Genomic DNA, 115,343 nt, shown 5'->3' on the forward strand with positions numbered 1-115,343 from the left:
TTCTAACAATCTATCAAACAAATGATAAATTGTTAGGAGTCATCTAACAGACAACTTAATTATCATATCGAAGTTACAAGACCAAGTCAAGAACTTTTTTAAAATAATTAATGACGTTTGGAAAAGCTGTTAAGCTTGAATCCGTTGACGCCGTTGTCATCTGTCGCAACAACAAGATATATATTACCAATTAGATTAAGTGTGCGCAACCCTTTTTTACAAAAAAGTTGAATTTTTTTCAAAAGATTAATCATATCTGCTGTTAAACACTATCTTACTACCTATTAACGGACTCTGTCCATACAAAAAATGGCTCCAGCAATCCAAAATCGGATTACTGGAGCCATTTTTCCTAATGCTCGAAAGCTGACCATGTTCTGTCACACTCTCGCTTCTATTTACTTGTCAGAGCTCAATTCAGGTGCATCTGTTTGATAGAGATCAACCATCGACTTATTGTCATTCTGAGCCAATAGACTAGTCCCCTTCTCTTTCTGCGCCTTCTTGAGTTCTTTCAAGGCAGTACTCTTCTTATATGAGTAGTCTTTCTTATTAACAGTTGTAAATCCAGGTAGCTTATGGAATCTCAAGAGATCCCCGTTGATAACACGATCTGACAACGATAATTCTGTTGTTACACGGTTAGATAGTTTCTCTTTCTCTTCTTTAGAAATCTTCTTATCCACTTTACCTGTCTTGGTATTATAGTAAGTTCCCCCGACCTTCGATACCGTTGGCGAGACGAAGTTACCATTTCTAAATGCCACAACTTGCGAGTGCTCACTGGATAAGAGATCACTACCAAATTGAATCATATTCTTATTATCGATACCTAATAGGTTCAATAGTGTAGGAAGAACATCAATTTCACCACCATAAGTATGGTTGATTCCACCTTTTAGTCCATCCATATGAATCATAAATGGAACACGTTGATATTGAGCATCATTGAATTCATTGAATCCTTTAATACCTGTCAACTTAGCCATGGCTTTCTTATGGTTATTAGAAATACCGTAGTGATCACCATATAGTACAACCATACTGTTCTTATCTAGGCCAGTCTCTTTCAACCATGCCATAAATTCACCGATAGATTGATCCAAGTAATGTGCTGTTTGGACATAGCCATCAACAGTCTTATCACCGGTATCGGTCTTATCGATTGATTGATTCTTCTTATCCAGAGTATATGGATAGTGGTTAGTAACGGTAATTAGTTTTGCATAGAATGGTTGTGGCAATTGTTCGATATATTGCGTAGAATCACGCATGAAAATCTTATCCTTCATACCATAACCAACGTTATAATTCTTCTTCTCTTTATAATAGTTAGAACTGAAGAAATAATTATATCCCCATGACTTATAAGCATTATCACGGTTCCAGAAACTTGGAACATCCCCATGGAATGAAGCAGACGTATAGCCGGCTTCTTGATCCAAAATAGCTGGAGCAGCTTGGAAGGTATTTGTCGTACCATCGGTAACCATGGCTGAACCTTCTGGCAATCCAAAGAGTGAGTTTTCAAGCATCAATTCCGCATCGGCAGTTTTACCTTGTCCAACTTGGTTAAAGAAGTTGTCAAAACTCAAGGTATCGTCTTCATGATAAATCTTGTTCAAGTTAGGAGTTACCTCTTCACCATCCCACTTATAGTCAATCATGAATTGTTGCAAACTTTCCAAATGAATAATAAAGACATTCTTACCCTTAGCAACTCCTGTGTATTCCACATTAGGCTGAACGTGATTGTCTTTCATATACTTTTCAATCGAATTAATATCTGAACTCTTAGCTTGTGACTTAACAGCATTTGTCTTCGTTGTTTTCACCATATCGTACACATTAAAGACATTTAGTCCCAAATACTTAACGATATAGTTATTATCAAAGGTTCTTGTCAAAAGTTGTGAACGGTCACTTTCAGCTAAAGTTAGATTAGCACCAAATAACAAGACGGCTAATGAACTGATCAGAACTGGAATACGCCAGTTGAGACGTTTAATATCCATCTTGATGACATGAAAAGCCAGTAATAATATCAGAATAATCACATCAGCAAAGACTAAGAAGTCAGTTGGCTTCAAGATACCTAAGATACTCTTACCTAGGTTATTTGTAACCGAGCCGGAACCCTTAATCAAAACCATCGTCAAGAAATCTGAGAATTCACGATAATACAAGATGTTTGAGAATAACCAGACGGTATCCAAGAAATCAATTATCAATAGGAAAATGTAGGACTTTCTTCCCTTCATATACAATGAGATACCAAACAGCAATAACATGACTGGAATCGGATTGATAATCATCAAGAAAGTTTGAATCGAACCCTTAACGCCTAAGTTAAACTTAGTTTCATAAGCATAGATAGTTTTAAGAGTGTATAGAAATACAGCTAGGATTACAAAACCCAGCCTAGTATTCAAGAAATTAGAAATACCTTTAGTAATACGCTTCATTATTTTCGCTCCATAGATTTATTAGCAACTTGTTGTTCAATTTTCGGTTTCTTCGAAACAGCAATAATCCCTAAGAACATCCCCAAATAATACGTAATAAATCTCCATAAAAACATACCCAAGATCAATCCTGAAGGAGAAGGTATAAATCCAGCAAACAATGTCTTGAAACTGAATTCTGCCCCACCTGATCCACCAGGGATTGGGAAAATTGAGACAATCATAACGATCATAATATGCATCACTAAAACATCAACGATGTTGACATGATCGCAATTTAATGCCAGTAAAACAAAGTAGACTACGAAGTAATATAGAAATAGCTGCACGATAGTTAGTAGTGAAGCTTTGATAACTTTCTTCTTCTCACGCTTCAAAACTAAGCTCTCTTTATAGAAGCTATCGATATAATTCGTAGCTGACTGTAAAATTCTATCACGTTTTTCCGATTTAAGAAAAAATAAAACCGGTTTCAAAACAATTTGTACCATTTTTTTTGTGAAATCATAGTAATACATGATCATCAGCAAGAAAGATATGGTGACAACGTGAATGACCATCCCAAAAACAATCAAGGTCGCTAAACCAGAAAAATGCTTAGCGACACTGTTGAAACTAACTAACATTGCGACAATGAAGTTAACTAAAACCATTGCTTGGTAGATAACGAATTTCATCAATAACACGGAACTAGCCCGCCCACCATCGATTTTTGATTGCATTAAACCGAGTAATTGTGCAGGTTGTCCACCAGATGAAAATGGCGTTATCGCGTTAAACAAAGCTTGGAGTAAAGGAATCCGGTACATTTCCCACCAGCCAAACTTGCGGTCTTCTTTCTTTTTTAAGAGCGTATGCAAAACTAAGGCTTCAACGCCATACGATAGCATAATTGATAAGAATGCCACCGCTAGCCAGAAGTAGTTCAAACTCTTAAAAGTTGAAACTAAAGAACTGAAGTTGATTTTTCTAGCTTCCCACCAGAAAATACCAACACCCAATCCAATCATTACAAAAAGTGCAGCAATTTGTTTTCTACTCATTATTTGTCCTGTTGTGCAATATTATATTGACTCGTATAGAAATCATACCAAATTTTACTCAAATTTTCTTCTGAGTATTGTGTACTTGCTTCTTTAGACTTCTTCTTGAAATCATCCAAAATTGAACGATCATGATTAGCCTTGTTGATGAATGCATTCATATCTGCAAAGCCATCAGCTTTTTGATAATAGCCATCGATAATAACACGGTACAAATCCAAATCTCTCAGGAGAACGGGTGCACCACAACTAAAGGCTTCCAAAACTGACATTGGGAACAATTCATCATATGAAGGCAATAAGAATAAATTACAGATATTATAGTAGTTTACTAAATCATTTCTATCAACTATCCCTGTAAACTTCATATTGCTTGGAGCATTTTCAATCATATCCTTGTATCGGTCGTAACCATCAGTGATCTTACCAAATGAAAAGCCACCAGCCCAGATAAATTGAATATCTGGATTAGTCTGTGCCAACTTGTAGAAATCATCGACACCTTTACGCTCTTGAACTTGTCCATCACCAAAAACTACGAATTTATCGGCTGGAATTCCCAACTTTTTACGAAAATCAGCTTTTTCTTCAGCAGTCTTCTCATAGAAATTCTCAGTAGAAACAAAGTTAGGAATATATTTGATTTTGTCACGATCCAAACCATGGGCAACTAACTTGTCGATAAATGTTGGATTAACAACGACAATCTGATCCATGCGTTTGTAAAAACTGATGACATATTTATAAAAAACACTCTTAGCTGGTTCAGGCAATTTAATGCTACCTTCCAGTGTTTCGGGTAAGAAGTGGACATAACCAATCTTACGACCACGTTTTTTAGAAAAAGTCGACAAGTAAAATTGTGGGTCAATTGTGTGATAGTGGCTCAGATCACTGGCATGATAATCATTTATCTTCACGTCGAATTCATCACTAAAGTGATCTTTCAACAAGCCAATCAATTCTTTATAAGCACTACCAACCCCTTGGCCGGCTACTTTATCTGCAGATGAAAACATATTAATCTTAATCATTCGAATACTCCTCTGGATCAATTGATGAATCTGAAAGTTTCTCTCTTATAAAGTAATCTTCAGCTCGACGGTAGAAGTCAAGAATCGCATTACCAAATCCATCAGATGAAATACCATAAAGCACCTTTTGACGAGCTTCACGGTCATCAAACGAATTAGGGTGATCGAGATACGTCTTGATTTTAGGTACTAGCTGGTCATCTTCGTTGAATGTTACACCAACTGAAGGATCAGTCAACAAGGCATCAGTATATGGTGCGCTTCTAACAATAATCTTTGTTCCAGATGCAATCGCTTCAATATAAGTCAAACCTTGTGATTCAGTATCACTGGAAGATACGAAAATATTTGCCATGTGATAATAAGGTGAAATCTGATCATGTTCTACTTCACCGGTAAAGATAACATTGTCGCTGATACCAAGGTCCTTACTCATTTGGACTAGTTCATCCATATCAGGACCATCACCAACAATCACTAACATAATCTTAGGATTGTATTTCAAAAGTGCCGGCATCGACTTCAACATATGGTCAATTTTCTTTTCCAAAGCAATCCGACTCAACATCAAAATAACCGGCGTATCGTCAGCAAGTCCTAATTTCTCACGTAAATTAGATACATTAACTGGCTTAGTATACTCGGACAAATCAACACCAGTTGGAATAATCGAAATTGGTGTCTTGATGTCATAACGATCCATTGTTTCCTTAACTTGCACACTTGGAGCAACTACTCCCGAAGCGTTCTTTAAAAATAAACGAGTTACTTGCTTAACATGATATGGCTTCAATAAATGACCATTCAAAACATAATGCAAATAATCTTCATACATTGTGTGATATGTGTGAACAAATGGAATCTTCAACTGTTTGGCAACAAACTTCCCAATCATTCCCAAAGAAAACTCAGTTTGTGTATGGATAATATCCAATTTTAATTCTTTTGCTAAATCAACCGCATGAAACATCCCGCGGATAGCAATTCTTCTATCGGTGAATGAGATAAAAGGCACACTAGCTAAACGAAAGATGTTTGGTTCAACTGTGTTCTTCGGCACATTAGGATCAGTCGTAGTAAAAATATAAACTGAGTGACCTTTGCGCTCCAAGTCATTTTTCAATGTCTGGATTGATGTTGCTACCCCACTCACTTGGGGGAAGTATGTATCGGTAAAAATTCCGATATTCATATAAACACATCTCCTCACAATACTCTATAGAGTTGATTATAACAAAAAAATGGAGGAATCACTTCCCCCATCCTTCGTCTTATCTTATTAATTTGCTGAAATTTTTGTTTTCCATTAAGAAATAGAACACAACGGCTCCGATAGCAACAACGACAAGTTCACCAAAGCCAACAGTTACTAGATTCAACCAGAATGGCAACTTCAAAACGAAGTGCAACTCTGCGCCGACAATAATACCGTTAACCACGGCACAAACGACCGGTACAGTCCACAGTAAGCTATTACGTGCGGGAATTCTAGTAATGATGAAACAGGCAACCGCTGTTGCTAAAGTTCCTAAGACGATATCGTACATCCCTAATTGGGCACTGAAAAGATTTGAAATGAAACATCCGGCAATCAAAGACCAACTATACTTATGATTGAAAAATGGCAATAACATTAAAATCTCCGAAACACGGAATTGAATTTGGCCATATGAAAAGGCGGAAATCCCTGGTGCAATCGTGATTGCAACGTAAAGTGCTGCAATCAACGCCAATTGGGTGATATCTCTTGTTTTTAAATTACTCAAAGTAAAACCTCCACTGTTTTAATTAATAGCAGGTTACCAGTGCAAACTGCCTCTAATAGGTTATCTTATTTTTCCTTTGGTCGCAAGTGAAGGCCGTCTACATGGATGAGAATATTAACCTGCTGTGCGGACCGGCCCGAGCCACAGTGCGGTCTCGAACCTCGGTTTGCAGCCTTACCAAAGACCGGTAAGTCTCCAAACTCGCCCGGTGGTGTAATTGCTAAAGCAATAACGGCACACCCACAGCTGGTTAATATTCTCATCCATTCCGACTAATTTATTTGATATTTATTTGAACTCCATAAAACTAAATATTTAAAATAAATTATTATTGGCAACACATTACTCAAATATAAAATATCAGCGAAACGAAAAAAGCCACCACAGGAAAATTAACTTCCTGTAGTGACTTATTATTTAAAATTCTTAATTATTAATCTAATGTTCCACGTTGACGTAATTGTTCGTCAATCATATCGAGAACTTTTTGACGATCTTCTGGATTTTCAACGAAATCGTATTTGTCGCCGTCAAGTTTCATCTTTGGACTGTAATCATAGTCATCATACCAGCCGTCATAACGGTCAAGTAATTGGTGATAGTATTCTGGAAGTGTTGGATCTTGTTCTGGTTGTTCGTATGAACGGCCACGTTTTTCAATACGGTGGATCATTGTGTCGTATGAAATATCTAAGTGTACCAACAAGTCTGGAGCTTTTTTAGCTGCGGCATATGGTAATTCTTGCATCATGTTGTCGAGCAATTCATCATAAACTTTAACTTCTTGTGGAGTAGCTCTTCCCATATCAGCATTCATATGGAAAAATAGTGAATCTTCATAGATAGAACGGTCCAAAACATTGTTATCTTGTACCATAGCTTTCTTGATTGATTCAAAACGTTTGTTCAAGAAGTAAATTTGTAGCAAGAATGCATACTTCTTTGGGTCCTTATAAAATAGTGGCAAAACTGGATTGTTATCAACCTGTTCATAGAAAGCCTCTGTTCCTAAATGTTCTGATAACAATTTTGCCAATGAACTCTTACCGGCTCCGATTGCGCCGCTCAATACGATCATCATTATTCTCCTCCATACCTCAATTTATTCTCTATTTGTAAAAAAACAACATTCATAATAATATCACTTCTATGCTAGATATTGTACCAATTTTCATAATTTCACAATATATGGTAGCAGTTTCAAACTAGAAACTTCCTATTAATAGGCTTTGCAAAAGAAAATTAATTTATTAATAATTTGTTTCGACTTACCCTTTTTTCTATAACTCATTCATTCTATAATTAAAATTGTATTTAAATAGAAAGGGGAAAATATTCATGGGGAAAAAATTACGCAATTTTCTTGTTGGTTTTGTAGCTGCCCTAGGATTAGTTATTTTGGCTTTTAGTAGCCAGACTACTACTCAAGCTGCAACTAACTATACTACTGATGATTTACTCACTGGTATGTCAATTGAACAAAAGAATTACGGTACTGGTGGCGACATTAACTTAACTCTAGATTAGAGTTCAAAGGGGCTAGAAAATGACCTTGTTAATGGTGATACTTGGAAAATCGACTTACCTGATACCATAAAGGTCAGAGAAGATGGAGAACAATTCCCAATTTATGATGACAATGGAGATGCTCTTGGTACAGCAACTTTGAAAGTTGACGAAAATGGTAAGAGCTATATCCTAGTAACCTTCGACAATGTCGATGGTAAAACTGATTATGAAGGCTCATTAAATATTAAAAAGGGAATTGGTCCTGGACCAGGTGCTTCACTTGGTAATAATGATGTCAATATTGGTAATAATCACTCAGACAATATGACAGTAACAAAACCAGATGCTGACTTCTCAAAGAAAGGTACTTTGGGAACTGATGCAGACGGTAATCATATCATCACTTGGTCAATACTTGTAAACAGAAATAGTGAAACGTTTAATAAATTAACAATACATGAGTCCATACAAGCTGGACAAGAATACGTTCCTGGATCCTTAGCTGTCTACACGGCTGCTTGGAAACCTGATAATCCTGGTTATTATACTAAGAGTAAAAATCCAATATCAGGTTACACAGTAACACCTAATGAATCTGAAATAACTACTGACTTTGTTATTTCTCAACTTCCAGATCCTAATCAATTCTATGTCGTTACTTTCCAGACAAAGATAAGTGAAAAAGATGCAACTTCTGGTGATAAAATCAGAAACGATGCTCACTTTACTTGGAGTGATGGTTCAGGAGATAATGGCGGACTTAACACAGGTGACGCCTCGGCTAGTGTTTCTGGTGGTTCAAACTCCGGTAATGGTAATGGAGTTGACATCAAAGGTGGCGTTGTTCTAACAAAGCTAAACGCTAATGACGATGATGAAAATTCTCCTATTGCGGGTGCAGTCTATACTCTTTATAAGGAAGACGGCACTATCGTTAAGGAAGGTTTAACAACTGATGACAAAGGACAAATTTCAGTTGATAACCTTGAAAAAGGAAATTATTATTTCTTGGAGACAACTCCTCCAGCTGGTTTTGAACCAAATGGTAATCAAGTTCCATTTACTATTTCAGGTAAATCTTCTGAAGCTGTTTCTGTAACCACAAAAGATGAACCTGAAACTGATATCGACGCTGACAAAGAAGGTTCAATTGTCCTTATGAAGAAGGATGATACAACTGACTATCGTTTAGCCGGAGCTGAGTATACAGTAAAAGATTCTGATGGAAATGTTGTTGGAACCATTACAACAGATTCTATGGGTATCGGACATTTGTACAATCTCAAACAAGGTACTTATACAATTCAAGAAACTAAAGCACCTGCAGGTTATCTAGAATCAAATGAAATACAAACAGTTACAATAGGACCTGATGACTTAACGCCAGCGCTTATTACTTTTGAAAATGAAAAAGATGAAGACCTTATTTTCGATGATTCTTATGAAGTAAATCTTCAAAAATTCGATCGTCATGACATGAAAACTGGTGTGCCAGGTGCTACATATGCATTGTATAGTACCGATGATAACAAAAATCCAATAGGTACATACGTTACAGATAAAGACGGTTTGATTAAAGTTGATGGTTTAAAACCTGGTGACTATTACTTTATTGAAACTATTCCCCCTACTGGGTACGAAATAAATAATGATCCGATTAACTTTACAATTGAATCAGGACAACAAAACACCTTAACACATGAAACATCTGACCCTCGTACTGAAGGTAACGGTGGTGACGGTGGCACTGACCCCGACATTGACGACAAAGATGATGAAGACGAGGACGACAATGGTGGTAACACCACAGACCCCGACATTGACGACAAAGATGACGAAGACGAGGACGACAATGGTGGTAACACCACAGATCCTGATGTTGACGAAAACGGCAATGAAAATAACGGTGGTAACGAAGACGGCAATAATGGTGGTGGCATCGTTGTTGATCCAGAAAACCCTGGTTCAAACAACAATGGCAACAACAATAATGGCGGAGTAATTACTAACCCTGGCAACAACTCAAACAGTAATAGCAATTCTAACGGTACACTTCCTCAAACAGGTGCTAAATCTGGAATTGCAGTAAGCTTGCTTGGTTTAGTTGTTCTACTAGGCACTGTTTACTTCAAACGTCGTCACGCTTAATTTGACGCAAAATAGACTGAGAAAAATTCTCAGTCTATTTTTTTACACTTTTTTAGAAAGCCCCACCACCGGAGCCGCCACCAAAACCACCTGATGACCCTCCAGAGAATCCACCTGAACCTCCAGAAATGCTTGATGAACTACCATTGCCACCAGTAATAGCATTACCGAACGAAGCTTGGAATCCTGACGAACTGGAGTTGATGAAACTGTGTGCTCCAATATAGTATGGAATTACCATAGAATTGTCTAATTGCTCCGCACTGAAGTTAATCTTCAAAGCCTTAATAACTTTATCCGATACGCCAAAAACGACTGCATAAGGCAAGAATTGCTCCCAGAGAATCAAATCTCCAACTTCTGCCATCTTGATATCGTCGATATCTTTTAGCATCCGTTTAAAGGCACGAATCTGATTAACCTCTATCTCACCCAAATCAGTATATGGCGTAACCTTTTTCCTAGCTATCGCATAAATAATCCATGCAACGGCTATTGCCATCATCATTAATATCGTTGAAATAATAACGTTGCGGTCAAAAATAATAGTAATTATCCACATCATAAAAATAATAATAGTTGTTGAAGTAGCAGCTAATTGAAAATCTTTAACAATATTCAAATTTTCAATATCGAGATACTTGTCTCGACCCTTAGCTGCAGCTTTGGACCACTTTTCAAAGTTCTTACTTAACTTACGACTGCTACGACGATTACCCTTAGTTGATCGTTTGATCTGCTTCAAACTAACTTTCGTACCATCGCCAATCTCTTCAATTAAATATTTGAAAAATGGATTAGTTGTCGGAACTAAGGCAGTGATTTCATAACTACGTTTCACCTTGTCAATCTTCATCCGCCGTTGCCCCACTTCAACAAGCAAGTCAGCCGTTAATGAAAGACTGTCAGCTTTATCCGTTCGATTCAAAATCACTTTGGTAAAACTAGGCAAAAAGTCCGGTTCATCGAAGAAATGATGTAATGGTGTTGGAATAACATGTTTATTGCCTGGATGCTTGCGAAACCCATAGAAACGAACAATGTAAATCAACAGGACAACTAATGTACCAAAACCAATTAATGCCCGATAAATTAACTTCTTACGGCGACGACTGGCGTTAGCATTCAATACCAATTGCTTTTCTTGCGCCAGAACCTTAGCCTTATGTTTCTTATTAACAATATTCTGATTAGTTGCTGTCACACTAGTTGGGAAAATCATATGAGTTTCTACCATTTCATGTGGAGGTAACTTAGCCAATTTCATAACAACTTGACCCTTTTCATGACTGACATTAGTGTAGCCATCGGAAGGTCCATGCGTCCAAGCCTGTAATTTGGCAACATTGGACTGCGGCAAATTAACGGTCAATACAACGTTATGCAAGGCTTTATCCCAACCGCCACCAATCATTTTCCAATTCAGCTCAGCCGTATCGCTATAGTTGGTAACAGCCCCAAGCAAGCGATACTTGTAAATAAATGTTAAATTACGATTCTTAACCGAATGATAAACTTTCATTCGCATGTAATCTTTAGTCTTAGTGACCTTAAAAGTATTCTCTTGGCCTGCATCGCCTTGTGTCAAAGGAGTGATTTGTTGACCATCTTGAACTGAAATCTGTGGTGCTGTGGCATCCTTGATTCCCTCGATATTCTGGTCATAATAAACGCCATGAAAATCACCTTCGAATTTATAATCAATTCTTTGGGTCAGTTCAATATCACCGTTCTTTTGAATATCAGCCTGTGCGTGATATTTTTCAATTTGATAGTCACCATCGGCTTTAACTGTTGTAGTGATGTTAAAAGCACAGACGATTCCTAGCAAAGTGAAAAGCAATCCCCATATTTTTCTCATTTGTACCCCTCAGTCTTTAGTAGACATATTTTATCATGATTTTAGTGTAAAGAAAAAGGCATCAACAATCTTGGATGTGATTGTTGACGCCTTTGGTTTATCTGAGTTTATATAGGCAGTGGCTCTAAAACGAGCTACACAAGGGCAACTCCCTCCGCTTTTCATACCTAAAACGCACCACCAGATCCTCCACCGAATCCTCCAGAAGCACCACCGGAAAAACCGCCTGATCCACCAGTAATGCTGGCAGAACCACTGGCTCCAATTGCACCGGCAAAGGAATTTTGAAATCCAGTTCCGCTGGCTGCTCCGAATGCTGTACTGAAGCCTATGTAATTAACTAGAACAGCTGATTGTCCCAATTGTTCAGGGGTAAAGTTAACTCTCAATGCCTTGATTACTTTCTCAGAAATACCGAAAGCAATGGCATATGGAATGAACTGTTCCCACAAAATAATATCACCTACTTCAGCCATCTTGATATCGTCGATATCCTCAAGCATCCGTTTAAAGGCACGGATCTGGTTAACGGCTATTTCACCTTTGTCAGTATAAGGAGTGATTTTTCTACTCATCAAATAATAAATTCCCCAAACTGATAAAGCTAGAATGGCTAGAATAATTCCCGGCCACAACATTGGTCTGTTAAAGAGCAATGTAATGACAAACATAATGGCCGCAATTATATCAGTCGAAATAGCTGCCAACCTGAATCCACTGACAATATCTATATTATGCAAATCCAAATATTGTTCTCGATTCTTAGCTGCATTTGAAGCCCAATCATCGAAATTCTTGGTAACTCGTTGCTTACCATCGAAGTCCTGAGCTTCATGTCTAATTTCTCGCAATGTAACTTTCTTTCCATCGCCAATGTCATTGATCATATACTTGAAAAAGTCATTAGTCGGCGGTACCAAAGCAGTAATTTCAAATGTCGTACCAACTTTTTCTATTTTCATTCGACGGTGACCAACCTCATTCATCATATCAGCCGTCAATGATGCCGTATCACCATCATGTAATCGTTCCAAAATCACCTTACTAAAACTAGGTAAAAATTCTGGAGCATCAAAACTGTGATACAACGGCGTTGGAATTTGATGTTTAGTACCAGGTCGCTTACGCATTGTAACGTATTTATAGAGGTAAATTCCCAAAATAACTAAAATTCCAAAAACCATCAATGACCAATAAATTCCAGTTTGCTTTTGACGCGTCTGATTAGCTTGAATAGCCAACTGCTTTTCTTCGGCACGAACTTTTTGTTTCATATTCTTATTAACAACATACTTATTATCGGCAGTAACCGATACTGGGAAAAGCATGCGTGTCTCAATCATTTCATCACTAGGTAATTCAGGCACAGTAATAACAACACGTCCCTTTTTACGATCCACTTGATTATGACCAGTTAAAGGACCATGTGACCACGCTTGTAACTGAGGAATATTCTGTTGTGGCAAGTTAACCGTAACTTTGACATTACTCAAAATGTTGTCCCAACCATAAAGAATCCGCCAATTCAAAACAGCCGTATCATTGTAATTTCTGACTAAACCTTTGAGAGTATATTTATAAATAAAAGAGGCATCCCCAGTTGACATCTCATGGTAAACCTTTAATCCCAACTTTTTATCGGTTTTCGTAATCTTAAAAGTATTATTAGCCCCACTATTCGACTCACGAATTGGTAAAGTTTGAAAGCCAGTATCAACGTAAACCTTCGGCTGAGTGACATCTTTAACACCGTTCAAACTTTGATTATAGAAAACTCCGTGAAAGTCACCTTCAAAATGATAATTCAAACGTTGCGTCAATTCGACATCACCGTTTTTCTCCACGTTAGCTTCAATATTATATTTTTTAATCTGATATTTACTCGAAGCTGAAACATTGGTCGAAGTCACTTGAAAAGCTAAAATAATCCCTAAAAAAGCTAGGACAAAAGTCCATATTTTTTTCATTATTTCCCCCGCTAGAACTGATTATATTAATTTTATCATAATCAGGATTTTTTAAACTTAAGTTAAACAGTTTTATAAGAACTTTCTTGGTTCACTATCTCCAATTTTTAGATATAGAGTTTATGCTGAATTCAACAATATATATAACACCGAAGTAATTAAATGAAAAAACATTGAACTTACATTTATTAAGAATATCTTCGCCTGATTAAATTATTATCTCAGCTCTGGAAACGGCATCCTTCAATAAACCCTCAAAAAAAGTGCAAAAAAAAGCGATCATCGCTTTTAATTAATACGCATTTTTCATAACACGTCTAATTTCTCGCTCTTGATCACGTTTTTTAATTGTTTCACGTTTATCGTATTGTCTCTTACCTTCAGCCACGCCAATCAATACCTTAGCAAACCCGTGCTTCAAGTAAACTTTCAAAGGCACTACAGTGATACCTTTTTCTTGAACACTTCCAGAAATCTTACGAATCTCCTTTTTATGCAAAAGTAACTTTCGGTTACGCAATGGATCATGGTTGAATTGGTTGCCTTGATTGTAAATGCCGATATTAACATTCTCTAACCAAAGTTCACCATTTCTCGCTTGGACAAATCCATCCTTGATATTAATCTTGCTGGCACGAACTGATTTAATCTCAGTCCCTGTCAAAGAAATCCCGGCTTCATATGTTTCTAAAATATTATAATCATGACGAGCTTTACGATTATTAGCTACTTCATTAGCAGCTTTTGTATGATGTTTCTTCAAAAGAATCACCGACTTTCGTATTTACCACGTCTCTTATGGCTATTCTTATCACCATGGTTTTTATTATTATCATTGTGGCGACCATGACCACCACGTCCGCGTCCATGTTGCATTGAACGTTTCTTCTTAAATTCTGCTTCACGCTTATCTGCTTGTTCTTGTTCTTCTGGAGTCAAGACACGCTCAAAGTCAATTTGACGATGTTCAACGTCGGCTCTGATAAGCTTAACCTTAATCGGTTCACCAACTCTAAAGGTCTTACCAGTTCCACGGCCATGCATTGACATACTCTTTTCATCATATTCATAGAAGTCATCCTTCATGTTTGAAATATGAATCAAACCTTCAACGGTATTATCCAATTGAATGAACATCCCAAAACTAGTTACAGAACTAACAACAGCATCGAAAGTATTTCCAACTTGGTCAGCCATGTATTCAGTCTTCTTCAAATCGTCAACAGCACGTTCAGCGTTAATAGAAATTCTTTCACGACCAGATGTGTGTTCAGCGATATCTTTAAGCTTGTTGCCCCACTTAGTTTGTTCCTCGTCAGTAAAGCCGTTTTCAGCATAACTGTGAATCATACGGTGAACTGTCAAATCAGGGTAACGTCTGATTGGAGATGTAAAGTGAGTATAGTACTTAGCAGCTAAACCAAAGTGACCTAGGGGTTCGTCAGAATATCTAGCTTGTTGTAAACTTCTCAACAACATAATTGTAACAACCTGTTCTTCAGGAGTACCAACAACACTTGCCAAAACGTTTTGGAACATCTTAGGAGTAATTTCTTTCAAATTACCCTTAACTTGCACACCCATAGCAGCAGCAAATTCAAAGAAGTTCTTAACCTTTTCTTCATCAGGCTTTTCGTGGACACGATATAAGAAAGGAACATGTTTAACATTGTAGTGTTCAGCAACTGTTTCATTAGCAGCCAACATGAATGATTCGATCATCTTTTCAGATGTTCCACGTTCTCTTAACTTAATATCGATAGGCTTACCATTTTCATCAACGATAATTTGTGCTTCAGTTTCTTCAAAATCAATGGCACCACGTTCATGACGCTTGTTGAACAAAATTTCATGTAGTTCAGCCATTTCCTTTAGCATTGGTACAACTGGAGCGTATTCTTCAGTCAACTCTTCGTCGCCCTTAAGAATTTCGTTAACGTTGTTGTAAGTCATACGATACTTAGATCTGATAACACTAGGATAAATATCATGTTTAACAACATTACCCTCGTGGTCGATTTCCATTTCACATGTCAAAGCTAAACGGTCTTCACCAGGGTTCAATGAACAAATACCGTTTGACAATCTAAATGGCAACATAGGAATTACTCGGTCAACCAAGTAAGTACTTGTCCCACGACTATAAGCTTCTTCATCAAGTGGAGAACCTTCTTTAACATAGTGAGTAACATCGGCGATGTCGACTTCCAAATGATAGTTTCCGTTTGGCAACATATCTAGTCCAACGGCATCATCGAAATCCTTTGAGTCGTCCCCATCAATTGTGATAACCATGTTTTCAGTTAAATCTTTACGACCAACACGATCTGAATCTAAGACGTGATCAGGAACCTTTTCAGCTTCTTTCAACACTTCATTAGGGAATTCAGGGTTGATATCATTATCAACAACGATTGACATAATATCGACACCAGGGTCGTTCTTATTACCGATAACTTCTAGTGCTGTACCTTCCATACTTTGAGGGTGCTTAACATTAGGATATTCATCGATAGAAACTTGAACCATATCACCAATTTGTGGGTGTAGTCCCTTGTCAGAGATGAAAATCATATAAGAAGCAATCTTCTTTTCATGACTTTGAACATAACCGTAATGGCCAGTCTTTTCAACTTGAGCATCACTATAAGCGTGGAATTCACCAACAGCCTTAGTTAATGAACGTTCTTCAATCTCAATAATTTCTCCCTCTGGTCCCTTGTCGATCCAAGGATTTGAAGGTTTAGTAATCTTAACTTTAACGGTATCGCCATTAACAGCAAACATCGTATTAGTTCTGGCAATGAAAGCATCTGGGTCAACTTCGTCATATCTAACGAAACCGAATCCTTTATCATTACCCTTAAATGTTCCTTCAACGACAGTCTCTGGTGCGGCCATCTTGAATTCGTCTTTGTTGGTCAAAGTAATTTTACTTTCACCCTCTAAGACAGCTATAGCTTGAACAACGCGTTTGAAAGCTGATGCTCCATGCATTCTTAGCACGTCTTCAATCTGTTCAGACTTATAGCGGCGATCAGGATTGCTTCTGAAAACCTCTAATATATCTGCAATTAATTTATTATCTTTATCTGGCATTTCTATCCTCAATTATTTTCTAAAAATTTTAACACGTCACTCTCGAGTTGAGAATGTGCGTGGTTGATAGTTAAAACATGCCCTGCATTATATAAATGTAGCTGTGATGTTTTAACGTCCTTAGCTACTTCTGTTGCAACGGCCGGATTAACTAATTTATCGTTCGTACCTTGACCAATAAAATATGGTCGCTTTATTTCAGCTAATTGGTTTGTTACACCGACGGAAGTTTTTCTAATCTCAGTCAACTTAGCATCAATTTTGGAACTTACAATTCTCATTTTAGAATCAATTTCAATTTCTGTTAAGTCCTGTTGAACAGAATACACCTTTTTCGCATAAGTCAAAAAGGCTTCCTTGATTCCACGATATCCTGTACTACCTAATGGCGATCCGAAGACTCCGCCTCCAGAAACTTCAGGAATTTTCTCCAAAGCTTTCGTAGCGAAGATGGCACCGAGCGACAGTCCAAAGACATAGATTTGAGTCTTCTGTTGTTCCTGTAAAAATTGAATTGCTTCTTGAGTCTGTTGCCACCATTTTTCAGGCGAACCGAGTTCTAAAATATCCAACGGTTCAGCTGTTCCGTGTCCGGCAAACATTGGTGCATACGCCGAATAATTACTTCTTTCAAGAAAACGACCAAGTAGTCGCATATCATTGGAAGTACCTGAAAACGAGTGTAACAACAAGACTGCTGTCGATCCACTATCAAAATAGAATGGTTTGGGTCGTAATATTTTCATACTATTTTGCTCCTTATAACAAAAAACCTCCTGAGTAACTTTCAGGAGGATAAATTGCTTAGTGAGATGATAAGTATACTAGTATGAGTGAGAACACAAAGAACAATACTAGTAAAACGTAGGTAACCTTAACCATGAAGGCTTCAAAACCACGTTTCTTCTGGTTGCTGAATAGGTCCCCACCACCACCAGACAATGCATTCAAAGCATCTTGTTGCTTTGTTGGTTGCATTAACACGGCAATTACTATCAAAATGGATACGATTATCAACAATGTTTCGATAATGTTATACACCTGTAAAACCTCCGTTCATGGTGTTAAAAAAAGCTGAAATCACTCCTAAAACAATAACATAAATGGAGTCAAATTTCTAGTCCATTCCTTTAAACAAATTGTTTAGCTTTTCAGACACTTTAGCTCGTTGACCAGCATTGACCATGCAAATTAAACGGTCGCCAGCTTTGATTAAAGTATCGCCACGAGGTATCAATTGCCGTTCACCACGGTAAATTGAAACAACTAAAATATTTTTTGGAAAAGGAATATCTCGAATATATTTACCATCGATCGAACTACCTTCATAAATTGGAATCTCAAGTCGATCATTGAACTTGCTGACACGATTGAGATACGACGAATTGATATTAAGGCGTTCTTTCAAGGCTTCATAAATTGGAGCTCCGTTTAAGAGATCGACGACAATATACGCTACTAATGATATCACAGCTAGTGGCATTAAGTGTTTCAGTGAACCGACCATTTCTGTAACCAAGATAATAGCTGTAAATGGGGCCTTACTGATACATGCAAAGTAACCAGCCATCGCAAAGATAATCAAATTACTTTCAAAATACAGTGGCAACAAGCCCATTTGATGCATTGCAATCGCATAAAGTGCACCGATAATAGCACCTAAATTTAGAATTGGTAAGAAGATACCACCAGGCACTCCGGAACCGTAAGAAATCATTGAGTAGACAAAACGTATAACTAGCAATCCAGCCATTAATCCCAAACTAGGACCATAATTTTGCAAACTGACGATAATTTCATTACCACCACCGATAAATTGTGGCACCCACATTCCCAACGGAACAATCAAAATCAATGGAATAATACATTGAATGTAACGTGGCAAGCGAGTCCAATTGAATACTGCAGGCATTGCTAAGGTACAAACTTGATACAAACGTCCCATTAATCCAAGGATAATTCCTAAAATAACTAAATGCCAGTAATACTTAATTGGCAAACTAAATCGATATGGCACTTGTAAAACTGGTTGTAAACCAAACACATACAAGGCAATCACATTGGCACTGACAGCACTGGCCAAAGATGTGATCCATACTAATGGAGAAAAGTTATGATAAACTTCCTCCAAAACAAACATCGCTCCAGCAATTGGCGCACTAAAAGCTGCTGACAATCCAGCGGCTGCCCCACTAGCAATCAAAACTCGCTGATTAACTCCGACATTATCATGCGTTAAATCACCAACACCTTGACCAATAGCGGCACCTAACTGAATTGATGGACCTTCACGACCAAGAAATAATCCTGGTCCAATACTCAAAATCCCACCAACAAATTTGCGCCACAAAACTGACCACCAATGCATCTGCATTTCGCCGCCCAGTTGCGCTTCAACTTGGGGAATACCTGATCCTGAAATATCAGGTTCTTTTTTCAGTAAATAGCCAACAAACAGGGCAATGGCAATCATCAACACTACTAGACCAACGACTAATCCCACATTAGTTCTGGCCGCAATATATAGTCCTTGAAACACCCTCAAAGAATGTGCAATTGACCAACGGAACATACTGACTACTAAGCCGGAAAGAATCCCCACCAATATTCCTTCAGCCGTCAGTTTTAATTTTTCATTATCAGTGAACGCTAACTTCATTTTTCTCCCCTATAACTATAAATCTAATTTTGGAACATCATAAACAGATGGTGCCGGTTGATAGAAACCAGCCTCAAGTAACTCCATATCAGTCAAAATTTCTTCATCAGTTACTAAACGTGCTTTGTGATTAACCAAAGTATCGTAAACCGAATCGTAGTACAAACCATAATCCCCTAGTGGCGTCTTAATCTGTTTCTTGATCCAATCGCCATTAGAATTACGATATTTGGCAATACCATAATAAATTGGACTGTCTTCACCAAAACCAGGAGTACCAGGCATAATACCAGCTTTCAAATCATTTTCCTGTTGATCGGCACCATATTTAATGAAAGAACCATTCATTCCATGCACGATAAAACGTGGATAATCTTCGGCAACATCGGTGCTGACCTTAACTTTAACTTTCATCTGTGTACCATAATGCAAATCAACATCAAAGTAATTATCGACCGCATCAGGCACTTCAGTGTTACGTATATCATAAACCACTTTGTCAGGACGACCAAACAAAGCAACCATCCGGTCCATCAAATGAATCCCTAAGCCGTAAAATTCACCTTGTTCTTTAGTACCCTTGGCGTTAACGGTATTAGGACGGTAATAATCAATATGTGATTCAACCTCAACAATATCACCCAAAAATCCTTGGTCGATAACTTGCTTAGCAGCCAAATAATCACCATCGAAACGGCGGTTTTGATAAGGCATAACTAAAACATCGTTGTCCTTACCCAATTGAATCAATTCCTTGGCATGATCCAAAGTATCAACAAAAGGCTTTTCAACAATAACGGACTTCTTGGCCTCAATAACTTGTTTAGCTAAATCATAGTGTGTTTGTGCAGGGGTACAAATGGTTACCAAATCAATTTCTGGATCATTTAAAATATCGGCTAAATCATTGGTAAAGTTAACGCCCTTGTCGCGATAAGGCTTAGCAAGTTCTTCATTGACTGCCTTACGAGTGTAGACAGTTTTAACTTGGAAATTATCCCGGATATTAAGATAAGGCAAGTGGTAACGATTGGCTGATTTACCAAAACCAATAAATGCAATTTTTAAGGTCATATTCGTTTCCTCCAAATGTTTTGTTTCTATATTATTATTGTACATTAGTTGATTGAATGATGCCGCTTCCGGTTGACAGAGAATTTTTGCCTGCTGTGGGACCGGCTCGAGCCACAGTTCGGTCTCGACCCTCGATTTTGAGCCTTGCACAGCCCCGCAAGTCTCAAAATCGTCCTGTGGTGTAATGGCTAAAGCCATAACGCCACTTCCACTGCACGTGAAATTCTCTTTCAACTTCCAGCTAGGGTTACTGTTCCTTGGTTTGGAATTAATGGAACAAATGGATAATTAAATATCCCATCCGTACATATACTTTAGTTCCAAAAATTAAACCCACAATAAGGTTGCTACTTCAATATTAAACATTTAAATACAATTAGGATATTTTAGTTCGTATTTATACTCACTAATACAAATTTGGTTTAAAACTCTAGTTAATTAAAAATACCAGAGCCGAAGCTTGGCAGTAATGTAGCCTGCAGTGCAAGTGGTGTTAGGACTTTAATCCTTACTCCACTGACGTATTTTGAGATTCGCGTACCCTGCGAAGCTCAAAATTGAGACTCGAGTCGGTCACATCGCAGGCTAGCATTACTGCCAAGCTCCGGCGGCCATTTTTAAATAGCCAAGATTCTTAAACTTACTATTTTATTGTACAAAAAAAACAGCCCTAAGGCTGTTTAATTCATTACTTATTTGTAATTATTTCTTCAAGTTGTAGAAACTCTTTACACCTTTGTATTCAGCTTGGTCGCCAAGTTGATCTTCAATTCTCATCAATTGGTTGTACTTAGCAATACGGTCTGTACGGCTCATTGAACCAGTCTTGATTTGACCTGCGTTTGTAGCAACAACAAGGTCAGCAATTGTAGTATCTTCTGTTTCACCTGAACGGTGAGAAACAACGGCTGTAAATCCAGCTTCTTTAGCCATTTCGATAGCTTCGAATGTTTCTGTAAGTGTACCGATTTGGTTAAGCTTGATAAGGATTGAGTTTGAAACTCCCATTTCAATACCCTTCTTCAAGTAGTCTGTGTTTGTAACGAACAAGTCATCACCAACAAGTTGTACTTTCTTACCAAGTTTAGCAGTAACTTTTTGCCAGTCTTCCCATTCATTTTCATCGATAGGATCTTCGATTGTGATAACTGGGTACTTGTCAACGATACCAGCAAGCAAGTCGATAAATTCGTCTGTTGAAAGAACAGCACCGTTTTCGCCTTCACCCTTTAGTTCGTACTTGTGTGTTTCAGCATTGTAGAATTCTGATGAAGCACAGTCAAAACCAATAGCAACGTCTTCGCCAGGTTTGTAACCAGCCTTTTCAATAGCTTCAACCAAAATCTTGAAAGGAGCTTCGTTGTTTTCAAGGTCAGGAGCAAATCCACCTTCATCACCAACGGCTGTGTTCAAGCCACGGCTCTCAAGAACAGCTTTAAGTGAGTGGAATGTTTCTGAACCCATACGAACAGCTTCACGCATTGATTTTGCACCAACGGGAACGATCATGAATTCTTGGAAGTCAACGTTGTTGTCAGCATGCTTACCACCATTGATAACGTTCATCATAGGTGTTGGCATTACGTGAGCATTAGGACCACCAAGGTATTCGTACAATGGAAGACCTAATTCGTCAGCAGCAGCACGAGCAGCAGCTAGTGAAACACCAAGAATAGCGTTAGCACCAAGTTCACCCTTGTTAGGTGTACCATCTAAGTCGATCATTGCTTGGTCAATTGCACGTTGGTCAGTAGCATCCATGCCGATAACCTTTTTAGCAATCTTGTCGTTTACGTTAGCAACGGCTTTAAGAACACCCTTGCCACCAAAACGTGATTTGTCGCCATCACGTAATTCAACAGCTTCGTGTTCACCAGTTGAAGCACCTGATGGAACAAGTGCGCGGCCAAAGCCACCTAATTCAGTATATAGTTCAACTTCAACAGTTGGGTTACCACGTGAATCAAGAACTTCACGGCCTAAAACATCAGTAATTACAGACATATTTTAAAAATCTCCTTTATGATTTTATTACAAACTAATTTTAACCTTTTTAACGCTTAAAATAAATATCTAACAGCAAAGTTATTATTTATTGAAAGTTGCTAAAGCGATAAATGATTCTGGATCCATTGATGCACCACCAACAAGTCCACCATCAATATCTTCTTTAGCCATTAATTCTTTAACATTGGCTGGTTTAACAGAACCACCGTAAAGGATACGTACTTTGTCAGCAGTATCTGCATCGTAAAGACTAGCAACCTTTTCACGGATTACATGAACCATTTCTTGTGCTTGATCAGCAGAAGCAGTCTTACCAGTACCGATAGCCCAGATTGGTTCGTAAGCGATAACTGATTTAGCTAAATCATCAGCAGAAATGCCTTTAACAGCATTTTCGATTTGACCAGTAACCCAGTCTTCAGCCTTGCCAGCTTCACGTTGTTCTAGAGTTTCACCACAGCAGATGATAGGCAACATGTTGTTCTTCAAGATAGCGTGAGCTTTCTTGTTGATGTCTTCATCAGTTTCACCGAAGTATTGACGTCTTTCTGAGTGACCAATAATTACATAGTCGATACCCATTTCGTCAAGAGCCTTAGGTGAAGTTTCACCAGTAAATGCACCAGATTCTTCAAAGTATGAGTTTTCAGCAGCAGTCTTTAATGGTGTACCTTCGGCACCTGCAACAAGTGTTGTAAGGTCAATGGCTGGAGCACCAATAATAGTTTCTACGCCAGATTCTGGCAATTTACCTTTGATACCGTCTAAAAATTCTTGGGTTTCTTTAGGATTTTTGTTCATCTTCCAGTTACCCGCAATAATAGGTGTACGCATAAATATTTCTCCTTAATGACTATTTGTTTGTAATTGAATCGATACCAGGTAATGTCTTACCTTCTAGATATTCAAGTGAAGCACCACCACCAGTTGAGATGTGTGTTAGCTTATCAGCAATACCAAGACTCTTAGCAGCAGCAGTTGAATCACCACCACCAACGATAGTAATAGCATCTGACAAGTTACCCATAGCACGTCCAACTTCTAGAGTACCTTCAGCAAACTTGCTCATTTCGAATGCACCCATTGGTCCATTCCATACAACAGTCTTAGCACCCTTTAGAGTGTCTTGGAACAATTTAACTGTCTTAGGTCCGATATCAAGAGCCATTTCGTCATCAGGAATATCAACACCATCAGTAGTTGTTGCGTCAGCATCGTTTGAGAATTCTTTAGCAACAATGTGGTCTACAGGAAGTACGATCTTGTCGCCAGCTTTTTGAAGGAGGTCCTTAGCTAGGTCAACTTTATCTGCTTCGAATAGTGACTTACCAATCTTGTGGCCTTGTGCAGCTAAGAATGTATAAGCCATACCACCACCGATGATAATGTGGTCTGATTTTGGAATTAAGTTTTCAATAACACCGATCTTATCTGAAACCTTAGCACCACCAAGAATTGTTACGAATGGGTGTACAGGGTTAGCAACGGCGTTACCTAAGAACTTGATTTCCTTTTCCATCAAGAAACCAGCAGCAACGGGCTTGCCAGCAGCTTTCATAGCTGTTGAAATACCAACGTTTGAAGCATGGCTTCTGTGGGCTGTACCGAAAGCATCGTTGATAAATACGTCACCAAGTGATGCCCAGTATTCGCCAAGTTTAGGATCGTTCTTGCTTTCGCGTTTGCCGAAATCGTTGTCGATATCTTGGAAACGTGTGTTTTCCATAAGTAGAATTTCGCCGTCTTTTAATTCGTTAACAGCATCTTCAAGTTCTTTACCCTCGTTAACAGGTACGAACTTAACAGGCATTCCACTTAATTCTTGAAGTTTTGCAGCAACTGGCTTCAATGACAAAGCTTTCTTGTCTTCATCACTCTTAATACGACCCAAGTGAGATAGCAAGATAACCTTTCCACCATTTTCTGAAACATATTTGATTGTTGGGATAGCACCAACGATACGGTTTGTATCGCCGACAACACCATCTTTAATAGGAACGTTGAAATCTACACGCATCAAGACTTTTTTGCCTTTTACGTCAACGTCAGAAACAATAAGTTTAGCCATTGTAAATAAATCCTCCAATATTTTCCTTAAAAAAAGGCGGAAGGAGTTATCCTCCCTCCGCCAATTTAAATCACACTAAATTAGGTTTTATCTTAAATTAGTTACTAGTTAAACTAATTGATTAGTCTAATGTAGCAAATTTTTCAAGTGTACGAACCATTTGTGCAGTAAATCCTGATTCGTTGTCATACCAAGCAACAGTCTTTACAACTTGTGAGTCACCTGAACCAACAATTTGTGTTTGTGTTGGGTCAAAGATTGAACCGAATGATGTACCGATAACGTCTGAAGATACGATTTCATCATCGTTGTAACCGAATGAAGGGTTGTTTTCTGTATACTTCTTAACAGCAGCGTTTACTTCGTCAACTGTAACTTCTTTACCAAGAGTTGCAACTAATTCTGTAACTGAACCAGTAATAACTGGAACACGTTGTGCATGTCCATCAAGCTTACCCTTCAATGCAGGAACAACCATACCTAAGGCTTTGGCAGCACCAGTTGAGTGAGGGATGATGTTAGCAGCAGCAGCACGTGCAGCACGAACATTACCTTTACGTTCTGGACCATCTTGAAGTTTTTGAGTAGCTGTGTAAGCATGGATAGTTGTCATTGTACCAGCTTTAATACCGAATTCTTCGTTTACGGCATTTGCTAGAGGTGCAAGACAGTTTGTTGTACATGAACCAGCTGAAGCAATCTTAACGTCGTTTGTAAGAACGTCATCGTTAACACCGTAAACAACTGTAGGCATGTTACCTGATGGAGCTGAGATCAATACACGTTTTGCACCAGCATCAAGGTGAGCTTGTGCTTTTTCTGATGATGTGTAGAAACCAGTACATTCAAGAACGATGTCAACACCGTCGTTAGCAACCCATTTAAGGTCTGCAGCGTTCATTTCAGCATATACAGGGATCTTCTTACCATCAACAACGATAGCTGAATCTTCAGCAGTGATCTTGTCAATTTCGAAGTTACCATGAGCAGTATCGTACTTCAATAGGTGAGCAAGCATAGCAGGTGAAGTTAAATCGTTAATTGCAACAACTTCCAAATCTGTCTTGCCAGCTGCTTGAAGTGCAGCGATACGGCGGAATGCCAAACGACCGATACGGCCAAATCCATTAATACCAACTTTTGTAGTCATACAAAAATTCCTCCTTCAGGAAATCAAAAAAATATTATTTTAAAGGGTTATCCCTTAAAATCAGCTTTGAGGCACCTTCATCAGTAATTAATACTGTATGATGAGGTGCGTTTTTCATATATGATTGAATTGCTTCAGCCTTACTTTGACCACCGGCAATTGCAATCACATGTTCTATTTTATCAAGGTCCTGGACGTGAAGTCCAATCCTAGGTACCTTATATACAAGTTTACCACTTCGATCAAAGAAATCACCAAAAGCTTCAGAAACAGCGTTACCACTGTCAACAATACTTTGTTCCTTTTCGGAAAGATTTCTCCGGTCGGCCATAATACTTGCCGTGCCAATGCTGTGAATCACAACATTACTTCTATATATTAGTTCAAGAACCGACTTAATTGAAGTCTCTTTTTGCAAAGATTCAAAACTTTTTTCGCTAATGTCCTCAGGAAGGTACATAGCTCGGTACTGACCTTGAGTTTTCAAGGCCATCTCTGCACAGACACTGTTTGCTTGAATCGTTACCGACTCACCTACTCCACCACGAGCTGGCACAAATACCAACTGACGATTTTTCGATAAATCAGGTGAAAGATTTCGAGCTACACGTGCCAAGGTACTTCCACCAGTGACAGAAATCATTGACTGTCCAGATGGTAAAAGTGATCCTAATAGTTGATTAAGTCTTCTTCCGAATGAATCAACCACCCGATATTGCTTATCAGCGTTACCAGGTAAAACGATACAACGACTAATTCCAAGCTTCTGGCTCAACTGCTTCTCTAAAAGAGCTGTTCCTTGGTAATTAGCTAATACATCGGTCAATCGAGCTACTACGTCGCTACCTGTTCTTGTCAAAGACATCCCAGATTTTGAAGAAATAAGTAAACCTTGTTTCTTTAGTAGATCGGTTTCAGTTCTTAAACCACGTTCAGTGATGTTAAGATCATCGGCTAACACTCTGCGTCCGACCGGCTCCATTAATGAGATACTCTGAAGTATTTTAAATCGCTTTTCCAGAGTCTTAATGAAGTCTGGGGCAACTAAATCCAGCAATTCTAAATCTTCATTATTAGTCATTTGATATACTCCATGGGGCAATTACTGTCCCTGTATGTCCATTTACGACCCATGTACTCAAAAAATAAAAGCCCAGATGAATTAAATCCATCTCTTAAGCACAGTTATAAGTATAAACTCTCTTGTGAAAATATCAAGTCATATGGTCGCAAAAAGTTAAATTTATATTATTTTTTTCATGATTTACTTTTTACACGGGTGTGCGATAGAATAAGATAGTGGCATGAGAGTAAGGCGCTGTTAGTGTAATGGATCGCACGCAGGATTCCGGTTCCTGAAATGCGGGTTCGACTCCCGCATGGCGCATTTGTTTCACAAAGTTTCACTTGTAAGTGTTGATAAATCAGCATTTCTAATTTAATTAGAGCTTAAGCAGAATATTATCCATAGAAAATAAGAGAATACTTCGGGTTTTACATCCGAAATATCCTCTTATTTTTTAGTTTTTAAGTTTTATATGATGTAACTATGAATAATGAAAGAAAGTTGTATTAAATGAACCAGCCAAATCATCTCCGAACTACTGATATAGGTGATTATATGGAAGTTCTCGCCTATCCTACAAGAATTATTGATATCTTCGATTAGACAATACAAAATGACGCAACAACTGATTGAACTGGTCAGGAACTTCGGCCATAATATCATGACCAGAATTATCTACCACAGCAGATGTGACATTATTACATGAATCAGACATCACCTTCGCAAAATCAGAATTATAATATGGACTATCTTGGGCGGCAACCAGCATAACTGGATGACTGCTTTTCTCCAACGCCTCTCGCCAATCTTTTGTTACATGATCGTATAGTAAAGGTAGATTTGAACTTCTATCAAAAGGATTCTTATTCTTAGCATCATTTAAATCTGATATGATACGTGGATCTATTCCCCTCAAAGTCTCATGAACATTGGCAGCTGTGGCAGTTGCAAAACGATAATTATCTTTATTAATATTCATAAATCCGTAACTCCAATTGGCATCATTTAACATTTTGACTGTTTGGTCGATGCCCATAACTGCTGCCACATTTTCATATCTCGCTAAAAAGCCATAACAAATACTTGCCCCCATGGAGTGACCAATCAACAAAGGTTTATCAAACTGCAAAAATTCTATCAACTCATGTAAATCAGTAATTAAACGCGTGATATTTAATCCCTGATTAGTTCGTTGCGATGCACCATGATTTCGATGATCATATGTTATCACTTGATAACCCATATTTACCAAATATTCAATCTGTAATTTCCATATCTGCTGATAGCCCCCAAAGCCAGCAATCAAGACAACTGGCTTGCCGGTTCCGTAAACGTTATAATCCAATTTAATTTTGTCATCTGTTAAAAATTTCATTGTCTACCAAAAAAATCTTGGAAAATTATCCAAGATTTTTAATCCTTCTCTATTTCTGTCCACGGATTTTTCGAAAGTTTTGGTCCATTAGCGGTCTTAATTAATATCGTTTTACTAGTATTATTTACAAACTCTTCTAATGAAAAGCCTTTTTGACCATGAACAACTTGTAAATCCGCGTGAACTCCAAATTGATTAAGCTGTTTTAGAAGCGCACTTGCCTCTTCACGTGATAGATGATTTTCTTCATATAAAATCAAATCCAGGTCACTACTATTTTTAGCAGTTGCTTGTTGACTGGCCAATTCAAAGCCAACGCTACCGCCAATGCCCCACTTATACTCGTTCATAATAGGAACAATTTTTGGTAAAGCATTGATTGCTGGTAACTCTCGACGGCTTTTTGAAAGTACATCCCACGTATCGTGTATTAGTGAATCCGGAGTGATTATATTTTCTGATACCACGGCTTTAACAGGAATATATCCAGCAAATCTCTGTTCACGTTTAACACCTCTGACACCTACAGGTACTTTGGCGTCAACGATATTTCCACGACGAATGATTACCAACGGTACTTTGGTCAAACTATCGACCACCCATTCAGGCTCTTTCTCATCACTGAAAAATTCCTCTGGATCAATTTTAACCAAATTATGCGGTGAAAATTCTATGCGTTCCATTGTTCAAAGACTGCCTTACGAACTGCATTTGTAGCCTTACGACCACTTTCAACAGCGATAGGTGTTTCGTAACGGAAGTGTAAATCTGCTGGTTTGCCAACAGTACTTTGGATTGCTTCGTCAATAATTGAATTGATCTTAGCCAGATTTTCATCAGTAGCTTCATATGAACCGATACCCTTAACTAGTTTGTAAAGAGCACCAAGTTTTTCATAATTGTCGATATCGTAAGCCATAGCTGGAACATGCTTGGTAGCTTCTTCAAGTTCAGCGATTGTACGTTGTGTAATACGTGCAGCACTAGCCTTTGACATAGCTTGGATAGTGATTGATGTATCGTCTAAGGCAATTAATCTATTTGATTGTAGACCATGTGCTAAGAAACCACCTGAGACAGCATCCCCTGGAATAAAGGCGATAACTGGGTGTCCAGCTTGACGAGCTTTAGCATAGGCAGCAGCACTTGAACCGAGGGCAACGTGGATACCAATTAACTCTTCTTGATAACCATAGGCTTGACTAGGTACATCAACAACCATAATGATAGGACGTTTTACATCCTTATCGGCATCATCAGCAACAACTTTGTTGACGATACTTGCAACAGCAAATCCTTCTTCAAGACCTACTTCACCATCGCGAACACGTGGGAACTTGTTGTCAGCATCTGGGACAATGGCAACGTATTCCTTACCATCTTTTTCAGCGTGCAAAACTGTAGATACAGAACTCTTGGCGTTCTTGACGCCTGTTAGTTTTTCAAACCATAGACGACCACGGCTCTTTGTACCTGGTTCGTTTCCTTCAACCGCATCAGCAATAACATGTTTTTCAGCCTTAATTTCTGGGTAAAGCTTACGATATCCTTCGATATCAAGTTTCTTGCTAGGATCAAGTTGATCTAACAATGATAGGTAGAAATCGACATGTTCAGTTCTGTGAGCATCTTTTTTAGCGTCGATAGCATCTGAAACTGACTTTTTAATGTCATCAACTGTATCATCGACAACTTCATCAACAAGTCCAGTTGCTAATCTTTGCTTAGTACCCAAAGTATTCCAAATCAAATCTTTATCGCTGGAATCGAACTCACGAACACCAGCTTCTTGTTCGATAACTTCTGGTCCGTTTAGAGCGATTCTAGCTTTCTTAGTAGCAATTAAATATGAAAGGATTGAAGCAGTAATTGACATACCACCGAATGAACCAACACGTCCAGGAACTAGACCGATAACTGGAACATACTTCTTCAATGCAATAACTGCATTTTGAATTTCTGAAATTGAAAGCAAACCATAGTTAGCCTCTTGTAGGCGAACACCACCAGTATCAAGAACGATAACTGGATAGATTGTCTTGCCAGCCTTGTTATCCTCTAAGGCCTTCTCCAATGCAGCAACAATCTTGGCACCACTAACCTCACCAATACCACCGCCTTGGAATTTACCTTCGATAGAAATAACTAGAGCGTTCTTATCATTGATAGTGCCACGCATTAAAACTACACCATCATCACTTTCAGGAACGATACCTTGTGGCTCCAAGTGTGGTGAAATCATATTATCAAGTGGTCCAACTAATTCACGGGCATTATCGTCAAGCAATGCCTCAGCACGTTCACGTGCATGCAATTCAACAAAACTATTTTTCATCGTGTAATGCCTCCATTGCTTGAGTTAAACGAAGATTTACAACACCAGGTGTTGAACCGAAGTCGTTGATCTCGATATTTGCTTGAATTGGATATCTTGCAAAGAAACGATCCAAAACATTTTTCCAAACTTCTTTAAAACCATCACTACCAGTAACAATACTTACAACAGTTTCATCAGAATCTGTTGGGCGAAAGATTACTTCAAGGTCACCAGAAGCAACTACACCAATGTGAACTGGTTTTTGAATGGGATTCTTAGTTTCAAATTTATAATGTAATTTTTCCATTTAATTTTCTCCTACATTTTTTAAATTAATTCATAGTGCTTATTGATAATTTATTATAAATATTCGCATCAATTACATTCCAGTATCCAAAATGAACTGAATATAAAAGATATTTGAATATTTTTACATTTAACAATTAATTAGTCGGAAGAGCTGGGAAATATTTATGTGCCGTGGTTCGAGACCGTCTTTTGGATTGGACCGTTCCGCACAGCTAGAGAATATTTCCCAGCTCTGTAGACGGAATACTTAATTTACCCTATCCGCTAAACTATCTAAAAAATAACTTGCTGCAAATAAATCTGCACAACCACCCGGTGAAATATTGTACTCACTGACGAATTTCTCCAACTCGACGAATTTGGGATTTTCAATAACCGGCGTGTTGCTCTCAAGTATTTCTCTTGAAATTCTTTGCAATGTTTGTAGAACTTTTAAATTACTGCGATAAACAATATTCGTATCGTTAACGTTGCTGTATAACAACATCAAGCGACGCATCCACAAATCATCTGCATCATTCGTGTAACTCAAAACTTTTCTAATATTAGGAAAGCCACTCTGAGCTTCACCACGTGCTCCTGATAAGGCGTACTTTTTCTTTGTTGCCATACCATGAGTTTTCTTAGCAGCCTGTGGAACATATTTATCTGGTAAATTAGCTAATGACTGTGCCGATAGTAATATTTGTTCGATATCATTTGTCTGCAATGCACTTGCAGCACTTATCAACAGACTCATTGTCCAGATAGCGCCTTTGTGAGTATTAACTCCATCAGTTGCTTGGAACATGTCTGCCTCTGTCTGTCTACCGATTGCACCGATATCTTCACGTAAACTAATATCGATGTCTCGATCAAAACTGACTTCAGCTGTCTGTTGGAATCCCGATAGTAAACTATCAGCTGACTTTAAGAACAAATTTAAATCCATATCATCATGTGACCCATTGGATAATGCATCTACTAATCCGGGCTTAGGAGTAAAGTTTACTTCCCACTTCAGAGCATCAACTGCTAATTGTGCAACAGATGTTTTAATTTGCATTTTATGACCAACTTCTGAACTTAGCTGGTGGATTGTATAGTCCATCTGACCAGCTTACTAAGTCGTCCATTGTTTGTGCAGCAAGTAGTGAACGTTTGGCTTCATTACGATGTACATCAAGATCTTCTGGCAATGCGACGATACCACGTGCACGTAAGTCAGCAAGTTTTTTAGGATCACTTCTCAATCCAACTGGTGTAACCCCCGCAATAGCTTCAATAGCAGCTTGTCTTTCAGCCATACTATCTGTCTTGTACAAGTATGCGATACCCTCTTCAGTAACGATATGAGTCGTATCTTCTGAATAAATCATAATAGGAACATTAGCTAATTTAGCTTCTTTTCTAACTTCTTCAGCATCCAAGTGGTCAACGAAAACTGGTTTCTTATTTGAACCGAATGTTTCAACCATTTGTACAACTAGTTTTTGTCCTTTACCTAGTGGATCATTGTCCGGACGTAGACTTTGCCATGCTGGTGTTGAGTGACGACGGCCTGTTGGGTTACTACCCATGTTAGGAGCACCACCGAATCCAGATAGACGACCATTTGTAACAGTTGAAGAGTTACCATATTTATCAATTTGTAGAGTTGAACCAACGAACATATCAAGTGCATATTGACCAGCCATTTGACCAAAAGCACGGTTTGATCTCATTGTTCCATCTTTACCAACGAAGAAAATGTCAGGACGGTGAGCGATGTAATTTTCCATACCAACTTCACCACCGAAACTGTGAATAGTCTTGACCCAGCCACTTTCAATCGCAGGAATCAATGTCGGTGTAGGGTTAACTTCCCAGTTAGGAACAATCTTGCCTTTCAAGCCTAGTTGTTCACCATATGTAGGTAGCAATAGTTCGATAGCGGCAGTATTAAAACCAACACCATGGTTAACTGTTTGTACATTATGTTTTTCATAGATACCACGGATTGCCATCATACCCATCAGAATTTGTAATTCAGTAATATTTTGTGGATCACGTGTGAATAGTGGTTCTAGTTGATATGGTTGGTCGGCTTGAATAACAACATCGACCCAGTCACCAGGAATATCAACACGTGGAACTTTATCAACTATTTCATTAGCTTGAACAATAACGATTCCGTCTTTGAAAGCAGCTGATTCAACGATTACAGGTGTCTCTTCTGTGTTAGCACCAGTGTACAAGTTACCGTCATGATCAACTTTATCGGCAGCAACTAGGACGACATTAGGAATCAAGTCAACGTATAGACGTGCATACAATTCAAGATATGTATGAATATCACCAACGGTCATTGTTCCATCAGCAATCATTTGTGAGATACGAGTACTTTGTGGTCCGGCAAATGAAAAGTCCAACTTGCTAGCAATACCTGTTTCGAAAATATCCAAATGTTCTGGTCTTGAAACAGATGACATAATCATGTGTAGGTCATGAACTTTTTCTGGATCAACCGAAGCTAATACTTTTGACAAGAAACTAGCTTGCTTTTGGTTATCTCCCTCCAAGACAACTTTGTCGCCGGGGTTAATTAAGTCCTCCAACAATTCCTTTGCGTTTTCAGTTTGTACAAACTTACCATCCATCATTGGTGCAACTTTTTCTAACTTAGCGTTTTTGGCATCACGATGTGTAGTCCAACTTCTTTTAGTCATTTATTTTCCTCCATTTTTTTAATAGAAATTCAGTATCATCAATTCCCATTTCACTCATGGTAATATTTCTCAGATCAGGCAATTTAGAATGAACCAACTTGGTGAATGCATGCCCGGGCATCACTTCAACCGTTGTATCAATACCCAATTCACTAGCAACACTCATCATCGTGTCCCAATAAACCGGATAAATCAGATTGTTGATCATGTCCTTTTTGACCTCATCTACTGTGTGAACGGCATGACCGTTGTAATTAGTTAGATAAGTACAATTGGGACGTTTCAATTCGACTGTCTTGAATGCTTCTTGCAAAGCATCAGCAGCTGATTGCATCAACGGTGAATGTGATGGATTCGGTACCTTCAAGATAAGTGCCTTTTGAGCACCATTGCCTTTTGCTAAAGCCAAAACTTTCTTGATACCATCTAACGAGCCAGACAATGCTGTCTGTAACTCTGAATTTTGATTTGAAACATAAACATCAGTTGCATCAACCTTTTCAACTAATGCAGTAACTTCTTTACGAGTCAATCCAACGATTGCTCCCATGCCATATCCAACCGGATAAGCTTCCTTCATCTTGGTTGAACGAAGAAAGACAATCTTAATTGCATCTTCTTCAGTCAAAACTCCAGCAGCAACTGCGGCACCAAACACTCCTAAAGAATGTCCAGCAACAACATCAGGCTTTTCATCAATACTGTGTAACTGTCTAATGTTAAATAATTGTAAAATCAAAATTCCTAATTGAATCTGTATGGAATCTTTGTAGGCCTCTTCATCATCGGTCAACTCAACCCCAGTCAAATCTTTAACTTTAGTTTTTAAATCCTGTGGTACGTTATCCAACATCCCCGAACGTTGTCCACCTTGTCCTGGGAATATCCATAAAGTACGCATACATTCACCTCCAAATCATCCTTATTTGCTGATCTCACATTTCCTAGTATAAAAGCGTAATCATAACGTGTATAATACATAAATTGAATGATACATAACTAAATGGTTATGAATGGAGGATATTGGGATGAATTTAACGCAATTAAAATGCTTTGCAGTCGTTGCGAATCAAGAAAGTATTACCAAAGCTGCTGAAATACTCTATATTTCACAACCAGCTGTCAGTAAAACTATCAAACAATTGGAAGACGAACTACAGGTTCAATTGTTCGATCGAACTGGTAGAACTCTAAAACTAAATCGTGCTGGTAGATTATTCTTTAGCTATGTTAATGATAGTTTGAAAGAATTGGATCGTGGTGTTAATGCTGTTCAAGGCGGGGTTGATAATTCCGATCAACCTATTTCAATCTTGTTGGAAGTGGCATCTCCTTTTATTCCCAGTATTGTTACCAATATCAAAGATAGGTTTCCAAATGTTAGGCTAAGTCTGGCACAGCATACGATCAGAGAAGCTGACTTTAAACAATTCGACTTTATCGTTACCAGTCATCCACTCAAGGATCTGACAAATGTTCCTGTATTAAAAGAAGAAATCTTCGTTGGTTGGAATTCAAAATTTGGTTATTCCAAGAAATTTATTAATCCAAAGGAAATTAAAAACGAAAAATTTGTCGGTCTGACTAAAAATAATCCTTTACGAAATACCATTGACCGTTATTTCAACGAACGAGGAATCTCTTTAAATTACATGTATGAAACTGACGATCCAGCAACTATTCGTGGTCTTATTGAAGCTGGTATTGGATTAAGTTTCATCCCTTCAGTAACCTGGCAAACTATTGATGAGCAAGTTCAACTAGCTAGATTGACTCCCGAACCGTTGCAGAGAACGATTTTTCTGTGCTCACCTGCTAGCAATTTGACCAACATTCAACGCGAAATCAGTAATGAATTAATCAAATTATTTTTGAGTTTCCAACGTTCGGAATTAAAAATTTGAGTTGCAATTTATTTTGGAAGCGATTATATTAACTTCTAAGAAGTCCTTTTGTTGATCTCACAATCAAACAAAAGGGGAAATGACTAATGAATTCAAGATTAGACAATACAAGACCCGCTGATATCGGGGACTACATGAAAGTCTTCGCTTGTACTGCCGTTATGATGCAGACTGTTCTTGGTGTCGTTCTAGGCACTAATCCACCAGACAACGCCCAAACATTTATTGGGATTGTTTATAATCTAGTTAAATTCACAGCTCCAGCCTTTATTTTTGGTATTTTATACACAACTACCAGAACTACCGGCAACAACAGCTGGAATAACTACGGTGGATATATGAAGAAACAATGGTCTGCTCTTTTTGTACCTACAATTTGGTGGACACTGGCGTATTTACTAATATTTCCAGACGTTCAACAAGTAAACCAATTTAATAGTGTCGGCAGTTTCTTATGGAACTTTATAAATGGTAATGCTGCACCGCACCTGTGGTATAACACTATGATGCTTCAATTTATCATTTTAATGCCATTCTTCTGGGCACTCGGACATTGGGTCAAGAAAAGTACTACTAATGCTATCTGGGCAATTGCTTTGACAGTTGTCGGCTATGCGGCATGGCTATACTTCTACGATGCCAACGTATTCCACGGACCCCAAGCTACTAACTGGTACCTATTAGATAGACTATTTGTTAGTTTCGTTATTTATGGAATATTTGGTGTTATCGCTTGGGTATATCGTGAAAAATTTGAAACAATTATTAGAAAGACTTGGATTTTCCTAGCTGTAGCAATCATTGCCGTTTATTATTGGACAAACAGTGAACTATCAGCTTATGGATTCCCTGTTCAATTGACTAATGCTCCTTACTACAAGCCATCAATGACTTTGTATGCATTATTAGTCATTAGTTTAGTTGCCGCATTATCAATGTATCATTTGCGCAACAACTCCAAGGCTCTACCTGTATTTCACTTCTTAGCTGTCTATGCTTACCGTGCATACCTATCAAACGTTTTCTGGTTCCAGATCATCTGGAGAATCTTCGGCCACAATTTGGCTTTGGCTCATCCAATCGTTGCCATTGTCGTTTGTTACTTGATTACATGGTGTCTAGCATTCACATCTGCTTACACATTCCACATTATCTGGTCACGTGTAAAATCAGGCTTTAATTCCAAAGAAGTCTCAGAGCAAGTCAAACAATGATTAAAAAAATGGGATTTGTGCGATAATGAAAAAGTTATCGTACAAATCCTAATTTTTTTTATATTTTGAGGTTTGTTTGTTGACCCACAAATCATATTATGCTAAATTAGCACTGTGCTATTAAGAGTGCTAATTAAAAACAGGAGGCATTTTAAATGTTAGTTCCTACAGTTATTGAACAAAGCTCACGTGGCGAACGTGCCTATGATATTTACTCAAGATTATTAAAAGATAGAATCATCATGCTATCTGGTGAGGTTAACAGCCAAATGGCTAATACAGTCATTGCTGAACTTCTATTCCTAGATGCTCAAGATTCTGACAAGGATATTTCAATGTACATCAACTCACCCGGTGGTTCAGTTACCGACGGTTTAGCCATTGTTGATACAATGAACTTTGTTAAATCTGATGTTCAAACTATCGCTACAGGATTAGCTGCATCAATGGGATCAGTTATCTTGTCATCAGGTACAAAGGGCAAACGTTTTGCACTTCCAAACTCAACTGTTCTTATTCACCAACCATTAGGTGGCGCACAAGGTCAACAGACTGAAATTGAAATTGCTGCTCAAGAAATTTTGAAGACAAGAAAGAGATTGAACCACATGTTGGCTGATAATTCTGGCCAAACATTCGAAAAACTTCAAAAGGATACTGATCGTGATAACTACATGACAGCCCAAGAAGCTAAAGACTATGGTTTGATTGATGATATTATGACAAACAAAGCTGACAAGTAGAAATAAGAGAGTGGAGAGCGACCGCTTAGATTTCGAGCATTTGCCTAGACTCACGAATTATTTGCGCCTTATGCAAATAGTTTGGGAGTCGTAGCAAAGCACAGAAATCTGTCGCTTGTAACTCGTTTCCAGAATTACTTTTAGTTAAAAAACATGATTTCGATAAAATTATCGAGATCATGTTTTTTTGTTTACCCTGAAGAAACAAAAAAGCTATCATATACAGATTTCATTATAATCTGCATATGATAGCTTTTTAATTATTACGGTTATATGCCCAAACTGTTAATGGAGCGAATACAACTACAATCATAATTCCGAAAAATAATACTAAGAATGCTTCATTTGTCCATCGACCCGTTGCCAAAATTTGTCTGATAGCAATGATCACATAAGTAATTGGATTCATATATGCGATGACTTGCATAGTTTTTGACAATGTGTGAATTGGAATAAATGCATTTGATAAAAATGATAAAGTCAACATAATCATAAGAGAAAAACTTTCAACTGTTGTAGCACTCTTAGCTAACATCCCTAGTAGTGCAAAGATCCAAGACAGTGCCCAACCGATAAAGATAGCAAGTAATCCACTGACAACAATTCCGCCGAGACCTGCTGCTGGACGCCATCCCATGATGTATCCGGTTGTTAATGAAGTTATTGTAGCAATCGTCAAGCGCAAAATATCAGCGAAAAGCTGACCTGCTAACGGTGCAATATGTGCCATTGGCAATGATTTAAAACGATCATATACTCCTGAATCCAAATCTTCTCTAATTTGTGAACCAGAACCTGATGAAGCTGATAGCATTGTTTGAATCAAAATTCCGGGAACAATTGTTGGTAAATAATTTTTAACGTTACCAGCGATGGCACCCCCAAATAAGTAACCGAACATCAACATAAACATGACTGGTTGAATAATAACATCCATCATTCTATCTGGGTTGTGAATTGTCTTTAATAAATTACGGTAAGCCATTGTTGCAGTATTCATAATTAAATTTCCACGGTGTGTTTGTACGTCCATAATAAAAGCCTCTATCCTTTTTAATTTTTACCAACGGTTAAACTCATAAATACGTCATCCAAAGATGGCTCTTGAACTGTTAGGTCGGTGATTGAAATTTTATCCTGTTGTAAAGTTGCCAATAATTTTGATAATTGTTCAACTCCAGCTAAATTGGTACTCAAGCGTTGCCCTGCCAGATGAACGGTTGCGCCTAATTTATCGGTAACTAATTTAACGGTTGAATCAACTTGCTGATCATCACTCACAGTAAAACTTAAATTAGTTCCACCAATCTGCTGCTTGAGTTCTGAAGGTGTCCCAATCTTAACCAGTTTTCCATGATCAATAACTGCTATTCTATCTGCTAATTGATCCGCCTCATCAAGATATTGGGTTGTTAATACAATTGTTGAACCCTGTGCCACCAATTTCCTGATTGTGTCCCACATCTGTGTTCTAGTTCGTGGATCCAATCCAGTAGTTGGTTCATCTAGGAAAATCAGAGCTGGACGAGTAATTAAGCTGACTGCCAAATCCAATCTGCGACGCATCCCACCAGAAAAATCTTTTAATGATTTGTCAGCTGAATTGACCAGTGAAAATTCTTCTAGCAACTCTTCAGTCCGTTTTTTGGAATCAGCTCGTGATAATCCATTTAATCTTGAAAAAATCATCAGGTTCTCACGGGCGGAAATATCTTCGTCAACCGATGCATATTGCCCTGTCAGTCCAAACATCGATCTGGCTAACTTTCCCTCACTAGCAGTATCGTGACCAAAAATTTTTACGGTTCCACTGGTGGATTTTAACAATGTAGTTATCATTCGCAACGTAGTGGTCTTCCCAGCACCATTAGGTCCTAAGAGTCCAAACACCTCACCTTGCTTGACGTTGAAAGAAATATCATCGACTGCTGTTTTATCGTTAAATTTTTTTGTTAAGTGGCTAACTTCGATTGCATTATTTAATGTCATTTTTTATTGCCTCGTTGTTTTATTAATTCATCAGGTTACCTGATTAAAATTAATCATAAGGGTACCTGACTAAAAATGCAAGTATTTTAATCAGGTTACCTGAATATTTTTTTATTAAGCTGTATAATAGCCTTTGGAGGTAATACTTATGCCCGATTTACTTAAACAAAAAAATGCCGCTGGAAAATTAATTGAGTTCGGTATGGTACGTCACGTTGCTGACAAAGTTGCTCACCGAAATACCGATGAAGATGAAAGAAAATTCATGTTTCAAGGTCAGGGAAAAATTCTGCTCGCCCTGTCACAATCTGATGGTCTTTCACAAAAAGAACTAGCTACACGACTTGACTTAAGCGCTCAGTCAACTGCTGAGTTCGTCAATAAACTAGTTAAAAAACAACTAGTCACCAAGGAAAAGTCCACAACCGATCGCCGTATGACAATTATTCGGATAACAGATTTAGGACGCCAAACAGCTACTATGGAATCATCAGTACCCGAATTTTTAAATGCCTTGACCGATGAAGAACTTGATCAGTTTGCCAATATTCTGAGTAAAATAAATACTCACCTATATGAAGAAATAGAAAATACTGACCATCAAAACTTATTTAATAGATCTAAGCAAATGATAAAAGATGGTATCCGCGATTGGTTCCTTTAAAAATCAAATATTTCCCAGCTCTTCCGACTAATTAACCGTTATTAATTAAGTATTGGAACATTCAAATGTTTTATGTTGAATTCACTTTTGAAACCAAAATATAATTGAAACAAACATCTGTAACAAATGAGTTGGAAGAGCTGAGAGCATTCATCACCACCGGGCGTGTTGGAGACTTGCTGGTTTTGCAAGGCTTCAACCGAGGTTCGAGACCGCTCTTCGGCTCGAGCCGTTCCGCGTAGCAGATGAATGCTCTCAGCTCTGGAGACGGGAACCTTAAATACATAATGGACATTAAAAATACTGTCAAAATTGTTATAAATTAATCAATCAATTGGACAGCATTTTTATTTTAGGCTATCCTTAAATTGTTATTAGACTAAACAAAAGAAAGGGGTATTTTTATGAATAAAGGTGAAATCCAAAATAGCCTGGCCCGTAAGTTATTCATCATCACTTTGTTATCCGGAACTTTTACAATGTCAATCAGTCAGTCGTCACTATCAACTGCCTATCCAACCTTGATGAAATTCTTCGGTGTTACGGCTCCCACAATCCAATGGTTAACTACTGGTTTCATGCTGATTATGTGTATCATGATGCCAATCAGTCCATGGTTGTTAAATAACTTTTCATTCAAAAAAATCTTTTTAAGTGTTGTCGCAATTTTTGCACTCGGAACTTTCGTCATCATCATTGCACCAAACTTTCCCATCGCCATGTTGGGTCGGGCTTTAGAAGCTATCGGTGTTGGAGTTTTATTCCCGTCATTTCAATCTGTTCTAATGTCCATTACACCCGAATCAAATCGTGGTGCAACTATGGGTTACGCCGGTCTAGTCATGGGCTCAGCTTTAGCTAGTGGTCCAATTATTTCCGGGATTGTTCTAAACTTTGTTCAATGGCAAGGACTATTCGTCATCTTTTTGTTAATTATGATCGTAATTTTTATCAGTGGTCTTATTTATATCAAAGATGTCATGCCTCGTCACAAAGCTAGTTTAGATTTAATTTCAACCGTCTACCTACTTGGTGTCATTGGCCTGCTCTATGTGGTCAATCAAGCTGGAGCAACTAAGAGTTTTGGCACTAACTTGGTGATTCTACTCGTCATCAGTCTTTTATTAACGTTCTTATTTATTCACCGTCAGTTAACCAAAAAGGAACCCCTACTCGATTTGAAAGTTATGAAAAACTTCAATTTCGACTTAGCAGTTTTGCTAACAGGATTCTCGTATATTTCACTGATTGTCGTGACTATTATTTACCCACTCTATTACCAAAATATCTTGCATACTTCAGTTCTAATGTCAGGTTTGGCTTTAGTTCCACCAGCCATCGTCCTCAGTATCTTGAATCCATTGACTGGTAAACTTGCCGATCGAATCGGATTCAAATCGACTTTATTAATCGGTATGTCAATGATTGTTGTCGGTTGGTTCTTACTATTTGCCATCCACACGAAATTAAGTATTTGGCCAATGATTTTGATTGCTGCATTAATTGAAGGAGGAAATGCCTTTGTTATGATGCCTGCCACAACTTTGGGTGGAAATTCTTTGTCAGAAGAATTATTGCCTCATGGTACTGCAATCATCACGACCGTTCGTCAATTGCTCGGCTCATTAGGCGTCAGCTTAGCAACATTGATTTTGGTTACAACTAATCAAAATCATCATTTACCTGCCAATACCGGTTTAATCGGTTTTCAAAAAGTCTTCGCATTCTTCTTTGGCATGGCAATTATTGGTTTGATTTTTGCTTTATTGATTAAAAATAATAAGAAGACAGCTTAAAATTCTCAAATTAAAAAAGTCAGATAAATTCCGAACGGAAAATATCTGACTTTTTTGTTTGCTAAAAATCCATCAGAAACATTTTATAACATTACCTGTTGCGTGACTCTGATGGATTTTAACCATAAGCTATTTCTTCAACCAACCCAAGTGAAGTATAATTAATCTTTGGATTACACATGGTGCTATTTGATAGCCGACTATAAATATCCAACATGAATATAAAGACATTTGAACACTTTTACATTCAATTAATAACCATGAACTAGTCGGAAGAGCTGGGAAATATTTGTGTGCCGTGGTAGTGGTATAAGCACGGGAAGAATTTCCCGTACTTATACCAACGGGCGTATTTGGAGACTTGACGAACCGTGTCAAGGCTTCAAACCGAGGTTCGAGACCGCACTATGGCTCGAACCGGTCCGCACAGCTTGTGAATATTTCCCAGCTCTGGAGACGGAATTTTTAAATAGCACTACATATCTATTTTATTTAGGAGGGGAAATTTTGAATTCAAAGAATAAACCCGCTCTACAAACTATTTTTATTGCCCTATTATTTTTCGTAGTTTTATTAGCATGGACACTGTGGCAATTCCACTTTAATTACATGGTCTCCATGTATGATACATACTTTCATTCCCAGCGTATTTATGAAATCAGACTGGCTTTTCAGCAACATTCACTGCCAAGTTGGGTCAATTTCAATACCTTCTTCAACACTGGACAAGCCGTCAATGGCATGTATCCCGATTTTACGCTCTGGCCCTTTGTTTGGATAACAAACTTCTTAACGCCAATCCATCAACAAATTGCGATTAAAACGTTGATTTATGCTTTAATATTTATCGTTTCATTCATTTCCTTAAACAAACGTTTTGACAGTCGTAACGCCATTTTAGCTGCAACAATTTTTGTCCTATCAGGTTCGGCAATAAAAGATTTAACTAGTGAAATGCAAACCGGTACAGCGATCGTTATGATTTTTGCTTTTCCATTGCTCTTTACACTTAAAGATGCCATTGAAAGTGATAAAATCGATCCACCTTTAATTATCAAAACAGCATTATTAATGACTATTGTCATCAATTCTCACCTGCTAAGTGCTATTGCTATCACAATCATTGCTGGTATTTTTTTAATAATTGAAACAATTATTAAGAAGAATTACTTAGCTTGGTTAAATTTACTCATCGCCGCTTTTTTAACAGTTGTCCTCTGTCTACCGATAATTTATCGGATCATTCGGATTTCTAAAACTGGCTTGCTGGCACCATTTGGTAAAGGACACGTTATCAGTGAACCAATTTGGACGTTGTTTATGACGACTCGTTGGAATGCTAAATCAACTATCTCTATAACGGCAATTATCCTGCTAGTCATCACCATAGTTGGTCTCAAAAAAAATAAACTCAAGCAATTATTACCATGGTTTTACGTTGAGTTAGCCTTGATTCTGTTCAGTACCAATATCATCCCTTGGGGTCTATTAGGTCGTCTGCCAATCATCAACACATTCCAATATGCAAACTGGCGCTTTGCTCCTTTCTTGGGCATGATTCCATTAATTCTGGTATTGATTAACTTCAATCAGAAACACACACGTATCATCTTCGTTAGCATGGTCGTTTTATCGTATGTAATGGCAGTACAAACAGCTTTCCACGACCAATATTTCAAAACTGCCCACAGTCCTATCGTCACTCAATATTCCAAAACAGTGGTCCCTCTGAATGCCAATGCTAAAGTCACTTCATCAGGTATCAATAGTGACAAACTCATGCGCACGTTAATCCCAGACTACGCCCCAAATTCTGTTCCCGTTCAAAAAGGCTCAGACGGTGCCAGTTTGGATCCGCAAGTTTCATACCTAATTTCTCACCACTTGGCTGTCACTGAACAACGTGATATTCCATTAGAACATTCGACAACAGCTAATTCATTAACTTTAACTGCATCAAATGTTCCCAAAGGAAATATCAAATTGCCAGTCTTCGGTTATCGAACACTAAACTATCGCATCACATCCAATGGTAAATTAGTTCCGTTCAAAATTGACAGCACTGGTTTTATCAATATCAACAATCAACATGCCTACAAGCAAGTCAGCTATAAAATAATCCAAATTCAACCAACACTTTATCGCCCGTTGATTTGGTTATCATTTACACTGTTCTTCGCTTTAGTAATCGTATTATTAATTCCAACTATCAAACAATTAAGAATGTAAAAAAATGAGCCGATAATCATAAAAAGATTATCGACTCATTTTTGATTTAAACTATTCAACTTTTTAAAATAACAACTTAGTTGGAAGAGCTGAGAGTATTCATCAGCAGCGAAAGTGGCGTTATGGCTTTAGCCATTACACCACCGGGCGTGTTGGAGACATTTCGGTCTTTGAAAAGGCTTCAACCAAGGTTCGAGACCGCTCTTTGGCTCGGACCGTACCGCGCAGCAGATGAATACTCTCAGCTCTGGAAACGGCAGATTTAAGCTGACTCAGCCAGTTCGTTCAGTTTTCTCAATCGATGATTGATACCTGATTTAGAAATAGCTCCACTAGGAACCATATCGCCTAATTCCTTCAAAGAAACTTCGGGATTTTCCAAACGCAAGACCGCAATCTCACGTAATTTATCAGGTAGAGAATCCAAGCCAACTGTAGCTTGTAAATGTTTAATATTTTCAATTTGACGTTCGGCAGCAGCTACAGTCTTATTGATATTAGCATTCTCGCAATTAACCAAACGGTTAACTGAATTTCTCATATCACGGACAATTCTAATATCCTCAAACTTTAACATAGAATTAGTAGCACCAATCACCTGCAAGAAGTCTGCAATTTTTTCAGCTTCCTTCAAGTAAACGATATAACCATTCCGACGCCTAGTTGTCCGAGCGTTCAAATGAAAGTAATTCATCATCTGAGCAATTCCCTCATTATGAGTTTCATACAATGAATAAATCTCCAAATGATATCTGGAAGTCTCCGGATTATTAACACTTCCGGTAGCCAAAAAAGCTCCACGAAGATATGAACGCATCCGTTGATCTTCAGTCAATACTTCTTCTGGTACATCGGTATTAATCGACAAGCCAGACTCATCCAAAATATCCAAGTCAGTCAAAACTTTGTTGGTATCATGTTTTAAACGAACTAGATATTGATTATTTTTCTTCAATTTCATCTTTTTACGCACAAGCAATTCTGATTCCATACCATACTTTTGCTTTATCAAAGAAAAAATTCTTCTGGCAATTGCAGCGTTCTCAGTTTGTGCGGTTAAGACGAAGTGATGATTTTGTATGCTTAATGAGCCATTCATTCGTAACAATGCTGATAATTCTACTCGAGCATGTTCTGGATGGACGACTAACTTTGTGAGTTCCTGTTTGACCTCACTTGCGTAAGAAACCACTAACGTCTCACCTCATTTTTTCTATTTCCAGATTGCAAGGATAGACTAATAATTTCCTTGGCAACCTTTTCTCCATCATGGAATGCACCTTTATCGTGCAATGACAAGAAGTCATCTTGGATAACTTTGCAACCCATGTTTCGTAAATCTTCAAAATCTGTTTGTACCTGATTGACATACTCGTCATATTTCTTATGATCCATATATCCCTTAGGTATTTTTCTCGTGTTAACTAGGACAGTATCAATAAAGTTACCGCCTAAATGTTCATTCAAAACCTTGACGTGATCAGCATCAGTAAAGCCTTCAGTTTCACCAATCTGTGTCATGATGTTACAAATATAAACAACTTCAGCAGATGTTTTCTTAACAGCTTCACCGATATCGCTGATCATCAAGTTAGGCAAAATACTTGTGAACAAACTACCAGGACCTAAGACAACAACGTCAGCTTGCATAATTGAAGCAATAACTGAAATAACTGACTTTGGTTCCTCTTCTGGTTCATCTGAATTTGTGACCCAAACTCGCTTAACATGCTTACCAGAGTGCGTAATTTCGTGCTCTCCGGCTAGTTTAGTTCCATCGGTAAACTCAGCATGCAATGTCAATTTAGTATTGCTAGCTGGGTAAACATGGCCATCAACGTGCATCATTTTAGATAGTTCTTGTACGGCGTCAAAAATATTAGGTGACATTTCCGTTAAAGCAGCAATGATGAGATTTCCAATCGCATGACCAGAAAAGAAATCGTCGTTAGTCTTAAAACGATATTGGAAGACATCTAAGTCTACTTTAGGTAAATCTGAAAGAGATGCTAAAACGTTTCGAATATCCCCAGGAGGGACAACGTTGATATAATCACGAATGATACCAGATGATCCCCCATCATCGGCTACGGTAACAATTGCGGTAATATTAGCATCCATGTTTCTTAAACTGTTCAATACAACTGGTAAACCAGTACCCCCACCTATAACTACAACTCTTGGACGACGTCCTTTAACAACCCGAACTATCCTATTTGTTGCCATGTTCGATTACCTTCTTTTGCGATTTTTCCATGTCACGGTGAGTAATATCGACGTAGTATTTCTTCTTCAAATCCATACCAAGTCGTTGGGCAATTGCAACGGAACGATGTTGACCACCAGTACAACCAATTGCAATTGTTAAACTAGTTTTCCCTTCTTTTTCATATCCGGGAACAATATCTTTCATCAAATCATAAAATTTATTATAAAAATTCTGAGTTTCAGCATCATCCATGACATAATCATAAACAGGCTTATCCATTCCGGTTTGAGTCTTTAACTCTTTAATATAGAATGGATTTCTCAAGAATCTCACATCCATGACAATATCAGCGTCGATTGGCAATCCATATTTGAAACCAAATGATAATACTTCAATATGGAAAGTTGGAACAACTGAACTCTCTTGGAAATTATCAAAAATTTCTTCACGAAGTTGACGAGGTGTTAAATCAGTCGTATTAATTTCAACTGAAGCACGTCCTCTAATTTCAGATAACAGTTCTCTTTCTTTTTGAATACCGTCCAACAAACGGCCTTCCATAGCTAACGGATGGCTGCGACGGGTTTCTTTATAACGAGAAACCAGTTCTTCATCGGAAGCATTCAAGAAGAGAATCTTCATATCAACTTTTTGATGTTTTTCTTGTTCATCTTCATCCATTTTTGAGAGCATAGAAAAAATCTCATCATAAAATGAACGTGATCTAATATCTACAACTAGTGCTACTTTTTTGATCGTACCGGATTCATGTACTAACTCCCAAAACTTAGGAAGCAAGTTAGGTGGCATGTTATCAATACAAAAATATCCTAAATCTTCAAAGGATTGCATGGCAACAGTCTTACCAGCGCCACTCATTCCGGTAACAATGACCAAACTAAGCATATCTTCTGCCATATTGCACCTCACATTCGCATATAAGCATAACACAACATCCCTGGCGTGTCAGTTTTGTAATTTAAAAGATAAAGATAATTTTTTTCACCCATTTACGATACAATAAAGAACGTCAGAGGGGGCTTTATATGGAAACAGTCTTTCTAATACTCTTATTGCTTGCGGCTGTAGTAGTCGCCAATATCATTTCAGGAAAATTCACTAAAATTCCGATTGCATTCATCCAGATTGCAGCCGGTTTAGTTTTATCATTTATACCTATTTACAGTCATTTTGAACTAGAACCTGAAGTTTTCTTATTAGTAATTATTTCAGTATTGATGTTTAACGATGGTCAACACACCAGTCTTTCACGTTTAACACATCAATTTGGAACAACTTTTTCACTATCGGTCGAACTGGCAATTATTTCTATCTTAATTGTTGGTTTCGTAACACATTCACTCATCACTAGTATGCCACTGGCATTAGCCTTTGCATTAGGAGCCATCATCACCCCAACCGATGCCGTGGCGGTCGGTTCCATCACTAGCAACATGTTAGTTCCAACCGAGGTTATGGGAACTTTGGAAAATGAGTCACTATTCAACGATGCTTCTGGTATCGTAGCTTTGAATTTAGCTATCGCTGCAGCAATTACTGGACATTTTTCACTTTTGAACGGTATCGGCAATTTCATGTATGTTTTCTTCGGGGGTATTATCCTCGGTGGAATTCTAGGTGCATTTATCGTTGCTTTAAGATTGCGTTTGATCAATATGCACGTCGATACACCTTCAGTGATGGTACCTTTCACACTCTTAACGCCATTCGTTGTCTATCTAATAGCTGAAGCCATCGGTGTTTCTGGAATTCTAGCAGTCGTTGTTACTGGTTTGATGCACGGTATTCAACAAAACCGTTTACGTCTAACCAGTTCGCGATTACAAATTGTTATGACCAGTACTTGGCAAATCGTTTCCAGTATTTTGAACGGAATCGTCTTTGTCTTACTAGGATTATCATTGCCAAAAGTCATTATTGACTTGCACGAACGCAATACCGGCTCAATCGCCATTCTTTTGGGTATTGGTATTCTACTATATGCCATCATGACCGCCTTACGTTACCTGTGGACAGTTCTGGATCTGGCACGTATTCGTGCTTGGGATAAAAAAGAAAAACGAGCTAACAGCATTATCATGGCTCTCAGTGGAGTCCATGGAACCATTACTTTAGCAATGGCTTTCTCATTACCATTAAAACTAAATGGACAGCCATTCCCTTACCGGACCGATATTATCTTCGTGGCTGCGATAGTTATTCTCACAAGTCTATTAGTTCCAACATTCGTCTTGCCTTTCCTATTGCCTCAACAAGTCAATAAATACAGCGAAGAAGAATTGGCTCACGCCAAAATAGAGATGGTTGATAACGCCATCGTCTCGCTTCAAACTCAACACGGACAAAATGTTAACACTAGTCAAGTTATCAATATTCTTGATGGTCAAAGAACCATTGAAGGACATATTGACAAAGCTAAGCTAAATATCATCTTTGATAATTGTTTTGAGTTGGAACAACAAGCTATCAACGAAATGTTAGAAAATAATGAAATTGATGAATTAAACGCTAACCTATATATGCGTGTGGCAAAACGGACAATCGTTCAATATCAACAGACGGATTGGCAAAGATTCACATTAGCCGTTCGTTTTGGTATTTTAGAGAGATTCTCACCTAGCAAAAAGGCTCGTAAACGCCGTAAAATCTTTCATCAAATGAAACATCACCAAGCTGATAATCGTTCCGAAATGATCAAACGTAATCGCCAGATGTGGCAACAAATGGCGATTACGGAGAAGAAACCTTTCGAAAGAATCACCAGTTATTTGGCACAGAGCTTGGTTAATAATCACGAAAATAGTCGTGAAATCAATCTAGTAAGTCGTGCTTATGATGAAAGACACCGTCGATTAACCCGTAGTTTTGTTAATAACGAAAATTTTCAAGATGAGCAAAATGAACTGTTAATTGAAGCTTTTCAACAGGAAAATAACTACATTCAATCCAAGATTGCAACTAAGGAATTCAGTCCTGAACTTGGTAGTGCTTTATATGAACAGATTTCTACTGATCAATTAGTTTATTTGCAATCAGTTAATGAAGAATAAATAATTTTCATCTAAAAAATCTCTCAATTCAAATTCATGAATTGGGAGATTTTTTTATTTACTATTTTTTTCAGCATCTTTAGTACGTTTTGTATCACGTACTAAAACAGGCTTCAAATATTGACCTGTATAACTTTCTTTAACCTTAGCAATCTTCTCAGGTGTACCGGTACCAACAATCGTACCGCCACCTTCGCCACCTTCTGGTCCTAAATCAATCAACCAGTCAGCTGACTTAACGACATCCAAATTATGTTCAATAACCAAGACAGTATTACCTTCATCGACTAAGCGTTGGAGAACTTCTAACAGACGTTTAATATCATCGGTATGTAAACCAGTTGTTGGTTCATCCAAGATATAGAAGTTCTTACCATTAGACTTCTTATACAATTCAGAAGCTAACTTCATACGTTGAGCTTCACCACCAGATAATTGTGTGGCTGATTGTCCAAGTGAAACGTAACCTAAACCAACATCAACGATTGTCTGCAACTTACGTCTAATCTTAGGAATATTACTGAAGAAGTCGAGTGCTTCTTTAACTTTCATATCCAAGACTTGGGCAATGTTCTTACCCTTATAAGTAACTTCTAAAGTTTCAGAATTATAACGTGTCCCATGACAAACTTCACAAGGAACGTAGACATCAGGCAAGAAATTCATTTCAATCTTGATGATTCCGTCACCATGACAGTTTTCACAGCGACCACCTTTAACATTGAACGAGAATCTACCCTTCTTGTAACCACGTAGCTTAGCTTCATTAGTTTGTGAGAAGAGATCACGCACATCGTCAAAGACACCAGTATAAGTGGCAGGATTACTTCTTGGCGTTCTACCGATTGGACTTTGGTCAATGGCAATCATTTTTTCGAGATTTTCGTAACCAGTAATCTTCTTGTATTTACCGGGCTTCTCAGAATTATGATTCATCTTTTGAGCCAATGCACGTTTCAAAATCATATTAACTAAAGTTGATTTACCGGAGCCAGAAACACCAGTTACAACGATAAATTTACCCAATGGGAACTTAACATTAAGATTCTTCAAGTTATTTTCAGCAGCGCCATAAACTTCGACGAAGTCACCGCTACCCTTACGACGTTCCAATGGCACTGGCACAAATTTCTTACCAGCCAAATATTGTCCAGTCAAAGACTTGGCGTTCTTCTCAACCTCTTCAGGTGTTCCGGCAGCGACAATTCTACCACCAGCTTCACCGGCACCAGGTCCAACATCAATCAAATAATCGGCGGCACGCATTGTGTCCTCATCATGTTCAACGACAATTAAAGTATTGCCAAGGTCACGCATTTTCTTCAACGAACTGATTAATCGGTCATTATCACGTTGATGCAAACCAATTGATGGCTCATCCAAAATGTACATAACGCCTGACAAGTTAGAACCAATCTGAGTTGCCAAACGAATACGTTGAGCTTCACCACCAGAAAGTGTTCCAGCTGATCTAGAAAGTGATAAGTATTCCAAACCAACGTTGATCAAGAAGCTGAGACGGTCCTTAACTTCCTTCAAAATAGGCTTAGCAATCACAGTATTTTGTTCACCCAAAACAACGGCCTTGAAGAATGGGAGTTCATCCTTAATTGACATTGCTGAAACATCGGCAATATCTTTGCCACTAACTTTGACAGCCAAAGCTTGACGGTTCAAACGTTTACCGTGACAAACAGGACAAGTTAACTCAGTCATGTACTTACGCATAACTTCACGAGTGAAATCACTGTTAGTTTCGTGATAACGACGGTTGATATTAGGGATAACACCTTCAAAAGGTACATCGACATCCTTGACGCTCCCGAAATCATTCTCATAGTGGAAGTGGAAAGTCTTGCCATCAGATCCATTTAAGACGATATTTTGAGCCTTTTCAGGTAATTTCTCAAAAGGTGTATTCATATCAATCTTAAATTCTTTAGCTGCTTGAGCTAACATTTCTGGATAATACTGTGAACTGATGGGATTCCAAGGTTCAATCGCACCTTCAGCCAAAGTCTTGCTTGGGTCAGGAATAACCAAATCCATATCAACTTCAAGCTTCATTCCAAGGCCATCACAGTTATCACAGGCACCAAATGGTGCGTTGAATGAGAACAAACGAGGTTCCAGTTCACCAACAGTAAATCCACAAAGTGGACAAGCGTTCTTTTCTGAGAAAACCATCATGTCTTGACCAATTACATCAACATTCATGTAACCGTCAGAAAGACGTAAAGCAGCCTCAACAGAATCAAATAAACGTGACTTAATGTGGTCATTGATTACAATACGGTCAACAACAACGTCAATATCATGTTTCTTATTCTTATCTAATTCAATATCTTCACCGATATCACGGACTTCACCGTCAACTCGAATTCTAACATAACCTTGCTTCTTAATTTGTGCCAAAGCCTTCTTATGTTGACCACGCTTAGCACGAACAACTGGTGAAAGAACTTGTAGCTTAGTTCCATCTTCCAATTTCAAGATAGCATCAACCATTTGTTGCGCTGATTGACTAGTAATCTTAGTCCCATCGTTTGGACAAATTGGAGTTCCCACACGCGCCCAAAGCAAACGCAAATAATCGTTAATCTCGGTAACTGTACCAACGGTTGAACGAGGGTTCTTGGAAGTTGTCTTTTGATCAATTGAAATAGCTGGACTCAACCCGTCAATCGAATCGACATCCGGTTTATCCATTTGACCTAAAAACTGACGCGCATATGAAGATAAACTTTCCACATAACGTCTTTGACCTTCAGCATAAAGTGTATCAAATGCCAACGAACTCTTTCCTGAACCAGATAGACCAGTCATAACGACTAATTTATCACGAGGAATCGTGACATCGATATCCTTTAAATTATGAGCACGTGCTCCATGAATAACAATCTTATCATTTAACATATTTATTTCATTTCCGCCTTTAATTCCAAAATCGTATCACGCAAATTGGCAGCTGCTTCGAAATCTAGCTTCTTGGCGGCATTTTCCATCTGTTCCTTCAAGTTGGCTAAGAGTTCTTCACGTTCTTTCTTAGTCATATCCTTGAAGTCAATATCATCATTGATCTTTTCCGTTTCAGATGAGCTGTTATCAACCTTCTGGAACATTGAAATTGCATCTCTGATTGGTTTAACAATGGTTGTTGGCGTGATTCCATGTTCCTCATTGAATTTCTCCTGTAACTTACGACGACGAGCTGTTGCATCAATAGCACCCTTCATCGAATCAGTTACTGAGTCTGCATACATGATAACTTTACCATGTTCATTACGAGAAGCACGTCCAATGATTTGAACCAATGAACGTTCAGCTCTCAAGAAGCCTTCCTTGTCAGCATCCAAAATAGCAATCAAGGAAACTTCCGGCACATCAATACCTTCACGCAACAAGTTGATACCAATTAGAACATCAAATTTGCCCAAACGTAAATCACGGATAATCTTCGAACGCTCCAACGTCTTGATATCACTGTGGAGATAACGAACTTTGATACCCAAATCCTTGAAGTAATCGGTCAAATCTTCAGCCATCTTCTTGGTCAAAGTCGTGACAAAGACACGCTCATGTTTCTCAACACGATCATTGATTTCACCAACTAAATCGTCAATCTGTCCCATAATTGGACGGACTTCAATCTTTGGATCAAGCAAACCAGTTGGACGAATAATTTGTTCCGCCTTATGGTCAGTTCTTTCTAATTCGTAAGGACCTGGTGTAGCTGAAACATAGAGAATTCGGTTAACATGTTTTTCAAACTCTTCCAATTTCAAAGGACGGTTGTCCAATGCACTTGGCAAACGGAAACCATAGTCGACTAATTGTTGTTTTCTGGCACGATCACCATTATACATACCACGAATCTGTGGCATGGTAACGTGTGATTCATCAATCATAATATTGAAATCTTTGGGGAAGAAATCAAGCAAAGTAAATGGTGGTTCACCTTCAGCTCGGCCTTCCATGTGGCGTGAATAATTTTCAATACCAGATGTATAACCCATCTCACGCATCATTTCGATATCATATTCAGTACGCTGCTTGATACGTTGAGCCTCAAGTAACTTACCCTCTTTAGTAAACTTCTTAACTTGTACATCCATCTCGTCTTGGATTCGAGTGAGTGCCTCTTCCATCTTAGAATCACTAATCATAAAGTGAGTCGCTGGGAAAATTCCGATATGGTCCATTGAACCTTTAACTTCACCTGTTAAAGCATCCATTTCGATGATTCGATCAATTTCGTCACCAAAAAATTCCACACGAATGGCATTATCGTCACGTGAAGCTGGGAAGATATCCACAACGTCGCCACGAACACGAAATCTACCACGTTGGAAGTCAATATCGTTACGTTCAAATTGATTTTCGACTAATTCTTCTAATAATTTATCACGGGCAATTTGTTCACCGACATGCAATGAAATAATACTGTCCGCATATTCTCTTGGATCACCTAAACCAAAGATACATGAAACGGAGGCAATCACAATTACATCGTTACGTTCCAAAAGTGAACTTGTCGCCGAGTGGCGCAACTTATCAATTTCATCATTGATACTAGAATCTTTTTCAATATAGGTATCACTAGAAGGCACATAAGCCTCTGGTTGATAGTAATCATAATAACTAACAAAGTATTCAACAGCATTATTGGGGAAAAATTCTTTCATTTCACCATATAATTGACCCGCCAAAGTTTTATTATGTGAAATAATCAACGTTGGTTTATTCAAATCTTTAATGACATTGGCCATTGTAAAAGTTTTACCAGTACCAGTGGCACCTTCCAAAATGACTTCTTTGTCACCAGCTTTAAAATCCTTGTCAATTGTCTCAATTGCTTGTGCTTGGTCACCAGCAGGAGCATATTTTGAAACCAAATCAAATTTATTATCAGTAATTCTATCTATCACAGACGACTTACCCCCTCTTTAAGCTAAAAAATACATCTAATTTTGTTATGAATTAGATGTAATTAATACCGGCTTATTTCGCTGGCTCTATATTACCATAGCGAACATATTTTCGCCATATTTTTACTTATTGATCAAAATGTTTAAGTTTACCGTTTCCAGAGCTGAGAGTATTCATCTGCTGTGCGGTACAGTACGAGCCAAAGAGCGGTCTCGAGCCTCGGTTGAAATATTAACGCGACAAATATTTATCTATTCATTCAAATAGACTTAAAGGTCATCATTTCTCTGCAGTTAATCGTGGCAACATTAAGAAAATTACCAAACCTATCAAGAACAAAATGCTCAATGATGCAGCACCTATTGTTGATTTTCCTGTTATCTGTGTCACTATTCCTACTAGTACTGGACCCATAACGGCTGAGAATTTTCCTAAAATGTTATAGAATCCAAAGAACTCACTTCCTGATTCTTTCGGAATTAGCTTACCAAAGTACGATCTACTCAAGGCTTGTATTCCACCCTGACTCGTTCCGACTAAGACTGCCAAAATCCAGAAATCTACCGTTGTGGTTAACTTCAAGGCATACAAACAGATTCCAAAATACAAAATAATTGCTAATAAAATTCCTTTTCTTGCTGAAAAATGATTGGCAATCCAGCCGTACAAAATAGAAAACGGAAAGGCTACTAATTGAACGACTAGTAAAACAATCATCAAGGTTGTCGTGGTAATTCCCATGTCCATTCCGATTGACGTTGCCATTGTAAAAATTGTATCAACTCCATCAATGTAGAAGAAGTATGCAATCAAGAACCAAGCAGCTGCTTTATACTTTCGTAAATGTGTCACCGTTGCCCAAACTCGTTTGAAACTTGATGTTATTGGATGTGGATTTTCTGGTAATGAATAAACTTGTTGAACATTTTTCAAAAGTGGAATGAAGAAAATTATCCACCATAACGCTGCCAATAGAAAACTCCAGCGCGCTACGCCATAACTCGATAGCATTCCAAAACCGCTAGTTAACTGTAAAACTAGGAAAAGAATGAATGCTATCACTCCGCCTAGATATCCATACGCATATCCATTGGATGACAACGAATCCATCTTCTTATTGTCCGCCACATCAGTTAAGAAACTGTCATAAAAGAGGTTTCCCCCAGAATAACCAATTATCGACAGGATATACACAGCCAGTAATAACTGCCATTGGTTCGGTGGTAAGAGTGCCAATCCTAGCGTCATAACGATACCTAAGAATGAAAATGTACTCAATAGGCGCTTCTTGTGATGTGGATAATCAGCCAAAGCTCCTAAAACTGGTGCCAAAATTGAAACTATCAACGTTCCAAAACTATTTGCATAACCCCAATAAGCTGTAGCGTTCGCTTGTGTAACGCCTGCATTTTGAGCCACTGATTTAAAATAAACTGGTAAAACGGCTGTCGTTACAATAATTCCGTAACCCGAGTTTGCCCAGTCATAAAAAATCCAGCTCCACTGCTTTTTATTAAATCCCATATCATCCCTCAATCCTAATCTACAAAGACATCGTCAATTGCGGAACCTGCCAAGAGCTCTGGGAATTTTAATCCTAATAATTTCGCAAAAGTTGGTGCTTCATCAACTAAATCAGCCTTATCAACTGTGTTGTCTTTCTTAATCATTGGTCCGTTAAAAATCATAGTCGTCTTATAACCAGGTTTATCTGGATCATAACCGTGAACACCACGATAACGGTCAGCATCCCCCATCATATCTGGCAAAACCTTTTCCACAACTTGTGCACGGTCACTTTCGTCCGTGAAATAATATCCCGCTTTGGCTTCAACCATCAAAGTACATTTAGGATCAGCACCGCGCTGGGCCGCTTCCTGACCGGAATAGATTTTTTCGACCCCTTCAACACCAGAAATCAAATCACGCAATCGATCAATTTGACCGAAATTCTTCGTATAAATATATGTACTACCATCACAAGTCTTAGCCATGACTTTCCAATCTTTCTTGAAGGTTTGGTCAGTTTTAGCAGTCAACCAGCCACGTTTAGCAAACATTGTATTCAAATGTATCATTCGATCAACGTTAATTTGATAGTGGTCTCCGAGAATAACAAAGTTGGTGTCATCAAACGTCCCAGCATCCTTAGTTGCCTTAATAACTTGCGCAACATGATTGTCTAATCGATGCAAAGCTTCCATCGCTTCGTCAGAACGAACGCCATAACGGTGACGCATACTGTCCATATCAACCAAATGTAAAAGCGTTAAATTAGGCTTTTTATTCTTAATCGTATCAACCGTACAGGCAGTGATGAAATCATCCAATTCTGGTTGTCTAATACCATTACGAAGTTTTCCATACTTCTGGTTCATTTCTAAAATGAATAATGGCGAACTAGCACGCATTGAAACCAATACTTGATTAGTCCAAATACGATTAGGGAAAATTTCAGCCAAGTTATAAGTGATCTTGCTACCAGCAGTTACAGGCCACAAAAAGGCTGCGGTTGTTAATTTCTGCTTTCTAGCCAAATCATATAACGTTGGTGATTTAACATCCTTCTGATACCAGAACCAATCGGGTGACCGACGTTCCGGCTGAATCTTAGTATTATTGACAATTCCGTGGACACTAGGATATTGCCCAGTAATGATTGTCGTGTGTGATGGATACGTCAAAGTTGGGTAAATACCCTTGACCTCTTTGACCCAAGTTCCACCATTAACTAATTTATTTAAAGTTGGTAATTCACTCTGATGCTCATTGATATCACGAAATCCTAAAGCATCAAGTGAAATAATTACTAAATGTTGATTTGTCAGCAAATTGATTTCCTCTTTTCACAAACTCCATGAAAATATTATATCGCAGATAAGAAATCCATGTTATACGCAATATTGAGACAAAACTTTCAATTTGTTGGTTATCGTTATTACTCCGGTTGTCAGAAATATAGTCTGCTGTGTGGACCGGTACGAGCCAAAGTGCGGTCTCAAAACTCGTCCCGTGGTGTAAGAGCTAAAGCTCTAATGCCACCTCCACTGCTGACTATATTTCTGACAACCTCCGACTAATGTATAAATTCATAGGAAATTAATTATTCTAAATAATTATAATAACTGGCCTATTGAATGGATCTCCCGTTCCTAAAATTAAACAAAAAAAGGTAACCCCAAAAAGATCTGGAATTATCTAACATAAACTTAAAATCACATTCAAACAAAAATAATCAATTAATATATAACAACCTAAATATTTAAATAAAACTAGCCGGAGGGCGCAAGGGATAAAGTTCAGCAGTGGGAGTGGCGTTAGGACTTTAGTCCTTACTCCACTACGACTTTTGAGATTTGCGAACCTTGCAAAGCTCAAAATCGAGGCGCGAGACCTTGGCTCGCACCGGTCCACAGCGAACTTTATCCCTTGCACCCTTCGGCGGCATACTTCAATACACAAAAAAAGGAACAAAGGTTTTTACACCCTTATTCCTTAATTAGGAAAAACTATTCCCAGCCTTCGATTTCTTTACCGAATTCTTCAAGCTTTGCAGCAGCTCCATCTTCAGTATCGCTCTTAACACCGATATAGAACTTCATCTTAGGTTCTGTACCAGAAGGTCTGGCAGCTACCCAAGTACCGTCAGCTAAAACATACTTCAATACGTTAGCTTTTGGTAAGCCTGTTTCCTTAGTACCAGCTTCAGTTGTATCAGTATCATTCAAGTAATCGATTGATTCAACAACTTTAACGCCATTAATTTCGTCGATGCCTTCTTCACGAAGTGTCTTCATGATTTGAGCCATCTTATCTTTTCCTGAGATACCAGCAAATGTCTTAGAAATAGTCTTTTCACGATAATAGCCAAATTCCTTATAAAGGTCTTCGAGTGCATCGTAGATTGTCTTACCTTTTGATTCATAGTAAGCAGCTGCTTCAGCCAACAAAAGTGTTGATTGCATGGCATCCTTATCACGAACAAACGGTTTAACTAGATATCCATAACTTTCTTCAAAACCGAATAGAAATTCGTTGCTACCTGTTTCTTCAAATTGTTCAATCTTTTCAGCAATGTACTTGAATCCTGTCAAAACATCGAACATCTTAATATCATATTTATCAGCGATTGCCGTAGCCAATTCAGATGAAACGATTGACTTAACAACTGCTCCGTTAGTAGGCAATGCATTCAAGTTCTTCTTAGCATGTAATAAGTAATTCAAAAGAACTGAAGCAATTTGATTACCTGTCATTAGTTTATAAGAACCATCAGGTTGTCTAACAGCAGCACCTAATCTATCAGCATCAGGATCAGTTGCAATCAGAATGTTGGCACCAATCTTTTTACCACGTTCAATAGCGAGGTCGAAAGTTTGGGCAAATTCTGGATTAGGGAAAGGTGTTGTAGCAAACTCTGGATCAAGGATAGCTTGCTCAGTTACCATGTTGAAATTCTTAAATCCTAATTGTTGAAAAATACGTGGGGCAATCATCTTACCTGTACCGTGAAGTGGTGAGTAAACAAATTTCATCTTGTCACCATATTCTTGGATCAACTTAGGATTTACAATAACTGTTTCGAGGTTCTTCATATAATTAATATCGACATCTTCACCAATCAAAGTAAGCAAATTTTCAGCTCTTAACTTTTGAACTGCTTTAACTTTGATAGCAAAGAGGTCACTAGCTTTACGGGCAAAGTTAGTAATGTTATCTGATTCAGCTGGTGGCATTTGACCGCCATCTGGTCCGTAGATTTTGAAACCATTATATTGCTTAGGATTATGGCTGGCTGTAATCATAATTCCTGCATATGTGTGTAGGCTTCTTACAGCAAAGGATAATTCAGGAGTAGGTCTCAAACTATCGAATACGAAACTGTGAATATTGTGAGCTCCCAAAACTTTAGCTGATTCATAAGCAAAATCTTGAGAATAGTAACGTGAATCATAACTGATGGCGACACCTTGAGTTTTAACTTTATCGTCTAAGGTATCCATAAATGAAGCTAAACCTTCAGTTGCTTGACGAACTGTGTAAATGTTCATCCGGTTAATACCAGGACCAATCAAGCCACGCATACCAGCAGTACCAAATTCCATAGGTGCGTAAAATGCTTCTTCAGCGACTTTATCGTCCTTTTTAATTTCGTTTAGTTGCTCTTTCATATCTGGATCTAAATCCTTATAATCAAGCCATTGTTGCATATTATCTTGCCAAGTCATTAGAATTATCCTCCTAATTTGTAAGTACTTACATCCATTATAGCAATCATGAAGTACTATTAAAATTTGATTTAGCAACTTTAACAATAAATATTTAAAATATCCTTAAAGTTCTATTTTCAAATATCCAAATTATTAAGATTCGCTACTAATGATTCTGTTGATATCGGTATCGTAGTATCTAGCCAAGGCAATCAAAGTGTCGATATCTGGCATACGGATACCAGTCTCATAGTGAGACAAAGTCGTAACATCAATATTCAAATGTTGAGCCACTTCTTTTTGAGTTACGTTTCTTTCACGTCTGAGTTGTTTCAGATTTTTCGCAATGTTGAAACCTGATTCGTGCATTAATTGGTTCAAGTTTTTATCTGCTACTTCGCGCATAAGAATCACTTCCTGACTTTTTAAGTTCATTATATGTTTAAACATATACGCAATGGAATCAAATTTCAACAATTATCTTTTCAATAATTAGACAATTAGTCATAATTTAATTAATAAAAAAGGATTATATGACAAAGGCAGCAATCGCCTTATCATATAATCCTCAATTTACTTTTATTATTAAAATGTACGGTGCCTAGTTGATAATCCATTATCAATACTCGCCTATATTTCAGTATCAAAAACGTACCAAATATAAAAGCATCTGAATACTTATATATTCAATTAATAACGATTAAATTAGTCGGAAGAGCTGGGAAATATTTGTGTGCCGTGGTAGTGGTATAAGTACGGAAGATTCCTTCCGTACTTATACCACCGGACGTGTTTGGAGACTTGACGAACTGTGTCAAGGCTTCAAACCGAGGTTCGAGACCGTATTTTGGCTCGGGCCGTTCCGCACAGCTTGAGAATATTTCCCAGCTCTGTAGACGGGATACTTAACTAGCACCACATATCATTCAACTAATTACTTAGTTGAAACCTTGTCATCAGCGAGTTCTTGGATATAACTGAATGCTTGTTGTCCAGCGATACCACCCTCACCAACAGCTGTAGCAATTTGACGAAGATCTTTCTTTCTAACGTCACCAACAGCCAAAATACCAGGTACTTTAGTTTCCATATGTTCATTTGTATTGATCCAGCCAGCTTCATCAAGAATGCCGAGATTCTTGAATGGTGTTGTCATTGGATCGATACCAACATAGATAAAGGCACCTTTAGCTGGTACGACATGTTCTTCACCAGTTTCTTTGTCAATATATCTGACACCAGCAACTTTGTCATCTTCGCTCGTGATTTCCTTAACGTCAGCATTCCAAACGAACTTGATCTTGTCATTCTTAAATGCACGGTCTTGCAAAATCTTTTGAGCACGTAGTTGATCACGACGGTGAATAATTGTTACAGACTTAGCTAATTGTGTTAAATAAATACCTTCTTCAACGGCTGAATCGCCACCACCAATAACGGCAACGTCTTGGCCTTTAAAGAATGCACCATCACAGACGGCACAGTAAGAAACACCACGTCCTGAAAGTTCATCCTCACCAGGTACGCCAATCTTCTTATATTGTGAACCAGTTGCAATGATTAAAACTTTTGTTTCATAGTCGCCATCATCAGTATGGATGATTTTAACATTCCCCTTATCCTCAACAGATTCAACGGCACCATAGCCAAAATCAGCACCAAATTGAGTTGAAGATTTGTACATCTTTTCACTCAAGTCTGGTCCGAGAATTGAATCAAATCCTGGATAGTTTTCAATCGCAGCGGTGTTATTCATTTGACCACCGTAGATACCACGATCAAGAATCATTACTGATAAGTTAGCACGTGAAGCATAGAGAGCGGCGGTTAAACCACCAGGACCTGCTCCAATAACTACTACATCATATGTTTTCATCGTCGTTACCTCCTAATTACTCAACAAATATTACCATTTATTTTTAACTTGGCAATTAAGTTGCTCACAATTCATTATACCAAGGTTCATTTTGTTTCTTTCGACGATAAATGAACAAGGTGATTGCTACAACAAATAATACTATTGAAAGCATCTGTGAAACTCTAACGCCTGGCAAGATATATAAACTGTCAGTCCGCATGCCTTCAACGAAAAATCTAACCGCTGGATACCAAATCAAGTAACTCAAGAATACTTCCCCACGTTTAAGCAGGTGTTTTCTGTTACGCAAAATCAAAATTAGAATTAAACCAATTAAATTACCAACTGATTCATACAAGAAAGTTGGTTGACGATAAGCTCCATTGATATACATTTGTTCGACAATAAAGTGTGGCAAATGTAGCGATTGTAGAAAGCTCAAAGTGGTTTTAGCACCAAAGGCTTCTTGATTCATAAAGTTACCCCAGCGACCAACAATTTGACCTAAAAGAACTGATGGAGCAGCGATATCTAACATCAACCATGGCGAAATCTTCCGCTTGTGACACAAAACTAGCAAGACGATAAATGCCGCAATCAAACCACCATAAATGGCGATTCCACCATGCCAAATTTTGATAATCTCACCGGGGTTAGCCAGATAGAATGGTAGTTCAAAGACTACATAATACAACCTTGCACCGACTAAAGCAATTGGAACGCCCCACAAGACAAGATCCAAGATATTATCCGGATCCATGTGTTTACGTTTGGCCTCATGCATAGCCATTAGAACACCAACTAAGGCACCCATAGCGATGATGATACCGTACCAATGAATTTGTAATCCCCCCAGATCAAACGCAATCGGATTTAATGCTAATAAACTCATTACTTACCTTCTTCATCATTCTTCGTTTTTTCTTCATTTTCTTTAATCAATAGTCCTAGATTATCTTCAAACTTCTTAGTAGCGTCATAACCCATCTTCTTAGCACGATAGTTCATGGCAGCGACTTCGATAATGATAGAAATATTACGACCAACTTTAACAGGAACAGTAATTTGTGGCACATCAACGTCAAAGAAAGTTCTTTTATCTTCCAAAGTACCGATTCGATCGTAGTTCTTATCAGCTGACCAGTTTTCCAAATTGATGATCAATTGAATTTCACTTTGTGAACGAACGGCACCAGCACCAAAGAGGTTCATGACATCGATAATACCAATACCACGAATTTCTAGCAAATGATTGAGAATCTTAGGTGCTTCACCAACAATAGTTTTCTCATCACGTTGATAAACATCAACACGGTCATCAGCAATCAAACGGTGGCCACGCTTAATTAGTTCCAAAGCAGTTTCACTTTTACCAATACCAGAGTGACCAGTCAGCAAAATTCCGATACCATAAACGTCGACCAAAACCCCATGAATCGACTCTCTAGGAGCTAAGTTTTCATCCAAATATTCAGTGATCATACTTGAAAGTCTAGTTGTTGGCAACTCAGAACCAATGACAGGCACCTTGTGCTCGCTAGCAGCCTTCAATAATTCCGCACTAGGTTGAATGTTACGAGAAATCAAAAGCGCTGGTGTATCTTCACGACACAATTCCAACATAACCTTGTAACGGTTATTAGCAGTCATTGAACGTGAATAAGCTGACTCAGTTTGTCCAAACAATTGAATACGTTCACTTGGATAGTAATCAAAGTAACCAGTCAATTCAATTCCGGGACGAGAAATATCACTCGTTGTGACTTTCTTATTTTTCATCAAAGCTTCGTCATTATAAACTTTTAGTTCATTATCTTTTACCATTTGAGATACAGTAACAAAATTTGTCATAGCCAACCCTCACTAAATCTATTTTTATACCAATTTTATCATTAATAACTTAGGTTGAAACTTAAATCTGAATCTTTGTGGTGTGGATGCCGCCTCCGAGTGTCAGTAATGTAGCCTGCTGTGAGGACCGGTTCGAGCCAAAGTGCGGTCTCGAACCTCGATTTTGAACTTCGCAAAACACGCGAATTTCAAAATTCGTCCTGTGGTGTAAGAGCTAAAGCTCTAACGCCACCTTCACTGCTGGCTACATTACTGACACCCGGAGGCTAGTTTATTTAGAAATTTGTTTACAAATTAACTATTCTGATTTAACAATCAACAAAATATAATTCAACAATCCACTTCTATTAAACATCGTAAATACATAATAAAAAATGATATACATCAAGAATTCAAATGGCCTCAGAATCATTTTTTAGTCTGTAGTAAAACCAGAGCCGGAGGGCGCGAGGGATGGAGTTCAGCAGTGGGAGTGGCGTTAGGACTTTAGTCCTTACTCCACTACGACTTTTGAGATTTGCAAACTGTGCAAAGCTCAAAATCGAGGCGAGAGACCTTGGCTCGAACCGTTCCACAGCGAACTCCATCCCTCGCGCCCTCCGGCGGCAATCCTTCAATACCTCCAAATTCAAAAGACAAAAAAAACGCGTTCTAGACGCGCCTTTGAAAATTGTCCATGGTATAGCTGTTAATAATGGAATTGCAGATTGCTAAAATAACAGCAACGACTAAAGCTGAGCCAAAACCATTAAAGTGAAAACTTGATGATCCGACTAATACTGAAGTTAATTCCAAGGTAATCGCATTTATCACGAAGGAAAATAGACCAAAAGTAATAAACGTGATTGGTAAAGAAATGATATGCAACAATGGTTTGATAGTCCAGTTTAGAAAGACCAATACCAAACTTGCGACAATGGCAGTCCCTAAACTATCAATTTGAAACATACCCGGTAATAAACGCGCAATTGCTAAGAACAACAACGTTTGTATCACCAATCTGATTAAAAACTTCATTTTATACCCTCATTTAACTCTCTTTTGAATCAGTAATATTTTTTAGAAGACTTAGCCTTGAGACGTCTTCTGCCTCGATACGAACTAGTTCTCTGAATATTACGCTTTTCTGGGAAAGAAAAGACACATATTACATAAACTAATACCGGTAGAAAATATGTGAATGGCAATAAGAAGACAAAAGCTAGGCGAATCCAAGTTGAGTCAACCCCAAAGTACTCTCCTAAGCCTCCACAAACACCGGCAAGCATCCGATCAGTACTGGATCTTGTGATTCTATTTTTCATGTATTATCACCTCAACTTGTTCGAAAAATATACTACATATTAACAAATTTATCAATTAACCTTGGTTAGGATAATCTTCATCCGCAACATGCTTCTGATTCAGTTCTACCACATGTCCAGTATTCAAGTAAACAACCCATTCACAAATATTGGTTGCATAGTCACCGGCACGTTCCAAATAACTGGAAACTAACATATATGAAGAACCACTCAAAACGTAGTCTCCTTCTTTTTGCATTTCCGCAATACTCATCTTGTTGATTTGGGCACTCAAGTAATGCTCTCTAACGTCACGGTTAGCGACTTCCTCAGCCATCTTACTGTCACGTTTCAAGTATGCTTCAAGTGAATCTTCAACGATACTTGTTGTGATGTCACCCATTTCGGCAATCAATTTTTCAATTTCCGGAATTCTAGTTTCACCTTTAACACGAATAGTTTCTTGAGCAATACTTACTGCATGATCGCCCATTCTTTCCAAATCAGAACTGGCTTTCAAAACAGTCACAATCATACGCAAATCTGAAGTAACTGGTTGTTGCAAGGCAATCATTTCAAACGATTCCTTTTCCAGATCCATCTCACGCTTATTGATAATATGATCATTCTTGATAACTTCTTTTGCTAAGGCCTTATCGTGGTCAACGTACGCCTTAACAGATTTCATAATAGCTTCACTGGCCATCATACCCATTTCTGAGAAGCGCAAATGTAAATTATTTAATTGTTCTTCAAACGTTGTACGCATCTTACTTTTCTCCTAACCGAATTTTCCAGAGATATAATCTTCCGTCTGTTTCTCTTTTGGATTTAAGAATATATTCTTAGTCTTATCCGCCTCAATTAATTCCCCATTTAGGAAGAAAGCGGTTTGATCAGATATTCTTGATGCCTGTTGCATGTTATGTGTAACAGTAATAATCGTATAATCCTCACGCAAAGCTAACATTGTATCTTCAACCTTAGCTGACGAAATAGGATCCAAGGCTGAAGTTGGTTCGTCTAATAAAATAATATCAGGTTTCACTGCTAAAACTCTAGCAATACATACTCTCTGTTGTTGACCACCGGACAATGATAAGGCACTCTGATGCAATTTATCCTTCACATCATCCCAAACGGCAGCGTTTTGTAGACTCGTTTCAACAGCTTCATCCAAGACAGCTTTATCTTTGACGCCGGCCAATCTTAATCCATATATTACATTATCATAAATTGAGAAAGGAAATGGGTTTGGCTGTTGAAAAACCATCCCAACTTGTTTTCGCAATTCAACCGTATCAATATTGGGCGCATAGATGTTTTTACCATTCAACGATATCGTTCCAGTTATCGTTACATTCGGAATTAAGTCGTTCATCCGATTCAAACATCTAAGATAAGTTGACTTTCCACATCCTGATGGACCGATTAAGGCTGTGATTTCATTCTTGTTGAAATCGAGGTTAACCCCTTTTAGTGCTTCTTTTTTTCCATAAAACAAATGTACATCAGATGATGTTAAAATTTTTTCTGACAAAGTTATTGTGCTGCTATGCAAAATATGGAGAAATGTAGATAAACATTACTGATTTCTACATTTAGAAAGGTTGCATATTTCCTTTCTTGATTTTTGCTTGCTACCGTTATAACGCCGGTGTTCCGATATTCCATAGGGAGTAATCGCATTGACCAACTATGACAGCTTAAGGACTTTAGCCAGCCCCGTTAAGTTATTATTTTTTAGATTAAATCTAGTAAGTTGGCAACGGCATTTTCGTCACGATCCATTTTTGCGCCACAGTTATAACAAACATATTCATTATGCTTAGTCTGATGTGCGCCATTACCTTGTAACGTGATTTTATCGTTCCCAACTTTGATATGACCACACTTTGAACAACGCTGTGTTGAAGGATACTGGTGATCTGCCAGAATAAGCTCTTTACCGTACCAGCCACACTTATAGCTTAATATTTGCCGGAAGTAGCCAAACATTGACCGTTGCAAACCTTTAGAAGCAACGTGACTCATCTGCATCGCTTTAACGGATAGGTCTTCAATCACGATTTTGTCGTAATTATTGACAAGTTTTGTCGTGAATTTTTGCATGATGTCATGTTGAATATTGGTAACTTTGCGATAATCACGCTGTAATTTGGCTCTTATTGCAACGTAATTAGTACTTTTAGTTGCCTTATTCCCGTTCATGACTCGCTTATGAGCTAATTGCTTTTGGTAAAACTTGATTCGCTGATACAGCTTATGTAATCGTTTCGGCAAGGTGTTAATAACGCCAGCCGTGTAATTCAAATGACCAACATTCACATCAACAGCTGAACTATCACCAGTTTTCGGCTTGACATCAAGTTCAACTTCAAAGGGAAGACTGGCCCAGTGTTTACCGTTTTCACGGTAAACACTGACTACCTTAAGTACACCTGATAAATCAACGTGTTGACTAATCCTGATGTCATACCAATCCTTAACGCCATGTGGTTTATCCAAACGAAGCTTACCAGCGATAATTTTAGCTCGGTCAGTTTTGAATCCTTGTCGAGCAGCTTTTTTTGATTTGAAAGTGGGTTTTCCCCAATCAGGTTGTGCCTTATCAAAAAAATTCCGCCAAGCCGTTCCTAGATCAGCAATCGCTAGTTGCAGCGTACGTGCTGATAACTCATACTGCCAATCAGCTTTATTCGCAACTAATTCATTCCGAACTGAATATAAGCACTGGGATGGGGACTACTTGAATCAAGCGTACATAAGTCATACATGTCATTCCAAGTAGCCAGCCCCTCATTCCAGCAGTATCGCCGATAATCACAAAGGCTATCGAGCACCCTTTTCATATGACAATTAGGATAAAGTCTTACTTTCTGTGTCCGGATCATCAGCATCTTCACCTACCAAGTCAATTTTTTCTTTTCACTTCTCATTATAATTTAGATCGTTATTGATTTCAGTGGTTTGATCATTGAGGATAATTTCTTTGGTATAGATAAGACTGTTTAGGTCGGGTAAGATGCAGTGCAAGTTTTCAATTTTTACATCGTACGAACCGTGATGGATTATCACTAGATTTAATCATTCCCAAGCTCGCCACCTCCATATTTACTCTCTGTGGGGAACTTAGTATTCTTTTCTACATTGCTCGACATTTTTCTATGTTTTAGTTAATGATTACTTTCTCCTATCCAAAGTGTCCAGAAACATAGTCTTCAGTCGTCTTAATATGTGGACGAGTAAAGATCTTTCTAGTTTCATTAAATTCGACAGCATGTCCCAAGTGGAAAAATGCCGTGTAATCGCTGATTCTAGCTGCTTGTTGCATGTTGTGCGTCACGATAATAATGGTAAATTTATCCTTCAAACTCAACATTGTTTCTTCAACATTCGACGTCGAAATTGGATCCAAGGCACTTGCAGGTTCATCCATCAATAAAATATCCGGTTTCATCGCAATTGCTCGGGCAATACATAGTCGTTGTTGTTGACCCCCAGAGAGTGCTAATGCACTTTTGCCTAGATCATCTTTAACTTGGTCCCACAATGAGGCCTGTTTCAAAGTTGTCTCGACAATTTCATCTAATTGCTTTTTGTCATGCAATCCATGACGTTTTAGAGCAAAAGTAATGTTGTCATAAATTGATTTAGAAAATGGATTTGGACGTTGGAAAACCATCCCAATATGTTTTCTAACTTCATAAATATCAACATTATTCTTATTAATGTCCAAACCACGGTACATGATTTCACCTTTGACCGTAGCACCAGGTACATTGTCGTTCATGCGATTCAAGGATCTCAAATATGTCGACTTACCAGAACCAGAAGCTCCAATCAAGGATGTGATCTTATATCTTTCGAACTGAAGCGATGCTTTGTGCATGGCTTCTTTTTCGCCATAAAAGACTTGTAAATCTTTCGTCTTCATGGCGATTTCGTGTTCATCCTCATTTAAATGAAGGATGTATTGTTCATCTGTTTGTACGTCCATATCTTACTCACCCGTCATCTTTTTATAAACTATATTGCCTATATATCTGGCTAATAAATTAAATATCAAAACTGCAATAATCAAGACCGCTGAAGCTCCAGCTGAAACTTGGACAGCATCAGGAATCAAACCTTCTGAGTTAACTTTCCAAATATGAACAGCTAAAGTTTCGGCTGGTCTCATTAAATTCAAAGGACTTGTGATACTGAAAACATTGAAATTAGTGAAATCCAATGGTGGAGCACTCTGACCAGCTGTATAAATCAAGGCAGCGGCTTCACCAAAGACTCTACCAGCACCAATGATCATACCGGTAATGATACCTGGCAAACCATCAGGGATAATAACGTGGATAACAGTTTCCCATTTTGAAAGGCCCAGAGCCAATCCAGCTTCACGTTGTGACTGTGAAACTGATCTCAAGGAATCTTCCACATTTCTCGTCAAGATTGGCAAGTTGAACACTGTCAGTGTCAAGGCACCTGAGAGAATTGAGAAACCAAATTTAAAACTGATAACGAAAATCAAGAATCCGAATAAGCCAACAACGATTGAAGGTAAAGAACTCAAAACTTCAATTGATACACGAATCAAATCTACCAATTTATTCTTGCCAGCGTATTCAGATAAATAAATACCAGCACAGATAGAAATTGGAATGGAAATCAACATTGAAAGTATCAATAGGAAAAACGAGTTGAATAATTGAATTCCGACACCACTACCAGCTTGAAAGGCTTTGGAACCGGATGTTAAGAAATGCCAGTTAACATAACGGAGTCCACTACCCAAAATATAAACCAGCAAACCTGCTAAGATGAGCACAATAATTCCTGACATGAAGTAAATCACGGCAGTAGCTATTTTGTCTTTAACTTTTTCATTAAACACTAGAACTCACCTCGCTTAGCAATTTTTCTAATAACGAAGTTGAATAGCAATGACATTAATAGAAGCAATAAGGCTAATGACCAAAGCGCATTATTTGGCGTTGAACCCATGATTGTATTACCCATGTTCATTGTTAAAACACTTGTTAAGGTTGATGATGGTGAAACTAAATTGTGTGGCAATAACATCGCATTACCAATAACCATTTGAACAGCTAAGGCTTCACCAAAGGCTCTGGCCATGCCAAAAACAACGGCAGTCAAAAGTCCTGGCGTCGCTGCACGCAAAATAACTTTGGAAATAGTTTGCCATCTAGTGGCACCCAAAGCTAACGAAGCTTCACGATAATATCTTGGTACTGCCTTCAAAGCATCGACTGACATCGAAGTAATTGTTGGCAAAATCATAACGAATAATACGAATGATCCAGCTAAAATACCGAATCCACTTCCGCCAGCAATCTTTCTAACAAACGGTACGACAATCGTTAAACCGAAGAATCCATAAACTACTGAAGGAATGCCAACCAATAATTCGATAACTGGTTGTAAAACTTTTCGACCCCATTTAGGCGAAATTTCCGTCATAAAAATGGCTGCAGCAATCGCAAATGGCGTCCCGATAAGTGCAGCAATCAATGTAACCGCAAACGAACCGACAATCATTGGAGCTGCCCCAACAATTGGATGTCCAGCACTGTCCAATTTGTTAGGTGCCCAAACTGAGTGAGTAAGAAAATCAATCGGATTGACCCCATCCTTAAAGAAGATAATTAAACCACGTGATGCGATAAAACCAATAATTGTGATAACTAGTAAAACGATAATTGCAGTAAAACTGAAAGAAATAATTTTACCGCGTGTTTCACGTTTAGCAGAAACAGATTTCTTGGTTAGACTTTCTCTAATTGGATCTTTCAAATTACTTTACCCCCTTTGAAACGGGCGTAATATTGCCCTTATAATCTTTTTCATATTTCATTTCGTTGATGGGAACATAGTTCATTTTTTTAACAACATTAGTCTGAACATGATCCGTCATAATGAAATCAAGGAATTCTTTCGTCATACCAGTTGGTTTACCCTTTGTATATAGGTGCTCGTATGACCAAATCGTCCACTTATTGTTCTCGATATTTTCAATGGTGGGTTCAACGCCATTAACGTTAATTGTTTTCACAGTATTGTTAAGATAAGGCATCGCCAAATAACTGATAGATCCGGCAGTGTTATAGACAATTTGTCTAACCATACCGCTGGAATCTTGTTCCTGAGAGCGCACGAAAGGCGTTCCGTTCATAACATCACTCTCAAACGCTGCACGGGTTCCCGAACCGTCTGCACGATTGATAATGGTGATTGGTAGGTCTTGACCACCGACCTCTTTCCAGTTTGTAACTTGACCAGAAAAAATTTGTCTCAATTGCTTGATAGTCAAGGATTTAACCTTGACATCTTTATTCACAACCGGAATCATCCCAACTGCAGCAATCCGATGATCAACAAGTTTGCTGGCATCAATATCTTGTTTTTGTTCTGCGTATAAATCAGAATTACCGATATTAACAGCACCTTGTTGAATCTGGCTGAGTCCTGTACCAGTACCGCCACCTTGCACGTTGACGTACTCATTTGGATTATTCTTTGAAAATTCTTCCCCGGCAAGTTCCACTAATGGTTGCGCAGCTGATGATCCAACTGCTGTAATTGTTTCTTGGCTCCCGCTGCCTTTGCAACCACTCAAAACTGCTACTAAAGGAATCATAATTGCAAATAATGCGACAAGTCTTTTTTTCAATGTTCTCACCTCTATCCAATTAGAATAGTACAACTTTGTATATTTTTTGTATAAAAAAAAGCCGTAACAAAACAAAATATTTTGTTGCAGCAATTTTTTTATAATGGTATGTCAACTGTGAAAGTCGTACCCAATCCTTTGTGCGACTCAATGCGGATATCACCATCAAGTGTATCCAAAGTTTCCTTAACAATCGCTAGTCCTAAGCCAGTTCCACCAGTCTCTAAACTGCGGGAACGGTCGACACGATAGAACCTTTCAAAAATACGAGCTTGGTCATCTTCCGATATTCCAATTCCGCTATCCTTGATGATGAACTTGATACGATTCTCAATTTCATCGTGATGAACTTCCAAGTCAATTTGACCGTTTTCTTTATTATATGAAATAGCATTCTTAATTAAATTACGGAATACTAAATTGATTTTCTCTTTATTAGCTGTTACTTCAGGATTACCAAAGTATTGTTGGTTAACCTTGATATGATGTTTTTTAATTGTAATCGATTGTCGATCCAAAATGCGATTGATATCGTCATTTAAATTGATAGTATCAATCTTTTCGGTATCACGTTTGACCTTCGACAAGGATAAAATATCCTGAATTAGTTCCGACAAACGAACACTTTCGTCATGAATGATGTTGAGGAAGTGGTCCAATTTCTTCGGATCATCTTTGGCACCATTCAAGAGTGTTTCTGAAAAACCTTCAATTGAAGTTACCGGTGTCTTCAACTCGTGACTGACATTGTTGACGAAATCAACTTGCATTCGTTCAATCTGACGGCTTTCCGTCAAATCATACAAGATAACTAACACTTGTTGATCATAATCTTCACGTGAATGAATCAAGCGAATAACATTGGCATCAACGTATTTCTGTGAGTTACCGACCAATTGAATTTCACGGTGATGATTCTTGTTCTTACGCAAGGTGTGTTCAATCATCTGACTTAAGTTGTAAGTTTTAACATCTTCAATAAACGGATGAATGTCATTGGAAATATTGACGTCCAACAAACTCGACATTGCTTGGTTATGTAACAATACATCCCCTTGTGAGTTCAGCAACATAACACCAATTGGCAAGTGACCCACCAATCCACGGAAACGTCTTTCACGTAATTGCACATCATCACGAAGATCGTTGATATCCATACTGATCTTGTTAGTCTGTTCAACTAAGCCATACAATTCATCGCCTGGTGACAAGATCAACGAAGCCATCTCTTTACTCTTTCTAACACGACGCAAGTTTTCCGTCACACTCTGAATATCTTCACTCAATTGTTGACGTTTGCGGTAGTAGAACAAGATAACTGAATCAGTAATCAAGAAGTACATCAAAGCAACAATCAAGAAAGTCATTGGACTCTGACTCCAAAGACGATTGTACTTCTTAGCTACAATATGACGTTCAGACCCAGACATGAAATACATAATTCTGGTAGTCATTGTTGTATCAGTGACGTAATCCTTACCTGGTTCAGTCCGGCCATTGTGGTACATATCATAGGCTTTACGCTGCATCGTGGTATTTTCCTTAGACGTATCGATGTAATCCAGACCAGCAATCTTGGCGGCATCAGCTGGCTCATGGTTTTTCTTCAATTCAACATAAGAAACTGTTTCATCGGTGAACATATCATTTTGCGAATCGCCCAAGATACTATCAGAGAACGTTACCAAAATGAGAAAGATAACTATCGAAATCAAGATAGCAATTACTGGTCCTAATCTTCTTTTCATCTTATACCTCTAAAATATAACCGAATCCATGTACGGTCTTAATTATTTGTGGGTTCTTTGTATCTTGTTCAATTTTATCACGGAGATGGCTAATTTGGATATCAACCATCCGCATTTGTGAATTAGAATTTATTCCCCAAACATTATCAAAGATTTGTTCTCTGGAGACGACGATACCTTTATTTCTAATCAGAAACTCCAGTAACTCGTACTCTTTTTTCGTCAGCGAAATTTCTTGACCATCAATTACTAAACCTTTGACATCTGTATCAAGTTCAAATGATTTTTCTTTATCGGTATGTGAAGTTCTTCTCAAAACTACTTCGATTCTAGCCAATAATTCCTTGATACTGAATGGCTTAGTAATGTAGTCATCTGCTCCGCTGATTAAGCCCTCAATCTTATTGTCTTCAGCATCAACTGCAGTCAAAAATATAACTGGCGTTAAATTGCCAATTTTTCGCAGCTGCTTGAGTACTTCGATTCCGCTCATTTTAGGCAACATTTGATCCAATAAAATTAAATCAAAATTACCTTCATTAGCTTTATCAACAGCCATTTGGCCGTCTGTGGCTGTGGAAACTTGGTAGTCGTTATTTTCCAAGTTATATTCAATTAATTCGAGAATTGATGGTTCATCGTCGACAACTAAGATTTTCTTTTTCATTATTGTTTGGCTCCTTGTAATTTCCATTGGAGATAAGCATAAATAAATGGATCTAAATCCCCATCCATCACACCTTGACCATTGCTGACCGAGAGATTAGAACGGTGATCCTTGACCATCGTATAGGGGTGGAAAACGTATGAACGAATCTGTGAACCCCAGCCAATATCCATTTGTTCACCTTGAATTTCAGCGTGTTTCTTAGCTTGCTCTTCTTGTTCTCTTTGGAAAAGTTTAGCTTTCAACATATTCATAGCTGTTTCACGGTTTTGCAATTGTGAACGTTGTGCCTGGGAACTGACTACGATACCAGTTGGTAAATGTGTGATTCTGACGGCTGATGAAGTCTTATTGATATGTTGACCGCCAGCACCAGATGAACGAAAGACGTCAACTCGCAAGTCATCGTCATTAATTTCAACTTTGATACTGTCATCAAGTTCAGGCATCACATCAACTGAGGCAAACGAGGTATGACGACGCCCAGCCGAATCAAATGGTGAGATTCTAACTAAACGATGCACGCCACGTTCAGAACGTAACAATCCATAGGCATTTTTACCACGAATCATAATTGAAACACTCTTAATACCAGCTTCTTCACCAGGTTGATAGTCTTCAATTTCGACAGTAAAACCATGTTGATCTGCCCAACGTTGATACATTCTCAACAGCATTTCGCCCCAGTCTTGAGATTCCGTCCCACCGGCACCTGGATGGATTTCCAAAATTGCATTATGCGAATCATATGGTTCAGATAACAACATCATTAACTCATAAGAACGAAGCTTTGCGGCCAAACTATCCGAATCGTCTACTAATTGTTGCATCAGTTCATCTTCTGGATCATCTTGGTAAAGTTCCGCCAACACTTTAATGTCGTCTAAACCTTCACTCAAGGACTTAAAGTTATCGTATTGATCCTTCAAATCATTGTTTTCATCAATCAATTTCTGAGCAGTCTCATGGTTATCCCAAAAGCCATTCTCAGTCATTTTAGCTTCATTTTCAGCGATGTGCTCCTCTAGACTTTCTAAGTCAAAGAGACCCCCTGAATTGAGTTATTTTGTTTTCCATGTCGGAAATTCTGTTTTTAATTTCTCCGAATTCCATGTAATCACCCTTATAAAAAAAGCGGGCCCCGCGGCCTGCTTTTTATCTTTCCATATTTTGTCTTATTTCGGCCTTCATGAATAATCTTGTAACATCATATTCAATATCAGAAACCATTTCTTCAAACATACGATATCCTTCTTCTTGGTACTCAACCAAAGGATTCAATTGTCCGTAACCACGGAGACCAATTGATTGACGTAGTTGATCCATAGCATCGATATGATCAGTCCAGTGTTCATCGACAACTCTCAAGATAACGACCTTTTCAAATTCAAGCATTTGTGAAGGATCACCAAGTTGTTCTTTCTTTTGTTCGTAATTCTTGTGAACAAAGTCCATCAAATACTTAATGATTTCATCTTGTGATTTAAGTTGTAAGTCAACGACGTCCATTTGTTGGTCGCTAACCAAAGCAGCTTTGGCAAAGTCAGCAATTGCTTCGAGTTCCCAATCGTCTTCTTTACCTTGTGTATGAACTGCAACTTGAGCTTTAATAGTACGTTCGATCATTGGAAGTAGAACTTTATCAAGATCTTGTTCTTCGTTGATAACTTCCATTCTTTCTTTATAAATAACTTCACGTTGTTCACGCATAACATCATCATATTGAAGAGTATTCTTACGAGTATCGTAGTTATTACCTTCAACACGTTTTTGAGCGGATTCAACTTGACGAGTCATCATACGACTTTGAATAACAGCATCGTCATCTTCAATCTTCAATGTCTTCAAGACACGTTTGATTCTTTCTGAACCGAAACGTTTCATCAAGTCATCTTCAAGTGACATGTAGAATTGTGTTACACCAGGATCACCTTGACGACCTGAACGTCCACGAAGTTGGTTATCAATACGACGGGATTCGTGACGTTCTGTACCAAGAACACATAGACCACCGAGTTCTACAACACCGGGTCCAAGTTTGATATCAGTACCACGACCAGCCATATTAGTGGCGATTGTAACGGCGCCACGTTGACCAGCATTCATAACGATTTCAGCTTCCTTAGCATGGTTCTTAGCGTTAAGAACTGCATGAGGAATGCCCTCTTTATCAAGTAATTTAGATAGGTATTCTGAAGATTCAACCGCAACAGTACCAACTAGTAAAGGTTGACCTTTAGCGTGACGGCGTTTGATATCTTCAACAACAGCCTTAAATTTACTTTGCAAAGTTGGGTAAAGCAAATCATCCTTATCATCACGGATAACTGGCTTGTTAGTAGGAATTGAAATAACTTCCATGTTATAGATTTCTCTAAATTCTTCAGCTTCTGTCTTAGCAGTACCAGTCATACCAGCTAACTTGTCATACATACGGAAGAAGTTTTGATAAGTGATGTTAGCCATAGTCTTGGTTTCATCTTGAATTTCTACACCTTCCTTAGCTTCAATAGCTTGGTGTAGTCCATCAGAATAACGACGACCATCCATAACACGACCAGTAAATTGGTCAACAATCTTAACTTCGCCTTCTTGAACAACATAGTCGATATTTAGACTCATGATGTAGTTAGCACGCAAAGCTTGATCCATATGGTGGTTCAAGACTGTATTATCAATATCATAAAGGTTATCAAGACCGAAGTAATCTTCAGCCTTTCTAATACCTGTTTCAGTTAAACTGATTGACTTTGTGGGCCAATCAATCTTGTAATCATCTTTTTCAAGTGTCTTAGCAAAACGGTCAGCACGCACATACATAGCTGTTGACTTTTCGGCAGCACCAGAAATGATCAAAGGAGTTCTAGCTTCATCAATTAAAATTGAGTCGACTTCATCGACAATGGCATAGTGTAATGGACGTTGTACCATTTGTTCCTTGTAAACAACCATGTTGTCACGCAAGTAATCAAATCCAAGTTCACTATTTGTTGAATAAGTGATGTCACAATTGTAAGCAGCACGTTTTTCTTCTGAATCCATGCTATTAATGTTCAAGCCAACTGTTAAACCTAACCAGTTATATAGTTCACCCATTTGTTTAGCATCACGACCAGATAGATATTCGTTAACTGTAACAACGTGAACACCCTTGCCATCAAGCGCATTTAAGTAAACAGGCAATGTAGCTGTCAAAGTTTTACCTTCACCAGTTTTCATTTCAGCAATATTACCTTCGTGTAAAGTAATACCACCAATCAATTGCACTCTAAATGGGTACAATCCAAGGACTCTTTTAGCGCCCTCACGGGCTGTAGCAAATGCTTCAGGCAAAATATCATCTAGAGTTTCGCCCTTTGCTAGTCTTTCTTTAAATTCTGGAGTCTTAGCTTGAAGTTCTTCGTCAGAAAGTTTGCTGTAAGCATCAGCATAGCTTTCAATCTTATCGGCAATTTTGCCCATACGTTTAACTTCTCTTTTATCGCTTTCGACCCATCTTCTTAGTGGATTTGCCATATTAATATATCTCTCCTAAGTGTTATAAACATACTCTTAATAGTAGCATTTTTTTTTAGACTTTTAAACTTAATATAAATTAAACAGACTTTTCAGGATTACAATGATACACCATTTCCAGAATATTTGTGTTAAGAAAGCTTTACAAACGCACTTCCGGAGTACAAAAAAAGCCGAGACAGTAAGGACGCCTCAGCTTAAAATTTATTTTTTTATTCGTTTGTTTCAATCAGACCATACTTGCCATCGTTACGTTTGTATACGATGCTGGCTCCATTTGTTTCTGAATCTTCAAAAATGAAGAATTCGTGGCCAAGCATTTCCATTTGTAGAACAGCTTCTTCAGCATCCATTGGCTTCAATGATAGACGCTTTGTTCTAACAATTTGTGATTTTTCCTCATCTGTGTCATCAGGTGTGACATCATCCAAAGGAATATCCTTTAGACTTCCACCCTCACGGCTCTTACGGTTGACACGTGTCTTGAATTTCTTAACTTGTCTTTCAAGCTTGTCAACAACGAGATCGATACCTGCATATAAATCATCGTTTAATTCTTCAGCCCTCAATGTGATATATGGCAATGGAATTGTTACTTCAACCTTTGTACCTTTTGAAGGGTATGTTTTCAAGTTTACATGAGCAATTGGATTACTTTCATCGCTGAAGTATTTTTCCATTTTGGAAATTCTCTTCTCGACATATTCGCGAATTGATGAAGTTACTTCAATATTTTCACCACGTACATTAATAGTTAACATAATAATCTCTCCTTCCGACGATAGGAAATTAAAGAGCGTTCTTACATCTCTTTAAAGTAATTATAATATTTTTATGCCAATATGACAACGTTTCCATTACCTAGATAATGAAAATGTGGAAATATTTTCAAATCCAGCCTTCAAAAATATATCATGAGCATGCATTAAAGTCCTTCCGGTTGTATAGATGTCGTCTAATATCAAAATTCTTTGATTTTTTTGAACCTGATCGAATGCTGGCAGCGTCGAAAACGTCTGAGGCGTGCTTAATCGTTCAATTCGATTCTTCTGGGCTTGTGGTTTATCGGCGTCGGCTTTAACCAAAAGCGACTTCAAATCAAAAATATCGGCATACAATTCATAGACCGGATCAAATCCGCGTGCTTGAAGATGGCTTTTGCTAGCAGGAATATATGTAACTACATCAAAGTTATTCCGTAAAGACCAGTTCTTTATGTCCTGAAAAAATAATCGAGCTAACAAGACATCTCCATATCTCTTATACAGCTTGAAGTAGCTGTGTATGAACTGATTATACTCAAACAAAGCCTGATGGCAATTGATAATGCCATATTTTTGCTCCCACATATAGCAATCACTGCAAACGCCATCACTATCTGGCTTCAAACAACGGGGACAATTATTCCGTCCTATCAACGGTGCTAACTGCTTTCGACATAAATTACAGATATAATTTGGAACTATTTCTTTAAATAAAAATATTTCTTTTATCGATAGATTATTATTTATTGAATTGCCACAATTAAGACATTTCATTTCTTGGCCTGCTGATTCAAATAGGCAATTTCAGAACAGGCCAAGCGAACTTGCTGATTATAATATTGATAGTAGAAATGGACTTCATCATCATATGAATCACTCCCACGTCCAGCCCGACCGGCTATTTGAATCAATGCAGTCTTCGAGAACTCTTTAGCTTGGGCATCCAAAACTATGACAGTGATTTTCTTGAAGGTTACGCCTCGTTCTAAAATTGTCGTTGTTAAAATAGCTTGAACACGTTGATCACGGAATTGTTGAACTTTCTCTAAACGTTGCTCGTCTTTAGAACTGACATCAACAAATGTTAATAACGGATATAACTTTGTTAATTGTTTGGCAAAATTTTTCATCGTCGGAATCTGTGGGAAAAATAACATGAATCGTTCTTTGTTTTTGATTAATCGTTGGAGTTTTAGTCTTAGGCGTGGATTAATCTTGCCAAAAGTAATTGGCTTTAGCAATAAATGGCAGTGAGGCTCTGGCAATGGATGACCGTGAAACCTTTGATATAATTTAGTTATTGAGATTTTTTGTTGCTTAACTTGCGATAATAATTCTTTCGGTGGTGTGGCTGACAAATAAACAATCATCCCTGTTGGTTTCTTGGCCTTTTTGATTGCTCGATGCAACATCATATTTCCTGCCAATGGGTAGGAATCGACTTCATCAACTACCAACACATCGAACGCTTCTTCAAAACGGATCAATTGATGAACAGTTGCCAACATGATTTGCGTTAATTGATATGGTTCCTCACTTTTACCGTGAAATAAACCCACAGTCGTATTTGGGAAAACCTTTTGAATTCTGGGAAATAATTCGATACAGACATCCACTCGTGGCGAACAAATAGCAATCCGCTGCCCTTGTTTTAAAACTTGCTCAATCAAGGGGAAAATCATTTCCGTCTTACCTGCACCAGTCACGGCCCAGACCAAATGACTCCGATGATTCTCAAGCGCCCTTAACAGCTCCCTAACACCTTTCTCCTGATTAGCTGTCAATCTACCATCCCACACTAAATAATCGCTCTGCTGGGGATAATTAATTGCTGTCGGCGTTATGAGCAACTGCCCGTCTATTTGTAACTTGCCCAAATTAATACAGCTTCGACAATATTGCAATTTAATCGGCAAACGGTCGAGTTTCATTAGGCAACGACGGCAAAATAGTTTATCATTTTTCTTAAACGTGGTTGGAACAATTTTTCCACCACAACTTTGCAGATATTGTAAAACTTCAGGTTTTAAGTCGGTAGTCTGAATAATTCGACCGCCTAAATACTCATTTAAATTGTCCATAATCAAAACTACGTAAAGGAGACATATTTTTTGCAAAATTATAAAACAATCGCTAAAACTGGTAGTCACGAAAAAGACATCAAGAAATCACGTTTCATCGCTCACATTGCCCAAACTTTTTCTGAAGCCGAAGCTAATGAATTTATCAAAAAGATTCGTGAACAAGAATCCGGTGCAACCCACAACTGTACAGCTTTTATCGTGTTAGAGAACGTCAAAATAGAACGGATGTCAGACGATGGCGAACCAAGTGGAACTGCTGGGTCCCCTATTTTGAATGTGTTGCAACAACAAGACTTGCAAAACGTTACAGTCGTCGTTACACGATACTTCGGTGGCATCAAACTTGGTGCCGGTGGATTGATTAGAGCTTATTCATCAACTACAGCCGAAGCAGTCAAAGAAATTGGTTTAGTTGAAAATCGTATCCAGCAAGGATATGAATTAACAATTCCATATCATATGTTTGATAAATTCGATAACTATGCTCGTAAAGAAAAGATTAATTTGGAGAATAAACAGTTCACTTCAGACGTTCAGTGCGAGATTTATTTAGATGTTACGAATGCTGAAGAATCAGTTCAAAATATTAAAGATCTTTTTCAAAACCAAATTATCATCAAAGAAACTGATAAAACCTATAAACGAGTACCTGTTGAGGCTAACTAAAATATCAAATTTAATTACTAACACAAAAACGCCAGACAATTCCATATCGGAATATCTGACGTTTTTTATTTTGAAAAAGTAATTGAAATTTTAAATAACGCTGCATAAAAAAGATAACATGGCCGGAGGTGACGAGGGATGGAGTTCAGCAGTGGGAGTGGCGTTAGGACTTTAGTCCTTACTCCACTACGAATTTTGAGATTTGCGAACCTTGCAAAACTCAAAATCGAGGCGAGAGACACAAGGCTTGCACCGGTCCACAGCAAACTCCATCCATCCCTCGTCACCTCCGGCGGCAAACCAAAAACCCACCTAATACTTGCCGGTTCTCATAGAGAAGACCTTCTCAGGACCATGATTTTTTTCTCCACTACTCTTCCAAGTATCATACATTCCACGATATTCAGAATAATCTTTAAACATATTGTTGCGAATTGTCTTCGGAATCGAATCCCAATCAACAAAATTCATCCGAGAAACGTACATCCCTCGATGTTCAACCATTGCATATGGCTTATCAACTGGTGGCAAGCCTCCGTAAAAAGTCAGAAATGAAGAGTTACCCCACGCATCATCTGTTACAACCATATGTTTAAAGGGAGCCCCTAGAACTTTCTTAGTCTTACCGTGTTCATCTTTCATCCGGGCAAAATCCGAGTCGATAGCATTCTTTTCTGTTGGTAAAGCCGCATAACCCACTTTTGTTTTGATCAACGGATTAAAACGGTCAACCATCTCATTTTGATATTGGTATGTGGACAAGAATCCATAACCGCCCGCAAATATGGCAATACAAACTGCCACGGCCACCAATGTCCATTTATAAACTCGTTTTAATTTCAAATCCTTATCGATTTTTTCCACTGTTTCGGTATCTCCCTTTAAAAAGTCATCTAAGGAAACATTCAAAACGGAACTAAGATTAATCAACAACGAAATATCAGGATAAGTTCGACCGGTCTCCCAACTGGAAATCGTCTTATCAGAAACATTCAATTTTAATGCCAATTGTTTCTGAGTTAAATTTTCTTGCTTACGATACTTCTTTAGTTGCTCGCTTAATTCCATCTTTTTTTCTCCTCAAAACCCATTTAAAAGGTGTTGTTCTATATATACCATCCCGCGAACGTGGAACTCAATAGATTTCTTGTCTATTGCTTGTGGAATTAACTCTAGGGACAAAAAAAGCAGGCGCTATAACGGCGCTTGCTAATCTTTCTTTTCTAATCGTTTCACAAATCTTTGAATTGCCTTTAGTAAAGGTTGTCGATTATCACCTAACAGCCCGATCGATTCGATGAAGAGTTCCAAACCGAACAAGACACCGACTGTCAATAACACGCTACCCCACAATGTTGATAGTGGGTAAAGCATTGAGATGAAGGCGAAAACCAATGACAAACCATAGATAACTAAAACTGTTTGTCTGTGTGACAAACCTAATTGCATCAATCTGTGGTGCAAATGATGTTTATCAGCTTGCATGATTGGCTTCTTGTTCAACAATCGTCTCAAAATTGCATAGACAGTATCGGTAATTGGCACACCCATAATCACAACTGGCATCAACAATGTGATGAACGTTACGTTCTTCAAACCTTTCAGTGAGAAGACGGCCATCATGAAGCCTATGAACAACGAACCGGTATCCCCTAAGAAGATACTGGCTGGGTGGAAATTATGCGGTAGAAAGCCAACTAGAGCCGCTACCATGGCAAAAATCCAAATCGCTACATAGACATTTGTCATATTCAAGAAGAAGTAAGCCATGACCCCCATGGTAAATAAGGCAATGATTGAAACTCCCGTAGCTAGCCCATCCAGTCCATCAATCAAATTGACCGCATTAGTAATGGCGATAATCCAAATGATAGTGATTGGTAAACTCCACCAACCTAATTCAAACGAACCAATTAGTGGCAATGTTACTTCATTCATTCTGATTCCGGCCAAGAAATAGATAACTAAAGCTGCTGCTAAAATACCAGCTAACTTGGCTTTGGGCGATAATTCGCGAATATCATCAATGATACCAGTCAAAATGATGATACATTCAGCTAAGAAAACACTGAACAACTCATGCGTTGGAAACTGTTCTCGCAATAACACAAACGTTGAGAAGTTAAACGCAATAAAAATAGCCAGACCACCCATTGTAGGCATTGGCTTGATATTTACACGCCGAGCGTTGGGTTTATCCACAGCTCCCAAAATATAAGCTAATTTCACTACGAAAGGAGTTATCGCAGCCGATAGAATCATCGTTAAAAATAATTTTACTATTACACTAAACATACCCGACATTTTTAGAAAAACTCACTTTCCATTAATAAAACAATTATACAATACCCTAGGCTTATTCCAAAAAGAAATTAAAAAAGAGCGTACCATTTCGATACACCCCATTAAAAATTATTTCGCTAATTCAACTTTTCTGATTTCACGAACAACTGTAACTTTAATATGACCTGGATACTCAAGGTTATCTTCAATTTCACCCTTCATATCACGAGCTAAAATTGCAGCTTGATCATCGGAAATTTCTTCTGGCTTAACCATGACACGAATCTCATGACCAGCTTGAATAGCATAACTATGATCAACACCCTCGTGCTTGTTGGCAATCTCTTCTAGTTTTTCAAGACGGTGGATATAGTTCTCCATCGACTCTGATCTAGCGCCGGGACGTGATGCCGAAATAGCATCAGCCGCAGCAACGATTGTTGCAATTAATGATGTTGGTTCCACATCCCCATGATGTGAAGCAATCGTATTAACGACTACTTCTGGTTCTTTATACTTGGTTGCGATATCCACGCCAATTTCAACGTGGGAACCGTCAACTTCACGATCGATAGCTTTACCGATATCGTGCAATAAACCTGCTCGTTTTGCTAACATAACATCTTCACCCATTTCGGCAGCCATTACAGCGGATAATTTAGCTACTTCAATAGAGTGATTCAAAACATTTTGACCGTAACTCGTACGATATTCCATTCGTCCGATAATCTTGATTAAATCTGGATTCATTGAGCTGATTCCCAAACTATAAACGGTTTGTTCACCAACCTCACGAATATGATCGTCCATTTCTTTTCTAGACTTGTCGACCATTTCCTCAATGCGTGCAGGATGGATCCGACCATCTTCAATCAATTTCTCCAAAGCCATTCTGGCGATTTCTCGTCTGACAGGATCATAGGCACTCAAAGCAACTGCTTCAGGAGTATCATCAATAATCAAATCAACACCTGTAAGCGCTTCAATCGTGCGGATATTTCTACCCTCACGGCCAATGATTCTACCTTTCATGTCTTCATTAGGCAATGTAACGGTCGTTACAGTTGATTCAGAAACTGTATCAGCTGCACTTCTTTGAATAGCGGCAACAATTAAGGCTTTAGCGTCTTTTTCAGCACGTTGTTTAGCTTGTTCGTCGCTTTCTTGGATCATCTTGGCACGTTCATGGACTAATTCTTTGTTCAACTTATCAAGAATAATCTTTCTTGCTTGTTCACGAGTTAAGTTACTTACTCTTGTCAGCTCCGCTTGCTGTTCATTAAGAGTATCAGTCAATTGTTTAGCTTTTTCATCAAGTTTATGTTGTCGTGCTGAAATATTGTTCTCGTTATTTTCGATATTTTCCTCACGCTTTTCAAGCGATTGGTCTTTTTTATCCAAAATGTCTTGTCGTTCAAGAACTCTATTCTCTTGTTTTTGAACATCGCGGCGGCGTTCTTTCAACTCATCTTCTTGTTTTTCACGATATTGATGAATCTCATCTTTGGCTTCCAGCAAAGTTTCTTTTTTAAGAGACTTTGCAGCCTTTTTTGCGTCTGATACGATATCCCCAGCAGTTTGTTTTGCTTGTGAAAGTTTTTTCTCGTAAGCGTCTTTACAGAGAGCATATCCGAAAAGGACCCCTACGATTAATGTTACTATAGCGAAAGAGAAGGTTATGATAGCAGGATACATGCCATCACCTCCATGTTTGCTTTAAGAAAGTTTGTTTGTAAAACATATATGTTACAGAATATTTACATACAACTTAATATTATAGAATAAATATGACCTGTCAACCAAATAAAACGAAAAAAAGAGACTTAATCAGCCTCTTTTTTTATTATTCGCTATCTTTTTCATCAGAATCAAGCTTTAAATCGATGTTGTCATCGTCTTTTTTTGCTTTAGAATCTGCTTTATCAGTCGACTTATCGTTTGACTTGTTAGCTTCATCATCATTTTCAGCGACTTCTTCATCAGGTGTACCGTCCATATTATAGGCAGCACGAACCTTTTGCTTAATTTCTTCCATCTTGTCAGTGTTCTCTGCCAAGTAAGTCTTAGCATTCTCACGGCCTTGACCAATACGCTCGTCACCGTATGAGTACCATGAACCAGACTTATCGATAATATCCTTATCAACAGCCATATCAACTAACTCACCAGTTTGAGAAATACCATGACCATACATAATATCAACAAGTGCAACCTTAAATGGTGGCGCAACCTTGTTCTTTACAACTTTGATCTTAGTACGGTTACCAATAACATCAGTACCGTCTTTAATTTGTTCAGCACGACGTACTTCAAGTCTAATTGTTGAGTAGAACTTCAAAGCACGGCCACCAGGTGTAGTTTCAGGGTTACCAAACATGATACCAACTTTTTCACGAATTTGATTAATGAAAAGAGCAATAGTCTTAGTCTTATTGATTGAACCAGAAAGCTTACGCAAAGCTTGTGACATCAATCTAGCTTGTAGACCAACGTGGGCATCACCCATGTCCCCTTCAATTTCAGCACGTGGAACCAAGGCAGCAACGGAATCGACAACGACGATATCAACGGCACCACTGGAAACCAAGGCATCGGCAATTTCGAGTCCTTGTTCACCAGTATCAGGTTGTGATAGCAATAAGTCATCAATATTAACACCCAAAGCGGTAGCATATGCAGGATCCATCGCATTTTCAGCATCAATATAAGCAGCAGTACCGCCTTGTTTTTGTACTTCAGCAACGGCATGTAGAGCTACAGTTGTTTTACCAGAACTTTCAGGTCCATAGATTTCAACGATTCTTCCTCGTGGAAATCCACCGACACCAAGCGCGTTATCAAGGGCTAGTGAACCAGTAGAAACAGTTGAGATTTGAGTATTGAGATCATCACCCATTCTCATAATGGCCCCTTTACCAAAATCTTTTTCAATCTTTTTTAAGGCTACATCTAAAGCCTTTTGTCGTTCATCTTTAGCCAAATTGCTTTCCTCCTAATGCATTCATCACTAGATATATTATTAGTAATTCATCAAAAAAGCAAGAAAAAAGCGAACAAATGTTTGTTCGTTATATTATTTCTTGAACGAGAGCAAATCCGCAAAGAACTGACTTCTCACGAATCGCTTGTCTAGAGCCTGTAAAATGAAATTCCTTGACTACTTCTTCGTTATTTTTACCGTTATAAGCGCCGATGAATACCGTCCCCACAGGGTTTCCTTCAAGTGGATCAGGACCAGCCACGCCCGTAAAACCAACACCAATATCTGCAGATAATTTCCCAGCAGACAATTTGGCCATCGCACTCGCAACGGGTGAACTGACAACTGTGTATTGCTCAATCAGCTGTGGGTCCATGCCTAAGAGTCCAATTTTAACCTCATCGGCATACGTAACGAAACCACCATCAAAGACGTTAGAAGCTCCCGGAATCGATGCTACAGCCGCTTGAAACATTCCCGCAGTCAAACTTTCAGCTGCAGTAATCTTCAACTGGTCTTTTTTTAACAAATCGACCGTTTGCTTAGCTAAATCATTAAATTCATTGGGCACGCCATTTTCAAAATCAGCCACTTCAACAGTTTTTAAAATTTCAGCTACTTTATCTTTCATTGCTCTCTCTTTCAAATTACGTATTATGATTTAAAAATTTCACGACTTTGCCAGAAATAATCAGCACCAGAATAAATTGTAAAGATCAAACAGATGTATAAGAAGATCTCACCGATGGGAATATTGATGGCAGAGAAAAAAATATTGTGCATCAATAGGAAAATAATAGCAAGCATTTGCGTTGTAGTCTTAATCTTACCAGGCATTTGAGCGGCCATAACTTTGCCACCGACTTCCAAAACAATCGTTCTCAAACCTGTAACAGCTAACTCACGACAAACAATAATTGCTACTACCCAAGCTGGAGCCATTTTGAAACTTACAAGGAAGATAAAAGCCGTCATAACAAGCATTTTATCAGCCAAAGTATCGGCAAACTTACCGAAATTAGAAACTAAATTATATTTACGAGCAATCTTACCATCAAGTAGATCAGTCAATGATGCTACCACGAACACAACTGTAGCTAAGACATGATTGATTGGAATCAAATCATTAGCAACATAGATGTCTCCTAAACCAGTCCAATTAAAAGCTAATAAGATAATGAATACTGGAATTAAAATAATTCGTAGCATTGTCAATTTATTTGGTACATTCCAAACCATTTAAAATATCCTCCATACTGTTAAATATATATATGCCGTCTCCGGCTGTCAGCAATATAGTCGCTGTGAGGACCGGCTCGAGCCAAAGTGCGGTCTCGAACTTCGCTTTTGAGCCTTTCCATAAACCGGAAAGTCTCAAAAGTCGTCCTGTGGTGTAATGGCTAAAGCCATAACGCCACTTTCACTGCTGACTATATTGCTGACAGCCGGAGACTAGTGTTTCTTGTTAATATAATGAATCATTAATTATTCAAGTGTAACTATCAATACAATTATTAAATTACGTTATTTACTAGCTGTTTTTCAAGATTAATCTAATACAAAATAAATATAATCAAATGAATCCATTTTAAAATCATTCAATTATCCACATCTCTAAAGACAAAATATCAGATTAATCAACCAACTAGCCACAGGTTTCGATGGAGTGAGTCAGCAGTGAGAGTGGTGTTAGGACAGGCGGTTTTCCTGTTCTTACACCACTAGGGCGATTTTGAGACGCGAACTTCGGCTCAAAACCGAGGGTCGAGACCGCTCTCTGGCTCGAGCCGGTCCTCACAGCAGACTCAACTCCCTCGAAACCTGTGGCGGCATCCCTAAAAACCCCAACCAACAAAATAATGGTGTCTACCCCAAAAGATTAGACACCATTATTTTATTTTTCAATATTAAATGTCAAAGTTTTAACGATAGTGCTTCCACTTTGTGATTTTGACAAATCAACAGCCTTGCCATCGATTGTCACTTTAGTATTTGTAACATTACCAGTTTGAACTGTGAATGTTGTTGTATCGCTTGGTACTGTGGTTGATTTCTTTTCACCAGAGCTCAAAGCTTGTTGCCAAGTTGTGTTTGAGCCTTCTTTGAATTGAATCCAAGCTTGACCACCGCTACCTTCAACATCGACTTTGACACCGTCTGTTGGAGCATTAGTAATAGTATAAGTACCTTCTGTTGAAGATTCCTTAACCGTTAATTCTTTAGTTTTGGCTGCAGCCTTTTTAGCTGGAGCTTTCTTTGTTGTAGTCTTCTTAGTGCTCTTCTTGGTTGTCTGTGTCGTATTGTCCTTAGGAATTGTTACATTTGACGCATTTTGGTTACGGTGCACCATTCCAAAGGCAATTACGCCGATAATAACAATCACAACGATACCAACTACAATTTGAGGAATGTAGTTACCCAAGCTTGAGAAGAATGAATTTGACTCTTCTTTAATAGTACGAGTCTTTGTTTCTTCTGGAGCTGATTCTTGAGTTGGTTGTGAATTAGGGATATCTGCTTTGTACTCTTCTAACAAGTCGTCACTTGAGATACCAACAGCATCAGAGTATTGCTTGATAAAAGCACGAACATAGAAATCACCAGGAAGATGATCAAATTGACCCTCTTCGATAGCGATTAAATATCTCTTTTGAATTTTGGTGATTTGTTGTAAATCATCAATTGTGTAGCCCTTTTTGATACGAGCGTTTCTTAACTTTTGGCCAATTTCGTCCATTATTTACCACCGATTAACTAATTTTTCTAAGTATAACATATATTATTATCCAACTACTAGCGAGCCTATAGCAACCAACCGCCAGCAAAATAAATCGTTTGTCCTGTCAGATAATTTGATTTTATATTGACTAAATAACTGACTAAATCAGCTATTTCATCAGGATTTGCCAACCTATCAGCTGGTATCTCATCTTTGACACTTTCAAGATCCTCACTGGAGAACTCTTGGGTGTTCATCTTGGTATTTACAGCCCCAGGAGCTACGACATTGACGGATAATCCGAGCGACGCAACTTCTTTAGCATAGGCATCCGCAAATGACGACATCGCACCTTTAACAGTACTATAAACAACTTCCATTGCTGAGCCGACTTTGCCATAGATTGAACCGATGAAGACTACGCGACCATGATGAGTCTTAGCAAGTTTGTCTTGTAACTGCTTCAAAATCAGAATTGGCAGCTTCACGTGAATGTTCCACAGCGAATCAATCTCCTCTTCTGAAATATCAACTAACAACTTGTAGTAAGTATTCCCTTGCGCAAAGACAACGGCATCTAAACCAAAGATTTGTTTGGTCAAATCGTCAACTTTGTCATGTTCCATATCGAACTTAATCGGAATGAAATCTTGTTTGGGATACTTTTCCACCAATTCCGTGCGCAACTTGTCGATTCGTTCATAGTTGCGATTGTAATGCAGATACAGCGACCAGCCCTTTGCGGCTAGATTCTTAGCAGTACTAGTTCCAATATCGCCAGAACTGCCCATAACTAATGCATACATTTTTTACTTCCTATTCGGCAAAAGATTGTAGTAGGTACAATTATCATCTTGTAAGAATTTTTCAGAAATTTCCAGCACATCATCTTTTTCGATCGAGTCAATCATATGAATCAATTGTAAATAATCAACATCATAGAAATACAACTCAGCCATTTGGTTGGCAATCGCCTCAGGTGAGTTTTGAGCAAACAAGTAAGATCCGATGGCATCACGTTTGATGCGTTCGAATTTAGCATCTGTCAAAACATCCTTGAGCGTTTCATAAGAAAGATTTTTGCGTAAATATTCTTGAAATTTTTCAGGATTATTAGTAGACCCACTAATTATGATAAAACAATAGTTATTTTCTGCAACAACATTATAAGAAAAACTGTCATCAATTAGGTTCAAACGACTCATTTCTTGATAATTCTTTGACGATTCGCCAATTAGAGTTTCCATGATCATGTTCAACTCAAACTGTTTCTTGACCAATTCATAGCCAGTCATTTCAGTATCTATCCGAATTCCGTAGGCTGAACGGGCTTGAGTGATGTCCATACTTTCTTGACCACCAGCACCAATTTTTTCAAATTGATTAAAAGTTTTTGAATATGGTTGCTCAATCGTGTGAAAATCAGAATTCTCAACAATATTTTCAACTTTTTCAAACTCAACGTCACCAACTAAAACGATGTCCATGTTGTCAGGACGATAATTTTGACGGTAAGTTTCTAACAAATTCTTGTGATTGATCTGTTGCAAAGAAGCACTTGAACCAGCAATATCTTCAGCAATTGGATCGTTGGGATAAAGTTGTCCGAGGATTCTTTGTTCCAAAACCCACTCTGGCATATCCAAATACATCTGAATTTCTTGGTCAATAATGCCACGTTCCGACGCAACATTTTTCTCAGTGAAATATGGATGTTGAATCAAGTCCAACAATACTTTTAAGTTTTCATACGGATTTTCCAATGTTTGGAACAAATAGCCAGTCTTCGTATAACTCGTATAGGCATTGGAATTAGCACCATATTTGGCAAACTTTTCCGAAATATCATAGTCAGGTTTAGCGAATAACTTATGCTCAATAAAATGGGCAATTCCGGATGGCAATGTCTTGTCGCCCGCTTTAGTATCAACGGAACCAAAGTTTGCCATGGCTAATCCGTAAACTTGACTGAATCCGGCCAAAGGAACCACGCTGATCTGCAAACCATTAGTTAATTTTTTTGTTTGTTTCTCTAATTTCTCTGTCATCCTAATCTCCAATCAATTGATACTGAGCAATTGCGTGCATATGATCTGCCACACTTGCTATGTGTTTTTTGTCCAAATTATCCAATTCTGCTTGGAACTGGGCATCGGTCAATAAAGTCTTAGGATAGACAGTCTCCCAAATACTGTGCATGATGTAGTGCTGAATCGTATCGCTAGAAATCTTACGTTGCGTCAACATAACCTTTTGCGCATGTTCAACTTGTGCATCGGTGAATTTACCTTGTTTGATAAAGTTAATTTGTTGGTTAATCAAGTCCAAAGCTTTATCAACTGAATCAGCATCAAGTCCAGCTTGAATCATGACTAAATGGCTGAGTGGTTGGTAAACACTGGAAACAGAATATGCCAAACTATTCTTCTCACGAACTTGCAAGAACAATTGTGATTGGTCGTCGCCACCAAGAATTAAATTCATAATCTGGGGTGCCATACGATTAAAGTCTTTTGAAACACCTTCAGTAGCATAAGCTAAAGCAATTCGACTCTGATTAAGATGCTTGTGGTCAATTTGACTTGCAGGTTTAGCAATCAAATCATTAAATCTATCAAACTTAACTGTTAAGTCGTTACGGTCATTTTGGAGCTTACTTTCAAAAATACTGTCATTCAATTCAGCCAAGAACTCTTCTTCATCAACATTTCCAACAACATTGATCACTACAGCATCGTTTTTAATAACATCTTGATATGTCTTCAATAACTCTTGATTAGTGAGTTCCTTTAATTCGTCAATGGTACCAAAAATTGGCACTTGGCGGTCAGGGTTGTCACGATAAATCAACTTAGCAATTCCCAATGAACTGACCAAATCTTGGTTATCTTCAATCGACATCAAGTTTGATAATAGATTACGCTTCTCAGTTTCAAAAGCTGTCTCATCAAACTTATCACCGTTCAAATTTGGTTTAAAGATGATTTCACCTAATAAATCCAAATTATCTTTGAGCTGTGTTTTACCATCAATCAAGAAATTAGGGTCAGCGAACTCAACACTGAAAGCCAAATCATTAAAGTTCAATAGATTGCGCGTATAAACGTTAATCTCTGAACCATAGAGTTCCATTTCACGGTCATTTATCGACCGAAAACTGGGATAATCTTTCGTTGAGTTAGACATAACGTTAGCCAACAAACGGCGAGCGGTTGTCTCTTCTTTTTTTAATGGACGTAGAAAGTCGATTTGAATCTTAATTGTCCGAAACTTCTTAATTGGATTGATATTTAAGAAAATATTCTTTGCTAGTGTTTTTCTCAATTTTTCACCTGATTTTTTCTAATTGCTTCAAGTTGTTCGGGTGTAATCAATACTTTTCTTGGTTTACTACCCTCTGAAGGTCCTACGATACCCCGATTTTCCATCTCGTCAACCATACGTGCAGCACGGTTATACCCGATAGCAAATCGTCTTTGGAGCATGGAAACACTGGCTGACTGCTGTTTAACAATCAAATCCACTGCATCTTCCCAATATTCATCATCAGGCTTATCGCCATCTGATCCACCTTCATCAACATCGGTTGGAATCATATCTTCGTCGTATTCAGCAGTTTGTTGCTCACTGACAAATTTAACGACATTCTCAACTTCTGATTCAGAAATATAAGCACCCTGAAGTCGAACTGGCTTACTCTTACCAATCGGTTGGAACAACATATCACCACGTCCCAGCAATTTTTCAGCTCCGACGGAATCCAAAATTGTTCGTGAATCAACCCCACTGGAAACCGCAAACGCAATACGTGATGGAATATTGGCTTTGATCAAACCAGTAATAACATCAACAGAAGGACGTTGCGTTGCAATAATGATATGCAAACCAGCAGCACGAGCCATTTGAGCCAAACGAACGATGGCCGCTTCAACTTCATGTCCCGCTACCATCATCAAGTCAGATAACTCATCGACTATAACGACGATATATGGCAAACGTTCCATTTTATCCTCGTCTGCCGCGGTTTCATTAAATTTATCAACATCATCGTTGTACTCACCAATGTTACGGTGACTCGTTTCAGCAAACAGTTTATAACGCCGTTCCATTTCCTTAACAGCTTTTTGCAAAGCCCCGGCAGCTCTTCTGGCATCTGTAACAACCGGAATCAATAGTTGTGGAATACCGTTATAAACATTCAATTCAACCATCTTCGGATCGATCAAAATCAGTTTAACTTGATTTGGTTTAGCTTTCATCAAGATCCCAGTAATGATGGTATTGATAGCAACAGATTTACCACTACCAGTTGAACCAGCGATAAGTAAATGGGGCATCTTCGTTATATCTGCTTCAATAATGTTACCAGAAACATCCTTACCCAACGGCACAATCAACGGATGAGTCTTATCTTTTTGTTTCTCAGTAATTTCTCTAAAGGAAACAGTTGAGACGGTCTTATTAGGCACTTCAATACCAACGAAAGGCTTACCAGGAATTGGCGCCTCAATACGAATATCTTTTGCTGCCAAAGCTAAAGCCAAGTCATCTGCCAAGTTAACGATTTTACTTACCTTAACCCCGACAGCTGGTTGAACTTCATACTTAGTAATTGTTGGTCCCAAACTGGCTTTCTTAACTTCAACGTCAACCCCAAAACTCTTGAAAGTCTGACGCAATGTGTCCTTGTTATCTTCAATCAAATGAACTTCAGACGTCTGATCAACTTGTGGAACTTGCTTCAATAAATCAGTCGTTGGCAATTTGTAATCATCGTCATTCGTTGCTGTTTCAGTATGTTTAGTGCTGACAGGATCAGGTAAATCTTTATCTTTAGCCCCGTCAATTCCATAAGGTTTCGACATTACTTCAGCAGTTTTGGCCTCATCGGAATCAGGCATTACAGGCTCACTTGGAGTTGGAACACCTTCAATTTTGAAATCTTCATCGTGATTCACAGCGTGACTCTTAAAACTACTCAAGCCATCTGCAATCTTATCGCCATCACGGGTAACCTCAGGTTCTTGCTCCTCATAAGCAGGCTTAGGAACAACATTCTTGGGCTTTATTTTAGCTGACTTACGTTGATCAACATAGTTGTTATAGTGACCGGAAAGTACATCTTTAATCTTAATAGCTAAATGTTTACATTTAACCAAAACGTCCGTTGTAGCAATTGAAACTTGTTTCATCGTAACGTTAAACATCATCAGGATACCGATAAAAATCAATAACGCCGTGACAAAATATGTTCCCACACTCGAAAACATCGGCATGAAAAAGCTGTAAAGATACGAGCCAATCATTCCCCCACCGACTGAACCATCGACTGAAACTTGAGTCATATCAGCCGCTAACGTGTTCCATGTGACAAGATTATAGTTGTGATATAACGACATATTCGAGAAAAAGATGCCGTGTAAAATAATTAATGAGCCTAGATATATGAACAGCAGGCCAAAATTTCTCTTCGGCGTCATAACGGGTATTCGTCCCGTAGCGATTATAACGGCACCCACAAAGATGCTGACAATCAACAGAACTGGATAACTGTCACCGACAAAAATTCGATACAGATTATCGAACGTTTTACCCACAATGCCGAATTTAAATAATCCTAAAATCGACAGAATAATCCACAACAAACTGACTAAAGAACGAATTAGCCGTGAATTATTGACTGTTTTTTTCTTCTTTCTAGGCGTTGCACTTGCCTTTTTTCTAACCATAAGTACCTCACATGAATTTAAAAAGTAATCATCTAAAATTATACCTTTTTTGAGCCTTAAAAAAAACAGCCCTACTGGACTGTTTATTAGTTGTTTAAGGATGCCGCCTCCGGTTGTCAGAGATTTTCGCCTGCTGTGAGGACCGGTCCGAGCCGAAGTGCGGTCTCGAACCTCGCTTTTGAACTTCGCAAGGACCGCGAATTCAAAAAGTCGTCCTGTAGTGTCATGGCTATCGCCATAACGCTACTTCCACTGCTGGTGAAATCTCTGACAACCTCCGGCTAGTGTATTCGTAATACTTTAGTATTGGGCCTTTTAATGCATATTTATTGCCGAATATAATATTCCTTCAATAACCTTAAACACAAAACCCTAAGGCCCAAAAATCTAGAAATTACTTATCTTCTTTTTTATCTTCGTTTTCTTTTTCTCTTAATTCTTCAATCGCACCATTTGGTTTGATTTCAGCATTGTTTGTAAAGTTCAATGACACACCGTGATTCAATGTAACGCTGGTTACTTGATATGTTAGTGTTTCGATATACTCAACGACTGAACGTGACAATTGTTGAACTTGTTTGCCATCTAAATCTTGAATTTCGCCATGGAAACCGATTGGTTGAACTACTTGTCCGATTAATCCAGAAACTTTGAATGGTGCATCTTCCATATGAATTTCAAAAGGAACTACTACTTGAAGAATCTTTCCTTCGTCTTCATTCAATGGTTCGCCATTTTCATCCTTTAGTTCAGGATGTTCGATATTGATATTTAAATCAGTTTTGGCATCAGCTGTGGGAGCCTCGACGTCATAATGGAATGATTGAACGCTAACTGCACCTTTAGTAATTTTCATTTTATTCTACCCCTAGTCTAATTTATCGTGTTCATAATGATGACTTAATTCTAGTCCAGCAAAATGTTGTTGACGAACAGCTTCATAAATAACTAAAGCTGCACTGTTAGATAGATTCAAAGCACGGATATTATCACTCATTGGAATTCGCAAACATTTTTCCGGATTACGACGCATGAAATCTTCCGGCAAACCAGTTGTTTCCTTACCGAATAAGAAATAGTGATCAACAGAAGTATCGCTTAAATCTTGGTCACTGTAAACCTTGTCAGAAAACTTAGTGATCAAATAAAGATACTTATCATCAGGAACAGACTTCAAGAAATCGTCCAAATTGTCGTGATACGTAATGTCAACCTTATCCCAATAATCAAGTCCAGCACGTTTCATGTGGGCATCATCTGTATTAAAGCCAAGTGGACGGATCAAGTGCAATTTAGTATTAGTACCTGCACAAGTTCTAGCAATATTACCAGTATTAGCTGGCATCAAAGGTTCATACAATGCAATATGATTAGTCATTTTTCTCTTTCTCCTGCCGCCGTAGGTGGATAGAGAATCTCACCTGCTGTGAGGACCGGTCCGAGCCAAAATACGGTCTCGAACCTCGCTTTTGAGCCGAAAACCACGTCTCAAAAGTCGTCCGTGGTGTAACGGCTAAAGCCGTAACGCCACCTTCACTACAGTTGAATTCTCTACCCACCTACGGCTAATTCTTTTTTTATTAGTTTGTTCTTTTTAGAACAAGATTAATTAACTTAATATAATTGATTCTTCTGGTTCTTAACAAAATTACGCAATAAATCCCATTTGTCCCACGAAAGCAGTCCTTACTGTGATTGTCCACAGGGAACGCTCTGAGTTTATTAATAAAACCAGTCGGAGGTAGCCAGTGAAGAGCTTGATCCAGCAGTGCAGGTGGCGTTAGGGGGCGTAGCACCCTTACCCCACCGACGTATTTTGAGATTCGCGGTCCATGCGAAGCTCAAAATCGAGGCGCGAGACCTTGGCTCGCACCGGTCGCACAGCAGGCTCAAGCACTTCACTGGCTACCGGAGACGGCAAGGAACATTAAGCAAACAAAAAAGCGCATACCCTCGGTGACAACCACAGCAAGGACATGCGCTAGTTTAGCCTCTTGTTTACTTGCTTTTGTCAAAATCGCTTCTGAGAAAAACAAATAACACACAAAACTCACTAGCTAGTATATACGATATAGTCGGTCTATACAATGAAATTTTGAATTATTTATGAAGTTTCTCAGAAGTTTTCGTGTCCTCGGAACCATTATTTTCCTTTGTTTCTAACAATTCTTCCTCACTGTACCAGGTGGAATTACGCTTGAACCAATTGAAAATTCTGATAAAGATAATCTTCAAAATAGCGAAGATTGGAATACCGGCAATCATACCAATTAATCCGTACATTCCGGCTGAAACTAGCAATACTAAGATAGTTGTCACTGGGTGCATCTGCATCTTGTTACCAACGATGATTGGTGAAATAACACGTGTTTCAACGGTCTGCTCGACTGCGAAGACAATGATAACTTTCAAAACCATTGATGGCGCAATAAAAGCTGCAATTACTAGTGATGGCACTAACGCCAACGTTGAACCGATGTATGGAATCAGGTTCAATACTCCGGCAACGATACCAAGAATCAAGGCATAACGCTGACCAATGATGAGATAACCGACGAAGAACATCACGGCAACCCAGAACGCTACGGTCAACTGTCCGGTAATATAAGAACTCAATGATTGTGAAATTTCTGAAAGCATATCGCCAACTGAACCCTTGACACGATCAGGGATAAATTTAATGACAGATTCTTTAAATTTCTTATCATCTTTCAACATAAAAAATAGGATGAATGGCGCAGTCATCAAGATTACGACCACATTTGTCAAAACGCTGACAGCCGAACTGAGGTTGTTCATTGTCTGTGGCAAAATTTGATCCATCGACTTTTCAAAACTCTTCGTTACGCTAGTATTTGTTTGAATCAGGCGCTCCTTTACCATATGAAGCTTGGGATCAGAGAACATATTTTGCAAACTCTTGTTTAGTGAATTCCAATACTGTGGCCAATTCTTAACCAATGAATCGACCTGACTCTGAACAAATGGAATCAAGGACATAACGCCCCAGATTAATAAGGCCAAGATAATAATAAAGACAAATGTGATTGAAATAATTCGATTAACATGGAATTTACTTTCAAGCACATTGATCAAAGGATTTATCAGATAGTACAATACCAGTGCCAAAATTACTGGCGGCATCGTTATACCTAAGATTTGATTAACTGGTTGAAAGACAAAACTTATTTTCGAAAATAAAAAGATAATCAAAAATACCAAAAAAATGTTAATCAGAACCACCGTTAGCTGGTTATTTAGAAACCATTTGTAAAACCAACTCTTTTTTCTCTCTGGCGTTTCTTTCATAAACTGCACCCCAAATTTTTATAGTAAGATTATACTGTATATTATAATACTATACATTATTTGGAGGAATCGATAATGATTGAAAAAGTTCTTTTAAGTGGCTACACCAAGAATGGTGGAAAAGGTGTTTATTCTGCTGATTTTAATTCTGACAATGGTGAATTAACCACACCTAAGGCCCTAGTTGAGTTGAATGGACCTACTTATATCGATGTAACTAACGATATGAAATTAATCGCACTTGCTAAAAAAGATGACCGTGGCGGTATCGTTGTCTATGATATTTCTGGCGACGAACCAAAACTTTTGGATGAAGATTATTCAGAATCAACTTCACCTTCATACGTCAAATTTGACCCTAGTCGCAATTTGATTTTCAGTGCTTACTTCCACTTGAGCAAGGTTAAGATTGACCATTTAACTGCTGACGGCAAAATCGAACACTACTCAGAAGTTAAATTTGAAGGTCATGGTCCTCGTGTTGAACAAGATCAATCGAAACCTCACTTCAGTGCTTTAACACCTGATGGAAAATTAATTATTTGTGATTACGGTGCTGACAGAATTTATATTTACGACATCGACAATCCTAAAGAACCAAAATTGATGAACAATTACATTGCTCCTTCTGGCTATGCCCCTAGACATTTAGTATTCCACCCTACAAAGCCTTTTGTTTACGTTGCTTGTGAACTATCATCAAAGGTACTTGTAATGCAATATGACGCTGAAACTGCCCGTCTAACGCTTGTTGATGAAGCTGAAGCTGCTAAGGATGAACAAAAGAATACTACCGCTGCTATTAGAATTAGCAAAGATGGCAAGTTCTTATACGCTTCAACACGTGGTGCCGACACAATTACTACATTTAGCGTTGATCCAAACGGCGACCGCATCAAGAAGCTCAGCACAACCGCTACTGGCAACGGTCCTAGAGATTTCGACCTCGACCCTTCAGAAAAATATGTCATTGCAGCTAACCAAGATTCAAACGATTTGAGTATTTTAAAACGCAATCCTAACAAAGGAATTTTGACTAATTTGGACAATAACGTTGCTATTCCTGAGTGTACTTGTGTAAACTTTATCTAGCTTTAAATTTAATCAGGAGAATTAATCAATCATGTTCATTGAAATTATTAAAACCATCATTTTAGGTATCATCGAAGGTTTTACAGAATTTCTACCTATCAGTTCAACTGGACACTTGTACTTAGCCGATGAATTCATCAAATTGAATGAGTCAAAGGCTTTCATCAACATGTTCATGGTAGTTATTCAATTTGGTGCCATTTTAGCGGTTATCCTCATTTACTTTCACAAATTAAACCCATTCTCACCTAAGAAAAATCACCGTGAGAAGAGTCAAACTTGGAGTATTTGGTTCAAAGTTTTAGTCGCTATCTTACCTTCAGTAATTATCGGATTGCCATTGAATGACTGGATGGATGCCCATTTGACAAGCTGGCAAGTTATTTCTGCCACACTATTGATTTACGGTATCTTATTCATCGTCGTTGAAAACTGGCTCAAGGGTAAACGACCACAAACAGCCGATCTCGAAAGTCTTTCATACAAGACAGCCTTCCAAATCGGACTCTTCCAAGTCCTTTCGTTAGTTCCTGGTACATCACGTTCCGGAGCTACTATCTTGGGTGGTATGACAGTCGGTACATCAAGATTCGTTGCCACTGAGTTCTCATTCTTCTTAGCTATTCCAACTATGTTTGGTGCTAGTTTATTGAAGATTGGTAAGTACTTCATGAAAGGCAATGTCTTCACTGCTGATCAAACAATCATCTTGCTAGTTGGTACTTTAGTATCATTTATCGTTGCTTACGCTTCAATTAAGTTCTTGCTTGATTATATTAAACGTAACGACTTTAAGGCATTTGGTTGGTACAGAATTGTTTTAGCCATCATTGTTATTGCCTACTTCGGTATCAAAGCTATGGTTGCTTAACATTTAATTAAGGACGTCCATCTGGGCGTTCTTTTTTTGTTGTCTATATCTGCCGCCTCCGGTTGACAGTGATTGATTTCCACTGTGGGACCGGTTCGAGCCATAGTGCGGTCTCGAGCCTCGATTTTGAGCCGAAAACCGTGTCTCAAAATCGTCCTGTGATGTAAGGGCTTCAGCCCTTACATCACTATCACTGCTGGCATCAATCACTGTCAACCGGAGGCTATTGTATTTAAAAGCCCGGAGGCTCCTTAATGTTTTAAGACCATAGTTGTACCTTGTAGTTTAGTTTTTGTTTATTTGAATTTGATAATTTAATTCAAAATATCGGTTAACTGACTATTTAAACCAAGATGCAAACCAAGAAACCTTAAAACATAATATTCTCCCTAAAATGGATTGTGTTATAACCAATACAAAACAATTTTTTAAAACCCTAGCCGGAGGTCGTCAGGAATATAGTCATGCCATGGAGGTGGCGTTACGGCTTTAGCCGTTACACCACAGGGCGACTTTGGATACTTGCCGAACTGTGGCAAGGATTCAAATCGAGAGACGAGACCTTGGCTCGGCTCGGTCCTCATAGCATGAACTATATTTCTGACGACCGGAGGCGGCATATATCAAACATATAACATCAGACTTTTACAAGAATATTTGTTAGAATATAACCACAACAATGAAGAGGGGTTGACTATTATCTTTAAAGAAGTAGCTGTAGAAAACTTTACTAAGATTCCCACCGCCGTTTTGAAAGGTGCTAATCGAATCGAATTAAATGATAATTTGGCTGTTGGAGGAACTACTCCTAGCCACGGTGTCTTGCAAGAAGCCACTAAATACCTTCAAGAAAAATCGGTTCCGCTGGTCGAAATGATCCGTCCTCGTGGTGGAAATTTCGTCTATAACGACCTAGAAATTAAAATGATGGAAGCTGACTTGTTTGAAGCTCAGAAATTGGGTGTCGATGCAGTTGCCTTTGGTGCTTTGACTGCTGATGGCGATATTGATGAAGAAGCTATGGAACAATTGATTGCTGCTTCTGCTGGTATGCAAATCGTTTTCCATATGGCTTTTGACGCTTTGGCTGAGGATAACAAGAAAAATGCTATCGACTGGTTGGTTGACCACGATGTTGACCGTATTTTGACTCACGGTGGTCCTTTGACTACTCCAATTGATATGACTTTGGACAATATTAAAAAGTATATTGATTACGCTGATGGCAGAATACTTATTTTGCCTGGTGGTGGTGTTAACTTTGAGAATGTTGATGCTATTGCGGATAAACTTGGAGTTAAGGAATTGCATGGTACTAAAATTATTGATGGGGTTAATAATTAATTCTTAGGTAAATTAAATAGGTTCGAATTCATCTTTGGGATTGTTTTCCCGTTTTGAATTCGAACCTGTTTTTTTGTATTTATATATTCAGTTGTGTTTTAGAGATCTGCTGGGCATGCAGTGGCTCTTAAACGAGTTCCGCAAGGGCAACTACTTCCGCTTTGCATACTTTTAGCAATCACACGCAAGTTCGGCGTGTAATTGCTAAAAGTACGCAAATGCTCGGGAGCTGACCGCCCTTGCTCCACTCTCTCACGCCACAAAATACTGCATAAACATTCCTGCAATACTGAAATAAATCAACACTGATGTTAAATCACTCAATGTTGAAATAAATGGTCCACTGGCTACGGCTGGATCGAATCCGAAACTGGACATCAACATTGGAATTAAACTTCCGGCTAAATTGGCTACGGTAATGGCTGCACACATTGCTAAACCGATCACCATTCCTAGTACGAAGTTGTGTTTCCAGATTCCGACTAACATGAACACGGAAATTCCGGTTACTACTCCGGTCACAAAACCGGTTACTAATTCTTTACCAATCAACTTCAAAAATTCACTGCGATTGATTTCTTCAACTGCTAATCGTCTGACTGCAACGGCCAAACTTTGGGTACCTGCATTACCAGCTGTACCGGTGATTGTTGAAATGAAGACGGCTAAAATACTGGCTTCTGCCAACAATCCTTCGAAATGATTGATCAATGTTGCGGTAATCATACTCAGTAATAACAACGTAATCAACCATGGCAAACGTTTTGAAGCTGCCTTGAAGGGTCCGTCATTATTGGTTTCGTCCATACTAACACCGGCCAAACCAGAGTAATCTTGTTGGGCTTCATCATCGATAACTTCAATAACATCATCAACGGTGACGATACCAACTAATTTATTGGAATGATCAACAACAGGAACGGCCAAAAATTCGTAATCTCTAAAGACTTGCGCAACTTCTGCCTGTTCTGCATCAACGTTGACTGTAATAATGTCACTATTCATTTTTTCGCCCAATGTATCGTTATCATCGAGCAGAATCAAATCACGCAATGACATAACACCGACTAAATCATCGTGATTATCCAAAATATATAAGTAATAAATCGTTTCAGCTGTTTGAGCATAGCCTTTCAAAGCTTTAATGGCATCTGCAGCTCTTTCTTCTTCATGAAACTTAACATAATCAGTGGTCATAATACCACCGGCTGTTTCGGTATCGTAATGCAACAATCCACGAAGGTTGTTGGCATCACTAGTTGGCATTTGTTCAAGGAATCGATCAACATCGACTTTGTCCAAATGTTCCAAAACATCGGCCGCATTATCATCGTACATATCGTTCAACATCTTGGAAGCATATCCGAGATCCATTTCTTTCAAAAGTTCTGGAATCTCCGGATTGTCGTCCTCAATCGTATCGAACATATCACCCATTTCATCTGGTTCTAGAATTGAGTATAACGTTACACGTTCGGTCTTATTTAACGTGAGGTAAAAAGTACTCTGGTCGTAAAAATGCATATCCAAATAAGTTTTTCGGAAACGTTTTTTATCGCCATTATCAAGATAACCCTTTAATTGCGTGAATTTATCTTGGAGTCTTTTTTCATTTTCATCCATTCTTCTCACCCCTTAACACATTCTTTAACATTACCATATCTGCTGGCAACGGTGCTTGAAGTTTTAATAACTGTTTGGTCACAGGATGAACAATGTTCAAACGGTAGCAGTGCAGCGCTTGGCGGTCCATTCGTGAATCAACTTTGCCACTGTACATATCGTCGCCAATTATCGGATGACCAATCGCAGTTAAGTGAACTCTAATTTGATGCGTACGTCCCGTTAAAAGTTTCAACTTTAATAAACTGCCAGTCGAGAACTTTTCCACTGTTTCATACACAGTTTGAGACGCCTTACCCTTTTCGTGGTCAATATTACGCATATAAAAAGCGTCCGGATCAATCCCAATTGGCAAATCGATCAGACCACTTTCTGGTTCTACTTGACCATAAACCATCGCTAGATAGAATTTTTGAAAATCTTCCGTATGCAAGATTCGATCTAGCAACGAATGAGCATACGAAGTCTTGGCAAACACCATCAAACCCGAAGTATTGCGGTCCAACCGTGTTACCAAGTGAATTGTTGAATTCTCTTTTTTATTCAGTAAATAACCTTTGACCAAGTTGGCCATTGTCTTGCCAGACTTTGCTTTGGCAGGTAAACTAGCAATCCCAGGCGGCTTGTTCACAACTAATAAATAACTATCCTCATAAATAACATCAACTGGACCATACATTGGCGCAATCAAATCAGACGGTTCTTCCTCATTCATAATAATCAGGATTACATCGCCTGTTTTCATCTTGAAGTCGAAATGACGTTGTTTATGATTAACAAAGATCAGTCCACCTTTGTTTTTTAAATTGTGCAATTGACTAGAGGAAAATTTGTGTTGGACTAAAAACTTACGGACAATTTTCTTGTCGTCATCACTAATTGTAAACTTTAAAATACGATTATTTTTGTTCATCTTGTCCCAAGAAAGCTGTCTCTACTCTAGTCCAGAAGTGACGGTGGCGATACTGGGCAAATTGAGCACGTTGATAATTCAATTTGATCGTAATCTTCTTTACATTCTTCAACTTGGTCGTAATACCATCGCAGCTGATGACGTAATCGTCCGCAGTCTGTGGATAAAGGTCGACTTGTTGATTGTGCGGAATAATGATTGGTGACGAAATTGTCCGATAAACTCGGTTGTTGATCGAAGCAATTTCAATCATTTGAAAGACACTGATCTTTGGATGGATCAGTGCCCCACCAATTGACTTTGAATAAGCAGTTGAGCCAGTTGGTGTTGAGAAACACAAACCATCTCCACGAAAACTTTCAAAAAATTCCTTATCCAAGTCAACTCGAGCCTTCATTGTTAAGGAAGACAAACGTCTAACCACCGTTTCATTGATGGCAATCCCATGGAACAATGAGCCTTCTTTATTCTCGACCATAACATCCAAAAGTGGATAACTTGTGGAAGGAATATTGTCTTTACACTCGATAATCCGGTTGGCCAAATCGTCAATTTCAGTATCGGTCCAGTCAGAATAAAATCCTAAGTGACCTGTGTGCAAAGCCAAGAATTTAACACGGTCCAAATGGGCTGCATAAGCGTGAAAAGTGCTCAAAAGCGTACCATCACCACCGACACTGATAACTAATTGGGGATCACGACGGTCCAAAATTAGGCCAGCATCAAGCAATTTACTGCGCAATTTGTTAGCCGCAGCAACTGATTTTTCTTTACTATTATTATTAATCCATAATTTCATTATTTATCGTGCTCCGATGTATTATTTAGGTCACGCTTTCGATCTGTGAAGTATTGTTGAGCATCCTGAATTTCCTCACGAATCTTGGACATTTCCTCATCCAACATGAAGGAAGCTTCAGCAGCTCGTTTCAATCGTTCGTTAATTTCATCTGGAAAATCACCCTTATATTTGTAGTTCAAAGAGTGTTCAATTGTGGACCAAAAATTCATTGCCAAAGTTCTAATTTGAATTTCAGCTAAAATATTTTTCTGACCACTGGCAGTTTGAATCGGATATTCAATCACCACGTGATACGAACGATAACCGCTCGGCTTACTGTTGGCAATATAGTCACGTTCCTCAATCACACGCATATCTTCTCTAATATGTAGCAATTTGGCAACGTCGTAAATATCTTCCACGAACTGACATTGAATTCTAATTCCGGCGATATCTTGCATATCTTGTTCCAGCAAGTCCTCATTAATAAAACGACGACGCATCTTCTCTTTGATGCTATCGACTGTCTTAACACGTCCGGTCACAAATTCGATGGGAGAATGTTCGTTCTTCTCCAGAAATTCCTTACGTAAATTTCTAAATTTGATTTTTAATTCGTCTACTGCCTGTGAATATGGTATCAAAAATTCATTCCATTTGATTTCTGACATAATGACCTCGCTTTACTTACTTCTTTAAATATATCTTATATTCGATTTAGATTCACTTTATTCTTGCAAAGTTTTTATATATGCCGCCTCCGGTAGCCAGAAAATGGGGCAGTCCGCTGTGAGGACCGGTTCGAGCCAAGGTCTCTCACCTCGTTTTTGAGCCGAAAACCGCGTCTCAAAAATCGTCCGTGGTGTAATTGCTAAAGCAATAACGCCACCTTCACGGCGTACTCCCCATTTCTGGCTACCTCCGGCTGGGTTATTTCTGGATGATGATTCATTTGGAAATAACAAATATTGCATACTTAAAATTAAAATGATTAACCCAAATTCAGATTTTACTTTCATTATTCTAACTAGTGGTTCTCATTGATAATCTACTACAAACATTCAAAAAAACCACATAGTCTATGATAAGTAGATTCATTTGATTAATAGTGATTAATTAGTCGGAAGAGCTGGGAAATATTTGTGTGCCGTGGTAGTGGTATAAGCACGGAAGAAATCTTCCGTACTTATACCACCGGACGTGTTTGGAGACTTGACGAACTGTGTCAAGGCTCCAAACCGAGGTTCGAGACCGCACTTTGGCTCGGGCCGTTCCGCACAGCTAGTGAATATTTCCCAGCTCTGTAGACGGAATATTTAAATAACATCATACAAAATTAGTCACACCAATATTTTAGTAAGATCTAACCACATATTTGATTAAACAAAATGATTCAACTTTGCAAAATTGACTCATCATTTCAAAACAAATTATTAGTAAAATCTCTCGATATCCTTTACTATGCATATATCAACACAACAACTTAGCAATTAAAAAAGACACTAGCCGAAGGTTATTAGTAATATAGTCAGCAGTGCAGGTGGTGTTAGAAAGGCGATTTTCCTTTCTTACTCCACCGACGTATTTTGAGATTTACAGTTTATGCAAAGCTCAAAATTGAGGCGTGGGACCTTGGCCCACACCGGTCGCACAGCAAACTATATTACTGATAACCTTCGGCGGAAGCAACGTCATGAGTTTATAATTTTACCTTTTCAAAAATTGTTGGTAGAATGACTATGCAATAGAGAGATGGAGGGAAAACGTAATGTGGGAAATATTCTTATATATTAATCCCTTATGTTCGTATTGTTTAACAGTGGAACAAGCTATTATCGACTTCACTAGAAAGCACGACATTGATACACAATATCATTTCGTAACGAACTATAATATGGCTACAATTAATGATTATATGCAATTAAAAGGTTTCAAAATTACCGATATTGAGGAACGTACTACTGCTTCCCAAGAAGTGCTTGAAGCCGCTAAGTTATATAAGGCAGCCTCATGCCAAGGAAATAAGAAAGCACGTAACTTTTTAATGAATCTTCAAGAACAAGTTAATGTTCTAAACAATCCCTTTGATGATACCACTATCAAACGTGCAATTAACAATAGTGGGCTCGACTATAAGTCAATTATGACTGATAAAGAAAGTCAATGTGTTGTTCAGGGTCTTAAACGTGACCAACAACTATCAATGGAAATGCAGATTCAAAAAGCTCCCACAGCCATTGTCTTCGATCTCGACCACGAAGAAAAGCCCGGTGTCATGATTAATGATTTCGGCGATTCGTGTGATCCAGAAAGTATCACCAACAACCTTAATGCGATGTTGGAACGCGAACTTCCTCAAACGGAAAAATATGTCGATTCTAGTACCGTTATCAGTTTGGATAAATTCAGACGTTAATCAAACAGACGAACATATTGAAAAAGCCTTCACAGCTGTGGAGGCTTTTTGATTTGTACACAATCTAATAATGGTTGTTGTAAAAGTTTTGGTTTCTTGCCACAAGCCATTTGCCAAATTGGAAGTTGGTAAATTGGCGGTTGTGGCGTAAAAATATGTTTATTTAAATAGCTTTCTACTGTCTGATTCCGTTGTTGATAAAAATTCATTTTGACCCACTGCGCTTGTGGATCATTTTTTTTACGCAACTTTTTAAGCAAATAAGCGCTCATTACTTGTGATTTAATGGGATATTCTTCCGGTTGATACGAAAATAAATCAGGTAATCCACCCTTTTCAAAAATATCTCTCTGAAAGAAGATTTTATTGAACGGACCTAAGAATTTAATGTGATGAAAGAGTGTGAAACGTTGATTTAAAGAATCGAGCATCAAAATATAGTAACCGAGATTCTCACTGTAATCAATAAACTTCAAGTGCTCTCGACGAATTTGCACATCCAAATAGGCTTCACCTAGAATCCAAATACTGCGCAAGCCAACCTTTCGATAACCATCCACGCGGTCGGACAAAATATTTTCATCGAGTTTTGCACACTGATATTCCACAACTAATTTTTGGTTGATTAAAACATCTGGGCGTTGTTTGATTTCTGGCAGATAATACTCGCTCTCAATTAATTCAAAGTTGTATTTCTGCAACTCATCCATTATCAACTGCTTACCTTTTCGATGAATCAAGCGTTCGTTGATATTATTGGTTGTTTTATTCGTATGGCGAAAATATTTTCTGGTGTCAGTTAGAATTAGTTGAACCAATTGGTCGCAGTGACAACAGTAGTAATTCCTATTCTCGATTGCTTCTTTGGCATAAATTAGTGTTCCTTCTTCATCCAATGCTGCATACATTTTTATCACCTCTGATAGAAATTACGCAAAAATTATATTTTTTGTTCACTGCCGCCTCCGGTAGCCAGAAAAATGGGGCAGTCCGCTGTGAGGACCGGTTCGAGCCAAGGTCTCTCGCCTCGATTTGAAGCCTTGCCATGGTTCGGCAAGTCTCCAAATTCGTCCGTGGTGTAATTGCTAAAGCAATAACGCCACCTTCACTGCGTACTCCCCATTTTCTGGCTACCTCCGGCTAATATATTTGATGTTTCTATCAGAGGTGTTGAAATATGTGGCATATCTGAACTAGAAGAAAAACCATTTTTGTCAAATCTTTGAAATTTTATTAAAACTCTTTATCACAACCCTAGACCAAAGAACAAATCGTTCCCTAAATCTTTCATCGATGCCAATTCATGCCATCTTTTATATTCAATGTCATTCAATTTGACCCCTTCTGATGTTCGCAACATTCCAGCTTTGACAATATAATACTCAAAACCACCAACGAAAGCTTTGCCTTCACACTTCTCTAACTCTGAAATTGTCTCATCTACATACTGAGCAGTCTGAGTTCCACCGTGATATTTATTCAAAGCCTCACTCAAACTTCTCATAGCTGTCAAAACTCTTTCTTGATCTGCTTGCTTCATATTATCTTCACCTTCAAACTATTTCTACAATCCTGCTCCCCATAGATTATTGCCTAGGTTATTAAATGACCGAACTTCATGCCACAACTTCTTTTCAACTTCATTAAACTCAATAATTTAACTACTGGCACTCGATTTAAAAAATATTGCAACGAACCAGTAAAAGCCACGCCTTCACTTTTCTGTAGCTCTACTAAATTTTCACTGACAAATTGAGCTGTCTGCGAATTGCCATGAACCCGATTCAATTCTTGACTAAATTTCTGCATTGCTTCAATAACTTGAGTTTTTTCTACCAAATTATCCTCACCACCTAAAATAATTGTAGCAAAAGCTGTATGCGGTTTCACGTGCTTGACGAGATGCCATTTAGCGACTTTAGGCATTAAATATACTGAACAAAAATAAGCTCACACGAATATTAATTTATTCATGTGAGCTATTTATTTGTACCAGAATCCCATTCTTCTTTAGATATAAGTTTAATATCTTTGACTTGCTGAGCAGATTCATCCAATGCCTTTCGATTAGCTTCAGTGCCCAGCAAATATAAAGTTTCCCTCCAAGAATCAAATTCATTCTCAGACATCATTACAACATTTCGATTATGCGGCTTGGTAATGATTACATAATCATCATAATCGACAACGTCATCCGTCCATTGCTTAAAATTTTTACCAATTTCTGAAATGTCCACTGCACGAGTTGCCATAAGTATCACCATTCCAACTATTTATTTCAAATCAAAAACAAAAAAGACCAACCCTCTAACAGGTTGATCTGCTTAATTTCCAAAATAATATCTAGTCAATTCCAAAGCCGTCTTCGTCATAACTTTCTTACCATACTCTGATAAGACAGCGGCTGTAACTTTAGTCTTGAAACTATACTCGCTTAGCAATGCCAAAACATCGCTGTAAGTCATTTCATGCATTTCATCTGTGAACAGAATCAATTGCAAATAATACTTATCTTTGTATTCCCAAAGGTTTGAGATACCACTTTCCAAGTGTAACAAATTAGCCAATTGGACATAATCTTCAAAGTCTTTAAATTCAACAATAACCGTCTTAGTTGGTGTATCGGGATCATTCAAATATGGAGCTGTATCGCTGTCATATTCTTCTGTACCAATCTTCTCATCGTCCAGACTATTATCGTCATTATCGGTTGAATCTTGTAGCCCATTTAATGGCAATGAACCTGTGCCGTCGGAATCATCACTCTTGCTAATCAACAGCTCCAAGCCAGCCTTGTTAGGCATAATTTGGAAAGTAACGGGTTCATTATTCGTAAAAGCGTGATCCTTATCAACTTCATCCAAAATACTGTAGAAGAACGTTTCTATTTGTTTTTTATTGCCAAGCAAATCCAAAACAGTTACTCCACGTTCTTGTAAATCCTCTGTACTAAGAATGACTCTGATCGTGTTCTCATTAAGTCGATCCATTTCCATCATAGTCACCTCAATTCTGTATCTACATTTTAACAGTCTCAAAAACTATTTCAACTATCTCATATCGATATTAAAAGTCATTCGAACAATATACTAAATGTCGGAAAGTTAGTCAAAGAAAACGCCTTTTTTAGAGACTATTTGTGAGAGTCCACTTGAGGGTTGTTGAGTAATGCCCGTTTACAGCGTATCGATCATTATTCATGTTCAAAAGAATTCCATGGTCAGCATCCCAAGATAAGACATTTTTCACCATTTTCGATGTTGCCTGAGTACATTTCAGTATCGGTAGCGGACAAAATCTTCTGGAAATTAGAACTTAATCGTAATTTTTTTACAAAATCTACAAAAAAAAGACACCTCAATTAAGAGATGCCTAATTTTAAATCATTCGTCTATAAACTATTTGTCAAAGTCCATTTGAGAGTTGTTGAATAGTGGCCGTTGGCCGCATATCGATCATTATTCATATTCAAAAGGATTCCGTGGTCATTATCCCACGATATTGTATTGGAGCCATTAACAATGTCACCAGAGTAAATCTTAGTATCGGTAGATGACAAAATACTTTCATTATTATATTTATCTTTGAAAACTAAAACATCATTTAAAGTTTTAGTTTTATCCGTCTCATCAGTCAAAGGAGCATCCATGGAAACAGACAAATCAGACGGTACGGCATCAGTTGGATAATTATTATTTGTAACATCTATCGCAAAATCACTCTTACGTCGTACAAGACCAGATGCATTCGAAGTAGTCCCAAAATCAATGTCAGGAACAGTCATCTTCATATCACCTTTTGTTTGTTGTTGCCAGACATAAGTTGTTACAGGATTCCCAACGGTTGAAAACTTATCCATGATATCCTGTGCAGAAGCTAAATCACCCAAAGGTTCATGATCAGTTCCGCCACTGGCTGTATCAACAACCTGCCATTTGTCACTGATTGCTGAATAAGATTCATCGGTGGAATCATCTTTAATGACGGTACCTGGCACGGGTGCAAGTAAATGAACGTCCGTTGCTTGAACCGGACCTGTCAAATTAGTCAAGACAGATTTTGGCCCCAGAGTTAATTTCCAAAGACTTTTATCACCACCAAACATATATTGGACATCTGTTGCATTGGTGGTATCAAAGCCTGAAATATCAAGTGCCTCCAAATTAGGCATACTATTGAACATAGCGTAAAAGCTTTTCACATTTGAAGTATTCCAATTAGACGTAAATACTAATGATTTTGAAGAATTGCCCCAGAACATTCCACTCATATTAGTTACTTTAGATAGCTTCCAGTTAGATATATTTAATTCATCAAAATCAGTAACATTCGAATTATAAAAAAGATAGCTCAAATCTTCCACAGAACTTGTATCAAAATCACCAATTATTTGTTGAAGTTTTTTAGTGCTTACAAACATATGATTCATATTTGTTACTTTAGAAGTATTAAAATTACTCAAATCTAAAACCTCAAATCCTATGGAAGCAAACATATAACTCATATTAGTAACATTATTAGTATTAAATTTATCTAGACCATACAAAGTATTTTCCTTTAAATTAGAATCACTCTCAAACATATGAGACATATCTTCGACTGATGATGTATCCCATTCTCTTAAGTCTAGATTTAACAATCCAATACACCCTGAAAATGTTCCAGCCATAGTAATAACATTAGACGTATTCCATTTTTCAGTATCTGCAAGTGACGTCAAGTTTCTATCATTTAAAAATGTATAGCTAAAATTAGAAAGCCTACCTGAATTAAAGTTATTTAATCCTACTATTTCAGTCAATTTTATACAACCTGCAAATGTTCTACCAATCCCATCTAGTTCGTTTAATTTCCAATTTGAAAAATCTAAACTTGTAACCACATTATTACCGTAAAACATCGATTCCATAGTTTTTAATTTTGAAACATCCCAGTTTTTTATTGGCGAGAAATCGACTATTTTTGTATTTTCAAACATGAAGGACATATTAGTAACAGATGATGTATCCCAGTTTTCTAAACCATTAATATTTATTTCTTTCGCATTATTGAATAATGAACTCATAATAGTAACTTCAGATGTATTCCAATTTTCTATTCCATCAGTTTCTTCTAGTATGTAATCACCCGAAAACAACGCTGCCATATTAGTAACAGATGATGTATTCCAGTCTTCAAGACCGGTAATGGAAGTTAAATTATCGTCATTTGCGAACATACTACTCATATTTGAAGCATATTGAACATCTAAATTTTCAACATCAATACTCGTTGCATTAGGCAATTGGCTAAATACATAAGATGAATTATTATTGGCAATTATATTTTTACCCACATAAACGCTTGTTACCTGATTCCGATAACTATACCAAGGCGCATCTATTACATTGTTTGTGTTATTAACCTCTCCAAAAATTGAAGCAGAATTACCTTGTGAAGAAAAAGATAACTTTCCGCTAGAATCAATGACCCAATCACAAAATCCAAAGGTTCCACTGGCAATATCAGTCGGATCAGCGGCAGTAACAGCGACCAAAGGTATAATCGTACTAGTAGAATTATTATCATCAGTCGCAATTTTATTTTGGCTAATCACATCTTGAACATCATTTGTATCTGCATGAACTACTTGCGATGATAACAAAGGAAATAACATGCTACAAAGAAAGATAATCAATCTCAACATATATTTCTGTTTATGCATCCACTTTGTATTCGTCATGAAATTATCCTCCTTTGATAACTTTTTAACTAAATGCATTTTATCAATATATTCATATTGTAATAATTCATTTTCTATAAAAAGCGTTTTCTTAACTTGAATCCTTATGTATCAAGGGTTAGATAATACTCAAAGCAGAAAAATATGTGTATTATCTCGTGAAATTCGGTATGAATTAGTTAAAAAATGAACACAAAAAAGCCATTATACGTGATGTATAGTGGCTTAATTTTACAAACTATTTGTTAATGTCCATTTTAGTGTAGTTGAATAATGTCCATTAGATGCGTACCGATCATTATTCATATTCAAAAGTATTCCATGGTCATTATCCCAAGATATTGTATTGGAACCATTAGCGATGTCACCTGAGTAAATCTTAGTATCTTCAGATGATAAAATACTTTCATTATTAGATTTATCTTTAAAAACTAAAACATCATTGAGAGTCTTAGTATTATCTGTTTCATCAGTTAAAGGAGCATCCATGGAAACTGATAAATCAGACGGCACAGCATCAGTTGGATAATTATTATTTGTAACATCTATTGCAAAATTACTCTTACGTCTGACAAGACCAGATGCATTAGAAGTAGTACCGAAATCAATATCAGGAACCGTCATCTTCATATCACCTTTTGTTTGTTGTTGCCAAACATAAGTTGTTACGGGATTACCAACAGTAGAGAATTTATCCACAATATCCTGTGCAGAAAATAAATCACCTAATGGTTCATGATCAGTCCCACCACCATTGGTATCAACAGCCTGCCACTTATCACTGATTGCAGAATAAGTTTTATCAGTTGTATCGTCATTGATAATAGTTCCTGGTACTGGTGTTATTAGACCAACCCCTAATGGGGTTGCTGATCCTTTTAAATTAATCAAAACTGATTTGGGTCCCAAAGTCAATTTCCAAAGATTCTCGTCACTACCAAATAAAGAGTGAAGATCAGTTGCATTCGTTGTATCAAAGCCTGATATATCAAGTGTTTCCAAATTTGTCATTAAATCGAACATTGTATCAAATCTTGTAACATTTTGTGTATTCCATTTGGATAGATCCAGATTTTTAATCGAGGTGTCATTCACAAACATTCCTCTCATATCCGTTCCGCTAGAAACATTCCAATCTCGCACTGGTACATCAACCAAATCTAAAGAACGATTAAAAGTACTATTAAAATTTTTAACCTTTGAAACATCCCAATTAGAAATAGGTAAACTTTTTGCATTCTTCATAGCAGAAAACGTTTCATAAAGATTTTGCACACTGGAGGTATCCCAGTTTTTAATATAATCATAATTAGTTCCAGAGCTAGCATAAAATGCAGCTGACAAATCAGTGACTCTTGAAGTATCCCAATCAGCAATATTACTATCATCACCATTAAATGAAGATCCGCTAAAGATATAACTCATATTAGTTACCGAACTTGTATCAAAATTTTCATTTATTGTTTGCAACTTGGTTGTATCTCGAAACAACCCAGCAAAAGAAGTTACATTAGAAGTATCATATTTTGATAAATCAATAGTTTGAAAACTTGTACCATTAAACATATTACTAATATTAGTATTTTTAGCAGTTACCAATGTCTGATACCCTTTTAGGGTATCCTCATTCAATAGCTTAGACCCTTTAAACATTGAGGCTGTAGAACTCAAACTATCTGTTTTCCACTTTGATAAATCTAAGGATTTTAAATTAGTACAGTCGGAAAACATTTCACCCATATTCTCAACATTTGAAACATTCCAATTATTAACAACTGAAAGATCATCGACTTTTACACCAGAGAACATTGCCGCTGTGGTCGTAACCTTGGAAAGATCCCAATTTGAAATATCCTTAACCTGACTGATGTCACCACTGCTTCCCGAAAACATTCCACTCATATCCGTAACGTTTTGCATATTCCATTTGCTCAAATCCAAAGAAGTGAATTTAGTATTAGCAAATATTCCTGACAAGCTTGTAGCCTTAGAAATATCCCAATCTTTTATATCGTCAGCATTCGTTTTTGTAAAATCAACTCCGTCAAAGACACTCGAAAAATTTGTGACCTTCCCAACATCCATCTTATCTAAACCAATTATTTTCCCAGAAACTCCACTAAATAAACTATTCATAGCTAGAACTCTAGATGTATTAAAGCTCGATACATCTAACGACTCAAGAGATTTGCAACTAAGAAACATATAATTCATGCCGGTAACAGATGAGGTGTCAAATTTTGAAACATCAAGATTTGTCAGTGCATAATCATTTGAGAACATATCATTCATACTTTCACATTTTGAGGTGTCCCAAGTATCCAAGCCAATAATATTCGTTAAATTAGAGTCTCTATAAAACATGTCTCCAAGCGTCATTGACTCACTTACATCCAAATTTGTTACATCGATGGTCGTCACATTTGTTAGTTTGGCAAAAACCCCATTATCCTTATCAGTTGTCAATATGCTTCCATAAGTTATAACCCCTGGCTCTACATATACGCTGGTAATTAAACTAGCATATGGGGCCCAATTCCCTATTCCGTAAGCCAAACGTCCAGCATGAACTGTTAATTTTCCATTGGTATCAATATCCCAATTAGCTGTTCCGTCTACTCCACTATGAGTAATTGATTCACTGGAAATTGATAAGGGCATAATCGTATTAAACTTAGATGTCTCTTTTTGATTATCTGTCGCTATGAAATTTTCTTCTGCTACTGCTTGTACATTATTAGCTGTATCTGCATTAACCAAATCATAATTAAAAAAAATAAAAAAAGTACCTAATAGAAAGCTAATTATTAAGCTCTCTAGGCATTTAATTCGATAATTTGGACTATTCATACTCTTAATTTTTCTCATAATAAT

At 38.0% G+C, this 115,343-nt stretch carries 95 protein-coding genes, 1 tRNA gene and 1 pseudogene; 15 read left to right on the top strand and 82 right to left on the bottom strand.

Going from position 1 to position 115,343, the window contains the following annotated elements; genetic code table 11:
- Positions 1 to 398: 398 nt before the first annotated feature.
- The 6 genes from AAA923_RS08465 to AAA923_RS08490 all read right to left on the bottom strand — a co-directional run bounded on the left by AAA923_RS08465 (position 399) and on the right by AAA923_RS08490 (position 7,386).
- A complete protein-coding gene (locus AAA923_RS08465) occupies positions 399 to 2,465 on the bottom strand; it encodes an LTA synthase family protein (RefSeq protein ID WP_338216323.1) in 2,067 nt (688 codons plus the stop codon).
- On the bottom strand, positions 2,465 to 3,508 hold the full coding sequence (locus AAA923_RS08470; protein WP_338216324.1) for a lysylphosphatidylglycerol synthase transmembrane domain-containing protein: 1,044 nt from the start codon (positions 3,506 to 3,508) through the stop codon (positions 2,465 to 2,467). The genes AAA923_RS08465 and AAA923_RS08470 overlap by 1 nt, the downstream gene beginning before the upstream one ends.
- Positions 3,508 to 4,542, bottom strand: a complete 1,035-nt coding sequence (locus AAA923_RS08475) for a glycosyltransferase family 4 protein (protein ID WP_338216326.1) — start codon at positions 4,540 to 4,542, stop codon at positions 3,508 to 3,510. Before AAA923_RS08475 ends, AAA923_RS08470 begins: the two co-directional genes overlap by 1 nt.
- Positions 4,535 to 5,734 (bottom strand): glycosyltransferase family 4 protein, encoded by a 1,200-nt coding sequence (locus tag AAA923_RS08480; RefSeq protein WP_338216327.1) that lies wholly within the window; start codon positions 5,732 to 5,734, stop codon positions 4,535 to 4,537. The genes AAA923_RS08475 and AAA923_RS08480 overlap by 8 nt, the downstream gene beginning before the upstream one ends.
- Positions 5,735 to 5,813: 79 nt before the next feature.
- Complete coding sequence (locus AAA923_RS08485; RefSeq protein ID WP_338216329.1) at positions 5,814 to 6,308, bottom strand: QueT transporter family protein; 495 nt, start codon at positions 6,306 to 6,308, stop codon at positions 5,814 to 5,816.
- 433 nt (positions 6,309 to 6,741) lie between these two features.
- Complete coding sequence (locus tag AAA923_RS08490; RefSeq protein WP_041501772.1) at positions 6,742 to 7,386, bottom strand: deoxynucleoside kinase; 645 nt, start codon at positions 7,384 to 7,386, stop codon at positions 6,742 to 6,744.
- 260 nt (positions 7,387 to 7,646) lie between these two features.
- On the opposite strand from AAA923_RS08490, the gene AAA923_RS08495 reads away from it, so the two are divergent.
- Both AAA923_RS08495 and AAA923_RS08500 read left to right on the top strand, forming a co-directional pair.
- Complete coding sequence (locus tag AAA923_RS08495; protein WP_338216331.1) at positions 7,647 to 7,835, top strand: hypothetical protein; 189 nt, start codon at positions 7,647 to 7,649, stop codon at positions 7,833 to 7,835.
- 138 nt (positions 7,836 to 7,973) lie between these two features.
- Entirely contained in the window at positions 7,974 to 9,965 is a 1,992-nt protein-coding gene (locus tag AAA923_RS08500) for a SpaA isopeptide-forming pilin-related protein (protein ID WP_338216333.1), read from the top strand.
- Positions 9,966 to 10,017: 52 nt separating this feature from the next.
- On the opposite strand, the gene AAA923_RS08505 is transcribed toward AAA923_RS08500, so the two are convergent.
- The 13 genes from AAA923_RS08505 to AAA923_RS08565 form a co-directional block, all read right to left on the bottom strand.
- Positions 10,018 to 11,826 (bottom strand): DUF2207 domain-containing protein, encoded by a 1,809-nt coding sequence (locus AAA923_RS08505; protein ID WP_338216335.1) that lies wholly within the window; start codon positions 11,824 to 11,826, stop codon positions 10,018 to 10,020.
- A 167-nt stretch (positions 11,827 to 11,993) separates the two neighbouring features.
- A complete protein-coding gene (locus AAA923_RS08510) occupies positions 11,994 to 13,793 on the bottom strand; it encodes a DUF2207 family protein (protein WP_338216337.1) in 1,800 nt (599 codons plus the stop codon).
- Between the two features lie 292 nt (positions 13,794 to 14,085).
- A complete protein-coding gene (smpB, locus tag AAA923_RS08515; protein ID WP_338216339.1) occupies positions 14,086 to 14,556 on the bottom strand; it encodes an SsrA-binding protein SmpB in 471 nt (156 codons plus the stop codon).
- A 5-nt stretch (positions 14,557 to 14,561) separates the two neighbouring features.
- On the bottom strand, positions 14,562 to 16,892 hold the full coding sequence (gene rnr, locus AAA923_RS08520; protein ID WP_338216340.1) for a ribonuclease R: 2,331 nt from the start codon (positions 16,890 to 16,892) through the stop codon (positions 14,562 to 14,564).
- An 8-nt stretch (positions 16,893 to 16,900) separates the two neighbouring features.
- A complete protein-coding gene (locus AAA923_RS08525) occupies positions 16,901 to 17,638 on the bottom strand; it encodes an alpha/beta hydrolase (RefSeq protein ID WP_338216341.1) in 738 nt (245 codons plus the stop codon).
- Between the two features lie 58 nt (positions 17,639 to 17,696).
- Positions 17,697 to 17,933: a preprotein translocase subunit SecG gene (gene secG / locus AAA923_RS08530; RefSeq protein WP_041501751.1), complete on the bottom strand. Its 237-nt coding sequence runs from the start codon at positions 17,931 to 17,933 to the stop codon at positions 17,697 to 17,699.
- Positions 17,934 to 18,009: 76 nt separating this feature from the next.
- Positions 18,010 to 19,551 (bottom strand): ClC family H(+)/Cl(-) exchange transporter, encoded by a 1,542-nt coding sequence (locus AAA923_RS08535; protein WP_338216342.1) that lies wholly within the window; start codon positions 19,549 to 19,551, stop codon positions 18,010 to 18,012.
- Between the two features lie 15 nt (positions 19,552 to 19,566).
- A complete protein-coding gene (locus tag AAA923_RS08540; protein ID WP_338216343.1) occupies positions 19,567 to 20,625 on the bottom strand; it encodes an oxidoreductase in 1,059 nt (352 codons plus the stop codon).
- A gap of 702 nt (positions 20,626 to 21,327) precedes the next feature.
- The gene (gene eno, locus AAA923_RS08545) at positions 21,328 to 22,629 is read right to left on the bottom strand and encodes a phosphopyruvate hydratase (protein WP_338216345.1); all 1,302 of its coding nucleotides are present in this window, start codon (positions 22,627 to 22,629) and stop codon (positions 21,328 to 21,330) included.
- Positions 22,630 to 22,713: 84 nt separating this feature from the next.
- A complete protein-coding gene (gene tpiA, locus AAA923_RS08550; protein WP_338216347.1) occupies positions 22,714 to 23,466 on the bottom strand; it encodes a triose-phosphate isomerase in 753 nt (250 codons plus the stop codon).
- A 19-nt stretch (positions 23,467 to 23,485) separates the two neighbouring features.
- Positions 23,486 to 24,700, bottom strand: a complete 1,215-nt coding sequence (locus tag AAA923_RS08555; protein WP_338216348.1) for a phosphoglycerate kinase — start codon at positions 24,698 to 24,700, stop codon at positions 23,486 to 23,488.
- Between the two features lie 121 nt (positions 24,701 to 24,821).
- On the bottom strand, positions 24,822 to 25,850 hold the full coding sequence (gap, locus tag AAA923_RS08560; protein ID WP_338216350.1) for a type I glyceraldehyde-3-phosphate dehydrogenase: 1,029 nt from the start codon (positions 25,848 to 25,850) through the stop codon (positions 24,822 to 24,824).
- 34 nt (positions 25,851 to 25,884) lie between these two features.
- A complete protein-coding gene (locus tag AAA923_RS08565) occupies positions 25,885 to 26,931 on the bottom strand; it encodes a sugar-binding transcriptional regulator (RefSeq protein WP_338216351.1) in 1,047 nt (348 codons plus the stop codon).
- 234 nt (positions 26,932 to 27,165) lie between these two features.
- On the opposite strand from AAA923_RS08565, the gene AAA923_RS08570 reads away from it, so the two are divergent.
- A tRNA-Arg gene (locus AAA923_RS08570) sits at positions 27,166 to 27,237 on the top strand.
- Between the two features lie 262 nt (positions 27,238 to 27,499).
- Here the strand turns inward: AAA923_RS08570 and AAA923_RS08575 are convergent.
- The 7 genes from AAA923_RS08575 to AAA923_RS08605 all read right to left on the bottom strand — a co-directional run bounded on the left by AAA923_RS08575 (position 27,500) and on the right by AAA923_RS08605 (position 34,505).
- Positions 27,500 to 28,291 (bottom strand): alpha/beta fold hydrolase, encoded by a 792-nt coding sequence (locus tag AAA923_RS08575; RefSeq protein ID WP_338216352.1) that lies wholly within the window; start codon positions 28,289 to 28,291, stop codon positions 27,500 to 27,502.
- 38 nt (positions 28,292 to 28,329) lie between these two features.
- Positions 28,330 to 28,974: a malonate decarboxylase holo-ACP synthase gene (locus tag AAA923_RS08580; protein ID WP_338216354.1), complete on the bottom strand. Its 645-nt coding sequence runs from the start codon at positions 28,972 to 28,974 to the stop codon at positions 28,330 to 28,332.
- Positions 28,962 to 30,626 carry a biotin-independent malonate decarboxylase subunit beta gene (gene mdcD, locus AAA923_RS08585; RefSeq protein WP_338216356.1) on the bottom strand — a complete coding sequence of 555 codons (1,665 nt, stop codon included), beginning with the start codon at positions 30,624 to 30,626 and terminating at the stop codon, positions 28,962 to 28,964. Before mdcD ends, AAA923_RS08580 begins: the two co-directional genes overlap by 13 nt.
- Complete coding sequence (locus AAA923_RS08590) at positions 30,616 to 30,915, bottom strand: malonate decarboxylase subunit delta (RefSeq protein WP_041501741.1); 300 nt, start codon at positions 30,913 to 30,915, stop codon at positions 30,616 to 30,618. The genes mdcD and AAA923_RS08590 overlap by 11 nt, the downstream gene beginning before the upstream one ends.
- A 249-nt stretch (positions 30,916 to 31,164) precedes the next feature.
- Positions 31,165 to 31,962: a triphosphoribosyl-dephospho-CoA synthase gene (locus AAA923_RS08595; protein ID WP_338216359.1), complete on the bottom strand. Its 798-nt coding sequence runs from the start codon at positions 31,960 to 31,962 to the stop codon at positions 31,165 to 31,167.
- Between the two features lies 1 nt (position 31,963).
- Complete coding sequence (mdcA, locus tag AAA923_RS08600; protein WP_338216360.1) at positions 31,964 to 33,604, bottom strand: malonate decarboxylase subunit alpha; 1,641 nt, start codon at positions 33,602 to 33,604, stop codon at positions 31,964 to 31,966.
- Positions 33,597 to 34,505, bottom strand: a complete 909-nt coding sequence (locus AAA923_RS08605; protein WP_338216362.1) for an ACP S-malonyltransferase — start codon at positions 34,503 to 34,505, stop codon at positions 33,597 to 33,599. The genes mdcA and AAA923_RS08605 overlap by 8 nt, the downstream gene beginning before the upstream one ends.
- Before the next feature lie 127 nt (positions 34,506 to 34,632).
- Between AAA923_RS08605 and AAA923_RS08610 the strand changes: the two genes are divergently transcribed.
- The 3 genes from AAA923_RS08610 (at position 34,633) to clpP (ending at position 37,465) form a co-directional block, all read left to right on the top strand.
- Complete coding sequence (locus tag AAA923_RS08610; protein WP_338216363.1) at positions 34,633 to 35,508, top strand: LysR family transcriptional regulator; 876 nt, start codon at positions 34,633 to 34,635, stop codon at positions 35,506 to 35,508.
- 86 nt (positions 35,509 to 35,594) lie between these two features.
- Positions 35,595 to 36,722, top strand: coding sequence for an acyltransferase (locus tag AAA923_RS08615; protein WP_338216365.1), 1,128 nt, complete (start codon positions 35,595 to 35,597; stop codon positions 36,720 to 36,722).
- 155 nt (positions 36,723 to 36,877) lie between these two features.
- Positions 36,878 to 37,465 (top strand): ATP-dependent Clp endopeptidase proteolytic subunit ClpP, encoded by a 588-nt coding sequence (clpP, locus tag AAA923_RS08620; protein ID WP_338216366.1) that lies wholly within the window; start codon positions 36,878 to 36,880, stop codon positions 37,463 to 37,465.
- A 256-nt stretch (positions 37,466 to 37,721) separates the two neighbouring features.
- Here clpP and AAA923_RS08625 read toward each other — a convergent pair whose 3' ends face one another.
- Entirely contained in the window at positions 37,722 to 38,498 is a 777-nt protein-coding gene (locus AAA923_RS08625) for an ABC transporter permease (protein WP_338216368.1), read from the bottom strand.
- Positions 38,499 to 38,518: 20 nt separating this feature from the next.
- Entirely contained in the window at positions 38,519 to 39,454 is a 936-nt protein-coding gene (locus tag AAA923_RS08630) for an ATP-binding cassette domain-containing protein (protein ID WP_338216370.1), read from the bottom strand.
- Positions 39,455 to 39,602: 148 nt separating this feature from the next.
- Here AAA923_RS08630 and AAA923_RS08635 point away from each other — a divergent pair, with 148 nt between their 5' ends.
- The 3 genes from AAA923_RS08635 (at position 39,603) to AAA923_RS08645 (ending at position 44,143) form a co-directional block, all read left to right on the top strand.
- Entirely contained in the window at positions 39,603 to 40,118 is a 516-nt protein-coding gene (locus tag AAA923_RS08635; RefSeq protein WP_338216372.1) for a MarR family winged helix-turn-helix transcriptional regulator, read from the top strand.
- Positions 40,119 to 40,522: 404 nt separating this feature from the next.
- Positions 40,523 to 41,914 (top strand): DHA2 family efflux MFS transporter permease subunit, encoded by a 1,392-nt coding sequence (locus AAA923_RS08640; protein WP_338216373.1) that lies wholly within the window; start codon positions 40,523 to 40,525, stop codon positions 41,912 to 41,914.
- A 507-nt stretch (positions 41,915 to 42,421) separates the two neighbouring features.
- A complete protein-coding gene (locus tag AAA923_RS08645) occupies positions 42,422 to 44,143 on the top strand; it encodes a putative glycosyltransferase family protein (protein ID WP_338216375.1) in 1,722 nt (573 codons plus the stop codon).
- Positions 44,144 to 44,405: 262 nt separating this feature from the next.
- Here the strand turns inward: AAA923_RS08645 and whiA are convergent, their stop codons facing one another.
- The 3 genes from whiA to rapZ are packed head-to-tail and all read right to left on the bottom strand — an operon-like array spanning position 44,406 to position 47,270.
- Complete coding sequence (gene whiA / locus AAA923_RS08650) at positions 44,406 to 45,335, bottom strand: DNA-binding protein WhiA (protein ID WP_338216377.1); 930 nt, start codon at positions 45,333 to 45,335, stop codon at positions 44,406 to 44,408.
- The gene (locus AAA923_RS08655) at positions 45,335 to 46,369 is read right to left on the bottom strand and encodes a gluconeogenesis factor YvcK family protein (RefSeq protein WP_338216379.1); all 1,035 of its coding nucleotides are present in this window, start codon (positions 46,367 to 46,369) and stop codon (positions 45,335 to 45,337) included. The genes whiA and AAA923_RS08655 overlap by 1 nt, the downstream gene beginning before the upstream one ends.
- Positions 46,356 to 47,270 (bottom strand): RNase adapter RapZ, encoded by a 915-nt coding sequence (gene rapZ, locus AAA923_RS08660; RefSeq protein WP_338216381.1) that lies wholly within the window; start codon positions 47,268 to 47,270, stop codon positions 46,356 to 46,358. Before rapZ ends, AAA923_RS08655 begins: the two co-directional genes overlap by 14 nt.
- Before the next feature lie 128 nt (positions 47,271 to 47,398).
- On the opposite strand from rapZ, the gene AAA923_RS08665 reads away from it, so the two are divergent.
- The gene (locus tag AAA923_RS08665; RefSeq protein ID WP_338216382.1) at positions 47,399 to 49,423 is read left to right on the top strand and encodes a cation:proton antiporter; all 2,025 of its coding nucleotides are present in this window, start codon (positions 47,399 to 47,401) and stop codon (positions 49,421 to 49,423) included.
- 54 nt (positions 49,424 to 49,477) lie between these two features.
- Here AAA923_RS08665 and uvrA read toward each other — a convergent pair whose 3' ends face one another.
- The 25 genes and pseudogenes from uvrA to AAA923_RS08790 form a co-directional block, all read right to left on the bottom strand.
- Positions 49,478 to 52,339 (bottom strand): excinuclease ABC subunit UvrA, encoded by a 2,862-nt coding sequence (gene uvrA, locus AAA923_RS08670; RefSeq protein ID WP_338216383.1) that lies wholly within the window; start codon positions 52,337 to 52,339, stop codon positions 49,478 to 49,480.
- Positions 52,340 to 52,341: 2 nt separating this feature from the next.
- On the bottom strand, positions 52,342 to 54,351 hold the full coding sequence (uvrB, locus tag AAA923_RS08675; RefSeq protein ID WP_338216385.1) for an excinuclease ABC subunit UvrB: 2,010 nt from the start codon (positions 54,349 to 54,351) through the stop codon (positions 52,342 to 52,344).
- Between the two features lie 280 nt (positions 54,352 to 54,631).
- The gene (locus AAA923_RS08680; RefSeq protein WP_338216386.1) at positions 54,632 to 55,876 is read right to left on the bottom strand and encodes an MFS transporter; all 1,245 of its coding nucleotides are present in this window, start codon (positions 55,874 to 55,876) and stop codon (positions 54,632 to 54,634) included.
- Positions 55,877 to 55,890: 14 nt separating this feature from the next.
- Positions 55,891 to 57,183 carry an alkaline phosphatase family protein gene (locus AAA923_RS08685; protein ID WP_338216388.1) on the bottom strand — a complete coding sequence of 431 codons (1,293 nt, stop codon included), beginning with the start codon at positions 57,181 to 57,183 and terminating at the stop codon, positions 55,891 to 55,893.
- 678 nt (positions 57,184 to 57,861) lie between these two features.
- Complete coding sequence (locus tag AAA923_RS08690) at positions 57,862 to 59,580, bottom strand: phospho-sugar mutase (protein WP_338216390.1); 1,719 nt, start codon at positions 59,578 to 59,580, stop codon at positions 57,862 to 57,864.
- 135 nt (positions 59,581 to 59,715) lie between these two features.
- Positions 59,716 to 59,967 carry a helix-turn-helix domain-containing protein gene (locus AAA923_RS08695; protein ID WP_048698728.1) on the bottom strand — a complete coding sequence of 84 codons (252 nt, stop codon included), beginning with the start codon at positions 59,965 to 59,967 and terminating at the stop codon, positions 59,716 to 59,718.
- A 529-nt stretch (positions 59,968 to 60,496) separates the two neighbouring features.
- Positions 60,497 to 61,438, bottom strand: coding sequence for a thioredoxin-disulfide reductase (gene trxB / locus AAA923_RS08700; protein WP_338216393.1), 942 nt, complete (start codon positions 61,436 to 61,438; stop codon positions 60,497 to 60,499).
- A gap of 64 nt (positions 61,439 to 61,502) precedes the next feature.
- Positions 61,503 to 62,312: a prolipoprotein diacylglyceryl transferase gene (lgt, locus tag AAA923_RS08705; RefSeq protein WP_338216395.1), complete on the bottom strand. Its 810-nt coding sequence runs from the start codon at positions 62,310 to 62,312 to the stop codon at positions 61,503 to 61,505.
- Positions 62,312 to 63,271, bottom strand: a complete 960-nt coding sequence (gene hprK / locus AAA923_RS08710) for an HPr(Ser) kinase/phosphatase (RefSeq protein ID WP_338216397.1) — start codon at positions 63,269 to 63,271, stop codon at positions 62,312 to 62,314. Before hprK ends, lgt begins: the two co-directional genes overlap by 1 nt.
- Positions 63,272 to 63,922: 651 nt before the next feature.
- Entirely contained in the window at positions 63,923 to 64,288 is a 366-nt protein-coding gene (locus tag AAA923_RS08715; RefSeq protein WP_041501717.1) for a phage holin family protein, read from the bottom strand.
- Between the two features lie 29 nt (positions 64,289 to 64,317).
- Positions 64,318 to 64,575 carry a PspC domain-containing protein gene (locus tag AAA923_RS08720; RefSeq protein WP_082330671.1) on the bottom strand — a complete coding sequence of 86 codons (258 nt, stop codon included), beginning with the start codon at positions 64,573 to 64,575 and terminating at the stop codon, positions 64,318 to 64,320.
- Positions 64,576 to 64,630: 55 nt separating this feature from the next.
- The gene (phoU, locus tag AAA923_RS08725; protein WP_338216402.1) at positions 64,631 to 65,323 is read right to left on the bottom strand and encodes a phosphate signaling complex protein PhoU; all 693 of its coding nucleotides are present in this window, start codon (positions 65,321 to 65,323) and stop codon (positions 64,631 to 64,633) included.
- A 12-nt stretch (positions 65,324 to 65,335) separates the two neighbouring features.
- Positions 65,336 to 66,094: a phosphate ABC transporter ATP-binding protein PstB gene (gene pstB, locus AAA923_RS08730; RefSeq protein ID WP_435890173.1), complete on the bottom strand. Its 759-nt coding sequence runs from the start codon at positions 66,092 to 66,094 to the stop codon at positions 65,336 to 65,338.
- A gap of 203 nt (positions 66,095 to 66,297) precedes the next feature.
- A pseudogene (locus tag AAA923_RS08735) lies at positions 66,298 to 67,448 on the bottom strand (RNA-guided endonuclease InsQ/TnpB family protein).
- Between the two features lie 299 nt (positions 67,449 to 67,747).
- A complete protein-coding gene (gene pstB, locus AAA923_RS08740) occupies positions 67,748 to 68,554 on the bottom strand; it encodes a phosphate ABC transporter ATP-binding protein PstB (protein ID WP_338216404.1) in 807 nt (268 codons plus the stop codon).
- A 3-nt stretch (positions 68,555 to 68,557) separates the two neighbouring features.
- Positions 68,558 to 69,445, bottom strand: a complete 888-nt coding sequence (gene pstA, locus AAA923_RS08745; RefSeq protein WP_338216405.1) for a phosphate ABC transporter permease PstA — start codon at positions 69,443 to 69,445, stop codon at positions 68,558 to 68,560.
- Positions 69,445 to 70,365: a phosphate ABC transporter permease subunit PstC gene (gene pstC, locus AAA923_RS08750; RefSeq protein ID WP_338216407.1), complete on the bottom strand. Its 921-nt coding sequence runs from the start codon at positions 70,363 to 70,365 to the stop codon at positions 69,445 to 69,447. The genes pstA and pstC overlap by 1 nt, the downstream gene beginning before the upstream one ends.
- Before the next feature lies 1 nt (position 70,366).
- The gene (locus AAA923_RS08755) at positions 70,367 to 71,242 is read right to left on the bottom strand and encodes a phosphate ABC transporter substrate-binding protein PstS family protein (protein ID WP_338216408.1); all 876 of its coding nucleotides are present in this window, start codon (positions 71,240 to 71,242) and stop codon (positions 70,367 to 70,369) included.
- A gap of 98 nt (positions 71,243 to 71,340) precedes the next feature.
- Complete coding sequence (locus AAA923_RS08760; protein ID WP_338216410.1) at positions 71,341 to 72,990, bottom strand: sensor histidine kinase; 1,650 nt, start codon at positions 72,988 to 72,990, stop codon at positions 71,341 to 71,343.
- Position 72,991: 1 nt separating this feature from the next.
- Positions 72,992 to 73,657 (bottom strand): response regulator transcription factor, encoded by a 666-nt coding sequence (locus AAA923_RS08765; protein WP_338216411.1) that lies wholly within the window; start codon positions 73,655 to 73,657, stop codon positions 72,992 to 72,994.
- Positions 73,657 to 74,770 (bottom strand): peptide chain release factor 2 gene (gene prfB / locus AAA923_RS08770; RefSeq protein WP_338216413.1). Its coding sequence is split into 2 segments (ribosomal slippage): positions 73,657 to 74,697 and positions 74,699 to 74,770, totalling 1,113 coding nucleotides; the frame shifts between segments, so codons are not numbered across the junction. Before prfB ends, AAA923_RS08765 begins: the two co-directional genes overlap by 1 nt.
- A gap of 42 nt (positions 74,771 to 74,812) precedes the next feature.
- Complete coding sequence (secA, locus tag AAA923_RS08775; protein ID WP_338216414.1) at positions 74,813 to 77,173, bottom strand: preprotein translocase subunit SecA; 2,361 nt, start codon at positions 77,171 to 77,173, stop codon at positions 74,813 to 74,815.
- A 212-nt stretch (positions 77,174 to 77,385) separates the two neighbouring features.
- The gene (gene hpf, locus AAA923_RS08780) at positions 77,386 to 77,934 is read right to left on the bottom strand and encodes a ribosome hibernation-promoting factor, HPF/YfiA family (RefSeq protein WP_338216415.1); all 549 of its coding nucleotides are present in this window, start codon (positions 77,932 to 77,934) and stop codon (positions 77,386 to 77,388) included.
- 96 nt (positions 77,935 to 78,030) lie between these two features.
- Positions 78,031 to 78,711 carry a ComF family protein gene (locus AAA923_RS08785; RefSeq protein WP_338216417.1) on the bottom strand — a complete coding sequence of 227 codons (681 nt, stop codon included), beginning with the start codon at positions 78,709 to 78,711 and terminating at the stop codon, positions 78,031 to 78,033.
- A complete protein-coding gene (locus AAA923_RS08790) occupies positions 78,708 to 80,018 on the bottom strand; it encodes a DEAD/DEAH box helicase family protein (protein WP_338216418.1) in 1,311 nt (436 codons plus the stop codon). Before AAA923_RS08790 ends, AAA923_RS08785 begins: the two co-directional genes overlap by 4 nt.
- Positions 80,019 to 80,048: 30 nt before the next feature.
- Between AAA923_RS08790 and AAA923_RS08795 the strand changes: the two genes are divergently transcribed.
- Positions 80,049 to 80,687: a YigZ family protein gene (locus tag AAA923_RS08795; protein ID WP_338216420.1), complete on the top strand. Its 639-nt coding sequence runs from the start codon at positions 80,049 to 80,051 to the stop codon at positions 80,685 to 80,687.
- A 312-nt stretch (positions 80,688 to 80,999) separates the two neighbouring features.
- Here the strand turns inward: AAA923_RS08795 and AAA923_RS08800 are convergent, their stop codons facing one another.
- The 14 genes from AAA923_RS08800 to AAA923_RS08865 all read right to left on the bottom strand — a co-directional run bounded on the left by AAA923_RS08800 (position 81,000) and on the right by AAA923_RS08865 (position 97,707).
- Positions 81,000 to 81,755 carry a helix-turn-helix domain-containing protein gene (locus AAA923_RS08800; RefSeq protein WP_338216422.1) on the bottom strand — a complete coding sequence of 252 codons (756 nt, stop codon included), beginning with the start codon at positions 81,753 to 81,755 and terminating at the stop codon, positions 81,000 to 81,002.
- Between the two features lie 141 nt (positions 81,756 to 81,896).
- A complete protein-coding gene (locus tag AAA923_RS08805) occupies positions 81,897 to 82,982 on the bottom strand; it encodes a glycosyltransferase family 4 protein (protein ID WP_041501765.1) in 1,086 nt (361 codons plus the stop codon).
- Positions 82,983 to 83,099: 117 nt separating this feature from the next.
- Positions 83,100 to 84,665, bottom strand: a complete 1,566-nt coding sequence (gene rny / locus AAA923_RS08810) for a ribonuclease Y (protein ID WP_041501703.1) — start codon at positions 84,663 to 84,665, stop codon at positions 83,100 to 83,102.
- Positions 84,666 to 84,813: 148 nt separating this feature from the next.
- The gene (recA, locus tag AAA923_RS08815) at positions 84,814 to 85,950 is read right to left on the bottom strand and encodes a recombinase RecA (protein WP_338216425.1); all 1,137 of its coding nucleotides are present in this window, start codon (positions 85,948 to 85,950) and stop codon (positions 84,814 to 84,816) included.
- An 88-nt stretch (positions 85,951 to 86,038) separates the two neighbouring features.
- Positions 86,039 to 86,581 (bottom strand): nicotinamide-nucleotide amidohydrolase family protein, encoded by a 543-nt coding sequence (locus AAA923_RS08820; protein ID WP_338216426.1) that lies wholly within the window; start codon positions 86,579 to 86,581, stop codon positions 86,039 to 86,041.
- A gap of 23 nt (positions 86,582 to 86,604) precedes the next feature.
- Positions 86,605 to 87,189, bottom strand: a complete 585-nt coding sequence (pgsA, locus tag AAA923_RS08825) for a CDP-diacylglycerol--glycerol-3-phosphate 3-phosphatidyltransferase (protein WP_338216427.1) — start codon at positions 87,187 to 87,189, stop codon at positions 86,605 to 86,607.
- 655 nt (positions 87,190 to 87,844) lie between these two features.
- On the bottom strand, positions 87,845 to 88,687 hold the full coding sequence (locus tag AAA923_RS08830) for a helix-turn-helix domain-containing protein (protein WP_338216429.1): 843 nt from the start codon (positions 88,685 to 88,687) through the stop codon (positions 87,845 to 87,847).
- Positions 88,688 to 88,752: 65 nt separating this feature from the next.
- Positions 88,753 to 89,475, bottom strand: a complete 723-nt coding sequence (ymfI, locus tag AAA923_RS08835) for an elongation factor P 5-aminopentanone reductase (RefSeq protein ID WP_338216430.1) — start codon at positions 89,473 to 89,475, stop codon at positions 88,753 to 88,755.
- A gap of 3 nt (positions 89,476 to 89,478) precedes the next feature.
- Positions 89,479 to 90,717 (bottom strand): EF-P 5-aminopentanol modification-associated protein YfmH, encoded by a 1,239-nt coding sequence (yfmH, locus tag AAA923_RS08840; RefSeq protein ID WP_338216431.1) that lies wholly within the window; start codon positions 90,715 to 90,717, stop codon positions 89,479 to 89,481.
- 1 nt (position 90,718) lies between these two features.
- Positions 90,719 to 91,993, bottom strand: a complete 1,275-nt coding sequence (yfmF, locus tag AAA923_RS08845; RefSeq protein WP_338216433.1) for an EF-P 5-aminopentanol modification-associated protein YfmF — start codon at positions 91,991 to 91,993, stop codon at positions 90,719 to 90,721.
- Entirely contained in the window at positions 91,990 to 94,398 is a 2,409-nt protein-coding gene (locus tag AAA923_RS08850; protein WP_338216435.1) for a DNA translocase FtsK, read from the bottom strand. The genes yfmF and AAA923_RS08850 overlap by 4 nt, the downstream gene beginning before the upstream one ends.
- A gap of 394 nt (positions 94,399 to 94,792) precedes the next feature.
- A complete protein-coding gene (locus tag AAA923_RS08855) occupies positions 94,793 to 95,254 on the bottom strand; it encodes a DUF1149 family protein (protein ID WP_338216436.1) in 462 nt (153 codons plus the stop codon).
- Between the two features lie 12 nt (positions 95,255 to 95,266).
- Positions 95,267 to 95,776, bottom strand: coding sequence for a tRNA (uridine(34)/cytosine(34)/5-carboxymethylaminomethyluridine(34)-2'-O)-methyltransferase TrmL (gene trmL / locus AAA923_RS08860; RefSeq protein WP_338216438.1), 510 nt, complete (start codon positions 95,774 to 95,776; stop codon positions 95,267 to 95,269).
- Positions 95,777 to 96,498: 722 nt separating this feature from the next.
- Entirely contained in the window at positions 96,499 to 97,707 is a 1,209-nt protein-coding gene (locus AAA923_RS08865; protein WP_338216440.1) for an AI-2E family transporter, read from the bottom strand.
- 75 nt (positions 97,708 to 97,782) lie between these two features.
- Between AAA923_RS08865 and AAA923_RS08870 the strand changes: the two genes are divergently transcribed.
- The 3 genes from AAA923_RS08870 to AAA923_RS08880 all read left to right on the top strand — a co-directional run bounded on the left by AAA923_RS08870 (position 97,783) and on the right by AAA923_RS08880 (position 101,014).
- Positions 97,783 to 98,799 carry a lactonase family protein gene (locus AAA923_RS08870; protein ID WP_338216442.1) on the top strand — a complete coding sequence of 339 codons (1,017 nt, stop codon included), beginning with the start codon at positions 97,783 to 97,785 and terminating at the stop codon, positions 98,797 to 98,799.
- A gap of 31 nt (positions 98,800 to 98,830) precedes the next feature.
- On the top strand, positions 98,831 to 99,670 hold the full coding sequence (locus AAA923_RS08875) for an undecaprenyl-diphosphate phosphatase (RefSeq protein WP_338216444.1): 840 nt from the start codon (positions 98,831 to 98,833) through the stop codon (positions 99,668 to 99,670).
- A 699-nt stretch (positions 99,671 to 100,369) separates the two neighbouring features.
- Complete coding sequence (locus AAA923_RS08880) at positions 100,370 to 101,014, top strand: copper homeostasis protein CutC (RefSeq protein WP_338216567.1); 645 nt, start codon at positions 100,370 to 100,372, stop codon at positions 101,012 to 101,014.
- 252 nt (positions 101,015 to 101,266) lie between these two features.
- Here the strand turns inward: AAA923_RS08880 and mgtE are convergent, their stop codons facing one another.
- From mgtE to AAA923_RS08905, 5 genes are read right to left on the bottom strand one after another with little or no spacing between them, the layout of a single operon-like run.
- Positions 101,267 to 102,637, bottom strand: coding sequence for a magnesium transporter (gene mgtE, locus AAA923_RS08885; protein WP_338216446.1), 1,371 nt, complete (start codon positions 102,635 to 102,637; stop codon positions 101,267 to 101,269).
- Positions 102,630 to 103,550 (bottom strand): RluA family pseudouridine synthase, encoded by a 921-nt coding sequence (locus tag AAA923_RS08890; protein WP_338216448.1) that lies wholly within the window; start codon positions 103,548 to 103,550, stop codon positions 102,630 to 102,632. The genes mgtE and AAA923_RS08890 overlap by 8 nt, the downstream gene beginning before the upstream one ends.
- On the bottom strand, positions 103,537 to 104,349 hold the full coding sequence (locus AAA923_RS08895) for an NAD kinase (RefSeq protein ID WP_041500562.1): 813 nt from the start codon (positions 104,347 to 104,349) through the stop codon (positions 103,537 to 103,539). Before AAA923_RS08895 ends, AAA923_RS08890 begins: the two co-directional genes overlap by 14 nt.
- Positions 104,349 to 105,002 (bottom strand): GTP diphosphokinase, encoded by a 654-nt coding sequence (gene yjbM / locus AAA923_RS08900; RefSeq protein WP_041500561.1) that lies wholly within the window; start codon positions 105,000 to 105,002, stop codon positions 104,349 to 104,351. Before yjbM ends, AAA923_RS08895 begins: the two co-directional genes overlap by 1 nt.
- Before the next feature lie 57 nt (positions 105,003 to 105,059).
- On the bottom strand, positions 105,060 to 105,350 hold the full coding sequence (locus AAA923_RS08905; RefSeq protein WP_338216449.1) for a hypothetical protein: 291 nt from the start codon (positions 105,348 to 105,350) through the stop codon (positions 105,060 to 105,062).
- Between the two features lie 749 nt (positions 105,351 to 106,099).
- Here AAA923_RS08905 and AAA923_RS08910 point away from each other — a divergent pair.
- Positions 106,100 to 106,747 carry a DsbA family protein gene (locus AAA923_RS08910; protein WP_338216451.1) on the top strand — a complete coding sequence of 216 codons (648 nt, stop codon included), beginning with the start codon at positions 106,100 to 106,102 and terminating at the stop codon, positions 106,745 to 106,747.
- Positions 106,748 to 106,776: 29 nt separating this feature from the next.
- Here AAA923_RS08910 and AAA923_RS08915 read toward each other — a convergent pair whose 3' ends face one another.
- The 7 genes from AAA923_RS08915 to AAA923_RS08945 all read right to left on the bottom strand — a co-directional run bounded on the left by AAA923_RS08915 (position 106,777) and on the right by AAA923_RS08945 (position 115,337).
- Positions 106,777 to 107,655 (bottom strand): competence protein CoiA, encoded by an 879-nt coding sequence (locus AAA923_RS08915; RefSeq protein ID WP_338216452.1) that lies wholly within the window; start codon positions 107,653 to 107,655, stop codon positions 106,777 to 106,779.
- 338 nt (positions 107,656 to 107,993) lie between these two features.
- A complete protein-coding gene (locus AAA923_RS08920) occupies positions 107,994 to 108,287 on the bottom strand; it encodes a hypothetical protein (RefSeq protein WP_338216454.1) in 294 nt (97 codons plus the stop codon).
- Positions 108,288 to 108,340: 53 nt separating this feature from the next.
- Positions 108,341 to 108,586, bottom strand: a complete 246-nt coding sequence (locus AAA923_RS08925; RefSeq protein WP_338216456.1) for a hypothetical protein — start codon at positions 108,584 to 108,586, stop codon at positions 108,341 to 108,343.
- A 140-nt stretch (positions 108,587 to 108,726) separates the two neighbouring features.
- On the bottom strand, positions 108,727 to 108,999 hold the full coding sequence (locus AAA923_RS08930) for a type II toxin-antitoxin system Phd/YefM family antitoxin (protein ID WP_338216458.1): 273 nt from the start codon (positions 108,997 to 108,999) through the stop codon (positions 108,727 to 108,729).
- Between the two features lie 72 nt (positions 109,000 to 109,071).
- On the bottom strand, positions 109,072 to 109,743 hold the full coding sequence (locus AAA923_RS08935; protein ID WP_041500548.1) for an adaptor protein MecA: 672 nt from the start codon (positions 109,741 to 109,743) through the stop codon (positions 109,072 to 109,074).
- Positions 109,744 to 110,138: 395 nt separating this feature from the next.
- Entirely contained in the window at positions 110,139 to 112,469 is a 2,331-nt protein-coding gene (locus tag AAA923_RS08940) for a BspA family leucine-rich repeat surface protein (RefSeq protein WP_338216460.1), read from the bottom strand.
- 231 nt (positions 112,470 to 112,700) lie between these two features.
- Positions 112,701 to 115,337: a BspA family leucine-rich repeat surface protein gene (locus AAA923_RS08945; protein WP_338216461.1), complete on the bottom strand. Its 2,637-nt coding sequence runs from the start codon at positions 115,335 to 115,337 to the stop codon at positions 112,701 to 112,703.
- Positions 115,338 to 115,343 lie beyond the last annotated feature (6 nt).

Origin of the sequence: Companilactobacillus muriivasis, assembly GCF_036246245.1 — a bacterium.
Lineage (GTDB): Bacteria > Bacillota > Bacilli > Lactobacillales > Lactobacillaceae > Companilactobacillus > Companilactobacillus muriivasis.

Bases quoted from the DNA above. Each gene is read 5' to 3' on its own strand.
- AAA923_RS08465 (WP_338216323.1), bottom strand. From the start codon at position 2,465: ATGAAGCGTATTACTAAAGGTATTTCTAATTTCTTGAATACTAGGCTG.
- AAA923_RS08470 (WP_338216324.1), bottom strand. From the start codon at position 3,508: ATGAGTAGAAAACAAATTGCTGCACTTTTTGTAATGATTGGATTGGGT.
- AAA923_RS08475 (WP_338216326.1), bottom strand. From the start codon at position 4,542: ATGATTAAGATTAATATGTTTTCATCTGCAGATAAAGTAGCCGGCCAA.
- AAA923_RS08480 (WP_338216327.1), bottom strand. From the start codon at position 5,734: ATGAATATCGGAATTTTTACCGATACATACTTCCCCCAAGTGAGTGGG.
- AAA923_RS08490 (WP_041501772.1), bottom strand. From the start codon at position 7,386: ATGATCGTATTGAGCGGCGCAATCGGAGCCGGTAAGAGTTCATTGGCA.
- AAA923_RS08495 (WP_338216331.1), top strand. From the start codon at position 7,647: ATGGGGAAAAAATTACGCAATTTTCTTGTTGGTTTTGTAGCTGCCCTA.
- AAA923_RS08505 (WP_338216335.1), bottom strand. From the start codon at position 11,826: ATGAGAAAAATATGGGGATTGCTTTTCACTTTGCTAGGAATCGTCTGT.
- AAA923_RS08510 (WP_338216337.1), bottom strand. From the start codon at position 13,793: ATGAAAAAAATATGGACTTTTGTCCTAGCTTTTTTAGGGATTATTTTA.
- rnr (WP_338216340.1), bottom strand. From the start codon at position 16,892: ATGCCAGATAAAGATAATAAATTAATTGCAGATATATTAGAGGTTTTC.
- AAA923_RS08525 (WP_338216341.1), bottom strand. From the start codon at position 17,638: ATGAAAATATTACGACCCAAACCATTCTATTTTGATAGTGGATCGACA.
- AAA923_RS08535 (WP_338216342.1), bottom strand. From the start codon at position 19,551: ATGAAGTTAGCGTTCACTGATAATGAAAAATTAAAACTGACGGCTGAA.
- AAA923_RS08540 (WP_338216343.1), bottom strand. From the start codon at position 20,625: ATGACCTTAAAAATTGCATTTATTGGTTTTGGTAAATCAGCCAATCGT.
- eno (WP_338216345.1), bottom strand. From the start codon at position 22,629: ATGTCTGTAATTACTGATGTTTTAGGCCGTGAAGTTCTTGATTCACGT.
- tpiA (WP_338216347.1), bottom strand. From the start codon at position 23,466: ATGCGTACACCTATTATTGCGGGTAACTGGAAGATGAACAAAAATCCT.
- AAA923_RS08555 (WP_338216348.1), bottom strand. From the start codon at position 24,700: ATGGCTAAACTTATTGTTTCTGACGTTGACGTAAAAGGCAAAAAAGTC.
- gap (WP_338216350.1), bottom strand. From the start codon at position 25,850: ATGACTACAAAAGTTGGTATTAATGGATTTGGCCGTATCGGTCGTTTG.
- AAA923_RS08565 (WP_338216351.1), bottom strand. From the start codon at position 26,931: ATGACTAATAATGAAGATTTAGAATTGCTGGATTTAGTTGCCCCAGAC.
- AAA923_RS08575 (WP_338216352.1), bottom strand. From the start codon at position 28,291: ATGAAATTTTTAACAGATGACAAAATTAAATTGGATTATAACGTTTAC.
- AAA923_RS08580 (WP_338216354.1), bottom strand. From the start codon at position 28,974: ATGGAACGCATAGAATTTTCACCGCATAATTTGGTTAAAATTGATCCA.
- mdcD (WP_338216356.1), bottom strand. From the start codon at position 30,626: ATGAAAAATAGTTTTGTTGAATTGCATGCACGTGAACGTGCTGAGGCA.
- AAA923_RS08590 (WP_041501741.1), bottom strand. From the start codon at position 30,915: ATGGAAAAATTACATTATAAATTTGAAACTAAGAATCCCATTCAAAAA.
- AAA923_RS08595 (WP_338216359.1), bottom strand. From the start codon at position 31,962: ATGCAAATTAAAACATCTGTTGCACAATTAGCAGTTGATGCTCTGAAG.
- mdcA (WP_338216360.1), bottom strand. From the start codon at position 33,604: ATGACTAAAAGAAGTTGGACTACACATCGTGATGCCAAAAACGCTAAG.
- AAA923_RS08605 (WP_338216362.1), bottom strand. From the start codon at position 34,505: ATGCGTACTTTATGGATATTCCCAGGACAAGGTGGACAACGTTCGGGG.
- AAA923_RS08610 (WP_338216363.1), top strand. From the start codon at position 34,633: ATGAATTTAACGCAATTAAAATGCTTTGCAGTCGTTGCGAATCAAGAA.
- AAA923_RS08615 (WP_338216365.1), top strand. From the start codon at position 35,595: ATGAATTCAAGATTAGACAATACAAGACCCGCTGATATCGGGGACTAC.
- clpP (WP_338216366.1), top strand. From the start codon at position 36,878: ATGTTAGTTCCTACAGTTATTGAACAAAGCTCACGTGGCGAACGTGCC.
- AAA923_RS08625 (WP_338216368.1), bottom strand. From the start codon at position 38,498: ATGGACGTACAAACACACCGTGGAAATTTAATTATGAATACTGCAACA.
- AAA923_RS08630 (WP_338216370.1), bottom strand. From the start codon at position 39,454: ATGACATTAAATAATGCAATCGAAGTTAGCCACTTAACAAAAAAATTT.
- AAA923_RS08635 (WP_338216372.1), top strand. From the start codon at position 39,603: ATGCCCGATTTACTTAAACAAAAAAATGCCGCTGGAAAATTAATTGAG.
- AAA923_RS08640 (WP_338216373.1), top strand. From the start codon at position 40,523: ATGAATAAAGGTGAAATCCAAAATAGCCTGGCCCGTAAGTTATTCATC.
- AAA923_RS08655 (WP_338216379.1), bottom strand. From the start codon at position 46,369: ATGGCAACAAATAGGATAGTTCGGGTTGTTAAAGGACGTCGTCCAAGA.
- rapZ (WP_338216381.1), bottom strand. From the start codon at position 47,270: ATGGCAGAAGATATGCTTAGTTTGGTCATTGTTACCGGAATGAGTGGC.
- AAA923_RS08665 (WP_338216382.1), top strand. From the start codon at position 47,399: ATGGAAACAGTCTTTCTAATACTCTTATTGCTTGCGGCTGTAGTAGTC.
- uvrA (WP_338216383.1), bottom strand. From the start codon at position 52,339: ATGTTAAATGATAAGATTGTTATTCATGGAGCACGTGCTCATAATTTA.
- AAA923_RS08680 (WP_338216386.1), bottom strand. From the start codon at position 55,876: ATGGGATTTAATAAAAAGCAGTGGAGCTGGATTTTTTATGACTGGGCA.
- AAA923_RS08690 (WP_338216390.1), bottom strand. From the start codon at position 59,580: ATGACTTGGCAAGATAATATGCAACAATGGCTTGATTATAAGGATTTA.
- AAA923_RS08695 (WP_048698728.1), bottom strand. From the start codon at position 59,967: ATGCGCGAAGTAGCAGATAAAAACTTGAACCAATTAATGCACGAATCA.
- trxB (WP_338216393.1), bottom strand. From the start codon at position 61,438: ATGAAAACATATGATGTAGTAGTTATTGGAGCAGGTCCTGGTGGTTTA.
- lgt (WP_338216395.1), bottom strand. From the start codon at position 62,312: ATGAGTTTATTAGCATTAAATCCGATTGCGTTTGATCTGGGGGGATTA.
- hprK (WP_338216397.1), bottom strand. From the start codon at position 63,271: ATGACAAATTTTGTTACTGTATCTCAAATGGTAAAAGATAATGAACTA.
- AAA923_RS08715 (WP_041501717.1), bottom strand. From the start codon at position 64,288: ATGAAGTTTTTAATCAGATTGGTGATACAAACGTTGTTGTTCTTAGCA.
- AAA923_RS08720 (WP_082330671.1), bottom strand. From the start codon at position 64,575: ATGAAAAATAGAATCACAAGATCCAGTACTGATCGGATGCTTGCCGGT.
- phoU (WP_338216402.1), bottom strand. From the start codon at position 65,323: ATGCGTACAACGTTTGAAGAACAATTAAATAATTTACATTTGCGCTTC.
- pstB (WP_338216404.1), bottom strand. From the start codon at position 68,554: ATGGACGTACAAACAGATGAACAATACATCCTTCATTTAAATGAGGAT.
- AAA923_RS08760 (WP_338216410.1), bottom strand. From the start codon at position 72,990: ATGAAAAGAAGATTAGGACCAGTAATTGCTATCTTGATTTCGATAGTT.
- AAA923_RS08765 (WP_338216411.1), bottom strand. From the start codon at position 73,657: ATGAAAAAGAAAATCTTAGTTGTCGACGATGAACCATCAATTCTCGAA.
- secA (WP_338216414.1), bottom strand. From the start codon at position 77,173: ATGGCAAATCCACTAAGAAGATGGGTCGAAAGCGATAAAAGAGAAGTT.
- hpf (WP_338216415.1), bottom strand. From the start codon at position 77,934: ATGTTAACTATTAATGTACGTGGTGAAAATATTGAAGTAACTTCATCA.
- AAA923_RS08785 (WP_338216417.1), bottom strand. From the start codon at position 78,711: ATGAAATGTCTTAATTGTGGCAATTCAATAAATAATAATCTATCGATA.
- AAA923_RS08790 (WP_338216418.1), bottom strand. From the start codon at position 80,018: ATGGACAATTTAAATGAGTATTTAGGCGGTCGAATTATTCAGACTACC.
- AAA923_RS08800 (WP_338216422.1), bottom strand. From the start codon at position 81,755: ATGGAATTAAGCGAGCAACTAAAGAAGTATCGTAAGCAAGAAAATTTA.
- AAA923_RS08805 (WP_041501765.1), bottom strand. From the start codon at position 82,982: ATGTTTAGTGTAATAGTAAAATTATTTTTAACGATGATTCTATCGGCT.
- rny (WP_041501703.1), bottom strand. From the start codon at position 84,665: ATGTATCCTGCTATCATAACCTTCTCTTTCGCTATAGTAACATTAATC.
- AAA923_RS08820 (WP_338216426.1), bottom strand. From the start codon at position 86,581: ATGAAAGATAAAGTAGCTGAAATTTTAAAAACTGTTGAAGTGGCTGAT.
- pgsA (WP_338216427.1), bottom strand. From the start codon at position 87,189: ATGGTTTGGAATGTACCAAATAAATTGACAATGCTACGAATTATTTTA.
- AAA923_RS08830 (WP_338216429.1), bottom strand. From the start codon at position 88,687: ATGGACGAAATTGGCCAAAAGTTAAGAAACGCTCGTATCAAAAAGGGC.
- ymfI (WP_338216430.1), bottom strand. From the start codon at position 89,475: ATGTATGCATTAGTTATGGGCAGTTCTGGCGATATTGGAACTAGTACT.
- yfmH (WP_338216431.1), bottom strand. From the start codon at position 90,717: ATGACAGAGAAATTAGAGAAACAAACAAAAAAATTAACTAATGGTTTG.
- AAA923_RS08850 (WP_338216435.1), bottom strand. From the start codon at position 94,398: ATGGTTAGAAAAAAGGCAAGTGCAACGCCTAGAAAGAAGAAAAAAACA.
- AAA923_RS08855 (WP_338216436.1), bottom strand. From the start codon at position 95,254: ATGAAAATTACTAAAGGTGCAGTTAGCGTTCAATCATTCCATTATGAC.
- trmL (WP_338216438.1), bottom strand. From the start codon at position 95,776: ATGACTAATCATATTGCATTGTATGAACCTTTGATGCCAGCTAATACT.
- AAA923_RS08865 (WP_338216440.1), bottom strand. From the start codon at position 97,707: ATGAAAGAAACGCCAGAGAGAAAAAAGAGTTGGTTTTACAAATGGTTT.
- AAA923_RS08870 (WP_338216442.1), top strand. From the start codon at position 97,783: ATGATTGAAAAAGTTCTTTTAAGTGGCTACACCAAGAATGGTGGAAAA.
- AAA923_RS08875 (WP_338216444.1), top strand. From the start codon at position 98,831: ATGTTCATTGAAATTATTAAAACCATCATTTTAGGTATCATCGAAGGT.
- mgtE (WP_338216446.1), bottom strand. From the start codon at position 102,637: ATGGATGAAAATGAAAAAAGACTCCAAGATAAATTCACGCAATTAAAG.
- AAA923_RS08890 (WP_338216448.1), bottom strand. From the start codon at position 103,550: ATGAACAAAAATAATCGTATTTTAAAGTTTACAATTAGTGATGACGAC.
- AAA923_RS08895 (WP_041500562.1), bottom strand. From the start codon at position 104,349: ATGAAATTATGGATTAATAATAATAGTAAAGAAAAATCAGTTGCTGCG.
- yjbM (WP_041500561.1), bottom strand. From the start codon at position 105,002: ATGTCAGAAATCAAATGGAATGAATTTTTGATACCATATTCACAGGCA.
- AAA923_RS08905 (WP_338216449.1), bottom strand. From the start codon at position 105,350: ATGAAAGTAAAATCTGAATTTGGGTTAATCATTTTAATTTTAAGTATG.
- AAA923_RS08910 (WP_338216451.1), top strand. From the start codon at position 106,100: ATGTGGGAAATATTCTTATATATTAATCCCTTATGTTCGTATTGTTTA.
- AAA923_RS08915 (WP_338216452.1), bottom strand. From the start codon at position 107,655: ATGTATGCAGCATTGGATGAAGAAGGAACACTAATTTATGCCAAAGAA.
- AAA923_RS08920 (WP_338216454.1), bottom strand. From the start codon at position 108,287: ATGAAGCAAGCAGATCAAGAAAGAGTTTTGACAGCTATGAGAAGTTTG.
- AAA923_RS08930 (WP_338216458.1), bottom strand. From the start codon at position 108,999: ATGGCAACTCGTGCAGTGGACATTTCAGAAATTGGTAAAAATTTTAAG.
- AAA923_RS08935 (WP_041500548.1), bottom strand. From the start codon at position 109,743: ATGGAAATGGATCGACTTAATGAGAACACGATCAGAGTCATTCTTAGT.
- AAA923_RS08940 (WP_338216460.1), bottom strand. From the start codon at position 112,469: ATGACGAATACAAAGTGGATGCATAAACAGAAATATATGTTGAGATTG.
- AAA923_RS08945 (WP_338216461.1), bottom strand. From the start codon at position 115,337: ATGAGAAAAATTAAGAGTATGAATAGTCCAAATTATCGAATTAAATGC.